Origin of the sequence: Streptomyces sp. NPDC059679 (genome assembly GCF_042734105.1) — a bacterium.
Classification (GTDB): domain Bacteria; phylum Actinomycetota; class Actinomycetes; order Streptomycetales; family Streptomycetaceae; genus Streptomyces.
Map to the genome: position 1 here is coordinate 1 of NZ_JBHWES010000034.1, position 115,343 is coordinate 115,343.

Below are 115,343 nucleotides of genomic sequence, written 5' to 3' on the forward strand. Positions count from 1 at the left end.
CCCTCTCGGGGGGGGGGGGGCCCCCAAAGCCACCACACATCCCGGCTACTCCGGCGCGCGCAGCCGCACCACCGTGGTCGCCGCGTGGCGGGCGGTGCTGTCCCGCCGTACCTCGACCGTCAGCTCCGGGACCACCGGCCGGTACGAGATCTCGGTGCCGACCATGTCCATGGCGGTGAGGGCGGGCTCGGTCCCGGGAGGCTCCGCGGGGGCGGGCAGGCCGCGCAGCGCGGCCGTGATCTGGGCACGTACGGCCGGGGAGAGCGGGGTGGAGACCACCGGGTCGTCGGCGCCCGGCAGCACCAGCGCGAGCGAGCGCGGGTGGTAGCGGGGGCCGACGACGCCGACCACCACGGCCTCCCGCGTCTCGGAGTGGCGCAGCTTCCACCAGTGGCGGCCCGCGCGGTAGGGCTGGCCGAGGCTCTTGATCACCAGGCCTTCGACGCCGCTGGCCGGAAGGGTGTCGTACCAGGTGGCGGCGAGCTCGGGGTCGGTGGTCATGGGGACGGGCTGCAGCGGCGGCCCGTACGGCTCCAGCAGCGCGACGAGCCGGGCGCGGCGCCGCTCGTACGCCAGGGGGCGCAGGTCCTCGCCCCCGGCGGCAAGCAGGTCGAAGGCGGCGTAGGAGGCGGGGAGTTCGCGGGCGAGCCGGGCGGCACGGGCGCGGGTGGCCGCCGCGCGCTTCTGGACGGCGGCGAAGTCCGTACGGCCGCCGGTCCACACGACGACCTCGCCGTCCAGGACCGTCCCGGCCGGGAGCCGTTCCGCGGCGGCCCGCAGATCGGGGAACGCCGTGGTGACGATGCGCCCGGAGCGGGCCTGCAGCAGGACGTCGTCCTCCGTACGGAAGATCAGTACGCGGTGGCCGTCGAACTTCGGCTCGTACGCCAGGCGCTTCCCCGCCGGGTCGGGAAAGGCGTGGACGGGGCGGGCCAGCGCGACCTCCACGGGCGGCAGCAGCGGCATCCGCGAGGGCGGGCTCCAGCGCGGGATCACCACGGGGCTCCGGTGGGCGCGGCTGCGGGCTGCGGCGCGGCTGCGGCGGGCGGCATGGCTCCGGCGGGCGGCGCGGCCCCGGAGGCCGGCCGGACCCACGGCATCGGCGCGGCTCCGGGCACCGGCACGGCCCCGGGCACCGGCACGGCCCTGGGCGTCGGCGCGGCTCCGGGCACCGGCACGGCCCCAGCGGGCCGCGCGGCCCCGGCGGCAGGCACGGCTGCGCTTGGCCCTCCCGCCGCGCCCGGCCCGGTCGTGGCTTTCACGGCGTTTCCCCCGCGGGCAGCGGGCGGGCCAGCTCCGGGTCCAGAAGGGGCTCCAGCAGATCCCCGTGCCGGTCCAGCCGGGGCGTGATGTCGTCGATCCGGAAGACCAGCTGCGCGGGGTCCTCGCACCCCTCGACCTCGCCCCAGGTGATGGGCGTGGAGACGGTCGGCTCGCGGCGCGCGCGGGCGGTGTAGGGGGCGGCGGTGGTCTTCGCGGCGGCGTTCTGGCTGAAGTCGACGAACACCTTCCCGGGCCGCTGCGAGCGGGTCATTTTGGAGGTCACCAGGCCGGGCACGGCGGCCGTGGCCTCCAGGGCGAGCTTTCTGGCGTAGCCGGTGGTCTCCGGGGAGGGGGTCGGCTCCACCGGGATCAGCAGATGCAGCCCCTTGGAGCCGCTGGTCTTGGCGTACGCGGACAGGCCGTCGGCGTGCAGCCGCTCGCGCAGCCATTCGGCGACGGCGCAGCAGTGCACGATCGTGGCGGGCGGGCCCGGGTCGAGGTCGAAGACGAGGCGGTCGGCGAGGCCGGCGGCGCGATCGGCGCGCCACATGGGGGCGTGGAATTCGACAACCAGGTTTCCGGCCCACATCAGCGAGGCGAGGTCCTGGACGAGGATCTGACGGGAGGTCTCCCCCTCGTGGCGGGGCACCTCGGCCGTCGCCACCCAGTCGGGTGTGCCCGGGGGCGGGTTCTTGGTGAAGAACGTCTGGCCGTCGGGGCCGTCCGGGAAGCGGAGGAACGCCAGCGGCCGGCCGCGCAGATGGCGCAGAAGCGGGCCGGCGACGGCCGCCAGGTAGTGCAGCAGCTCTCCCTTGGTGGTGCCCGTGGCCGGATAGAGCACCTTCTCGAGGTTACTGAGCGCGATGCGCCGCCCCTCCACCTCCGCGATCGGGGACATACGATAAGAATCTCACGAAAGGGATCAAAAGCATGCGATCCATCTGGAATGGGATCATTTCCTTCGGCCTGGTCAGCATCCCGATCAAGATGTATCCGGCGACCGAGGACCACTCCGTCTCCTTCCGGCAGGTGCACACCAAGGACGGCGGCCGGATCCGCTACCGCAAGGTCTGCGAGCTCGAGGACAAGCAGATCGACGCGGACGAGATCGGCAAGGCATACGAGGACGCCGACGGCACGCTGATCCCGATCACCGACGAGGACCTGGCCCACCTACCGCTGCCCACGACCCGCGCCCTGGAGATCCAGGCGTTCGTCTCGGCGGCGGACATCGACCCCCTCCAGATGGGCGACGCCTATTACCTCGGCGCGAACGGCCCCGCGGCCGCCAAGCCGTACGCCCTGCTGCGCGAAGCGCTCAAGCGCAGCGAGAAGGTCGCCATCACCAAATACGCCCACCGCGGCCGGGAGCGTCTGGGCATGCTGCGCGTGGTGGGCGACGCCATCGCGATGCACCGGCTGCTGTGGCCCGACGAGGTGCGCAACCCGGTCGGCGTGGCGCCCAAGGAGAAGGTGACGGTACGGAAGGCGGAGCTCGACCTCGCCGACACCTTGATGAACACGCTCGGCGAGGTGGATCTGACCCAGCTGCACGACGAGTACCAGGAGGCGCTGGACGCCCTCGTGGCGGCCAAGATGGCCGGCGCCACACCCACCGCCGAGCCCGGTGAGGCCCCGGCCGGGGCCCAGGTCGTCGACCTGATGGCGGCGCTGCGGGACAGCGTGCGCAGCGCCCGCGCGGCCCGGGGCGAGGAGGCCGGGGAAGCCGGGGAAGCCGGGGAGGCCGAGGAAGAGGCGGAGGCCACGGTCCACCCGCTGCCGGCGCGCAAGAAGGCCGCGGCGCCCGCGAAGAAGGCCGCCGCGACGAAGAAGAAGGGCACCGAGAAGGCCGGCGCGAAGACAGGCGCCGCGAAGACCACGGCGAAGAAGGCCGCGGCCAAGAAGGCCCCCGCCAAGAAGCAGGCCACCGGCAGACGGGCGGGCGGACGGACGGCCTCCTGACAGCGGCCCGACCGCTCCCGATCCGCGGCCCCAGCTGAACGTCAGCTGAACGCGGCCGTGTGGTCGCTCGCCCACTGCGCGAACGTACGCCCCGGCCGCCCCGTGATCCGCTCCACCTCCGGGGAGATCTCGGCCGGGCGGTCGACGGCCCCCGCGAACATCCGCAGTAGCGAGTCCGCGATGTCCGCCGGCACGCCGCCGCCGGCCATCGCCTCCCGGGCCGCCTCCGGCGGGATCTCCTCGTACCGCAGCGGCCGCCCCAGGGCCTCGCCGATGATGGTCACCTGCTCCGCGAAGGTCAGCGACTGCGGCCCCGACAGCACCGGCGCCTGGCCGGTGTGGTCGTCGCTGAGCAGGGCGCGGGCGGCGACGGCCGCGATGTCGGCCTCGTGGATGGGTGCCGTGTGGGCCTGGGCGTACGGGCCGTGGACCACATCGCCCTTGCCGAGCTGTTCCGCCCACTGCAGCGCGTTCGAGGCGAAGGCGCCCGGCCGGACGTGCGTCCAGGCCAGCCCCGATGCCTCGATCTCGGTCTCCAGCTCATGGTGGTGGTTGCCGATGGGATTGCCCGGGCCGGCGAACAGCACGGCCGAGGAGGAGAGCGTGACGATACGCCGCACCCCCGCCTGCTCGGCCTTGCACAGCAGCTCGCCCGCGCCCTGCCCCCACACCACCGCCGGGTTGAGGAAGACCGCCGTGGCGCCCTCCAGGGGAAGGTCCGCGGTCCGCGCCGCCTGGACCCCCTCGGGCAGCCGCGCCGCCTCGGGGTCGCGGGTCAGCGCGCGGACCTCCGCACCCGCCGCGACCAGCTCGTCCACCACATGCCTGCCGACGTTTCCGGTGGCTCCGGTCACCACGATCATGACGTTCTCCCCTTAGTTCTGCCGTCTCGTTGGGCTTGACGGGACCCACGATTCATCCATCCGGATGAACTTGTCAAACAAATAGATGGGTGAAGTCGGAGAGAGCTGCGGATAGCCTGATCAGGTGAAGGAGAAAGCGCCGCAGGCACCGCCGAAGAAGACCCGCCGCGCCCCCGCGCCGACGGAGCGCAAGCTCGACCCCGAGCGCTCCCGGCGGCTGCTGCTGGACGCCGCGATGGACGAGTTCGCCGAGAAGGGATTCGCGGGCGCCCGCGTCCAGGACATCGCGGACCGCGCCGGCCTGAACAAGCAGCTGATCAGCTACTACTTCGGTGGCAAGGAAGGGCTCTACCGCGAGCTGCACCAGCAGTGGCTGCGGCGCGAGGAGACCATCGCCGACCCGGCCCTCCCCCTCGACGAGCTCATCGTGCGCTACCTCGACTTGGCCTTCGCCGACCCCCGGTCCACCCGCCTCAACATCTGGCACGGCCTCACCGGCGGTGTGGTCGAGCAGGACCCCGAAGACCTCTCCGGGCTGCGCCGCCGCCAGGCGGACGGCGAACTGGCCGACGACCTCGATCCGGCCGCCGCGCTGCTGCTGTTCATCAGCATGGTCTCGGCGCCCACCGCGCTGCCGCACCTCGTACGGCAGCTCTTCGGCGTCGAGCCGGACTCGCCGGAGTTCCGCGAGCGCTACACCGAGCAGGTGCGCCGGATCGTCCGCCACCTCGCGCAGCCGCCTCGCGACCCCGTACGGCCGTAATTCGCTTGACCGTGCCGCATGCGCTGACAGGATGGCGCAGTCCGTCCGACGACCAGTCAGGAGCATGCGATGCGCCGATTCCTCGGAACTACTCAGCGCCCCCACCGGACGACAGTTCTCGAGGACTTCAGCACGCATGCCCACGTCGCACACCCCGCGCACATCGCGCACCCTGAACATCGGCATCCTGGCGCACGTCGACGCCGGTAAGACCAGTCTCACCGAACGCCTGCTCTTCGACCACGGCGCCATCGACCGCCTCGGCAGCGTCGACAGCGGCACCACCCAGACCGACACGGGCGACATCGAGCGCGAGCGCGGCATCACCGTGCGCTCGGCGGTCGCCTCCTTCACCGTGGGGCCGGCTCAGATCAACCTGATCGACACGCCCGGCCACTCGGACTTCATCGCCGAGGTCGAACGCGCCCTCGGGGTGCTGGACGGCGCGGTCCTGGTGCTGTCCGCGGTGGAGGGCGTCCAGGCGCAGACCCGGGTGCTGATGAAGACCCTGCGGCGGCTGCGGCTGCCGACCCTGCTCTTCGTCAACAAGATCGACCGCCCGGGCGCCCGCGACGAGGGGCTGCTGGCGGACATCCGGCACAAGCTGGCCCCGCACGTCGTCGCGCTGACGGCCGTACGGGACCTGGGCACGCGGCACGCCCGCGCCGTGCCCCGGTCGCTCGACGACGCGGACTTCCGCGGCCGGGTGGCCGAGGCGCTGGCCGACACCGACGACGCGCTGCTCGCCCGTGTCCTGGACGGGCCCCCGCCCACGCCCGCCGAACTGCGGGCCGCGCTGGCCGGTGGCACGGCGGACTGCCGTGTCCACCCGGTGTTCTTCGGCTCGGCGCTGAGCGGCCAGGGAGTCGGCGCGCTCGCCCGCGGGATGGCGCGTCTGCTGCCGCCCGCGCCCGTCGGCGCGGAAGCGGCCCCGTACGGGACGGTCTTCGCCGTCGAGCGCCGGGGCGGGACCGGCGGGAAGACCGCGTATCTGCGGCTGTTCGCGGGCGAGTTGGCCGTACGGCAGAAGGTGACGCTCCACCGCCGCGGGCCGGGCGGCACGCTCGTCGAATACAGCGGCCAGATCACCTCGCTCGATGTCGTCGGCCGGACCGGCGCGCAGTCGGACGCCGGGCGGCTGACCGCCGGGGACATCGGCAAGGTGCGCGGCCTGCCCGAGGTACGGGTCGGCGACCGGCTCGGTGGGACCGACGCCGACGCCAACGCCAACGGCAACACCAGCACCAACCCAAGCGCCGAAAGCGGCAGCGGCCCCGGGCATCCGCCGCCGGACCAGCCACACTTCGCCGCGCCCAGCCTGAGCACGGTCGTCCGCGCGCGCGAGCCCGGTCCGGGCCCCGCCGCACGGCTGCACGCCGCGCTGCTGAGCCTGGCCGAACAGGACCCGCTGATCCACGCCCGCGCCCTGCCCGGCGGCGCCACCTCGGTGCTGCTGTACGGCGAGGTCCAGAAGGAGATCATCGCGGCGACGCTCGCCCGGGACTTCGGCATCGAGGCCGACTTCGAGCCGAGCCGGCCGGTCCACGTCGAGCGGCCCGTGCGCGTCGGCGAGGCGTGCGAGGAGATGGCCCGGCGCCATCACAGCGGGCTCTGGGCCACCATCGGGCTGCGCGTCGAGCCCGCACGGACCGGCTCCGGGGTGATCTTCCGGTACGAGACCGAACTGGGCGCGCTGCCCCGCGCGTTCCACCACGCCATCGAGGAGACCGTGCACGACACCCTCCTCCAGGGCCACGACGGCCGGCCGGTGACCGACTGCCTCGTCACCCTCATCCGCTCGGGCTTCTCCAGCCCGCTCAGCACGGCGCGTGACTTCCGCGAGCTGACCCCAGTGGTGCTGGAGCGCGCACTGCGCGCCGCGGGGACGCGGGTGTACGAACCCTGCCACACCTTCGAGCTGGAGATCCCGCACGACGCGCTGGCCCCGGTCACCGGCCAACTCACCGCGGCCGAGGCCGACATCACCGCCGTCGAGGAGACGGCGGGCGGGGTGCCGGTCTGGCTGCTCGAAGGCCGGATCCCGGCCCGGGAGGTGCACGGGGTGAAGCGGTGGCTGCCGGGGCTCACGCGCGGTGAGGGCGTGTGGTGGTCCCGGCCGTCCGGGGACCGCCCGCTGGGCCCGGGGCGGGACCGCCGCACCGGCCCCGCCCCGGGCCCCGGTTCGGACCCTGGTTCCGGCCCCGGCACCAGTCAGATGCCGGGAGCCGCGGTGTAGATGAACGGGATGATCTCGGAGTTGAGGGACCGCCGGTCCGCAGCAGCTTGAGCAGCCACCCGTTCGTGTAGGTCTGCCAGGATCCTGAGTGAGAAACGAACGATGACGCTACGTTGGCGGCATGATGACGCCAAGTGAAGCCGACGAGTCCGGGCACGCCCGGTACACGTACCGGCTTCGCGTGTCGTCGACCGCCCGCACGGCGCCGCTGGCGGAGTGGGACCGGTGCCGGTGGATCTGGAACGAGTGCGTCGCCAAGTCCAAGGCCACCCACCTGCACAACAAGACCACGGGCCAGAAGCGGACCTGTGGCCCGGCCCAGCTCGACAAGATGCTGACCGAGGCGCGTGAGCGTACGCCGTGGCTGCGCGAGGGCTCCAGCGTTCCGCAGCAGCAGCTGATAAGGGACTTCGGCAAGTCCCGCGCCAAGGCGCACAAGGACATCCGGGAACGTCTGCCTCAGCGGCAGCGGGCCGGTATGCCCAAGTGGAAGAAGAAGCGCGAGGCCGCTCCGACCTTGAACTACACCCGGCGCGGGTTCCGGCTGAAGGACGATCGACTGCGCCTGGCGGGCGGGATCGTGCTGACGGTGGTGTGGTCGCGGGACCTGCCCGCCGCGCCCTCCTCGGTGCGCGTGTACCAGGACAGTGTCGGGCACTGGTACTGCTCGTTCGTGGTCCCCACCCAGGTGCGGCCGTTGCCGAAGACCGGCCGCGTGCTGGGTGTGGACTGGGGTGTGAGGGAGACCGCGACCACCACCTCGAACGTCCATGACCTCCCGCATCCGGAGCACGGGCGCAGGGCCCAGGCCAGGCTGACCCGGTACGACCGGATGACGGCCCGCCGCAGACCGAAGAAGGGGCAGGCCGCATCGAGGGGCTACCGCGAGACGAAGAAGTGGCGGGCGGAGGCCTACGCGAAGATCGCCCGGCAGCGGCAGGACACGGGCCGCAAGTGGGCGACGAAGGTTGTGACCGACCACGACGCCGTCGCGGTGGAGGACTTCAAGGCGAAGTTCCTCGCCAGGTCCTCGATGGCGCGCAAGGCGGCGGACGCCGCGATCGGCGCCACGAAGAAGGCCCTGATCGAAATGGGCCGCAAGCACGGGCGGGACATCCGCCTTGTGCATCCCGCGCACACCACCATGGACTGCGCATCGTGCGGAGCGAGAACCAAGCACGCACTGCCACTGTCCGAGCGCACCTACACCTGCACCGTATGCGGAGCCGCCTCCCCCAGAGACAAGAACTCCGCCCACGTGATGCTCCACCGGGCAGGTCTGAACCCGGCTGGTGCCGAGGGCATAAGACCTCCGGGAGCGCTGCTCCCGGAGGCAGCCTGAGCCAGGAATCCCCTCCCTTCAGGATTTTGGGAGGGGAGCAGTCAATTCCGTACGTCTCGGGCGTATGCTCGGGCCGCATGGGGGCGGAAAACGGCAATACCGCCAATGCGCCCGCCCGTGACGGGACTTGGCGGGTTCGGATCCATAGTACGACGGGCGACGTTCTGGGCGCGGGAATCCTTCTGGGCAGCGAGACGGTGTTGACCTGCGCTCATGTGATCCCCGAGGACGGACGGCCGCTTCCGGCCACGGAAGTGCGGGTCGACCTGGTCGGCGTGCCCGACGCCGAGCCCGTCAGCGCGCGCGTCGCCCCGGGCTGCTGGGTGCCGCAGCGCGCCGACAGCTGCGGCGATGTGGCGCTGCTGAGGCTGAGCCGCCCCCAGCCCGCCGAGCACGCCGCGCCCCTGTTCCGGCTGCCCCCGGTGTCCCGGCGGCCGGTGCGGATGTGCGGCTTCCCCGACGGCAACGACGACGGCATGTGGTTCCTGGGCAGCCTCGCGGGCGCCGCGGGGCCGCGCGCGGAGTGGGTGCAGGTCAACCCGGAAACGCCCGGTGACGTGGTGCGCTACGGCTTCAGCGGCGCCGGGGTCGAGGACGAGCAGACCCACCATGTCATCGGCATGGTGGTCAGCCGCTACGACGACTCCGACAGCGTGCCGAGCGCCGAGCGCCGCCGCTTTTCGTACATGATCCCCGTCGAGACCATCGTCCGGCATCTGCCTCAGGTCGCCCGCTGGGTGGGCGGCGAGGCCGGGGTGGACCCGCGGCTGGTCTCCCCGCTCACCGACGGCGTCCAGGACATCGGCTTCGCCCAGCGGCTGGCCCTGTGGCTGCGGCGGGAGAGCCTGGCCGGACGGGAGGGGATCGCGGACGTCGAGACGGTCGTGATCGAGGACGACGACAGCGACCGGAACGGGGCGCTCAGCCGGGCCGTGACGCTCGCGGACCGCGAGCTGTCCGGGGACGGCGCCGAGGAGGCGGTGTCCACCGCACCGCGCGATACGGTGCCGCCCATCGGCAGCCTGGATCTGGCCATCGACGTCACCGGCCGCACCGACACCGATGTGGCCAAGCGGGTCGCCGACCGGATGGACCTCAAGTCGCTCGGTGACACCTCGCCGCTCAGCCGCATCCGGGCCAACGCGGTGCCGCTGACCATCGTGGCCGTGAGCGTCGACCGGGCCCATGACCCCGAGGCCCTGGTCCGTTTCATGAAGCTCCTCGCTGACCAGGGCAGCCGGCTGATGCTGGTCTTCCGCGATGGGCAGGCGCCCGGTCTACACCTGGCCGAGCGGCTGTTCCGCCCGGACCGGGCGCGGATCGACGCATGGCTGGACGAGCTGACCGGGCAGGTGACCCGCGCGGAGGGCCGCGAGCGCGAGGCGGCCGAGCGGCGCGCGCTGCTCTCCCCCTCCCTGAACCCGCCGTACACCCGCAATGCCTCGGCGCTGCGCATCAATCTGCTCAGACTGCGCGACGACCCCGGGCTGCACACCCACCACATCATCGCCAAGCTGGCCGTCTTCGAGCATTCGGTGGCCACGGTCCTGCGGCACGCCGAGGCGGCGCTGTGCGCGGCCGACGAACAGCTGAAGCGCATCCCGGAGCTGCGGAACCTGCTGGCTCCGTACGCCGTGCGGCTGGGCGCCATGGGCGCGGCCGAGCTCCCCGAGCTGATCCCGCTCCAGCGCGCGGCGTTCGACCTGCTGCGTTCGGTGCCGTACGACGTGCCGGCCGCGCAGGAGGCGGTCGACCGGTTCGTCCGCGCCGTCAACGAGATCCGGCCGTGAACCGCGAAGACACAGGCAGACAGGCAGACACGGGCAGAGACGGGGAGGAAGAGGGATGACGGACGGGACGAGCGGCGGGGCGGCGGTCTGCGACCGGCCCGACTGCCCCGGTACCGGCCGCGGCCGGATCAACGTCCGCGGCTTCTGCTCGGAGTGTGGCCGCAAGGCCCGGGGCCGGGCCGCCGGCCACCCCTCCCCCGACGCACCCGCGTCCGCGTCCGCCATCCCCGCGCACGCGTCCGCCTCCGCCTCCGCCATCCTGGAGTCCGAGTCCACCGCCACCGCGGCCCGCGCACGACGGCGCGCCGTGGCCCGGAAGTTCACCGTCCGGCCCCCGGGCGACGGCCTGCTGGATCTGCCGCGCGTCGAACTCCCCTCCCTCCGCGACCTGGTCATCGACAATCCCCAGCCACCCCCGCAGGGACAGCCCTGCGCGGGCTGCGACGAGACCGTGGGCGCGGCATACGCCGGGCAGCCCGCGCTGTGGACCGGGGTCTGCCACCGCTGCCGCCACCCCTTCGACTTCACCCCGCAGCTGCGGCCCGGGGATCTGCTGGGCGGCCAGTACGAGGTGGTCGGCGGCGTGGCGTACGGGGGTCTGGGCTGGGTCTATCTCGCCGAGGACACCCAGCTGGACCGCCAGCCCGTCGCCATCAAGGGGCTGATCAACGACGATGACGAGACGGCGCAGCGCGCGGCCATCGAGGAGCGCCGCTATCTGACCATGCTCGACCACCCGGGCATCGTCAGCATCATCAACTATGTGCGCCACCCGGCCCGCGGCAGCGGCCGGCCGCAGGGCTACATCGTGATGGAGTTCGTCGCCGGGGTGACCCTCTCGACGATCGGGGACTACATCGCCCGCGCCGATCGGCACTTCGACGGACCGCGCGTCTACCAGCACATCCTCACCTACGGCGCCCTGGCCCTCGACGCGCTGGAGTATCTGCACGGCGAGAAGCTGGTCTACTGCGACCTCAAGCCGAGCAATGTCATGCACCACGAGGGCCGGGTCAAGGTGATCGACCTCGGCGCGGTCCGCCAGCTGGGGCAGCGGGACGGCCACCCCGTCATCACCGAGAAGTTCGCCGCCCCCGAGGTGGTCCATCGCGGCGCCCTCCCCACCGAGCTCCATGACCTCTACGGCGTCGGGAAGACCCTGAAGAACCTCTCCGACAAGGTCAGCCGGGCCGCCCAGCGGCCGCCGGGCCTCGGCCGCGAGTCGTACGACAGGCTCCTGGCCCGCGCGACGGCCTATGACCCGCGGCAGCGGTTCGGCTCCGCCCGCGAGATGGCAGAGCAGCTGCGCGGGGTGCTCCGCGAGATCCATTCGCTGCGGCTGGAGCGGGAGCAGCCCGAGCCGTCCACGCTGTTCGCCCCGACCGCGGCCCTGCTCGACTCCGGGCTCGGCCGGATCCCTGGTCTGGAGCGCTGGCTGACCGGGGAGGCCCGTCCGGTGCTCGCGGACGGGCGGCCCGCCCCGAAGCGGGTGCCGACCGGGCTGCCGGTGCCGTTCCCCGACGCCAAGGACCCGGGCGCGGCGCTGCTCAACACCCCGACCGACAGCGGCCCGCGGCGGCTGATCGAGCAGTTGCGGGCCTTTCCGCATGAGTCCGCCGAGATACGGTTCCGCATCTGCCGCGCCCATCTCGAACTCGACGCGGTCGACGAGGCGAAGGCCCAGGTGAAGGCCGCCGAGCGGATCATCGGCGGGGACCGGGCGCCGTACGACTGGCGGCTGAACTGGCACCGCGCGCTGGTGCGGCTCGCCGAGGACGCGGTGGCCGAGGCCCGGCGGGAGTTCGACGCGGTGTACGGGGCGCTGCCCGGGGAGTACGCGCCCAAGCTCGCCCTCGGGTACTGCGCCGAGCACCTGGCCGACCACGGCGCCGCCGAGCGGTTCTACCAGGCGGTCTGGCAGCGCAACCGCTCCCAGGGCAGCGCCGCCTTCGGCCTGGCCCGGCTGCGGCTGGCCGCGGGCGACCGCACCGGGTCGGTCGACGTCCTCAGCGAGGTGCCGAAGGTCTCGCGCCACCACGACGCCGCCCAGATCGCCACGGTGCGGGTGCTGGCCGGCCGGCTGGGCCACCCGGACGGGCTGCCGACCGAGGCGGACTTCGCGGAGGTGCTGACCCGGCTGCCGCGGCTGTATCTGGACGACGGACGGTCCTCGGGCCACGCCCGCGAGCGGCTGACCGCCGAGGTGTGGGAGACCGCCCTCGACTGGGTGCTCCGGTTCGGGAACAAGGACGAGGCCGGGGCGCTGCTCGGAGAGTACGACGAGGAGTCCACGGTGCGCGCCAAGCTCGAAGAAACCCTGCGGGCCCTGGCCCAGCAGGCGGACAGCCCCGAGGCCGTGGAGGTGCTGGTCGACCGGGCCAACGCCGTCAGGCCCATGACCCGCGTCTGACAGGGGGATCGGATGAGCGAGGGCACACGGGACACAGAGGACACAGCAGGTACAGAGGACACCGCGGGAACGGATCGGGCGACCGCGCATCAGGCGACCGCGCATCGGGCGACCGCCGATCAGGCGACAGGGGACGGCGGCGCGGACGAAGGCCGCGGCGCCGCCATCACCCTGCGCGTGGACCAGAACGAGTACCTTCCGGCCGCCGCGGGCCGCGCCGAGATGCACGCCATCGTCAGGGTCGAGGCCCGGGGCCTGGGCCCGGCCGCGGCCCGCGCCGCGGCTTCCGAGGTCATCGTCATCGACTGCTCGGGGTCGATGGCCTGGCCCCCGACAAAGATCATGGCGGCCCGCAAGGCCACCGTCGCCGCCGTCTCCGCCCTGCGCAAGGGCACACGTTTCGCGGTCGTCCAGGGCACCGAGCGGGCCGAGGTCGTCTATCCGCCCACCGGCGGCATGGCGGTCGCCGGGCCCGACACCAAGGCCGCCGCCTCGCGCGCCGCGATGAAGCTCGCCGCGCTGGGCGGCACCGCGATCGGCACCTGGCTCGATCTCGCCCGCCGCCTCCACTCCGAGCAGCCCACCGCGCTGCGGCACACCCTGCTGCTGACCGACGGCAAGAACGAGCACGAGGACCCCGGCGATCTGGCGCGGGTGCTCGACGCCTGCGCCCCGTCCTTCACCTGCGACGCGCGCGGCATCGGCGACGGCTGGGACGCCACCGAGCTCAAGGAGATCGTGCGGCGGCTGCGCGGCCGGGCCGACGCGGTCCTCGACCACTCCGACCTGCCGGCCGAGTTCGAGGCGCTGACGCGCGGCTCGATGGCCAGGGCGCTGGCCGCGCTGCGGATCCGGATCCGGACCCGCGCGGGCGGCGCGGTCGGCATGGTCAAGCAGGTGTACCCGACCCGGGTGGACCTGACCGACGAGGGCGCCCGGCCCGACCCGCGCACCTGGGAGTGGCGCAGCGGCCCGTGGGGCGACGAGGTGCGCGAGTACCAGGTATGTGTGACCGCCGACCCGGAGGGCGACGCACAGGACGAGGAGATCGAGCTCGCCTGGGTGGAGCTGGCGCTGGACGGGGCGTCAGCGGACAGTGCCTCAGCGGGCGGCCCGGCAAAGGACGACCGGTCAGGAGCCGGCGCGGCCGACATCCGGCTGCCCGCCGCGGAGTCCGTCCTGGTCCGCTGGACGGACGACCCGCTGCTGTCGTCCCGTATCCACCCCCGGCTCGCCCACTACGGCGCGGACGATGCCCTCGGCCTCGCCGTCACCGCGGCCTACGACGCGTATGTGGCGGGCGAGCCGCGGCAGGCCCTGACGCACTGGGGCCGGGCGGTCCGGCTCGCGCATGAGCTGGGCAACGAGAAGATGCTGGACCGGCTGCGCGGGCTGGTCGACATCGTGGACGCCGCGGCGGGCGAGGTGCGGCTGCGCGAGCGGATCCGGCCGCTCGATCTGAACTCGGCGATGGTGCTGTCCGAGGAGAGCAGCCGCTTCCGCGGCCCGGGCCCGGGCGCCGCCGACCCCCTCGCCCCCGCCGTGCCCACCGCCCCCGCCATGTCCGCCATGCCGCCAGGACCCGACCTCGAATGCCCCAACTGCGGGCGCATGGCCCCGGCCACGGCCACCTTCTGCCAGCAGTGCGACACGACCCTGCACCCCGGCGGCCCCGGCACCCCGGCCGGTGCGGTATGACCGGCACCCGCGCCTTTCTGATCCGCCGTCTGGTGACGCTGCTGGCGCTCTCGGCAGCCGCCTCGGCCGCGCTGTTCACCGCGTACTACGGCGTCAGCCGCAACGCCCAGGCCGTACGGGACGAATCCGCCCCCGCGATCCTCCAGGTGGCCGCGGCCGAGGTGGCCCTGAACGATTCGTACGAGTCCGCGGAGAGCAGCCTCACCGGCGACACCGGCGATATCGAGGGCCTGGGCGAGGACTACCGCACCGCGCTCTCGACGGCCACCCAGGCCCTGGCCCAGGCCCTCAAGTCGACCACCGCGGGCACCCCGGCCCGCCAGTCGCTGCTCACCATCACCGGCCTGGTCTCCTCCTACGGCGACCTCGTCCAGCAGGCGTACGTCAACCGCGACAACGCGGACCTCCGCGACGCCTACCTCGGCTACGCCGAAACGATGCTGCGGGGCGGCGACGGCTCGCCCAAGAGGGTGCGGGACGGCGACAGCGACATCCTCGCCCGGCTGGTGAAGGTGCAGGGCAAGCAGCTCCGCCTGCTCGACCAGCAGACCTCCTTCGGCTGGCTGCTGTCGCTCGCCTGGTGGGCGCTGGTCCCGGCGGCGTATTTCGCGCTGGCCGTGCTGCTGGTGCGCACCCAGCGCTTTCTGCGCCACCGCTTCCGCCGCCGGTTCAACCCCAGCCTGCTCGTGGCCACCGGGCTGTTGCTGCTCGCGGTGCCGACCCTGGCCGTCTTCACCTACCAGACGCAGGACCGGCTCTCCCAGGCCCGCACCAGCCTGCGCCAGCCGAACATCGGCAGGGCCCCGGACACCACCAACAAGAGGGTGAGCACCAAGATGGAGGAGACCCACTGGCGCACCGGCGCCGTGGTGTGGATACCGATGGGTGGCGCGCTCCTCGCCGCGCTCGTGTTCGTCGGGCTCCAGCCGCGTATCGACGAGTACCGGTTCCGGGCCCGATGAGCACCACCACCCGCCCCCGGAACGTCACCGCCGCGGTGCTCGGCCTGTGGCTGGTGCTCCTGTGCGCCCTGGGCACGGGCGACGCGGGCGCCCAGCAGTCCGGCGGCACGATTCGCGTGCTCGCCTCCTGGACCGGCCCCGAGGAGGACGCCTTCCGCCAGGTGCTGGACGCCTTCACCAAGAAGCACCACATCCGCGTCGAGTACCAGGGCACCACCGCGCTGCGCGAGGTGCTGCTCTCCGACGTACGGTCCGGCACCCCGCCCGATATCGCCGTGCTGCCGAGCTCGGGGGAGCTGACCGCCTACGCCGAGCAGGACTATCTGGCCGCGCTCGACGAGGTGGTCCCCCTGAGCGAGTACAACCCCCTGTGGACACCCCGGCTGACCGAGACCGGGCCGATCTACGGCGTCGCCGTGAAGGCCGACCTCAAGGGCATCGTCTGGTACGACAGCGCGCGCCACGGCTCCGGGGACCTCTCCACCCTGGCCGCCGACAGCCGCCAGTGGTGCGTGGGCATGGGCGACGGCGCCACCTCCGGCTGGCCCGGCACGGACTGGATCGAGGACATCCTGCTGCGGCAGCAGGGCAAGCAGGTCTATGAGCAGTGGGCCGAGGGCGAGCTGGCCTGGGACGATCCACGCATCGCCGAGGCGTGGCGGACCTGGGGCGAGGAGTTCTCGGGCACGGCCGCGAAGACCGCGCTGCGCACCGACTTCCGGGCGGCGGGGAAGAAGCTGTTCGCGAAGCGCCCGTCGTGCGCGCTGGAACACCAGGGCTCCTTCATCCGCGGCAGCTACCCCGGCCCCCACCGGGCCAGATTCGTCTACTCCGCCGATCTGCTCAGGCTGTCCGGCTCGCCCTCCCCGGCGCATGAGGTGTCCGGGGCGCATGAGGTGTCCGGGGACTTCGCCGCGCTGTTCAAGAACACCGGCCACACCGAGCAGGCGCTTGAGCTCATGCGCTACCTCGCCCAGGTCGAGGGGCAGCGGACCTGGGCCGAGCACACCCCTCCCGGCTCCGCCAGGCCGTTCTCCGCCAACAGCAAGGTGCCCGTGTCCGTCCAGGGGAACGACAAGGTCGCCCAGTCGATCGCCCGGACGCTCAAGTCCTCCTCGCTGTGCCTGGACGCGTCCGACGCCATGCCGCCGCGGATGCGGCTCGCCTTCCAGCGCGCCGTACTGCAGTTCCTCAGCTATCCGGGCGCGGAGCGGCAGCAGCGGCTCGGCGGGCTGCTGGGCAGCCTGGAGAAGGTCCACCAGAGCACGGAGCACAGCCAGGGCCGGGACCGGGGACCGGACCAGCCCTGGCCGTCGACGGTATGCCACTGAGAAGGCCGGCCCGGGGACTCCCGGGCCGGCCCTCTCGGTTTTCTCGGCTTTGTCAGGCTGTTCGCTCTACGGGGCTACGGAGCCATCTCGTCCGGGCAGGGCGTGCCGCGCGGCAGGTCGTACTTGCCCGCTATCCGGTAGGTGCCGGCGTGCGGAGCGTGCAGCACAGTCCACTCGTCCTCCGGCTCCCCCTCCTTGCTCGGCTCGAAGACCTGCTTGGTCAGGCAGCCCTTGCGGTTGACCGGCAGCCTGCCGTCCTCATCCGCCTCCGGCGCCTTGATGCGGTGGCCCTTGGCGTCCACCAGGCCCAGCCACGGCGAGTACGGGATGCGGATGAGCACCGGGCCCTTGGCGCGCACCTTCAGTATCAGCTTGTCCGCGTCGGCCCGCTCCACCGTCGCCGGCGGGTCGGCGATCGGGGTGGGGTCCTTGACCTCGTACAGCTTCCAGTTGTCGTCACCCCACACCTCGCGCAGATACGGCAGGCCCTTGGAGATGAGCTCGGCCTCCAGCCGCGCGGCGTGGTCCGGCTCGTCGGCCGGCAGCACCACATAGTGCACGGCCATGCGCTTGAGCCAGGCGTGGTAGTCGGCCGCGCTGAGCGTGTCCTGGTAGAAGAGCGGGTTGCGCTCCATGTCCGCCTGCCGGGTCCAGCCCCGGGCCAGGTTGACGTACTGGGGGAGCGCCGAGGACTCGCGGTGGCTGCGCACCGGCACCACCTCGACCCGGCCCCGGTTGGCCTTCACCTGCTTCAGGTGGTGGACCAGCGGCGCCAGCTCGCGCGCCCAGGACGCCGACGGGGTGGTGTGGATGACGTCGTCGCCCGTCTTCACGCCCTGCCACACCGTGACCGTCACCAGAGACAGCACGAGCGCCGTCCACGTCCGCCCCACGCCCGTGGTGAGCCACTTCTCGCGCGGCGGCATCCGGCGGTTGGTCAGCGCGGCGATCAGCACCACCCCACCGAAGATCATGCTCAGGCGGGAGATGTTGGTGCCGATCTGGGAGGGGATCAGCCAGGTCAGCACCACCCCGATCGTGTACAGCGCCCCGCCCACCCGGACGGTCCGCCAGCCGCGCGGCGCGAACAGGAAGACCCCGAGGCCGACGATGCCCGGCAGAATCATCGACGGCCAGGTCATCGGCTGCTCGCCGGAGAACGGGAAGAAGTAGGAGGACAGCCCGACCACGATCACCGGCGTGATGCCGAGCGCGTACGAGGCCGGATGGCGCCGGGTCAGCCACAGCGCGGCGGCCACGATCCCGACGAACAGCCCGGCCACCGGGCTGGACATGGTCGCGAGCGCGGACAGCAGGGCGGCCAGCAGCGCCCGCGCGATCTTGTGGTGCCAGAACCGGGACCGCCACTTGGTGGGCCACGCGAAGATGACCGCCACGGCGGCGAGGCCGAACATCGCGCCGAGCCCGAACGTCACCCGGCCCGAGATCGCGTTGCAGACCAGCGCGAACGTGCCGTACAGGGCCGGCCACAGCGGCCGCCGCACCACCCGGCTGCGCACCAGCAGCAGCGCGAGCAGCCCGGCGGACAGCGTCCCCGCGATCATCATCGTGGTGCGGACGCCGAGGACGGCCATCAGATAGGGCGAGATGACGCTGTACGAGACCGTGTGCATCCCGCCGTACCAGGCGAGGTTGTACGCCGAGTCGGGGTGCTGCAGGGCGAACTCCGCCCATGCGTCCTGCGCGGCCAGGTCGCCACCGCTGTTCGCCAGCAGCGCCACCCACAGGATGTGCAGCACTCCGGCGACGACCAGGGCGGCGGGCACGGGGTGGCGCAGGAAGCGCCAGGCGCGCAGCGCCCAGCCGACCGTCTGCTCCCCCTGCCCCTGCTCGGCCTGCTCGCCCTGTTCTGGCTGCTCGGCCTGCTCCTGCTGCTCGGCGCTGTGCGTGAGCGCCGCCGTACCCGCGCCCTCAGCCGGGTCGGCGCCCGCCGGCCCGCCCGCCTCCTCGGCGGGGCTTACGCCCTCCGCGGCGTCCGGGCCCTCAGTGGACCAACGCTGCGTAGGCAGTCTTATTCGCGCCGCGGTGTTCTCCTCGGAACTCCCGCTGTTTTCGGCCCGTGTCGGATCCACGGTGGTCACTGCGGCTCTCCCCGTCTTCCCCGAGGTCTGCCCCCATGTTCCTTCAACCCTGTACCGGTTCCCCCCGGTTCGTTATGGGAGGACCGGGACCGGAGGCGCAGGCGACGCTAGCACGCGAAGGGCCCCAAAAGGCCTTCAGGGCGGGCGGTCGGGGGTGCTGTGGACAACTTGCTACATACGGCCGATCGGTGACCCGACGCGCCGGGCGCCGGGCCACCGCACCAGGCGGTGTGTCTCCCGCCGGATCAGACGATACGGACCAGCTTGGAGCCGAACGACGGCTCGGACAGATCGCTCTGCAGCGCGACCGGCACCTTCACCTGGGCCGAGCCGCTGCCTACGGCCAGCTGGCCGACAACCGTGCCCGCCTTGGCCGTATGCGGCACGACCTTGCCGCCGTCGATCAGCTCCAGCTCCACCTCGAGGCCACCCCAGCCGACGGCCGTCACGTCCTTGGTCGCGACGACCGGGGTCGTGCCGCCCAGGCCGTCGTCGACGTGGCCGACGACCTCGCCCTTCTTCGCCACCGTGGCGGAGGTGAGGCCGTCCTGCACCGCCGTGATGAGCTTGTAGCTGTTGGTCTGCACCAGATCCAGGCTGTTCTGCAGGATGCCGGGCGCCCGCTGCTCCAGGACGACGCCGAGGATCAGCCGCTTGTTGCCGTCGATGGTCTTCTCCGCGCCCCACATCAGCGCACCGCCGGCCGGGGTGCTCGAACCGGTCTTGATGCCGACCACACCGGGCTTCACCAGCAGATTGTTGTTGTTGTAGATCTTGCTGCCAGGAGTCTTGAGGCCGGGAACGCTGATGTTGGGCGTCGCCACGACCGACCGGAACGCCTCGCTCTTCATCACCGCCCTGGCCAGCTTGAGCTGGTCGGACGCGGTGCTCTTGGTGGTCGCCTTGAAGCCGCTGGGGTCGGTGTAGACGGTGTTCTTCATGCCCAGGTCCTTGGCGGCGTCGTTCATCTTCTTCACGAACGCCGCCTCCGACCCCGAGTCCCAGCGGGCCAGCTGCCGGGCGATGTTGTTCCCGGACGGAATGAGCAGCATCTGGAGCATCTGGAGCTCGTTGTACGTCTGGCCCTCGTCCACCTCGACCCGCGACTCGTCCTCGGACCCCGACTCCTTGCCCGCCTGGGCGTCGATCTTGATCGTCGGGCCCTCCTCGTCCGCCTTGAGCGGGTGCCCCTTGAGGACGACGTACGCCGTCATCACCTTGGTGACACTGGCGATCGGCACCTGCTTCTGCGCCCCGGAGGTGCCCAGGCTGCCCAGCCCCTCCACCTCGACCGCGGACTGCCCCTGCTCCGGCCAGGGGAGCGACATCTTGGCGCCGTCGAAGGTGTATGTGGCGTCGGCCACCTTCAGCTCGGGGTCCGGCAGCGGACGCACCGACTGCACCACGCCGAGGATGATGATGAGGAGCACCGCGAGCGGCGTCCAGATCTTGACCCGCCGCACAGCGGTCCGCAGCGGGGTCTCCGGCGGGGGCGGGGTGTTGGTCAGCTGCGCCAGCAGATCGAGCGGCGGCAGCGGCTGCTGCTTCGTCCGCTCCGACTCGGGCAGCGGCTGCTGCTTCGTCCGCTCGGACTCCGGCAGCGCGGGCTGCGCGGAGGGGCGCGCCGGGGGCCGGGTGGGCGGGGCGTCGGCCGATCTCAGGGGTACGAAGCGGCTGGTGCGCTCGTTGTCTCCCCCAGCTACCGCTGGGAGGTGCCCCCTCTCTGGGCGCTCGGCGCCGGGGGCCTTCTTCCCGTCCTTCTCGTCGGGCTTGCCGGGCTCGGGCTTGTCGGCGGGCTTTTCGGCGGCCTTGGCGTCAGCCTTGACATGAGCGGGCTTCGCTTCGGCCGCCTTGCCGTCGGCGGGCTTGCCTGCGTCAGGCTTGTCTGCGGCGGGCTCTTCCTTGGCAGGGGTCTTGAGGGTCTTGAAGACGGCGGTCGGCCGGTCGATGCCCGTACCGACGGCAGGCTCGTCGCCCTTCTCGCCACCTTCGTCCGGCTTGTCGGCCTTATCCGCTTCATCCACCTTGTCGGCCTTTTGGGCCCACCGGGGAGCTTCCTTGTGCCGCAGCAGCCCGAAAGCCGCCGTGGGTCGATCGACGGGCGCATCCGAGTCCTCGCCGCCCGACTCGGACTCCGGCGAGACCTTCTCGTCGGCCGCCTCGCCGTCGTCGGGCGTGCGCTTCAGCGTGCGGAACACCGCCGTACGCCGGTCCACCGGCTCGCCCGACGCCCCCTCATCCGACTCGCCGGACCCCTCGGCCGACTCCCCGGCCGACCCCTCAGCCGCCTTTTCATCCGATTCGTCCGCAGATTGTGCGTCGTCGACGGATTTGCCGGTTTCACCGGAATCACTGGATTCGCTTTCGCGAACAGCGGGTTCCGCTTCCCGTTCCGCTTCGGCCGCCGCCTCCGGCTCCTCGTCCGCGACGGCGACCGCCGATTTGCCGCCCTCGGCCTCCCCTTCATGGAAGACCGCGAGCCGTGGGTCGCGCTCACCGCGAGTCGTCTCCCCCGACGACTTCCGCTGCTCCGACTTGTCGGGGGACTCGCCCGCCACCGATGCCTCCTTGTAATACCTTTTACGGGACGCGAGCCGCCTTCCGGCTTCACGTCCCGCCGCCCCAACCAACTACCAGTGTCCCGTGTGCCCCGAGTGCTGCCGCGCCACGGCACCCTGACGGAGCGCCTTCAACAGGGCGCCCACCCGATAGACGAGAAAGACATACCTATCGGTTCCATATCAAATCCCTCAGGCACTCTCGACAGACCAATGTGAGAGGGGTCACCCTGTCATTCATCCACGCGGGGAGGCATGGATGGGCAGGAGCCGCAGAACAATTCCGGAGGAGCTTCTGCTGCTCGCCTTGGACCCGACCACGGGAACCACGGCGCAGCCGCAGTCGCTCGACCTCGGTCTTGCCGGAGCCCAGCTAGTAGAGCTGGCTCTGGCCGGACGGATAGCCCCAGACGGGGATCGTATCGCCGTGGTGCTGCCACGGCCGACCGGAGATCCGACACTGGACTCCGCGCTGGAGCTGCTGCGCCGTCGCGGCAGCCCGGTCCGCGCGGTCCACTGGATCGGCGGGCCCCGGCTGGGGCTGCGCCAGACGTATCTCACGCACCTGGAGCGCTGCGGCATGGTCAGTGCCGTGGAGGGCCAGATGTGCGGGGTACTGCCGACGACTCGCTACCAGGCGACGGAGACGGCCATCAGCCGGGAGATCAGGGCCCGGCTGGACAGCGCGATCCGCACCGGCGTGCCGCCGGACCCGCGGACCGCGGCGCTCGCCGCCCTGGCCCATGCGGTCGGGCTCGGCAAGCACCTGTATCCCGGGAACGAGGGGCGCTCCTCGCGCTCCAGGCTCCGGGATCTGATCAGGCACGACCCCATGGGCGGACTCGTGGCGCACGCCGTCATGGACGTGCAGAACGGTGTCGCGGCGCAGCCACGGCGCGCACCGGCCCCAGGAGGCCGCCAGCCGGGAGCGCGGCCCTCCGTGCCCGCGTCCGGCGTTCCGGCCCAGCCGTCCCGCCGCGGGAGCATGGCCCGCGTCGGAGCGCGCTGAGCCCGGCGCACACCCGCTCCACCCGACCGACCGCACCACACAGTCCCCACCGACCCGGTTCGGGAGCCGCTGACGCGCGCGGGGCGGTGGGTCGGCCTGTCCTCCGAGGACGGCCGGCCCGCCGCCCCGCGCGCTCGTTCTTACCAAGCCTCGGGCGGCCGCCCGGGCGGCCCGAGGCCGACGCGAGCCGCGCGCATCGTTGGCCGTGCCTGCCGCGCGCGTCGGGTGTGCCCCGAGAGGCACCCTGTGCGGCCATTTCCCAGCGCGGCGCGGACCGGTAGTGGCAGGCTGCTGAACAGCATGAATCAGCAGTACGAAGCCGGAGGTGCACGTCCCGTGACATCGAACGTCGGCCCCACGGTCAGGCGACGCCGATTGGGCCAGGAACTCCGCAGGCTCCGCCAGGAGAAGGGGATGACGGCGGAGGAGGTGGCCGAGGAGCTGATGGTCTCCCAGTCGAAGATCAGCAGACTGGAGAACGGCCGCCGCAGCATCAGCCAGCGCGACGTACGCGACCTGTGCCGCACCTACAAGGTCGAGGACAAGGCACTCGTCGATTCCCTTATGCAAATGGCCAAGGAATCCCGCCAGCAGGGCTGGTGGAACGCCTTCGGCGACGTCCCGTACAGCGTCTACATCGGATTCGAGACCGACGCGGCATCGCTGCGGGTCTATGAACCGCAGGTGCTCCCGGGCCTGTTGCAGACCCCGGAATACGCCGAGGCGGTGATCAGCGGCGCACTGCCGGAGGCCCCGCAGGAGCAGATCGCCCAGCGGGTCCAGGTCCGCCTCAGGCGGCAGGAGCGGATCACCGACCCGGTCACACCGCTCCGGCTGTGGGCGGTCGTGGACGAGGCGGCGATGCGCCGGGTGGTCGGCAGCCCGAAGGTCATGAGCGATCAGCTGGACTATCTGGTGCGGATGAGCCACGAGCCGCATGTGACGGTGCAGGCGCTGCCGTTCGGCATGGGCTCCCATCCGGGGATGAGCGGGCAGTTCACCATCCTCGAGTTCTCGGACGAGTCGGACACCAGCGTCGTCTACCTGGAGGGCGTGACCAGCGACCTGTATCTGGAGAAGCACACCGATGTGCAGAGCTACAGCATGATGTACGAGCATCTGCGGGCCCAGGCGCTGAACGCGGACCAGAGCCGTCAGTTCATCACGGAGGTGGCGCGGGACCACGCGAGCCGGCGCGAGGAGGAACGCGAAGAGAGCTGAACCGCGAGCTGAACCGCGCGCTGAGTGGACGCCAAAAGACCGGACCCTACACCTCCGCACCACGGCGCGGAAGGGGCCAATGGAATATGCCATCCGGTCGAGTGAACAACCGGCTTTCCCGACGATGTTGACGAGTAACGTCGGTCTCGCCTCCAAACGGGGTGCATCTCATCAACAAAACGTATCGGAGCAAAAGTGTCCATTCAGCAAGGAAAGACGAGTATGTGGGTGAAATCCTCGTACTCGGCGGGAAATGGTGCCTGCGTGGAAGTAGCCTCTCCCGTCGTCGACGAGGTGGCCGTACGCGACTCCAAGGACCCGCACGGCCCGACCCTCAGCTTCGCTCCGGGTTCGTGGTCGACCTTCGTCTCCGATGTCCGCCGTGGGGCCTTCGACCTCGGCTGACCTCCGCCACCCGCCCTTCGGGCACCGAGCCCTCTCGTCCGGCCGCCGTCCCTGCCGAGAGGGCTCGCCGCTGTCCGGACGCGGTCGAGCGGGTGCGGTGGGCGCGGCCTGTGGCACGCGTCCTCACCGCAGTTCGTCGACGTAGCGGTCGGTGCCGGGCACTGTCGGGATGAACGGCGCCACCAGTTCGACGCGGCCGAGCCCCGAGCGGGCCACGTCCTCGTCAAGCCCGGTGAAATGCCCCTCCCAGCACTCGCGCGGGTCCCGCTGCAGGAACCACAGCAGCGTCAGCCGCGTGTCCACCCCCTCCACCTGCTTCACATACGACATCCGGTCCAGCGGCAGCGGCGTCGGCCGGAAGACGGTGACCATCGCCGCGGGCGAGCCCGCCAGGCGCTTGGGCAGATGTCTGGCCCGCAGCCACTCCAGAAGCTCGGCGCGGGCCTCGGGGCCCTCGGCGTCCACGACCTCGACGACCAGCCCGGCGTAGGGGTGGTCGAGGGCGTGGAAGTCGCGGGGGCCCGCCGCGCCGTCCCGGTAGACGGTCGCCTCATGGTCCTGGAACGCCGTGAAGACATGCGTACGGTCCTGGTAGACGCGGCCGTCCCGGTTGAGCCGCTTGTTGATGCCGACGGTCCACTTCATATGCTCCGCGTAGCGTCCCTCGGTGAGCCAGTAGACCGTGATGTAGCAGCCCGCGGTGACCGGCTGGGCGACCGCGGACTTCTCCGGGTAGCGCAGCTGCCGCAGTTCGCGGGTGGCGACCCAGCGGCGGCCCGCGAACATCCAGGGCATGGCCATGGCCCCGGCGATGAAGTGGTCGTCCTCGTACCAGCGGTTGTAGGCGTATTCGTGACCGGGGTGCGGCTCGACCATGGTGATCAGGGCGTGTCCCGGGCGCACTCCGTACGGGCCGGCGGAGGCCAGTTCCGCGTACGCTTCGGCGCGCGTGTCCTCACTCGAGTCACTGCTCATGTCCTCCATATGTAGCTGACGTCACGTCAGATGGGGAGGGTCGCGACCGTATCGCGGACAAAGCGGTTGCCCTGTGCACTGATCTCTTTAGGCTGCATACGACAGCGGAAACGTCCGCGCCGACGTCCGTACCAGCGAAGGAGCCCCATGCGTGCCGACCTCCCCGCCCTCGCGACCCGAGCGGCCTCGGTCGCCGGCTCCCCGGTACGGGACATCCTCGCGCTCACCGCGCGCCCCGAGGTGATCTCCTTCGCCGGCGGGCTGCCGGCGGCCGAGCTCTTCGACGCGGAGGCGATACGGGCGGCCTTCGACCGGGTCCTCGCCGAGGCCCCGCGCGAGGCCCTCCAGTACTCGACGACCGAAGGCGACCCCGCCCTGCGCGCCGCCACCGCGGCCCGCCTCACCGCGCGCGGGCTGCCGACCGACCCCGACGCGCTGCTCGTCACCAGCGGCTCACAGCAGGCGCTGACCCTGCTGGCCACGGCGCTGCTGGAGCCGGGCGACACGGTCGTGGTCGAGGACCCCACCTACCTGGCCGCGCTCCAGTGCTTCTCCTTCGCGGGCGCGCGGATCGTGTCCGTGCCGAGCGACGAGGACGGCCTCGACCCGGCCGCGCTCGACGCGCTGGTCGAGCGGGAACGGCCCAAGCTCCTCTACACCATCCCGACCTTCCAGAACCCCACCGGCCGCACCCTCCCCGCCGAGCGCCGCCGCGCGGTGGCGGAGGTCGCGGAGCGGCGCGGGCTGTGGATCGTCGAGGACGACCCGTACGGGGAGCTGCGCTTCGCGGGCGAGCCGGTGCCGTGGATCGCGAGCCTCCCGGAGGCCGCCGACCGCACCGTACTGCTCGGCAGCTACTCCAAGATCATGGCGCCGGGCCTGCGCCTCGGCTGGCTCCGCGCCCCCGCGACCCTCCGCCGCGCCTGCGCCATCGCCAAGCAGGCCGCCGATCTCCACACCCCGACGGTCACCCAGATGGCCGCCGCCCGCTACCTGACCGACTCCGACCTGGACGCCCACCTCACCCACGTCCGCGACGCCTACCGCGACCGCCGGGACGCCCTCCTCGCGGGCCTCCCCGAGGCCCTGCCCGACGGCTCCCGCTGGAACCGCCCCGACGGCGGCATGTTCGTCTGGGCCTCCCTGCCCGAGGGCTACGACGCGACGGAGCGACTGCGCGTGGCGGTCGAACACGATGTGGCGTACGTGCCGGGTGCCCCGTTCTTCGCGGCCGCCCCGGACCCGGCGGCGATGCGACTGTCGTTCGTCACCCACACACCGGACGAGATCGCGGAGGGACTGCGCCGTCTGGCAAAGGCCCTGCGCTAGGCGACTCGCGGCGGCGTGGGTATGGCCTTCTCGGTGTGCGCGTCCTAGCCTGACGCCCCCGATCTGACGCTGCGTCAGTTTGTTGACGCCGTCGGATCATCGCGATCACCCCGGGGAGGCGCCCCATGCTGCTGCGCGACAAGACCGTCATCGTCTCGGGCGTCGGCCCCGGTCTCGGCCTGCGGGTCGCGGCGGCGTGTGTGCGGGACGGGGGCAACGCCGTGCTCGGGGCGCGGACGGAGGCCCAGTTGGCGAAGGCCGCCGCCGAGGCCGACCCCGGGGGCGGGCACACCGCGTGGCGCGCGACCGATATCGCGGACGAGCGGCAGTGCGAAGCCCTCGCCGCGCTCGCGGTCGAGCGGTTCGGGGGGATCGACGCAGTTATCCATGTGGCGGCGCTGGACAGCTATATGGGCGGGCTGGAGGACGCCGACTTCGCCTCCTGGAGCCAGGTCGTCGACACCAACCTGTTCGGCACGCTCCGGATGACCCGCGCCTGCCTGCCCGCGCTCAAGCGGCGCGGCGGCTCGGTGGTGATGATCGGCACGCAGTCGTCGGTCGCCGCGCCCACCCAGGTGCAACAGGCCGCGTACGCCGCGTCCAAGGGCGCGCTCGTCTCCGCGATGTATTCGCTCGCGCGCGAGCTGGGCCCGCACCGGATCCGGGTGAACACCGTGCAGCCCGGCTGGATGTGGGGTCCGCCAGTGCAGGCGTACGTCACGTTCGCCGCGCATTCCGAAGGCGTACCGGAGCCCGAGGTGCTGGCCCGGCTCACCGATCGGATGGCGCTGCCCGAGCTGGCGACGGACGGGGATGTGGCGGAGGCCGCGGTGTTTCTGGCCTCCGACCGGGCGCGGGCGATCACCGGCCAGTCATTGCTGGTCAATGCCGGTGAACTGATGCGGTGACGCGAGCGTCGCAACAGGGATTGCTATAGCGGGGTTGCACAGAGGGATTGCACGGGGGTTGCGCCCTCCTTCTCCGGCCTGACGGGATCCCGCTCCCGTACGGCCCGTCCGTTGGTGCGGTCGAGCGTGTGCGTGCGCCTGGCGAAGTGCCCGCTCATCGTGGGTTCGCGGACGCGTTCACGACAACCGTCGGGTAGGTCAAGAAACCGCAAAATCGTTCTGTGCTCTGATTTGCGTTCACATTCGTGACCGGAAATCTCTTGACCGGCCGCCCGAACAAGCGGTTCAATCCCGGAAGTACCCCGCTCCCGCTCGGGGGAACCCGCCCATGACGAACGTCGCGGCGAAGTGCGGTCCTGTTCATAAGACGGACCCCTGGAGGGGGCATGAACAGTCTCGACTGGGCCGTACTCATCGGCTACTTCGGCGTGATGGTCGCCATCGGACTCTGGTCCCACAAGCGCGTGGACAACGTCAGCGACTTCTTCACCGCCGGCGGCAAGATGCCGTGGTGGCTCTCCGGTATCTCCCACCACATGTCCGGCTACAGCGCGGTCATGTTCACCGGCTATGCGGCCATTGCCTATCAATACGGCATCACGTCCTATGTCACCTGGTCATTCCCGATCGCCATCGGCATCGCGATCGGCTCCCAGCTCTTCGCGCCCCGGCTCAACCGGGTGCGCAGCAAACTGCGCGTCGCCTCGCCGCTCGAATACCTCAAGAACCGCTACAACCTGCCCACCCAGCAGGCGCTCGCCTGGTCCGGGGTGCTGCTGAAGATCGTCGACGTGGGCGCCAAATGGGCGGCCATCTCGACCCTGCTGTCCATCTTCACCGGCGTCTCCCTCAACCAGGGCATCCTGATCACGGGCGCGGTCACCGCCGTCTACTGCACGGTCGGCGGGCTGTGGGCGGACGCCCTCACCGAACTGGGCCAGTTCATCATCCAGTTCATCGCGGGCATCGCGATGCTGGTGGCCGTGCTCCACGAGCTGGGCGGCATCAGCTCGCTGTGGAACGTCTGGGACGACCTGCCGGACACGCACCACCAGCCGACGGTCGGCCCGTACACCATGACCTTCCTGCTCGCCTACCTCTTCATCAAGACCTTTGAATACAACGGCGGGATGTGGAACCAGGCGCAGCGCTACATGGCCACCGACAGCGCCCACTCCGCCAAGCGCTCGGCCCGTCTCTCCGCCATCCTGTGGTTCGTCTGGCCGCTGGTCCTCTTCTTCCCCATGTGGGTGGCGCCGCTGATCATCAAGACGGACAAGCCCGCCGACTCCTACGCGCTGATGGCGCAGGACCTGCTGCCGCACGGCCTGCTGGGCCTGGTCATCGTCGGCTTCTTCTCCCACACGATGGCGATGTGCTCCTCGGACGCCAACGCCATCGCGGCGGTCGTGACCCGCGACATCATGCCCGCGATCTTCAAGTCCGTACGGGAGTGGAGCACCCGTACCGGGCTGCTCGCGGCGCGCTACGCCACGCTGCTCTTCCTCGCCCTGTCCATGGCCATCGCCACGCAGGTCAACTCGGACTTCTTCGGCGACATCATCACCGTGGTGATCAAGTGGGTCGCCGGGCTCATGGGCCCGATCGCGATCCCGCTGATCCTCGGCCTGCTGCGCGTCTTCCGCAAGTCGGGTCCGACGGCGGCGCTGGTCAGCTGGGCGCTGGGGCTGGTCGCCTTCTATCTCGTGAACTACCCGATCAACGACGCGATCGACGGTGGTGTGAACCTGGAGTACCAGGTCTCCGTCCCGCTCGCGGTCTCGCTCGTGCTCTTCATCGGTATCGGCTACATCAAGCCGGAGGACACCCCGGAGCGCGACGCCATTCTCGACTCGATCAACTCGGATGACGACGGGCCGGGTTCATCGAGTGCCGCGCTGTCGGTGCCGAAGCAGGGCGCGACCGACCGGAGTTCGGTCGCCGGCGCGACGGACTGAGGCGCGGCGGCAGGCACCTGCGGGGCGGGACCTCTCATCCCGTGCCGCGGGTGCCTCCGCGGACGCTCACCACCAGGGCCCAGACGAGCAGGCCGAACGCCGCGGTGGAGGTGACCGCGCGCACCACGTTCCAGCGCACCCACCGCCCCTCGAACCGCTCACGCACCGCCGCCAGGTCCAGGTCGCCGATCCGGTCCGGATGGCCGGCGTCGGCCAGCGCGTCGTTCAGCGGGACATTGACCCGGAAGGTGATCACCAACATCACCAGGTAGAGGGCGACGGCGGCCACGATCAACGGCAGCGCGGACCGCCCCGCTCCGCGCAGATGCACCACGGCGGCCAGCACGGAGAGCAGCAGCGCGCCGCCGAAGATCAGGGCGAACCAGCCGTTGAGGATCGCCACGTTGATCCGCTGCATCGCGTCGACGAAGGTACGGTCGTCCGCCTGCCCGAGGCCGGGCATCACGGAGCACGCGTATCCGTAGAAGAGGCCCGCGCTCAGGCCGGTGGCCACGGTGGCGGCGATCAGCACGGGGGTCTGGAGGGCGTGGTTGTACGTCATGCCGTACAGCCAAGCGCGGCACGGCGAGACGGGCCATGGCCGAAAGGCTCGATGACATAAGCGAGCGTCTCAGGTCACGGCGGACGATATGACGTCGCTCAGGCGTCGGGTGTGCAGGCCACTGCGAACATCCGGCTGTCCTCGTATACGCAGTAGCGGACGATCAGCCCGTCCTCGACGGTCACCCGCACCGCGAACGGAGACCGGTAGCGCTTGCCCGTGGCGCGTACGGTGCCGGCCAGGGTCCCCATCACCACCGCCTCGGCCTCTTCCACCACGATGGCGTCGATCGTGTTTCCCTCCGGGTCCGGGGCCAGGCTCTCGCCCAGCTCGCGGAAGTGGGCGACGGCGTCGGCGCGGGTGGCGCGCGGGCGGATCCACGGGACGTCCGGGTTCTCGGCGATCTGCCAGTCGACCCGCTCGGCGAACAGTTCGCCGAGGCCCTGAAGGTCGCCGGCCGCCATCCGAGCCAGGAACTGCTGGACGGTGGCGCGGGTGCGCTCGCTGATGGTCATGTCGGCGGCGGTGGCGGCCATATCGGTCTCCTCGGTGCTGTTGCCGTGCGTTGCTGTTGCCGTGCGGTGCTGTGCACGATGCTCGCGCGGTCGAGGTGAGACGTCGATTACCGCTGAGGTAATGGCTGTAAGGGCGGGCTACGCACGCGGGTAGCGGGCCAGCCAGGCGGGGGCGGAGGCCGCCGGGCCGTGCAGGGCCGGGCCCTGCGTCATCTCCATCGCGAAGTCGTCGGCCAGCTCCAGCATCGTGCCGCGCCCCTCCAGCTCCGCCAGCCACGCGGGCGGCAGCGCGGTCTCGCCGTGCAGCGTGCCCAGGATGTTGCCGCACACCGCCGCCGTGGAGTCGCTGTCCCCGCCGTGGTTGACGGCGAGCAGCAGCCCGTGGTGCACGTCCTCGGCGACCAGCGCGCAGTACAGCCCGATGGCCAGGGCCTCGTCGCCGGTCCAGCCCTCCCCCAGGGACGCCACCCGCTCGGGCGTGGGCAGCCCCTGCCGTACGGCGCCGAGCGCGTATCGCAGCGCGTCGGTGGTCTCCTCGTGGCCGGGCCGGGTGGCCAGGTGGGCAAGCGCCCGCTGCACCGCCCCGTCCAGCGCGTCGCCGCGCGCGAGCCCGTGCACGATCAGGGCGAAGGCCCCGGCGGACAGATAGCCGGTGGGGTGCCCGTGGGTCTGCGCCGCGCACTCGATGGCCAGTTGGAAGACCAGCTGCGGCTCCCAGCCCACCAGCAGCCCGAAGGGCGCCGAGCGCATGACCGCGCCGCACCCCTTGGAATCGGGGTTCTTGGGGCTGTCGAGGGTGCCCATGGTCTCATCGGCCAGCCCGGTCAGACAGGCCCGGCCGGGCGCCCGCTGGGCGTACAGCCACTCCTCGCGGGCCAGCCAGCCCGCGTCCTTCCGCCGCTCGTCGGGCCCCCAGTCGCGCTGGGTGGCGTACCAGCGGCGGTAAGCGGCGTGGATGTCGGTGGGCGGGTGCCAGGCGCCCGTGTCGCGCCGTACCTGGGCGCGGATCAGCCCGTCCACGGTGAAGAGCGTCATCTGGGTGTCGTCGGTGACGCGGCCGCGCCGCCCGTACGCCGGGAGGAAGTCCGTGACGCCCTCGGGACCGTGCTCCGCCCGGATGTCGGCGAGCGAGGAGAACTCGACCGCGGCGCCCAGGGCGTCCCCGAGCGCACCGCCGAGCAGACAGCCGCGCACCCGGCTGCGGAAGTCCTGCTGCTCGGCGCGGCCCCATACGCCGGTCGCCGCACTGGCGGTTGCCGTCACGACGTTGCCCCTTCCCATCGACGCACGTACGGCCATTGGACTGGCTTTCGCACTGTAATCGACACCGAATGATCGCCTTCAGTCCGCCGATGATTGTGAAGGCGTCGACACGGAGGGCACTCGGGATCACCGCATTCCGAAACACTGAGCTAACAGAAGGGGACTGTTCGGGCACGCGGAAGAGGCCGGGCCCGGACTTCCGGACCCGGCCTCCTCAGGCCGCGCGGCAGGGCGTGCCGCTAGGCGACAGGCTTCCTGATGTCCTCGATGACGCTCGCGAAGCCGTCGCCACCACGGCCATCGGCGATCGCCCGCCCCATCAGGGCACGGACGGCCGCGAGCGGCCCGGAGTCCAGGCCCCGGGCCTCGCTCGTCTCCAGGATGTGATCGACGCCCGCCGCCTCCATCGTCAAATTGCCCAGATCCCCCGGATAGTTACGGTTGTCGATACCATCCGCGACCTGGTCCGCCATTGCGGGAAGAAGGGCGAAGAATTCCTTGATGTACGGCAGGAATTCCTTGGCCGTGACACCGTCCGCGCCCACCAGAGCGAGGGAATGGACCATGGCGGCCATACTGGAATAGAAGACATTGAGCAGCGCCAGGTCGTACAGCGGCGCGACCCCGTGGTCCGCGCCGAGATAACGGTTGTTTCCGCCCAGTGCCTTCAGCGTCGCCTCATACGCCTCGAACACCGACCGCGACCCGCTGTACAGAAGCAGGGCCTGCGGCGAACCGATGACCGGGGTCGGCACCATGATCGCCCCGTCGAGATAGTCGATACCGCGCCCCGCCGCCCACGCGGCGGCCTCGCGGGCCCGCTCCGGGGTGTCCGAGGTGAGGTTGACCAGCGCCCGCCCCGCCAACTCCGCACCCAGCGGCTCCAGGATCGCCTGGCTCACCTCGTAGTCCACGACGCATACGACCACGAGCTCGCCGGCCTTCACCGCCTCGGCGGGCGTCCGCGCCCGCACCGCCCCGCGGGCCACGAGGGCATCGGCCTTGTGCGCGGAGCGGTTCCATACGGTCGTGGGATGGCCCGCCGCCAAGAACGCCCCGGCCAGCGCCTGACCCATCGCGCCAAGACCGATGACCGTCACCGGCGCTCGGTTTTCACCTGCCATGACAGCACCACCTATTTCTTGCTTTCGAGTCCGTGATAAATCCCCTGCGCGCGCTGGGCTCTCATCGATCCTGTTATCCGCCGGGGCCGGACTCAAGTACCCACAAAAAAGTGCGTACTTACCCCCAGGTACGCGGGTGCGCGGCCACCCCGCTACGTTGGCCCGCATGTTCGACAAGAGCTTCTACGATCTGGCCTTCGGCGTGGACCCGGGCGGAGCCCGCAGGGACGCCCATTTCATCACCGCCACCCTGGACGAGGTGAAGCGCGAGCTGGCGTCGGACCTCGCCCAAGGGATCAACCTGTACCTGCTGTGCTGGTACGGCGCACGCCTGACACTGGACGTCTACCAGCAGGGGGAGCTGACGGAGTCCATAGACCTCCACCCCTTCATCACCATCTCCGTCGAGGGCTATCCGGACGTCACCTTCACAGGCCCGGGCGAGCCCGTCGGCTACGACTTCCGAGGTGACGGGGGAGACATCGAGGACGACGAAGACGACGAGGACGAAGACTTCGAGGACGAGGACGAGGACGAGGACGAAGACGAGGAGGACAACCTCGCCGACCGGCTGTTCATGGACGACCTCGGCGACACGGTCAAGGTCTCGGTCGACTGGGGCCGCGTCCCGGTGCCATCTCTCATCGGCGAGGTCGCGGGGCCGGACGACGAAGCCGTACTGCTGACCGGGGATCGCCTCGCCGAGTACGGCTATCAGGACTTCGAGGAGTGACACCACACCCGTGTCAACCTTCGGTTGACATGCCAGGGGTGTCAACCTAGGGTTGCCTCATGACGAATCCAGTCGGCATGACGACACCCGTCCGCCTCGACGACCTGATCGAGGCCATCAAGAAGGTCCACCCCCAGCCCCTCGACCAGCTCTCCGACGCGGTCATCGCCGCGGACCACCTGGGCGACGTGGCCGACCACCTGATCGGCCACTTCGTCGACCAGGCGCGCCGCTCGGGCGCGTCCTGGAGCGAGATCGGCCAGAGCATGGGCGTCACCCGGCAGGCGGCCCAGAAGCGCTTCGTCCCCAAGGACCCGGGCGAGCCGTCCGCCCTCGACCCCAACCAGGTCTTCGCCCGCTATACCCCCCGGGCCAAGAACGTCGTGATGGCCGCGATGAACGAGGCCCAGGCCGCCCGCAACCCCGAGATCCGCCCCGAGCACCTGATGCTCGGCCTCCTCAGCCAGCCCGGAGCCCTCGCCGCGAAGGCGATCATCGCCCAGGACGTCCTCCTGGACACCGTCCGCCAGGCCGCCACCGCGGCCCTGCCCCCCGCGGCCGACGAGGTCCCCGACCTCATCCCGTACGACGCGGCCTCCCGCAAGGTCCTGGAGCTCACCTTCCGCGAGGCCCTGCGGCTCGGCCACAACTACATCGGCACCGAGCACATCCTGCTCGCCCTCCTGGAGTACGAGGACGGCGCGGGCATCCTGGCCGGCCTCGGCATCGACAAGCCGGCCGCCGAGGCCCACCTCGCCCAGGAGCTGGCCGCCGTGCTGAAGGCCAAGTCCCAGGACTGACCTCAGCCGGCAAAAGCAGTTGCGCCTCTCACCCGTCGCAGACAAGGTGCCACGGTACGAGAGGAGTTGCTGTGCAGCGTTCTGAGGTCCCGGCCCTCACGGAGATCGTCGTGGCGGACAAGGAGGCCGGCCCCTACGGCATCGCGGCCGGCCCTGACGGGGCCCTGTGGATCACCTTCGTCCACAGCGGTCGCATCGCCCGTCTCACCCTCGACGGCGAACTCACCGAATATCCCCTGGACTCGCCCGAGTGCCGCCCCACGGTCATCACCCCGGGGCCCGACGGCGCACTGTGGTTCGCCCGCTCCCAGGACCACCGGCTCGGCCGTATCACGGTCGACGGCGAATCCGAATCCTTTCGCGTGCCGACGCCCGACAGCGGCCCCTTCGGCATCACCCCGGGTCCGGACGGTGCGCTGTGGTTCACCCAGATGAACACCGACCGCATCGGCCGCGCCACCACCAAGGGAGAGATCACCGAGTTCACCCTCCCCGTAGCGGGCGCCTTCCCCTCGGCGATCACCGCGGGCCCCGACGGAGCCCTCTGGTTCACGCTCAACCAGGCGAACGCGATCGGCCGCATCACCACCGACGGCGACATCGCCCTTCACCCCCTGCCCACCCCCGGCGCCGCCCCCGTGGGTATCACCAGTGACGGCACCGCCCTGTGGTTCGTCGAAATCGCGGCGGGCCAGATCGGCAGGATCTCGGTGGCCGGCGGAATCGAGGAGTTCCCGCTCCCCGACCGCACGGCCAAACCCCACGCCATCGTCGCGACCTCCGCCGGGGACTGCTGGTTCACCGAATGGGGAGCCAACAGCATCGGCCATATCACCGCGACCGGCGAGATCACGGAATACGACCTGCCGTCACCGTCATCGGAACCGCACGGCATCACGGTGGGTCCCGACGGTGCGCTCTGGGCGGCGCTCGAGACGGGAGCGGTCGCGCGGCTGGTGGTTTGAGGACATGCGGGACGCACTGTCCGTGCGCGCCGGGATCCGAGCGGGCGGGCGGCCGGGCGTATCGTTCCCGCCATGCGTTGTGCGATATGCGGATCCGGGCGGCTGAGCCCGGTCGGGGAGCTCACGTCGTCCGACTCGATGCACGACCGGCTGCGGCTGCAGTTTCGCCGTCCGGGGGCGTTCAAGGCGCGGCCGACGTTCCACGCCGGTTTCGCGCGGGCCTGTCGGGACTGCGGAGCGCTGCTGCCATTCCTCGGTGAGGAGGAGCGGCAGCGGTTGGACGCGGTGGCCAATGGGCTGGAGCGGGTCGAGGGCGGGCCGGCCGACCCCGATTCCGAGGGTTTCGAAGGCAAGGGCGCGCCGTGACCTCGCCTCGTGTGCTGGTCATCCGCAACGCCGAGCGCAGCGGGCCGGGCCGGCTGCTGCCGTGGCTGCGCGACGAGGGGCTGACCGTAGAAGAGCTGGCGGGCCCCGAGGCTCCGACCGATCCGGCCGGGTACGACGCCGTGGTGCTGCTCGGGGGCGGGTTTCTGCCGGACGATGACGCGTACGCACCATGGCTGCCGGCGCAGCGCGACCTCACGCGCCGGGCGGTGGCCGAGGGGGTGCCGTTGCTCGGGATCTGTCTGGGGGCCCAGGTGTTGGCCGTGGCGGAGGGCGGCCGGGTGGAGGGGTCGTACGGGGTGCCGGAGCGTGGCTCGTGCGCCGTCGAGTTGCGTACGGAGGCCGGAGAGGATCGGCTGCTGGCCGGGCTGCCGCGGCGGTTTCGGGCCATTCAGAACCACCGCGACCAGATCACGCGGCTCCCGCCCGGCTCGGCTCATCTGGCGCGGAGCGACGCGTGCCCGGTGCAGGCGTTCCGGGTCGGGGAGTGTGCCTGGGGCGTCCAGTTCCATCCCGAGGCCGGCGCTGACCGGCTCGACGGCTGGGACGAGGCGGCCCTGGCCGAGAAGGGTCTTGACCTGGCCGCCCTCCGCGCCGAGGCGCAGACGGCCGAGCCCGCGTCAACGCGCGCCGCGCGTCGGCTCGCGGCCAACTTCGCCGCCGTCGTGCGCGCCCGTGCAACCCTTTAGTCGCCCAGCACCGGCAGCAGCTCCGGCAGATGGCCGTCCGAGGCCAGGGCCGCCGCCTGGCGGTCGGCCGGAACCTCGCCGTAGGTGGTGGTGCGGGGGCGGGCCGGGCGGCCGGCCGACTCGGCGATGGCGACGAGGTCCTGGATGGAGCGGTACGAGCCGTAGGACGAGCCCGCCATACGGGAGATGGTCTCCTCCATCAGGGTGCCGCCCACGTCGTTGGCGCCGGAGCGCAGCATCTCGGCCGCGCCCTCCGCGCCCAGCTTGACCCAGCTGGTCTGGATGTTGGGGATATGCGGGTGGAGCAGGAGCCGGGCCATGGCGGTCACGGCGCGGTTGTCGCGGGCGGTGGGGCCGGGGCGGGCGATGCCGGCGAGGTAGACCGGGGCGTTGGTGTGGATGAAGGGGAGGGTCACGAACTCCGTGAAGCCGCCCGTCTCCCGCTGGATCCCGGCGAGCAGCCGCAGATGGCCCAGCCAGTGGCGGGGCTGGTCCACATGGCCGTACATCATCGTGGAGGAGGACCGGATGCCCACCTCATGGGCGGTCTTGATGACCTCGACCCAGGTGGCGGTGGGCAGCTTGCCCTTGGTGAGGATCCAGCGGACCTCGTCGTCAAGGATCTCGGCGGCGGTGCCGGGGATCGTGTCGAGACCGGCCTCGCGCGCGGCGGTCAGCCATTCGCGGATGGACAGGCCGGTGCGCGTCGCGCCGTTGACGACCTCCATCGGGGAGAAGGCGTGGACGTGCATGCCCGGCACGCGCTCCTTCACCGCCCGCGCGATGTCGAAGTAGGCGGTGCCGGGCAGGTCCGGGTGGATGCCGCCCTGCATGCACACCTCGACCGCGCCGACGTCCCACGCCTGCTGGGCGCGGTCGGCCACCTGGGACAGCGAGAGGGTGTAGGCGTCGGCGTCGGTGCGGCGCTGGGCGAAGGCGCAGAAGCGGCAGCCGGTGTAGCAGACGTTGGTGAAGTTGATGTTGCGGGTGACGATGTACGTGACGTCGTCGCCGACCGTGGCGCGGCGCAGGTCGTCGGCGATCCGGCACAGCGCGTCCAGCGCCGGGCCGTCGGCGTGGAGGAGGGCCAGCGCCTCGGGGTCGGTCAGCCGGGTGGGGTCGTCGGCGGCGACGGACAGGGCGGCGCGGACGTCCGCGTCGATACGGGAGGGGGCCATACCGGGCACCGCCGCCTCGCGCAGCGCCTCCCAGTCGCCGTACACCTCGTCGAAGTCGTCGCGGCGGTCGCCGGTGCGGCCGTCGGTGTCGATGGTGCGGTGCAGATCGGTGCGGCCGGAGGCGGTGAAGCCCTCGTCGGGCTCCTGCCAGGGCAGGCCGACCGGAGCTGCGTCCTCGCGGGCCAGGCCGGTGGCCGGATCGGCCAGGGCGCTGACATGGGGCAGCAGCCGGGGGTCGAGCCAGGGCTCGCCGCGCTGTACGAACTCGGGGTACACCGCGAGCCGTTCGCGCAGCCGGAAGCCGGCGGCGGCCGAGTGCTCGGCGAGCTCGTCCACCTGCGGCCAGGGGCGCTCGGGGTTGACATGGTCGATGGTGAGCGGGGAGACGCCGCCCCAGTCGTCGATACCGGCGCCGATGAGCCGTGTGTACTCCCCCTCGACCAGGTTCGGCGGCGCCTGGATGCAGGCGGCCGGGCCGAGGATATGGCGGGCGACGGCGACGGTGGCGACGAGGTCGTCAAGATCCGCGTCCGGCATACCGCGCATCGCCGTGTCCGGCTTGGCGCGGAAGTTCTGGATGATGACTTCCTGGATGCCGTGGTAGGCGCGCGCGACACGGCGCAGCGCGAACAGCGAGTCCGCGCGCTCCTCGTAGGTCTCCCCGATCCCGATCAGCAGCCCGCTGGTGAAGGGGACGGAGCTGCGCCCGGCGTCCTCCAGGACGCGTAGCCGCACGGCGGGTTCCTTGTCCGGGGAGCCGTAGTGCGGGCCACCGGGCTCGCTCCACAGCCGCTCGGCGGTGGTCTCCAGCATCATCCCCATGGAGGGGGCGACGGGCTTGAGCCGCTGGAAGTCCGTCCAGGTCATGGCGCCGGGGTTGAGATGCGGCAGCAGCCCGGTCTCCTCCAGGATGCGGATCGAGATGGCCCGTACGTACGCGATGGTGTCGTCGTAGCCCTCGGCCTCCAGCCACTCACGGGCCTCGGGCCAGCGGTCCTCGGGGCGGTCGCCGAGGGTGATGAGTGCTTCCTTGCAGCCCAGTTCGGCCCCGCGCCGGGCGATGGCGAGGACTTCGTCAGGGGACATGAACATCCCGTGGCCGGCGCGGCGCAGCTTGCCGGGGACGGTGACGAAGGTGCAGTAGTGACACTTGTCCCGGCACAGACGGGTCAGCGGGATGAAGACGCTGCGCGAGTACGTGATCACCCCGGCGCGGCCCGCGGCCTCCAGGCCCGCGTCACGGACCCGGGCCGCCGAGGCCGTCAGATCGGCGAGATCCGCCCCGCGCGCCTGGAGCAGCACGGCCGCCTCGGCGGCGTCCAGCGCCACGCCGTCGCGGGCGCGTTTGAGCGCGCGGCGCATGGCGTTGGAGGTGGGGGCAGCCTGGGCGGACGGCTCGGATCCCTGCGCGCTCGTGGTCATTCTCCGAGCATACGAGGGGTATGTGACACCGCCAGACCGCCCCACAAGGTGGGCTCGGGGCGCGTGGACGGCCGCGCGCATGTTCCCTCACGGCCATAGAGTTATCCACAGGCCTTTCCGTGCGTGTCACTCCCGCGTACAACGGTGTGAGCGCTGGTGACGGACGCCACGACGGCCACAGGGGGCACTCATGCAGCGACGCGACGTACTCAGACTCTCCGCCCTTGCGGGTGCGGCGGGCGTGCTCACACTCGATCCGGTGACCTTCGCCCAGGCAGAGGAGCGCGACGGCGGCGAGGGCGCCGGCGGAGCCGGCAGCGAGCAGACGAAGACGGTCACGGGCCATCTGCCCACCGGATCACCCGACTTCGTCTATCTGCCGGTGGAAGTTCCTCGCGGTGTCCGCGAGATCGCCGTCTCGTACTCGTACGACAGGCCGACGGTCCCGGCCGGCACCCAGGGAAACGCCTGCGACATCGGCATCTTCGACGAGCGCGGCACGGACCTCGGCGGGCGCGGCTTCCGCGGCTGGTCGGGCGGCGCCCGCACCGAGTTCGCGATCAGCGCCGAGCAGGCGACGCCCGCGTATCTGGCGGGGCCGGTGAAGGCGGGCACCTGGCATATCGTGCTCGGTCCCTACACGGTGGCTCCGCAGGGGCTCGACTACAAGGTCACCGTCACGCTGCGGTTCGGCGAGCCGGGCGAGACTCCGAAGCCGGTCTACCCGCCGCAGCGGGCCAAGGGGCGCGGCCGGGCCTGGTACCGGGGCGACTCCCATCTGCACACGATCCACTCCGACGGCAAGCGCACCCCGGCCGAGGTGGCCGCCGCCGCCCGGGCCGCCGGGCTCGACTTCATCACCACCACCGAGCACAACACCACGTCCTCGCATCCGGCCTGGGAGGGGCTGTGGGGCGATGACCTGCTGATCCTCACCGGCGAAGAGGTCACCACGCGCAATGGCCATGTGGTGGCCCTCGGCACCGACCCGGGCGTCTTCATCGACTGGCGCTACCGCGCCCGGGACAACGCCTTCGGGAAGTACGCCCGCAAGATCCGGCAGGCGGGCGGCCTGGTCATCCCGGCCCATCCGCACGGCACCTGCGTCGGCTGCAACTGGAAGTTCGGGTTCAACGACGCGGACGCGGTCGAGGTGTGGAACGCGGACTTCACCCCGGACGACGAGGTCACGGTGCAGGAGTGGGACAACACGCTGGTGGCCGCCGCCCGCGGCGACGGCCGCTGGCTCCCGGCCGTGGGCCACAGCGACGCGCACCGTGAGCCCCAGGTCGTCGGATTGCCGCAGACGGTGGTGCTCGCCGACGATCTGTCGCGTACGGCGATCCAGGACGGCATACGGGCCGGGCGCTGCTGGATCGCCGAGTCGTCGGCGATCGACCTCTCCTTCGAGGCGGTCGGCGGCCGCGGGCAGCACGCGGGCATCGGCGAGCGGCTGAAGGTCGGCCGGCAGGACGAGGTGACGGTCCGGCTGAAGGTCTCCGGCGTCGGCTCGGGCTGCACCATCCGGCTCATCACCGACCAGGGCCAGCTGTACGGCACGGCGATCCCCGACTCCGGGTCCGGCACCGCGGAATGGCGTACGACGGCGTCCTACGCGGCGTATGTACGGGCCGAGGTGCGCCACGCCCCGGCGGACGGCGGGGCGTCCGGGGTACCGGGCCGGATGGCGGCGATGACGAACCCGATCTGGCTGGGCGAGCGGTAGCGGACTCTTGGGGCCTCGGGGCCCGTCGGCCTCAGGCCGGTGGTCCCGATGGTCCCGGTGGTCCCTTGGTCCCGTCGGCGGCGCGAGATCACGGCCTATGGCGAGGGTACCGACCGTGGGATGAGCGCCGCGCGGACGCGTCGGCCGCCGTCCACCACCAGGTCGGTGCCGGTGATCCAGGACGCCTCGTCCGAGACCAGCCAGCGGACCGCACGTGCCACGTCGTCCGGTTCGCCGATGCGGCCGAGGGGGAGCGCGGCAGCCAGGGCGGGTTCGTCGGCCTCCCAGACGAAGCGGGCCATCTCGGTGCGTACCAGTCCCGGGGAGACCGCGTTGACGCGGACGTGCGGGGCCAGTTCGGCGGCGAGTTGGCGGGTGAGGCGGAGGAGGGCGGTCTTGCTGGCGCCGTAGGCGCCGACGCCGGGGCCGACGTCGTGGGTGCCCTCGGTGCAGATGTTGACGATCGCGCCACCGTGGTCGCGCATCCAGCCGCGCCAGGCCGCCTGGGTCAGGCGGAGCGGGGCCTCCACGTTGACCGTGAAGGCCGCCCGCCAGACGAGCGGGTCCGCGTCCATCAGCGGGCCGAACGGGGCGTTGGTCGCGGCGTTGTTGACCAGGATGTCGAGACGGCCGAATGCGGAAAGGGCGCGGGATACCGCCTCGTCGAGGTGGGCCGGGTCCGCCACGTCGCCCGGGCACGCGATGGCTCGCGGGCCCAGGCGGCGTACGGCGTCGGTCAGCCCGTCCGAGTCGCGCGCCGTGACACACACCGCCGCCCCGGCCTCCGCCAGCGCCTCCGCCACGGCGAGGCCGATGCCTCGGGAGGCGCCCGTGACCAGTGCGGCACGGCCCGCGAGGTCGGCACAGCCCGCGGGGTCGGCGGGCCTTGCGGGATCGGCGGGCCCGCCGCCGGGCCCGCCCGCCGTCGTGGCGGCTCCGGCAGGGCCGCCGGGTCCACCGGCACTGCTGCCCGGCCCGCCGCCACCGGTACCGCCACCGGGCCCGCCGGTAGCGTCGCCCGGCACGCCCGTACCGCCGCCCCGCCCGCCCGTAGCGCTCACCACCGCGTCACCCTCTCGCGCTCACCTCGTCGCACTCACCTCGTGCTCACCGTCTCCGTGTCGCGCCCCGACCGCAGCACGATGCCCGGGAGCGCCCCCGTGACCTGGTCATCCCGGATGGTCTCGACGCCGCCCACCCGTACGCTCACGACGCCGATCGCCCGTGAGTCCAGCCGCGGGCTGTCCCCCGGCAGGTCGTGCACCAGCTTCGCCTGGCCCGCGTCGATCCGTTCGGGGTCGAAGAGCACCAGGTCCGCGTGGTAGCCCTCGGCCACGCGGCCGCGTTCCCGCAGGCCGAACAGCCGGGCCGGATCGTCGGTGAGCATCCGCACCGCCCGCTCCAGGCCGACCAGCTTCCGCCCGCGCAGACAGTCCCCCAGGAAGCGGGTGGTGTACGGCGCGCCGCACATCCGGTCCAGATGCGCCCCGGCGTCCGAGCCGCCGAGCAAAACGTCCTCGTGCTCCCAGGTCTGCCGCCGCAGCTCCCAGCTCGCCGGGTCGTTGTCGGTCGGCATCGGCCACAGCACCGTACGGAGCTCGTCGGCGGCGCAGATCTCCACCAGGCAGCCGAAGGCGTCCGTCCCGCGCTCGGCGGCGATGTCCCGTACGACGCGCCCGGTCAGCCCGGCGTTGGCCGCGGAGTAGGTGTCGCCGATGACGTACCGCTCGAAGTTGGCCAGCCGCCGGAAGACCCCGGCCTCGGGGCTGTGCGCGCGGCGCAGCATCTCTTCCCGTACGGCGGGGTCGCGGAGCTTGGCGATCCGCTCGGGGACCGGCAGCCCGAGGATGTCGCCCCACCCGGGGATGAGGTTGAGCGCGCAGAAGGTGCCCAGCGACATGTTCATGGGGGTGAGGATCGGCATGGTCAGCGCGACGATCCGGCCGCCCGCCTTACGGGCCCGCTCGCTCGCCTCCAACTGCCGCGGCACCCGCTCCGGCACGGCGGCGTCGATCGTGAGGACGTTCCAGTTCAGCGGCCGCCCGGAGACCGTGGTCATCTCCACGAACAGGTCGATCTCGTCGTCCGAGAACCGGTCGAGACAGCCCGCGACGATCGCCTCGATCTGCGTCCCCTCGTGTTCGCCGACCGCCCGCGACAGCGCGATCAGCTCCTCGGGCCGGGCGTGGCGGGAGGCCACCGGCTTGCGGTCGCCGTCCGAGTGGGTGGAGGACTGGGTGGTGGAAAGCCCCCAGGCGCCGGCGTCCATGGCCGCGTGGAGGAGCCGCAGCATCTCGTCCATCTGCACGGCCGTGGGCTGCCCGCCGATCGCGTCGGGGCCCATCACATGGCGGCGCAGCGCGCAGTGCCCCACCATGAAGCCCGCGTTGACCGCGATCCGCCCGTCGAGCGCGTCCAGGTACTCGCCGAAGGTGTGCCAGTTCCATGGCGCCCCCTCCTCGAGCGCCACCAGCGACATGCCCTCGACCTTGCTCATCATCCGCCGGGTGTAGTCGGCGTCCTCGGGCCGCTCCGGGTTGAGCGGCGCGAGCGTGAAGCCGCAGTTGCCGCCCGCGACGGTGGTCACGCCGTGGTTCAGGGAGGGGGTGGCGTACGGGTCCCAGAACAGCTGCGCGTCGTAGTGCGTATGCGGATCGACGAACCCGGGCGCGAGCACGAGACCGGTCGCGTCCTCGACGCTCCGGGCCTGCTCGGTCACGGTGCCGGGTTCGGCGATGACCACGATGCGCCCGTCCCGCAGGCCGACGTCGGCGACCTGGGCGGGGGCGCCGGTGCCGTCCACGACGGTCGCGGCGCGTATGAGGTGGTCGAGCACGGTGGTTCTCCCTTCACGCTCGGTTCTGCTCACGCTCGGTTCTGCTCAGTCGCGGGACGCCTGGCGGAAGCGGGTCGTACGGTGCACCGGGTCGGTGTCGATCTTCGGGATGACGTGCTCGCCGATCAGCTTGATCGTGTTCATGGTGTCCTCGCTGCTGATCCCGATCGGCAGCCCGAAGGACAGCTGGTCCGCGCCCGCCTGCTCCCACCGCTTGCACTGCCGGAAGACCTCGTCCGGGTCGCCGCAGATCATCAGCTCCTCGGCGATCAGCAGCTCGATGATCTCCTCGGTGTACTCCGGCAGCAGCTCGGGCCACTCCGGAATGCCCTCCGGCCGCGGGAAGGTGTCGTGGTAGCGGAAGAGCAGCGACTGCAGATAGTTGAGCCCGCCGCCCACCGCGATCTCGACGGCCTTGGCGTGGGTCTCCGCGCAGATCGCCGTGGACGTCACCATCACGTTGTCGTTGACGAAGCCGCCGACCGGTTCGGCCTCCTTGACGGCGTTCTTGTACGAGTCGAGGACCCACTCCATGTCCGAGACCTTCTGGATGGAGAAACCGAGCACGCCGAGCCCCTTCTTCCCCGCCATCGCGTACGAGGACGGCGACCCGGCCGCGTACCACATGGCCGGATGCGAGGCCCCGTACGGCTTCGGCAGCACCTTGCGCGGCGGAAGCGTCCAGTGCGTGCCCGTGAAGCCCCGGTACTCGTCCTGCAGCCACATCTTGGGGAACTCGGCGATCGTCTCTTCCCAGATCTCCTTGGTGTGGTTCATATCGGTCACCCCCGGCAGGAACCCGAGGATTTCGTGGCTGCCCGCCCCGCGCCCCGACCCGAACTCGAAGCGGCCGCCGGAGAGGTGGTCGAGCATGGCGACCTTCTCGGCGACCTTGACGGGGTGGTTGACCTGGGGCAGCGGGTTGAAGATCCCCGAGCCCAGGTGGATCCGCTCGGTGGCGTGCGCGAGGTAGCCGAGGAAGACGTCGTTGGCCGACAGGTGGGAGTACTCCTCCAGGAAGTGGTGCTCGGAGGCCCACGCGTACTTGAAGCCCGACCGGTCCGCCTGGATGACGTACTCGGTCTCCTCGATCAATGCGTGGTGCTCTGCCTCCGGGTCGGCCTCCTGCCGACTCCTGGGCACATATCCCTGCACAAAGAGTCCGAATTCCATGGAGGGTCACCGCCTCAAGTTCTATCTGACGCTCCGTCAGATTCTGATTGACTCTGACACCGCGAGGTTTGACCGTCAAGGGCCACCTGATAGGGCCGCCTAAAAGACGGAGACCCCCGCCAGCCATCCGCCGTCCACGACGAACGGCTGGCCGGTGATGTACGAGGAGTCATCCGAGGACAGGAACAGCGCCAGCCGGGCGACCTCCTCCGGCCTCCCGATCCGCCCCAGCGGCACCAGCTTCCTGTACAACTCGTCCACCGCCGCCGACGCCTCGGCGAGGTCGGCGCCCGGGTCGAGTTGGGCCGGGTTGGTCATCGGCGTGTCGACCGCCCCGGGGCACATCGCGTTGACCCGGATCCCCTTCGGCGCCAGCTCCATCGCGGCCACCCGCGTCATCCCGACGACGGCGGCCTTGGTCGCGGCGTACGAGGTCAGGAACGCCATGCCGGACAGTGCGACGTACGACGCGGTGTTCACGATCGTCCCGCCGCCGGCCGCCTCCAGCTCCGGCGCCACCGCCCGCATCCCGAGGAACGCCCCGACCTGATTGACCTGGACGACCGCCAGATACTCCTCCAGCGGGGTGCTGACCAGCTCGTTGAAGCGCAGGATGCCCGCGTTGTTGACCAGCCCGTCGAGCCCGTCGAAGGAGTCCTTGGCGGCCGAGACGGCGGCGGCCCAGTCCTCCTCCCGCCCCACGTCCAGGTGGATGTACCGGGCCGCCTCCCCCAGCTCCTTGGCGAGCGCTTCGCCCCGCTCGTCCAGCACATCGCCGAGCAGGACCCGCGCGCCCTCGGCGACGAACAGCCGCGCCTCCTGCTCGCCCTGGCCGCGCGCCGCACCCGTGATGATGACGACCCGCCCGTCCAGCTTGCCCACTGTGCCTCCTGGTCATTGAGGTGCTGTCAGTCATTGAGGTGCGGGGCGACATGGGCGCCGAAGGCCGTCATCTGGTCGATCAGCTCGGCCCGGTCGCGACAGCGGAACCGCACCTGGATCTGGTCCACCCCCATCGCCGCGTACGCGCGCAGCGACTCGGCGAGCCGGTCCGGTTCGCCGGTCAGCGTCCGCCGGCCGACCTCCCAGCCGGGGGCGCCCACGTACAGGGGCTCCGCGATGGCCCCGATCTCGGCGGGCTCCGCACAGCCCGGATCGTGCCGGGCGGCCCGTTCGCGCAGCTCCCGCAGCCGGGCGAGCTGCCCGGGCAGCCGGTCCCGTGGATCGCCCTGCGGCAGCCAGCCGTCCCCGCGCACCGCCGCCCGGCGCACCGCGGCGGCCGAGGACCCGCCCACCCAGATCGGCGGCCGCGGGGTCTGTACGGGGCGCGGGGCCTGCCCGAGCCCGCTGAACGCGAACCGCTCGCCGCCGAACTCGGGGAACTCCTCCGGTCCCAGCGCGGCCTTCAGCGCGTCGATCGTCTCGTCCAGGAGGGCGCCGCGCGCGGCGAAGTCCACGCCCAGCGCCTCGAACTCCTCCCGTACGTGCCCGGCCCCGACCCCCAGGATCAGCCGCCCGCCGCTGAGGTGGTCGAGCGTGGCGTACTGCTTGGCGGTCAGCAGCGGATGCCGCAGCGCGGCGACCGCGACATGGCTGAGCAGCCGCACCCGCTCGGTGGCGGCGGCCAGATAGCCGAGGGTGGCCACCGGGTCGTACCAGACGGTGCCCATGGCCTGGGCCAGCCGTCTGGGGATCGCGACGTGGTCGCACACCGCGATGTAGGCGAAGCCGAGCCGGTCGGCGGCGCGGGCGATCTCGACGAGATCGGCGGGGCCGGCCCGCACCTCCCACGGCTCGGCGTAGATGGTGGATTGCGACTGGATCGGAAGCTGGATTCCGTAGCTCAGCCGCCCTTTGGGCAGGATGCGCACGCCGCCGCCTCCTTCGCGGTCGACCGCGTTACTGACGGACCGCCATCGTCGTATCTGACGGTCCATCAGACAAGAGGGCGGGCGCCCCGGCCTCAGTTCTCAGCACGCGCCCCGGAGCCATACACCCCGGCGCCATGCCTCAGATCCTCGGACGCACCTCGACCGCCACCTGGTCGTACGCCCCGTACGTGATCCACTCGGTGCCCATCAGCAGAATCACCCAGGACCCGCCCCGCTCCCAGACCAGGCACCGGTCGGCGTCGTCCGGCTTGACGACCCCCTCGGGCAGCGGCTCGCCGAGCCGTTCGCGCAGCAGCCGCGCGGCGCGCTCGTACTCCGCCTGGAAGTCCTCGCGGGGGGCGTCCGGCCGGCAGTCGGGACGACCGAGGAAGGGGCCCTGCTCCCGCTCCCACTCCTCGGGGTCGTCCGGGTCAGCGAAGTAGGCGAAGGGCATCAGGACGGAGCAGTCCGTACGGCACTCCACGTGCTCGCACACCACCTCGCGGCCGTCCCGGCAGCCCGGCCACTCGCCGAGCACCAGCCACCAGTCGTCCACGCCCTCCTCGCCGGCGATCGGCCACGGCTCGTACCAGCCGATGACGGCCTCACCGTCCTCCCCCGTCACATGCCAGCCGTTGCGCACGAAGGCGTCCTCATACGCCTCGAGGCTCCACGGCAGGTCCGCGAGCTCGATCATCCGGTCCACCAGGTCGCCGTCGAGGGGCCGCACGGTCATCGCCATGGCGGGCACGCTACCGAGGCGGTCCGGGGAAGGGATCACGGGGTGTCGCGGGTGGGCGGGGGCGGGGGATGTCCCGCCCACCCGCAGCCTGCGCTCAGGCCCCGGGCCCGGCCCAGAGGCCGTCCTCCGTGAGCCCCAGCAGCTCGATGGCGTTGCCGCGCACGATCCGCTCCACGACGTCCTGCGGCAGATGCCCCATCTGGGCCTCGCCGACCTCGCGCGACTTGGGCCAGGTCGAGTCGGAGTGCGGGTAGTCCGTCTCGTACAGGACGTTGCCGACCCCGATGGCGTCCAGGTTCCGCAGCCCGAAGGCGTCGTCGAAGAAGCACCCGTACACATGCTCCGCGAACAGCTCGGACGGCGGCCGCAGCACCTTGTCCGCCACCCCGCCCCAGCCGCGGTTCTCCTCCCAGACCACGTTCGCGCGCTCGAGGATGTACGGGATCCAGCCGATCTGCCCCTCGGCGTACATGATCTTCAGGTCGGGGAACCGGTCCAGTTTGCCGCTCATCAGCCAGTCGACCATCGAGAAGCAGCAGTTGGCGAAGGTGATCGTGGAGCCGACCGCCGGGGGCGCGTCCGCCGAGGTCGAGGGCATACGGGAGGACGAGCCGATATGCATGGCGACGACCGTCCCGGTCTCGTCGCAGGCCGCGAAGAAGGGGTCCCAGGCATCGGTGTGAACCGACGGGAGCCCGAGATTCGGCGGGATCTCGGAGAAGCAGACGGCCCGCACCCCGCGCGCGGCATTGCGGCGCACCTCGGCGGCGGCCAGCTCGGCATCCCACAGCGGGATGAGGGTGAGCGGAATCAGCCGCCCCTGCGCCTCGGGCCCGCACCACTCCTCCACCATCCAGTCGTTGTACGCGCGCAGCGCCAGCAGGCCGAGCTCATGGTCCTTGGCCTCGGTGAAGGTCTGCCCGCAGAAGCGGGGGAAGGTCGGGAAGCAGAGTGCGGACTGGACGTGGTTGACGTCCATGTCCGCGAGCCGGTCGGGCACGGAGTAGGAGCCCGGCCGCATCTGCTCGTAGGTGATGGCCTCGAGTTTCACCTCGTCCCTGCTGTATCCGACGGCGGTGTCAAGGCGGGTGAGCGGCCGGTGCAGATCCTCGTACACCCACCAGTCCGCGATCGGGCCGTCGTCGCCGGGGGCGCCCATCTTCGGGGCGAACTTGCCGCCGACGAAGGTCATCTCCTTCAGGGGCGCCCGGACGATGCGCGGGGCGATGTCGCGGTACTTCGACGGGAGGCGGTCCCGCCAGACGTGAGGGGGTTCGACCGTGTGGTCGTCCACCGAAATTATCTTCGGGAAGCTCTCCATGTCTTTCACGGTAGCGCCGATCTGACGGTTCGTCAGCTAACGCGTTCGCGACGAGGGCAATCAGGCCCCGTCCTGGCTGAGGAGCACTCTGCTTACGGGACGCACTGCCCCTACTGACGAAGGGGCATCGGCAAGACAAACTGGCCCGCAGTTGCGACGCATGGGTGGGGAGAGGCCATGGCCGGCGAGAAGGGGCAGGAGTGGGAGCGGCCCTTGCGCTTCACCGTGCTCGGACCAGTAAGGGCCTGGCGGGGTGATGAACCGATCGCCACCGGCCCGCCACAGCAGAGAGCCATGCTCGCAGCCCTGCTGTTACACAGAGGACGGACCGCGACAACGCCGGAGCTGATCGATGACCTGTGGGGCGACGACCCCCCGGACGCGGCCCTCTCCATGCTGCGCTCGTACGCCTCTCGATTGCGCAAGGCATTCGAACCGCACTCCAACGTGCTGGTCAGTGAGTCGGGGGGCTACGCGATCCACATCGGCGTGGGCGCCTTGGATACCGACGTTGTCGATCAGTTGGCCGCGGAGACGGACAAGGCACGACACTCCGGGGACCGGGCCCGTGCCCACGAGCTCATCGGCAAGGCGCTGGACCACTGGGGCGGCGAGCCCCTTGCCGGCCTGCCGGGCCCGCACGCGGCAACACACCGCACCCGGCTGGCGGAGTGGCGGCTCGCCCTCTTGGAGACAAGGCTCGACCTCGATCTGGAGCTGGGCCATCACGCAGAAGCCGTAGCCGAGCTGACGGCGCTCACCGCCCAGCACCCGTTCCGTGAGCGGTTACGCGAGCTGCTCATGCTGGCGCTGTACCGCAGCGGCAGGCAGGCCGAAGCACTGGCCGTGTACAACGACACGCGGCGCCTGCTGGCCGAGGAACTCGGCGCGGATCCGTGCGCGGAACTGTCCGAGTTGCAGCAGCGAATACTGCGGGCGGACGCCGGGCTGGCCGCCCCCGCGGGCCCCCGGGCCACCGCCGGCCCCGTGCTTGTACGGCCCGCCCAGCTGCCGGCCACGGTCGCGGACCTCACCGGCCGCGCCGCCCTTATCAACGAGCTGGGCGATCATCTGACCTCCACGACGCAGCATGTCATGGCGGTGTCAGCAATCGCCGGCATCGGAGGTGTCGGCAAGACGACACTGGCGGTCCACGTGGCGCACGCGGCGCGGCATCACTTCCCGGATGGCCAGCTCTACGTCGACCTCCAGGGCGCAGGCCCGGCCCCGTCCGAACCCGAGGCCGTTTTGGGGGGCCTTCCTGCGCGCGCTGGGCACCCCCGACTACCACATTCCCGACGGCGTTGAAGAGCCAGCCGCCCTCTACCGTTCAACACTGGACGGCCGCCGCGTGCTGGCGCTCCTCGACAACGCCCGCGACGCCGCCCAAGTGCGGCCGCTGCTACCAGGCGCGGAGGGCTGCGCCGCGCTCATCACCAGCCGCACCCGCATGGTCGACCTGGAAAGCGCCCACCTTGTCGACCTGGACGTCATGAGTCCCGAGGAGGCTCTGGTCCTCTTCGCCCGAGTTGTCGGCCAAAAACGCATCAAGTCGCAGCCGGAAGCGGCCATGGATGTCGTCGCCGCATGCGGCTTCCTGCCCCTGGCCATCCGCATCGCCGCCTCGCGGCTGGTCTCGCGGCGCACCTGGACCGTGTCGTTCCTCAGGCGCAGGCTGGCCGACGAGCGGCGGCGGCTGGACGAGCTGCGGGCCGGGGACCTGGCCGTGAAGGTCAGTTTCGAGCTGGGCTACGGGCAGCTGGAGCCACGGCAGGCGCGGGCGTTCCGGCTGCTGGGGCTGGCCGACGGACCCGATATCTCGCTGTCGGCGGCCGCAGCCGTTCTGGACCTGAACGACGAGGACGCCGAAGAACTCCTCGCCTCCCTGGCGGACATCCCGCTCCTGGAGCCCACCGTGCCAGGACGCTACCGCTTCCACGATCTGGTGCGACTGTACGCGCGGGCGTGCGCGGAGCCGGACATCCAGCCAACGGCCGAACGGGAGGCCGCGCTGTCGAGGCTGCTGGACTTCTACCTGGCCACGGCGGCCCAGGTGTACGCGATGGAACGCCCCGCGGACAGCACGGTCAGCCATTTCCAGGTCACCGACCATCCGGGGTTGCGTTTCGACTCCTCCGGAGCCGCACTCGACTGGCTTTTCGCTGAGGCCGACTGCCTGATCGCATGCGCGCTGCAGTGCACTGGCGCGACCACCCGACGCCGCGCCGCCGATCTGCTGATAGCCGCGCTCGACCTCGCCGAGTCCGGAGCCAGATCGCCTCAGTACGAGCCCGCGGCCCGGTCGATCAGCGATGCCGCCCACACCGCAACGGACTTCCGGACCGAGGCCCGCGCTCGTTCCGCGCTGGGACATCTGTACAGCTTCGCCGGTCACTTCACCGAGGCCGACCGGGAGCTGCGACGCGCCCTGGAGCTGGCCCCCGACGACCCGGTGGTCGCCAGCCGCGCCCCCAGCCAGCTCGGCACCGTCGCCTACAGTCAGGAGCGGTACGAGGACGCCGAGACGTTCGTGAGCCAGGCGCTCGCCGCCTACCGCACCGAAGGCAACGAGGCCGGGGAGGCGAGCGCCCTGTCCAACCTGGCCCGCCTCCATGTGCACCGCGGCCGCACCCAGAGAGGCGTGGAGCTTGCCGAGCAGAGCGTCTCCATCTACCGCCGACTCGGGGCCCCGCTGCGGCTCGCCAACGCGATGTACGCACTCGGGATAACCCTGGCGAGCGCCGGCCGCGTGAACGAGGCCCTTGATCAACTGCCCCAGGCACTCGGCGCCTTCAAGGAGGCACGTCAGCCACTGTGGGAAGGGATGGCTCACTTTCGGCTGGCCGAAACACATCCGGCCGCAAACCGCCCCGCCAAGGCAGTGGTGCACGCCGAGCGATCACTCGCCCTCGGGGGCCTCGGCGGCGAACGGCGCCGCCAGTCCTTTCTGACGGTGCACGGCGACGCCTTGATGGCGTTGGGCCAACACTCCCGAGCGCAGGAGTCCTGGCGCGAGGCGCAAACCATCCAGGAACGGCTCGACGCACCCACCGGTTCGCGATCGCTCCGCAGCAGCTAGGGGCGCCCCCGGGCAATGGGCACTCTTTACTGACGTATGAGCCGGAGCAAGGCAGACTGGCCAGTGCAGGGAAAAGTACGTGCGGGGGGCACCATGGTCGGCGACAAGCGGCTTGGGAATAGGGAGGGTTGCACCGCGTCAGGACCCGAGGGCACCTGGCGCGACGAGGAGGCGGCTCTTGCCCTCTCCGAGGCCCGGATCGAACTGGAGTGGGAAAGGAGTAGCGGCGCCGAGATCGTCACGGAGCGCCGGGGCACCCCAGAGGGCGCCTCCGGGGGCGATGCCACCGTCCCAGCGGGCACGGTCTCCAGCACCGCGGTCTCCAAGGGCGCTGCCTCCGGACACCGGCAGCACACCCTCCGCGCGGACGCCGAACTTGCCGAGCTGCCCGGGCGCCGCGATCACTTCCTGTCCGGCGCATCCGTCGTACGCCCCGCCCAGTTGCCCGCCTCGGTGGCGGACTTCACGGGCCGCGCCGAGGCAGTACAGGAGCTGAGCGAGCTTCTGACGGCCAAGGGCCGCGAGCCGGCTGTCCTGACCATCGCAGGGACCGGAGGGATCGGCAAGACCGCCCTGGCCGTCCACGTCGCTCACGCCGCCCGCCGTCACTTCCCCGACGGCCAGCTCTACATCGACCTCTGCGGCGCAGGCTCCTCCCCCACCGAGCCGGAAGCCGCCCTGAGCGCATTTCTGCGCTCCCTGGGCACCCTCGACACCACGATCCCGGACAACGCCGAAGAGCGTGCCGCGCTCTACCGTTCGGCGCTGGAGGGCCGCCGGGTCCTGATCCTGCTGGACAACGCCCGCGACGCCGCCCAGATCCGCCCACTCCTCCCGGGCGATGACGCGGGCGGCTGCGCCACGCTGATCACCAGCCGGACCAACATGGCCGGGCTGGAGGGCTCCCACCTCGTCGACCTGGACGTCATGAGCCCGGCGGAGGCGTTCGCCCTCTTCGCCCGCATCGTCGGCGAGGAGCGGGCGAGCGTGGAGCGCGAGGAGGTCATGGGCGTCCTCGCGTCCTGCGGCTTCCTGCCGCTCGCGATCCGCATAGCGGCCTGCCGGCTCGCCTCCCGGCGCACCTGGACGGTCTCCGTCCTGGCCCGCAAACTCGCCGACGAGCGGCGGAGGCTTGACGAGTTGCGGGCCGGGGACCTGGCGGTCAAGGCGAGTTTCGAGCTGGGTTACGGGCAGCTGGAGCCACAGCAGGCGCGGGCGTTCCGGCTGCTGGGGCTGGCCGACGGGCCCGACATATCGCTGTCGGCGGCTGCGGCATTGCTGGACCTTGGTATCGAAGAGACGGAAACTCTCCTCACCTCGCTGATGGACATCTCACTCTTGGAGTCCGTCGTGCCGGGACGCTACCGCCTTCACGACCTCGTACGGCTCTACGCCCGAGCCTGCGCGAATCAGGACCAACTGACCACGTCGGAACGAGAGGCAGCGCTCTCTCGACTACTGGACTTCTATCTGGCCACGGCGACTCGGGTGTACGCCATGGAACGCCCGGGCGACCGGACGGTCGTGCACCTCGAAACCACCGCCTACCCCGGCCTGACCTTCGAATCGTCCAGGGCAGCGCTGGACTGGTTGTTCACCGAAGCGGACTGCCTGATCGCATGTGCTCGGCAGTGCATCGGTGACGGCGAACGCCGACGCGCCGCCGATCTCTTGACGGCCGCGCTCGACCTCGCTGAGTCCGGGGCGAGATCACGCCAGTACGAGAGTGTGGCCAAGGCGATCAGTGACTCCGCCTGCACGGTCGGAGACTTGCATACGGAGGCCCGGGCACGGTCGGCATTGGGGAATCTGTACTGCTTCACCGGGAGGTTCGACCGCGCCCGCCTGGAGCTTGGTCGCGCCTTGGAGCTGGCGATGGCCGGTGGTGATCGGCTGCTGGTCTCCCGCGCCCCCAATCGGCTTGGTGTCATCGCCCTCTACCAAGGCCGCTACGCGGACGCCGAAACGTACTTCAAGCAGGCAATCGACGCCTTTCGCTCCGACGACAACGAGCCAGGCGAGGCAAGCGCTCTTTCCAACCTCGCGCGTGTCCACCTGAACACGGGCCGCACTGAAACCGGGATGAAACTGGCCGAGCATGTCCTCAGGATCTATCAGAGGCTCGGCTCGTCGCTTCGCGTGGCCAATGGCATGTATGGGCTCGGCATAGCCCTCACGAGCATCGGGAAGTTCGAGGAGGCAGACGCCCAACTCACCCGAGCGCTCGCTATTTTCGCCGAGAACCGTCAACGACTATGGGAGGGAATGACCCACTTCCGGCTGGCCGAAATGCATCTGGCGGCCTGCCGCCCCACTCAGGCGGTGGAGCATGCAGAGCGCTCGCTGGCACTAGGCGGTATCGGCGGCGAATGGCGCCGCGGCACATTCCTGACTCTCCTGGGGAAGGCATTGATGCGTATGGGACAGACAGAACAAGCCCAGGAGTGCTGGCGCCAGTCGCGGGCGATCTACGAGCAAACGGGTTCGCCCGAGGTAGAGGAAGTCCGCCAACTGTTGTCAGACGCATGGCCGAAAACCCAGCCCCGTGCTGACGGTCCGTCGGCACGATGACGTCGGACAAGTGTGGCAGGCCTTGTGGAGAGACGCTGTCCCTGCTGACGTAGGGGGTCTGGACAAGGCAAACTGGCCCGTGCGACTCAGAAGCACAGGCAGGGGGAGACCATGGCCGGCGGTAAGGGGCAGGTGCAGGGGCATCAGTTGCGCTTCACCGTGCTCGGACCGGTTCGGGCCTGGCGAGGCGAGCAACAGCTCGCCACGGGCGCACCGCAGCAGCGCGCGCTGCTCGCGGCTCTTCTGCTGCGCGGAGGACGTACCGCCACGGCGCCCGAACTCGTCGACGCCCTATGGGGCGAGGATCCGCCGGACGCCGCTATTGCCGCGTTGCGGACGTATGCCTCCCGACTCCGGAAGGTATTCGGGCCGGACTCTCAGGTACTTGCCAGCGAGTCCGGCGGGTACGCCATCCGCATTGGGATGGGCGCCCTGGACCTCGACGCGGCCGAACACCTCGCCGCAGAGGCTGAGAAGGCCCAGCATTCCGGAGATCGACCCAAGGCGCGCAACCTGATCGCCCAGGCACTGAACCTGTGGGATGGCGAACCGCTGGCGGGGTTGCAAGGGCCGTACGCGGAGACCCAGCGCATCCGGCTCTCAGAGTGGCGGCTATCTCTCATTGAGACACGCCTCAGTCTTGACCTCGAGCTCGGGCACCACGCGGAAGCCGTCTCCGAACTGACAGCTCTGACCGCCGCTCACCCACTGCGTGAACGGCTGCGTGAACTGCTGATGCTCGCGCTGTACCGCAGCGGCCGTCAGGCGGAGGCTCTGGCCGTATATGCCGACACGCGGCGGCTCCTGGCTGAGGACCTGGGCGTGGACCCATGCCCGGAACTTTCGGAACTGCAACAGCGCATTCTCCAGGCCGACGCCGAGCTGGCGGTTCCCACGACCGCCTCCGCCGATCTCGGCACCCGCGCCGCTTTCGTACGTCCCGCCCAGTTGCCCGCGACAGTCGCCGACTTCACCGGCCGGGCCGCCTTCATCGACGAACTGAGCGACCAACTTGCCACTACCGAGGGGCATGTCATGGCCGTGTCAGCCGTCGCTGGAATCGGCGGCGTCGGCAAGACCACCCTGGCTGTCCATGTGGCACACGCGGCCCGTCGTCACTTCCCGGACGGCCAGCTCTACGTCGATTTGCAGGGTGCGGGCCCAGTCGTGGCCGACCCCCATGCCGTGCTGGGGGCCTTCCTGCGCGCCCTGGGCATCATGGACTCGGCGATCCCGGACAGCCTTGATGAACGGGCAGCGCTCTACCGCTCGACGTTGGACGGCCACCGGGTCCTCGCGCTCCTGGACAACGCCCGCGACGCTGCCCAGGTACGTCCGCTGCTACCCGGTACGGCGGGCTGCGCGGCCCTGATCACCAGCCGCAATCGCATGGTTGACCTGGAGAGCGCCCATCTTGTCGACCTTGACGTCATGAGCCCCGAGGAGGCTCTGGACCTCTTCACCCGCATCGTGGGGGAAGAACGTGTGAGCGCGGAACGCGACTCGGCCATGGACGTCGTTGCCGCGTGCGGATTCCTGCCACTGGCCATCCGCATCGCCGCCTCTCGGCTGGCCTCGCGACGGACGTGGACACTATCTGTTCTCGCGCGGAAGCTGGGCGACGAGCGACGGCGGCTCGTGGAACTGCGAGCCGGCGACCTGGCAGTCGAGGCCACCTTCGAGCTGGGCTACGGGCAGTTGGAGCCGGCGCAGGCCCGGGCGTTCCGCCTGCTGGCGCTCGCCGACGGGCCGGACATCTCTCTGGCCGCCGCCGCAGTCGTTCTCGACATGGATGTCGATGACGCAGAGGAGCTGATCGAGTCCCTCGTCGACGCCTCGCTCCTCGAATCCGCCGCACCCAGCCGCTACCGCTACCACGATTTGGTGCGACTCTACGCGCGTGACCGAGCGGAGCGGGACGAACTGCCGCCAGAGGAGAGGGGAGCGGCTCTCGCCCGGCTGCTCGACTTCTACCTCGCCACTGCGGCGCAGGTCTACGCCATTGAGCGGCCGGGCGACAGGCTAGTCGACCATCTGGCGCCGACCAAACGCCCCGGGCTCACCTTCGCCGACCACGACGCTGCCCTGGACTGGTTGTTCACCGAGGCCGACTGCCTCCTGGCCTGCGCCCAGCAGTCCGCTCACGGGGATACCCTGCGCCGTGCCGCCGATCTGCTGGCGGCCGCCACCGACCTCGCCGAGTCCGGAGCCAACGCACGACGCTACGAGGCTGTCGCCCAGCACATCAGCGAAGCGGCACAACAGGCCGGAGATCTGCAAGCCGAGGGGCGCGCACGTTTCTTCCTGGCCAAGGCTTTCACCCTGGCGGGGCGGTACGCCCAGGCAGACGAAGAGGCAAAGGTCGCCGTCGTGGTGGGCATGGCCGCCGAGGACCCGGTCCCGGTCGGCCGCGCCTCGGTCCAACGCGCCATTATCGCTCTCGGTCAGAAGCGGTTGGCGGACGCGGAGGCGCACGCCCTACGGGCGATCGACGCCTATCGCGCCGACGGCGACCGCCCCTGCGAGGGCAGTGCGCTGTGCAACCTCTCTCGTGTTCATCTCGAGACCAACCGAATCGCGAGCGCCGTGGAGATTGCTCGGCAGGGAGTCGACATCTACGAGAGCCTGGGCCGCACTCTGCGCCTGGCCAATGCGAAGTACGCTCTCGGCGTGGCCCTGACCCGCGCGGCAAGGACGACCGAGGCTCTTGACCAGTTGACCGAGGCACTCGCCATCTTCCGCGAGAGCCGTCAGCCCCTGTGGGAGGGCATGGCCCACCAGCGTCTGGCAGAAGCCTACTTGGCCTCGAAGCGGCCCGCCCAGGCGGCCAGCCACGCCGAGCAAGCACTCGCCCTCCGTGGGATCGGCGGCGAATGGCGACGCGCCATCCTTCTGACGGTGCTCGGCAAAGCGTTGATGGGCATCGGGCAATCCGGACGTGCTGAAGCCTGCTGGCGCGAGGCGCTTTCCTTGCATGAGCAGGTGGGGATGCCCGAGGCCGACGAGGTACGACGGCTGCTGACCCCCGCAGCCGTGGCCTAGCGACAGCCCGCCAGCCAGACGTTCATCAATCGTTTATCGCCGTCGTGCAGTCTTTATCACGATCGATCCGTCCCCGCGGGGGGCAGGCGGATCGGTCATCCGGCCGCATGGTTAAGGTGAGCGGCCCTGAGGCGCCCGTCCGGCGACCCACGGGGGAGTCGCCGGGCGGGCGTACGAAAGACCTGCCCACTGTTTTAGGGAGTTGATCCTGTTGAGCCAGGACAAGAAGCCTGCGTCCGACGCCTACCGGCCGTTGGAGGACCACCCGCCCGTACCGTCGGCGCTGGCAACCACCGAGGACCACGCACCTGTTCCGCCCGCTCTCGCCACCACCGAGGACCACGCGCCCGTTCCGCCGTCACTGGCCGGGGAGGACCACCCGCCGGCCCCGCCCACGGGTCGGGCCACGCGCAAGGCTGCGGGGGGCGAGGGCGTCGATCCGAGTTCGATCAGCGCCATGGAAGACCACGCGCCGGTCCCCAAGCCGCTGGCCGCCAAGGAAGACCACGCGCCATCGGAAAGCTCCAGGTAACGCTGCTGGCTCACACCAAGTGAGTTAACCCATGGGGCCGATGTTGATGGCATGGAGGGGAAGCCATCGACATCGGCCCCAACTGCTGTGCGCCTGGACTTACCTCCGACACACAATAACTTCCTTATATTTGGGGCCAGGTGCTCGAACATCCATACCTTTTGCCGGTACGTTTGCATTACCAAATGAAGGCTTGGCTCTCCCGCAAAGGATCCGGAATGACTCGCACCAGAAGGCCCCTTGCCGCACTGGCCATAGCAGCCGGCATCGCCATCGGCATCGCGACCCCGGCAATGGCAGTTGCAACGACCTCAACCGGAAACCACGTATCCGCCAACAGTGCATCAGGTCAGGCCGAGACCACAACGAATGTCGTCATGTCCACGCTCGAAGACCACTTCCCGGGGCCCGTCCCGAACTAAGGGCCTACACGCGCCAACCGGGGCCGGGCCAGAACCCGGCCCCTTCGCGTTACCCAGCCACGCCTGAATTCCGCCCTTGGCAAGATCAGGCCCGTTCGGCGGGCTGCGATGGGTCGGATCACACGACCGCCGCCTGCCCGAGTCGCGCATTGACCCTCGCATTGATGTCAGGCTCTACAAAGGCTCCGAAGGGCCGCCACACCGGCCACCCCGCGCGCCAAGGAGCCCCGCCATGCAACTCCACGTCATCCTGCCCGCCGAGTCGCCCGCGACCGACATCCACGAGCTGGCCGCCCTCGCCCAGGAGGCCGAGCGCCTGGGATACGACGGCATCTGGCTGCCCGACCATCTGCTGCCGCCCGGCCCGTACGGGCCGGAGAAGTACGGCGGCGTCTACGAACCGCTGACCGCGCTCGCGTATCTCGCGGCGGTCACCCGCAGGGTCACCCTCGGCACCTCCGTCCTCATCCTGCCGCTGCGCGACCCGCTGCTCGTCGCCCGGCAGGCGGCGACGCTGGCACGGGTGAGCAGCGGCCGGTTCGTGCTGGGAGTGGGGGCCGGGTGGGAGGAGTACGAGTTCGACGCCGCCGGGGCGGACTTCGCGACCCGGGGCGCCCGGACGACCAGCGCGCTGCGGCTGATCCGGCAGCTGCACGAGCGCGGCGGCGGGCCGTACGAGGACGCGTTCCACTCGTTCGACGAACGCGCCGTCTTCCAGCCCGTACCCGAGCACCCCGTGCCGTTTCTCATCGGCGGCAACTCGAACGCCGCACTGCGCCGGACCGCGCAGGTCGGCGACTGGTGGCAGGGGGTGGGGCTGAGCCCGCGGGAGTTCGCCGGGCACCGGGCGAGGCTGAGGGAGCTGAGCGGCGGGCGGGAGATCCGCGCGGGGGCGCGGATCGGGTGGGACGACGACGGGCGCGATGCCGGGAAGACGCGCGAGGAGGTGGGCGAGGAGGTGGAGGCATGGCGGGCCGTTGAGGCGGACCATCTGGCCGTGTGGTTCGGATCCCCGGAGGGCGGCGGCTTCCGTCGGCGGATGCGGGCACTGGCCGAGGCCATGGGTCACCGCGACCGGGCTTGAGCGGGCGGGGGGACCGGGCACGAGGAGCCCGAAAACAGTGCGTGGCGCGCATTTTTGCGCGCCACGCATCTTTGCGTGCCACGCAAGTTTCGCTATCCTTCTTGGCATGGGGTTGCGAGAGCGGAAGAAGGCCGAGACACGCGCGTCGCTCAGCTGGGCGGCGATCCGGCTGACCGTCGAGCGCGGGTTCGACAGCGTCAAGGTGGAGGACATCGCCGAGGCCGCGGGGGTCTCGCCGCGCACGTTCAACAACTACTTCTCCAGCAAGGGCGAGGCGATCGCCGCCCGCCATCTCGACCGGTGCCTGGGTATCGCGGAGGCGCTGCGCGAGCGCCCGGCGGAGCCGCTGTGGGACGCGGTCCTCCACTCCGTACTGCCGCAGTTCGAGCCCGACGCGGCGGTGGCCGCCCATCCCGTTCCCGACGCGGCGCAGTGGACGGCGGGGGTGCGCGTCATGCTCGCCGAACCGGTTCTGCAAGGCGAGATACTGCGGGCCGGGGCCATCGCCGAGGCCGAGATCACCGCGGCCGTCGCCGACCGCACCGGCATCGATCCGCAACAGGACCTGTATCCGCACCTCGTCGCGTCCGCGGTCATGGCCGCGACGAACGCGGCCATGGCACACCACCTCCGCACCGATCCGCCGGTGCCGATGAGCCGTCTGCTCACGGACGCCTTCACCCTGATCGCGGCAGGGCTGCCCACGCCCACGCCCTAGGCACCCCTCTCCACGCGCAAAGCCCGGCGACCGACCGGGCCGATACCCCCTGCCCAAAAACCCGAAAAGGACTCTGCTCATGATCGATGTCGTCATCGCGGGCGCCGGACCCAACGGCCTGATGCTCGCCTGCGAACTCGCCCTGGCCGGCATTCGCCCCGTCGTCCTGGAACGCCTCACCGAACCGTCCGCCGAGCAGCGCGCGAACGGCGTGGTCGGCCAGGTCGTGCGGATGCTCGACCGGCGCGGGCTGTACGAGCGGCTGACCTCGCCCGGCGCCACACCAGAGCCGGTGCCCAGTTTCGTGTTCGGCGCGTTCCCGCTCGAGCTGAGCGACCTGCCGGACAACTCCCTCTACACCTTGTCGGTGCCGCAGCGCCGGATCGAGCAGATGCTCGCCGAGCGCGCCGCCGAACTGGGCGTCGAGATACGCCGCGACCACGAGGTCATCGGTCTGACGCAGGACGAGAAGTCGGTGACGGTCGAACTGCGCGGGCGGGAGCCGATCGAAGCGGCGTTCCTGGTCGGCGCCGACGGCGGGCGCAGCGTGATCCGCAAGACCACCGGGATCGGCTTCCCCGGTGTGACCGCCGACGACTCGGTGTCGCGCATGGGACAGGTGAGCGTAGACCCGGGCACGGTCGGCGCCGACGGCGGCCTGGTCGTGCCCGGCTTCGGCGCCGTACCGCCGTTCCGGCATCTGCGCACCGAGCGCGGCCTGATCGCCTGGGCGCCGTTCCCGGACCGCGATCCGCTGCTCAGCACGGTGGAGTGGGACCAGCCGGCCGAGGGCGAGGCCTCCCTCGACGAGCTGCGGGCCAGCGCCTCCCGGGTGCTCGGCACGGACGTACCGCTCGCCCCGCCGACCGGGCCGGGCCCGCATGTGATGAGGCGGCTGTTCGGTGGCAACACCCGCATCGCGGAGCGCTACCGCGCGGGCCGCGTCTTCCTGCTCGGCGACGCCGCGCATGTGCACTCGGCGATCGGCGGCCCCGGGCTCAACATGGGCCTCCAGGACGCGGTGAACCTCGGCTGGAAGCTGGCCGCGGAGCTGCGCGGCCACGCACCCGAAGGGCTGCTGGACAGCTACGAGGCCGAACGAGCCCCGGTGGCGCGGCGCGTCGCCATGCACACCCAGGCGCAGTCGCTGCTGATCCGCCCGGGCGGCGAAGTGACGTCGCTGCGCGAACTGTTCGGCGAACTTCTCGCCCAGCCCACGACCCGGCAACACCTCGCGGATCTGCTGTCCGGCGCGGACATCACCTACGACATGGGTCCGGCGACCGGGCCGCTCGTCGGCCGCTGGGCACCCGACCTGCCTGGCCTGCGCGAGGCGACCCGCACCGCCCGCCCCCTCCTCCTCGACCCCACCGGCACCCTCGACACGGGCCCCTGGGCACCGCACGTCGACACCCTGGCCATCCCGGAACTCCACACCGCGCTGCTGCTGCGCCCCGACTGCTACGTCGCCTGGCAGGGCACGACGGACGACGGTCTGTGCGATGCGCTGAGCAGGTGGTTCAGGGCGGCTTGAGCGATGAGGGCTGGGCGACGGCGCGGCGTGGTCCCGCACGCACGAAAATTCCCCAGCACCCCAAACCTAGGGCTGCTAGGTTAAACCTAGAACCCCTAGGAAGAGAGGCGGGGCCCAGCCATGCCCAAGCCCACAACCGGCACCCTCGACGTCCCCGGCGCCACCCTCCACTACGAGACCCGCGGCCGCGGCCCCGTCCTCCTGCTGATCCCCGGCGGCGCCGCCGACGCCGGGCTTTACGAGGGCATGGCCCCCGACCTCGCCGCCCACCACACCGTCGTCTCCTACGACCCCCGCGGCCTGTCCCGCAGTCCCCTCGACGGCCCGCTCACCGACCAGCGGGTGGACGTATGGAGCGACGACGCCCACCGGCTGCTCGAACTGCTCTCGCCCCACGAGAGCGCGTACGTACTCGGCTGCAGCTCAGGCGCCGTCGTCGCCCTCGACCTCCTGGCCCGCCACCCCGGCCGGCTGCGCCGGGTCGTCGCCCACGAGCCCCCGCTGATCGAGGTCCTGGACGACCCCGCCCCGCACCGCCGCCTCTTCGCCGAGGTGCGCGAGACGTTCCGCATGGACGGGGTCGGCCCCGCGATGGCGCGGTTCAACGAGGGCCTGGGCGGACGGCCATCGGACCGGCCGACCGAACTGCCGCCCGAGATCCAGGAGATGGCCGTCCGCATGCACGCCAACCTCCCCGTCTTCCTGGAACACATCCTGTGCCCGTTCACCGCGACCGCCCCCGACCTCGCCGCCCTGCGCCCCGCCGCGGACCGGCTGATACTGGCGGCCGGCCGGGACTCCCGGGAACAGGAGCCGCTGTACGGGCCGGCCCGGCGGCTGGCACAGCTGCTCGGACTCGGCGGCGAGGTCGTGGAATTCCCGGGCGGGCATGTGGGCGCCACGGAACACCCGAAGGAGTTCGCGGGGCAGCTCCTGGCGGTGCTCGGCCTCGACTGAGTCCCCTACCCGATCGCTGACGTCGAGCCTTCAGCCAATCCGTGCTCGAAGGCGTTCGCTGAGCACGACATCATGCGGCAGCCGCTCCAGGTCCCGCGCGTCCACGCTCACACCGTGCCGCGCGATGATGCCGGCCAGCGAGGCCCAGTGGTCGGCCGCCATCTGCTCACCGGTCTGGCCGTCGCCCGGCTCGTCCGGCCCGACCACCATCCGGGCGTCCGTCTCGACGTCCTCGGCCGAGACCCATTCCCGGACATCCCCCGGGCCCCAAAGGCTCCAGCCTCGATCGTCGAGCAGGACCAGGCTGCGGCCGTCCGGCAATACGGCCACAAGCCGTGCCGACATCGACATCTGCCCAGCTGGCGTAGCACCGTCGTCCAGATCGACGTGCGTGACCAAGCGCGTCACACCAGTCATGCCGCCCCTCTCGGCCAGCCCGACCCGCCTGGCCCAAGCCGTTCCGCTGGACGGTCACGATACCCGGGACCCGGTCATCGGATATGGGTCAGGGCCGCGGCCGCGACCGACGCCCCCGCGGGACACGTTCCGTCCTGCGATTCCCCGGGGTCCGGAATCGCCGTGGTGCCGATCAGGCGTCCACCGCGACGAAGATGAAGCAGATTCCCTGGAATTCAGCCTGCACAGCCTTGTGCCGCCCCACCCGCACCTGCGTGACGCGCCCGTTCTTGGTCATGGGCCGCGCGTAGGACAGTGGTAGATCCAGTGCGAGGCTGACGTTCTGCCCATACAACTTCCACGCGCACGCGGCCCCGTGCTTACCGGCCTCCTGCTTCCCCCGGCCGCTGATTCCCAACGCGGCGAGGTCACGCTCATCGAGGGCAAGGCACGGCCGCGACGCCAGCTGCGCCTGGGTGTACTTGCCCGGTTGCGATACGGCGGAGGGCGAGGACATGGCGGAGGACGAGGGCGTGGCGGAGGACGAGGATGCTGGACGGGAGGACGACGGCCGCGGCGCGGCCTGCCTGCTCGAACACCCGGCGCCGAGGAGGCTCACGGCAAGTACGAGCACCAGTCCGGCTTTTCCGCGGGAGCGCCTTCTCCGGGCTCGCTGAACACGATCGAATCGCGGCATACCGGCACGGTAGTGACACCGCGCCGGGACCGGTCCGCGGACGTCCCGCCGTAGTCGGCCAGAGTTGCCGAGAATGGAACCACCACTGTCAACGGAAACTTTGATCAACGATCTGTCGATTGCTGGACGCCGGCGTGCTTCGCCCTCTTCCGCCAGTGCGTGATTCTGGACTTCACAGCGAGGGTGTCCGGGTGGTCGGGCCCAAAGACCCGTAGGCAGTCGGTCAACAATTGCTCGAACGCACACGTGGCGCCAACTGCATCCCCAACTTCCCCCCGCCACTCGGCGATGTTGCCGCGGGTGTCGAGGGTGTCGGGGTGGTCGGGGCCCAAGATCCTTAGGTAGTCGGCCAACAACTGTTCGAAAGCGCTCATGGCACCTGCCGCGTCCCCGGCTTCGGCGCGCCAGAAGACCTGGTCGTGCCGGACATCGAGGGTGCCAGGGTGGTCGGGCCCCAAGACCCGTAGATAGGAGGTCAGCAGCTGTTCGAAGGCGCTCGCGGCGCCTACCGCGTCCCCGGCTTCCCCTCGCCAGTGCGCAATTCCGGCCCTGACGTGGAGGGTGTCGGGGTGGTCGGGCCCCAGCACGCGCAGATAGTCGGCCAACAGCTTTTCGAAGGCGCTCATGGCGCCTGCCGCGTCCCCGGCTTGCCCTCGGTGGTGTGCGATTCTGGCCCGGGAATCCAAGGTGAATGGGGCGTCGGGCCCCAGCACTCGTACAGAGGAGGTCAGCACTTCCTCGAAGGCACTCGCGGCGCCTACCGCGTCGCCCGCTCTTCCCCGCCAACCCGCGATGCTGGCCTGGCTGACGAGCGTACGAAGGTGGTCGGGCCCCAGCACCCGTAGCGAGTCGGCCAACAGCTGTTCGTAGGCGCTCACGGCGCCGGCGGCGTCACCCGCTTTCCCCCGCCAGTCCGCCGTTCGCCCACGGATGTCGAGGGTGCCGGGGTGGTCGGGGCCCAAGATCCTTAGGTAGTCGGCCAACAACTGTTCGTAAGCGCTCACGGCACCGGCGGCGTCACCCGCTTTCCCCCGCCAGTCCGCAAGGCTGTCACGGATGTCGAGGGTGTCAGGGTGGTCGGGCCCGAGATGGTTGTGAGCGGCGCTTGCCAGATGTTTGAAATGGTCGACGGCCGCGGCAACTTGGCCACTATTGCCAAGGCTGCGGCCGACGCGGTAGAGCACCGGATGGGCTCTGTCAGCCTGGTACAGGGCCTCTTCGGCACAGTGAGTGAGCGCCGCGGCGTTTGCGCGCAGGGCTTGAGCGAGGGCGGTGTCGCGCTCCATGGCGGGCCAGACCACGATGACGGCGTCGGCGGCCGTGTGGACCAGGTGATCGCGCGTGTCGCGGGTGAGGGTGTCGCGGGTGGCGCGTTGGACGAGCTGGTGGACACGGACCGCCTGATGGGCGTGTCTGGGGGTGTGGTCGACGAGGCTGAGCCGGTGCAGTGCGCGAACTGCCCGCTCGGCTTCCTGCGCTGTGGCTATGTCCGGCTGAGACTTTCCTGCGGTGTCTGCGCGGTGCTGGGTGAGGTGGGCCAGGGCAGGGATGCTGGCCAACACGGGGCCGGGGATGCCGTTGGGATCGAGGACGGCGATGAGCTGGAGCATGGGGCGAGCCAGGCCCACGGATGGGAGCTGATCGGCGCGGTCGAGCGACAGTGACCAGGCGGCAGCCACACTCACGGGTTGGTTGTCGGGCAGCCCTGAGGCGTCGGGGAGCAGGTCGTCGAGGGTTTGGGCGCGGTCGGCGAGTTGGGTGCGGTAGTCGGCGCAGTCCAGATCGGCGTCGATGAGGTACGCGACGGCCTGAGAGAGGGCCAGGGGGAGGTGGCCGAGGTCGGCGGCGAGGGCGGCGAGCTGGTCGGCGGGCTCGGTGCGGCCGTGGGCGGCCAGTCCGGCGGTGAGGTAAGCGGCGGCTTCACCGGGGGTGAACAGGCCCACCGGTACCAGTCGTCGGCCGCTGCCGCCGAGGGCAGCGTCCCGGCGGCGGGTGGTGATCAGGGTGCGGCCATGCGGGCTGGTGGGTGGCCACAGTCCGCGCAGGTCGGCCGGGTCGGCGAGGTCGTCCAGCACGATCAGCCAGCTGCGCTGGGAGGCGCCGTGCCGCGGCTCAAGCCAGGCCAGAAACGCCCGCGCGGCGTACTCCGGGTCAACAACCTCGGTGCCGAGCACCTCGGCGGCGGCTTGGGCATACGCGGAGACGATCGCGGTGCGGGTGCCGGCGCTGACCCACACCAGCAGGTCCACTCCTCCCGCCTGCCACAGGGCACGGGCGTGGTGGACAGCGAGCTGAGTCTTGCCGACCCCGCCCATACCGACCAGCACCTGACACCGCGCCGCCGCGCCGCCGTCGGCCACCATCTGCTGTATCTGTTCGGCAGCGGCCCGGTCCTGGAAGCAGCCAGCCTGCCGCGGCAGCACTCCGACCTGATGGGGCCACGTCACCGCAGGCCGAGGCGCAGCGTAGTAGGCAACCTGGCCGCCGTCGGCCACATAGCCGACAGCCAGGCTGCGGTCGCGGGCGTGCGCCATGACGCTTTCCAGCCGTTGAGCCTCGGAAGGCGTCCCGATCGGCGGTGGGCTGAGGGTGGCCGGTCCGTTCAGCCCTGGGACGGATCCGGCACGGTAGGGGAGCCGACGTGCGCGCCTCCGTGGATCACCCCAGCGGCAATCGAGCCGCCGCCCGCCCGAATGTCCGCATTGGCGCCCACGGCCAAGCCCCCCGACCCGGCACTCACGCCGCCCCGCGAGGCATGCTCCACGAGCAGGCTTCGCAGCTCATCGGCAGCCTGACCGCGCTCGGCACCGGCCATGCTCTCCAGCGCCACCTCGATACGGACTCGCCAGGATGCCTCCTGACGGATCCGGGCCCGCTCCCCCTCCATCGGGTCGGCGGCTTCCATCGCGATGGCAGTCTGATCCAAGCGCTCCAGCTCCGCTTGCTCGCGCTGCGTGTCACCCCGCCCGAACCACCGCGCCACCGCCTGCCGCAACCCGGCCCACGTATCCGTCCCCGCGGCTGTCACCACCGCCGTGCCGCCAGACGCGGCCAGCGCGATCAAAGCCTGATCGAGCATCCCTGCCCTCCCCCGGTCGCAGATGCTGTTCTGACGGTAGCGCCGCAAGGAGCAGCCCACCATGCCCGGCGGCGCGGTCAGATCCTTTGCTCGCACCAGCCGGGCACATCGGGATCGCCCCCATACGTCACCTCGAGCACGCATATGTCGACGCTCTTAACCACCACCGCGAACTCGCACCGGGCCGAACTTGGCAGTTGAGACGCCGCACGCCGTATGCGTGCCCGTCTTCCGCATGGATATCACGCCGGTTCCCCGGACGCGGACGCCTGCGCGCCCTCCCCCACCCCCTCGCAAAGAATCGTTTGATGGAGAGCAAGTATTTTTTTGCGAGCTTCCTGGCCCACCTTCGGGCCCTTGTACGGCGTCGGCCGGCTCATACGGGCACTCCCCAGCGGGCCGTACGGCCCGGCGTTTCGTGGGACGGGTGACGGCGGCGCAAGATCTCGTACGTGGTCGCCTGGCCGTAATCCCCGTCCTGCTTGGCCTTCTCGCGCAACGCGGTGTACTCCCTGCACTTCGCACAGTCTTGGGTTCCAGCGGTCACTCCCCGCGCCATCAACGACCTCACCGACGCGTCCCCCGCTCCAGATGCTTACGGATCGCCTTGGCCAGAGCCTCCGCGCGCTGCTCCAACTCCTTGAGAGTGGGGCGCGGCCCGGAACCCCCTGCGGCTCCTGCGGAGGTGTCTCCGCGCCCCGGCCGACCGCGCTCGCACGCCCTTTCAGTGCCCACTCCGCGAGGGTGCGTACACCCGCACGAAGTAGCTCTCGAACGTTTTTGTGGTTGGTGGCGACAGAAACACTCATGCGTTTCGGCCCGGTAATGACAGTGGCCATTTAACTGCCTCCCATCACTGAGAAGTTGCTGGGCAGACGGGTGTTTCGGGCGTAGAGATCGGCTGGCATCAGCCGCCGCCCCGACCCGGCCCTCGGTGCCTCAACTACTTTCTGTACCTACATAAGTATCTGCAAGTGAAACTGCCGCTATCGTGAAAGTGGCACATGCCTCTGCGCCAACGGAGGCTGTCGCCAAGGGAACAGGAGATGGCAGACTCGGTACGGCAGCGTGCCGAGGCCGTACAGGGGCACGTGGAGGGAACAGAGATGGCAGCACGACGAGGTGCTACGTTCCGCCGCCGGGAACTCGGCAAAGAGCTTCGCCGCCTACGAGAGAAGAACGGCCTCACCATCCTGGAGGCGGCCGAAGGGCTCGGGTTCTCCGACGCCAAGCTCAGCCGGGTGGAGACAGGCCTCAACGGGTTACCGCGTGTAGCGGACATGGAGAAGCTGCTTGACCGCTACGGTGTCACCGACATCGATGACCGTGAATCTCTGCTGACCCTCCACCGCGAGTCGCTCACGAGTGACTGGTGGAGGCCGTACCGCAGCGTGATGCCGTCGGGCTTGCACACGTACGTCGGGCTAGAGATGGACGCTCGCGCGATGCGTTCTTGGCAGGCAACCGTCGTCTTCGGGCTACTGCAGGCGGAAAGCTACACACGGGCTCTGTTCATGACCGCCAAGCCTGTTGACGAGACGACGACGGAGTTCGTGGAACACAACACGCGCGTACGCATGGAGCGGAGAGAGATCATCACGCGGGAAGAGAACCCGGTAGAACTCCGGGTCATTCTCGATGAGTCGGCACTTCGCCGCGTCGTCGGCGACCCAGAGGTCATGCGGGAGCAGTACGAGACCATCGCCGAACTCTGCCAGCTCGACAACGTGACCGTCCAAGTGCTGCCGCTATCCCTGGCCACGTACCGGGCAACCGACAATTTCATCGTCCTTGACTTCGACGGTGGCGTGGACTCGGTTGTCGGACTCGAGTACAGCAGCGTGAGCTTCACTGACAAGAAAAGCGAGGTGTGGAAGTACAACCGCCGCTTCGATGCCATGCGCGAGGGCGCCCTGCCTCCCACAGAAACTCCCCGTTTCCTCAGGGAACTAGCACGAGAGTTGGGTTAGTCATGAATGTCCACATATCTGAAGGCGCCTGGTTCAAGTCCTCCTACAGCACGCAGGAGGCTGGCGCCTGCGTAGAGATCGCAAACCTGACCACCGCAGTCGGCGTCCGCGACTCAAAGAACAAGACCGGCCCCACCCTCCTCATACCCGCCACCGCGTGGACCGCATTCGTGAGCGGGGTGCGTACCGGCCGTCTCTGACGGCCCAGCCCACGATGGGCGGCCCCCGCCGCGGTCACCCCTGGCGCGCGCCGCCCATCATCGCTCACGGCCTGGGCACAGACTGACCACGTCACACTGCAGGATCGCCTGGTAGGGCTCCCCTTCGAACTCCGCAGCACGCGCATGACCGACATCCGGCAGGAACCGCCACTGCGAGGGTTTGATATGCCTCGTCCGGTTCGCCTTCTCCACGTGGGCGTTCAGTGTCCGAGCCTGAGGGTCGTTCGTCTCGACCAGAACCTCGTCCGCTTCGAGAGGGAAATGATCGTGCAGCAAGCACAGGCCGAAGCGGTCGATATTTCCGTGTCTCTTGAGTACCGCGATCAGGTCCCGTACGAATTCTGCGTCCTGCGGCCCCAAACCCTCGGCTTCCTCAAATCGGGGAAGCACGGACCTTTGCGTGGTCGCCTTTTCGCTGGGCATAGTCTTCTCCTACAGATCAGCCTATGGACCCCCGGTAGATCGTAAGCCGCTGCGCACCGCCCCGCAATCCAGGGCAGTCCGTTCGGGGCACGACCAACAGGGTTGAACGTCTGCTTCCTGCTGCGCGTCTGCCGTCTCTGCTCCTCCCCTCATGAGTAGGAGTGGAGGATGATGGCAATCCGGTGGTGGCGCTGGCTGGCGCCGTTGATCGTGGTGGTGGGGTGGTGGGCATGGTGGCCGACAGAGGCGCAGGCAACTGCCCAGAAGGGCTGCTATGCGGGGTCCATCAGCAAAAAACCCAGCGTTGATGCCATCATCCAGTTCGCCCATCATCATCAGACGTTCGTCCAGGCGCATGCGATCACGACGGTCAAAGTGCCCATGGCGTGGCGCCTCGCGGATTCGCTGACGCTGAGCAATGAATCCGACGACTACCGACGGGCGATGCGCTGCCTGCTGCGCGGAGACAAATCGTTCCCATCCCCCCGGCCGGAGGAATGGCGCCTCGCCAGGCCTCGGGTAAGAGCCAATGACCACTGGGTGACGGTTCACTATGAGGCATATGCCTGGATCAATAGATTCGGGCCGACCCGGCTCGGTCCCTGGTGCATCGAGGCCCGCAAAGGAAGCGACACCTGGCAAGTCACCCTACAGAAAAAGCTGCCGACAGCGTTGAAGAAGGCGCGTTGGACAAACGTTGAAATCAAGCTGGGCGGCCTCAGCGTTCGCAATGCATATCCGCAGGCATTGGCCGCTACCGAAAAGTCTCGGTCCTGGGCCTGGAAAGACCTGCCGCGGCGGGGTTTGTCGGTCAGCCTGGCTCCGCCCTGGCACGCTTCGTTCGCGCTGGAAAGCGCCAAACGGCCCTTCTGGAGCAGACTGGGCATCGGCCTGTGGTGGGTGTGCGGCTCGGCGGTGTTCGCGCTGGCGGTGCTCCCTACCCGCACGCGCTCGTCGGTCCGACCGAGATGGCTGGTGTGGTGCCGACAGTTGCCCGGGCGGCTGGCCCGCGTGGTGGGCGTGGGCCCCAGGACGACGAGCTTGCGGTGCACCCAGCCGCGCGCGACCACCCCACCCGAGCCGTCGCGGCCACGCGCGCGACGGCCACGGTGGTGGACGCGCGAAGCCGACAAAGACGTCAGAGACCACCCGACGCCGACGGCCCTGCTGTGGTGGGCCGGGCTCAGCGCGGGGCTTGGCCTGGCCCTCGCACTGCTCTACCCGGAACTCCGCTCATTCACCGTGTGGCAGAGCTTCCTCGGCATCGCGGCAAGCGTGGCCCTTATCGTCGGCGCTCGCCCATGGTGTGCCATCCCGTTGTCCGATGCTCCACAGGCCGGGCCGGAAAATCCTGCCCGGCACAGTCGGACGCTAGCCCATGGCACCATCCTGACTTCGGCAGCGATGGCCGCGCTCGGACTGCTGGTGGTTGTGGCCCCCCAACGCTTCCACCTACCCCGGCACATGGCACCACCCGACTCCGGTGCCGTCGGGCAGATGGTCCTTCAGCTGGTCATGGTGTGGGTGTGGCTGGCCGCCATGGCCGCTTGGGCATGGCGGTTCGCCGGGGAAGGCGGGCTGGTCCCCAGAGCCTGGAGGGACACCTGGAACAGGGCGCCCGGACGCTCTCTGGGAGTCGTCGGCGCGCTTCTGAGCGTGGTCGCGGTGCTGATGCTGGTCTCGTACTGGCGGTCCGCCGACGTCAATTGGCGACGTGCCACCTGGCTCAGTTCCGAGCACGACCACAGGTACCGCGCCGCACACGCCAAGTACCTCCGGGACACTCTGGTGAGCTTCGGACCGACCGGGCTTCAGTGGGCTTACGTCTACACGTGGGTGCTGACGGACATCGCTCTCGTGGCGCTGCTGAATGCCCGCGCGAAGGCCGCGCAGCAAAAGGCCGACCGCTCCGTGGAGCAGGTCTCCCTGGGGCCTTCTCAGAACGACATGCGGCTGACCTCGCTTGTCTTCGCCATTGTCGTGGCGACCAGGCAGTCGCTCTTCGCGGGCTCCTCCCTGCTGCTCGTCGTCTGGCTCCTGCTGAACATCGCCGCTCTCTACGCCGTACGGGCAGCAGGTCGCCGATATTCGGTGCTGAGTCAAGCGGGAGGAGACTTTCTCACCCAGGCGTTGGGGACCGCGCAAGGCCGTGCCGACATGCTGGAGAAAGCCCACGAGTACCGCAACGTGCACAGCCAACTGCGCCTGGTGGACCAGGGTCACGCGGAAAAGGGGACCACCAGGGAGATGCTGGAGGACCGGCTGCGTCGGCTGCGGCATTGGCGGCCCGCCGGCTGCGACCGCGACTGTCTGCCCGACCAGGTGTCCGTCATGGACGTGGCCCTGAGCTGGGGACCGCATGACAGCTGGTGGGACAACGCACGGCATGCGGCACGCCTGGCGTTCCTCTTCGGGATTCCGGCCAGTGGCGCCATCGTGTGGGCCACATACCTCAAAGGTGCCAAGCAGCTCATGCAGACGAACGCCAACACCACGGCGCTGCCCGAGATCGTGGCGAGGTTCCTCACCTGGCAGATCGCATGGGCCGGTGCGGGCCTTGTGCTGGGTGCCCTGTGGCGCATGCTGCCGGGGCGCCGCGGCCCCGCGCGCGCGTTGAGCCTGACGGTTGCCTACGCCATTCCCATCGGCGTGGGCGGCGTGGTCAACCGCATCACCGACACGGAGCTGGGCAACGCGATCCTCAGCGCATCGCTCATGCTCATTGTCTTGACGCTGACGAGCATCGCGATGGATGCGGCGACTTTCAGCAGCGAGAGACAACTCTGGCCGACTCGATTCAGCCTTCTGCTGTCGATCTACCAGATGCGAGCGCTCTCCGTACAGCTCGCCTACCTCGTTGCCCAGCTGGCGGCCGCGGCAGGAATCTGGAAGGTGCTCGCGGGCGGGGTGCTCAACCCGCATTAGGCGCCGGACCGTCCAGGCTCGCGCTAGCGCGAGCCTGTGCCCGAGTCGGTGGAGTCGGCCTTGATGGCCGGCTTGGTGTCGGTGACCGCGGTGTCGGCCTTGCGCGGAGCCGGGGCGGCGGAAGCGTCGTCGTTGCTGATGGCGGCGGTCAGGGCCAGGGCGGATGCGGCGACCACCGTGGCGACCGTGGTACGGACGGCGCGGGTGCGGCGGAAGGCGGTGGCGTTCATGGTGAGTTCCCCCGGAACGTCGGTGACCGGCTGGCTCGAAGCCGGTCTTGCTCGGTACGGCCATGAGCTTTCCGCGCTTCGCTGCCGCCTCGCTAACGTCCCGCTAACGACGGCCGCCGACGGCGACGCCGCGTCCGGTCGGTCACCCCGGCCGCGAGCGCAGGTGCGTCTTGAGCACCTTCCCGCTCGCGTTCCGCGGCAGCTCCACCAGGAACTCCACCTGCCTGGGCACCTTGTAGTTGGCCATCTCCCGCCGTGACCAGGCGATCAGATCGTCCGCCGTCAGCGTCGCCCCCGCGCGCCGCACCGCGTACGCCTTCCCCACCTCGCCGAGCCGCGGATCCGGGATGCCGATGACCGCGACATCGGCGATATCGGGGTGACGGGCTATCAGCTGCTCGATCTCGGCCGGGTACGCGTTGAAGCCGCCCACGACGAACATGTCCTTGATGCGGTCGGTGATCCGCAGATTGCCGTCGGGGTCCATGACGCCGACATCGCCCGTGCGCAGCCAGCCGTCCGGGGTGATGGCCCGGGCGGTGGCGACGGGGTCCTCGAAGTAGCCGCGGGTGATGTGGTAGCCGCGGACCCAGACCTCGCCCGGCTGCCCCGGCGGGAGCTCCGCGCCGCCGGGACGGGCGACCTTGACCTCGGTGCCGGGGATGGCGCGGCCGGAGGTGGCGGAGACGATCTCGGGCGGGTCGCCGCGGCGGCACATGGTGACGGTGCCGGAGGCCTCGCTGAGGCCGTAGGCGGTCAGGACGGTGGCGACGCGGAGTTCGCTGCGGAGCCGTTCGACCAGTTCCAGGGGGACGACGGCGGCGCCTGTGATGACCAGGCGCAGGGTGGACAGGTCGTGCGCGGCGCGGGCCGGGTGGTCGAGGAGGGACTGGTACAGGGTGGGCGGGCCGGGGAGGACGGTGATGCGCTCGGCGGCGATGTTGGCGAGGGCGGTTTCCACGTTGAAGACGGGCTGCGGGACCATCGTCGCGCCGCGCGTCAGACAGGCGATGATGCCCGCCTTGTAACCGAAGGTGTGGAAGAACGGGTTGACGATGAGGTAGCGGTCGCCCTCCGTGAGGCCCGTGACCTCGCTCCAGGTGGTGTAGACGCGCACCGTCTGGGCGTGGGTGATCACGACGCCCTTGGGGTTGCCGGTGGTGCCCGAGGTGAAGGTGATGTCGGAGGGGTCGCCGGGGCGTACGGCGGCGGCTCGGGCGCGTACCGCCTCGGAGGAGATGCGCTCGCCCGCCGCCAGGAAGTCCTTCCAGGCGCGGAAGTCGGCGGGGGCGTCGTCGGCCAGGACGACCACTTCGCACAGGTACGGCAGGCCGGGCAGCGGGCCGCGGCCCGGCCCCTCGCCCGCCGCGCGGCGCAGCGAGGCCACGTACGAGGTGCCGAGGAAGGTGCCGGTGACGAAGAGGTGGGTGGCGCGGGTGCGCCGTAGGACGTACGCCGCCTCCGCGCCCTTGAAGCGGGTGTTGACGGGGACGAGCACCCCGCCCGCCGTGACCGCGCCGAGCGCCGCGACGATCCAGTCGAGGGTGTTGGGCGCCCAGATCGCGATCCGGTCGCCCGCCTCGACGCCCGAGGCGAGGCACGCCGCCGCGGCCCGCTCCACGCGCTCGCCGAGCTCCGCGTACGAGATCCGGGTGCGGCCCTCGACGACCGCCTCGGTGTCGCCGCAACGCTCCACCGCCGCCCGTACCAGCGCCGGGATGGTCTCGCGCATCGGGTCGCCTCCCGTATCTGCGCCACGAGTAGCTGACTGTCCGTCAGATTAGCGGTAGCCTTCCCCGCTGTCAGCACCGGTGAACGCGACCACGGAGGTGGCGATGGGGGCGACCTTGAAAGACGCGACTGCGATAGCCGGCATCGGCCAGACCTCCTTCGCCAAACGCCTCCCCGAGTCCGAGAAGGCCCTGGCCTGCCGGGCGATCCTCGCCGCGCTCGACGACGCGGGCCTTGCCCCCTCCGAGGTGGACGCCTTCGCCTCGTACACCATGGAGGAGACGGACGAGGTCGAGGTCGCCAAGGCCATCGGCGCCGGGGATGTGACCTTCTTCAGCAAGGTCGGCTACGGCGGGGGCGGCTCCTGCGCGACCGTCGCGCACCTGGCCGCCGCGATCGCCACCGGCCAGGCGAGCGTCGGGGTGGCCTGGCGCTCGCGTAAACGCGGCAGCGGCCCGCGGCCGTGGACGAACACCCGCGCACAGCTGCCGACCCCCGCGCAGTGGACCCGGCCGTACGGGCTGCTGCGGCCCGCCGACGAGATCGGCCTGCTGGCCCGCCGCTATATGCATGAGTACGGCGCCACCCGCGACCACTTCTTCAACGTCGCGCTGGCCTGCCGCAACCGGGCCAACCAGAACCCGGCCGCGATGATGTACGAGCGGCCGCTGACCCGGGAGATGTATATGACGGCCCGCTGGATCAGCGAGCCGCTGTGCCTGTTCGACAACTGCCTGGAGACCGACGGCGCGCTGGCCTGCGTGATCGTCTCCGCCGAGCGGGCCCGCGACTGCCGGCGCCCGCCCGTGTACATCCACTCCGTGGCCCAGGGGCTGCCCGCCCAGCACCACGGGATGGTCAACTACTGGAACGACGACCCGCTCACCGGGCCCGCCTGGACCGCCGCCCGCCAGCTGTGGAAGTCGGCCGACCTCGGGCCGCAGGACGTGGACGTGGCCCAGATCTACGACGCCTTCACCCCGCTGATCCCGCTGTCGCTGGAGGGCTACGGCTTCTGCGCGCGCGGCGAGGGGGCCGCGTTCACCGAGGGGGGCGCGCTGGAGATCGGCGGGCGGCTGCCGCTCAACACCGGCGGGGGCGGCCTCAGCGAGGCGTACGTGCACGGCTTCAACCTCATCACCGAGGGGGTCAGACAGCTGCGCGGGACCAGCACCGCGCAGGTGCCGGACGCCGCGACCTGCCTGGTCACGGCGGGTGAGGGGGTACCCACCTCCGCTCTGCTGCTGAGGAGTTGATCGAGGAGATGACACAGTCCGGTATCCGGGACGGCTCCGGTGGCGCGGAGGAAGACGGGCGCGCGGACGGGCTGCTCGCGCCCGTGGCCGACGACGACGGGGCGCCCTTCTTCGACTACGCGGCGCGCGGCGAGCTACGCGTCCAGACCTGCGCCGACTGCGCCGAGCCCCGCTTCCCGCCCCGCCCCTGCTGTCCGCACTGCCAGTCCTTCGAAAGCGAGTGGATCCGGACCAGCGGCCGTGGCCGGATCTGGTCGTACGTCGTCCCGCATCCGCCGCTGCTGCCCGCGTACGCCGCCCAGGCGCCGTACAACGTGATCCTCGTTGAGCTCGTGGACGCCCCGCGCATCCGGCTGGTGGGCAATCTGGTCGCGGCCGCCGACGCCGCGCTCGACTCGGTCGACCCGGCGCGGATCCGCATCAACGCCCCGGTGCGGGCGGTCTTCCACCAGGCGGCGGGCGGTGTCGCGGTGGTGCGCTGGGTCCTGGAGCGGCCATGACGGTGCGTATGGAGGTCAGGGACGGCGGCGTCGCGGTCGTCACGCTCGACCGGCCCGAGCGGCACAACGCCATCGACCTGGAGACGGCCGCGGAGCTGACAGCCGTCTGGCGGGGCTTCCGGATGGACGATTCGGTGCGGGCCGTGGTGCTCACCGGGGCGGGCGACCAGGCGTTCTGCACCGGCCTCGACCGCGCGGTGCGGGTGCCACAGCCCTCGTCGCCGTACTCGGTCGACGATCCGCTGGTGAGCATCGGCCCGAAGGCGAACGACCTGTGGAAGCCGGTCGTCGCCGCGGTGGGCGGAATGGCCTGCGGCGGGGCGTTCTATCTGCTGGGCGAGGCGGAGTTCATCGTCGCCGCCGAGCACGCCACGTTCTTCGACCCGCACACCAGCTACGGCATGGTCAGCGCCTACGAGGCGGTCTACATGGCGCAGCGGATGCCCGTCGGTGAGGTCGCGCGGATGGCGCTGATGGGCACCGCGGAACGCCTCACGGCCCGGCGGGCCCATGAGATCGGCCTGGTGAGCGAGGTGACCCCGGCCGGCGCCGACCCGGTCGCCGCCGCCTTGCGCGCGGCCGCCGTCATCGCGTCGTATCCGTCAGCGGCGGTGCAGGGGACGGTACGGGCGGTGTGGGCGGCCAAGGAGGCGGCGCTGACTCAGGCGCTGGCGCACGCCCCGCAGTTGGTCGTGCTGGGGAATCTGCCACCGGAGCGCCAGGCCGGGCTTTTCGCGGCCCGGACTCCGGGATTCCGTACGCGCTGAGGGGCGTCGGCCGGGGTACGTTTTCTCAGTTCGCTCGGCTCGCGCAGTTCGGCTCGCGCAGTTCGCTCAGTTCGGCACCTTGATCACCGAGTCGACGGTGCAGGTGAAGGACGTCTGCTCGGTGAGGTAGCGGTAGGCGGTGGCGGTGACCGTCTGGGAGCTGCCGCTCGCTACGTAGACGGACTGGTAGTCGGTGCCGAGCTGGCTGGAGCTGGAGGAGTCGGCCCACTTGACGCTGATCGAGTAACGCATGGCCTGCGTCTCGGGGTTCCTGACACTGAGCGTGTACTGGAACTCGTGCGTGGACTCGTCGTAGTCGCAACCGCTGGCGGAGACGTCGTACCGGCCGTCCGAGTTGTAGGTGGGCGACGGGGAGTCGCTGTAGCTGTACGAGGGCGACGGGGTGTACGACGGCAGGTCGGAGGGGGTGTACGACGGGAGGCCCGACGGCAGATCCGTGGGCAGGTCGGTGGGCAGATCGGTCGGGAGGCCGCTGGGGCTGGACAGCGGCTCGCTGCCGCCGCTGCCGCCGCCGGAGACGAAGCCGCCGGACCCGCTGCTGTGCCTGCCCTTCTTGCCGCAGCCGGTCAGGGCCAGCAGCCCGATCGCGGTGACGGCGACAAGGCGCATGGAGCGGCGATGCATGAATTACCCCCGTTGGAAAGACACATTCAGGCCGACACCGGGCCATTGACGAGTACACGCCACCCTAGTGAAGGCGACTCCCTACCCCAAAGTCACTTCAGGAAGGGTTCCGTCCCGGCCGACCTGGCCCGCCCCGGCCCGTTCAGTCGACGGAGACGACCTCACACGTCACTACGGTTCCCACAACCCCAGGATCATCCAGAGGAACTTTCACGGTCTTCGTCTGCTTCGCGGCGAAGCGCGCGTGCGCGCTGCCCGAGGTCACCTTCGAGTCCTTGTCGCGGAAGTCCATGGTGACGACGTACGTCTGGGACCTGTCGGTCTGGTTGGTCACCTTCACGATCGCGGCCGGCTCGCCGTTCTTGTCCTTGCCGGCGCACTTGACGACGGCCACGGCCGGCGCAAGCTCCCCCGGCTTGGAGGAGGAGCCGGACGACGAACCGCTGCTCGACGAGGAGTCGTTGTCGTCGTAGCGGTCGTGGTAGCGGTAGCCACCGGAACCCGAACCGGAGGAGCCGGAGGAGCCGGAGGAGCCGGAGGAGCCGGAGGAGCCGGAGGAGCCGGAGGAGCCGGAGGAGCCGGAGGAGCCGGAGTCCGAGTCGTAGTCGTCGGAGCCGGAGTCGGAGTCGGAGTCGGAGTAGCCGCCGGAACCGGAACTGGAGCTGGAGCTGGAGTGGCTCGAGTTGGAGCTGGAGCAGCCACCCCCGCCGCCCGAGCCGTGCCGCCCGTGCCCACGGCTCTTGAAGCCGGTCAACGCCACCAGCACCACCGCGAGTACGGCCGTCAGCCGCAGACCACGCCGCATCATGTGTTCAGCCCCCGATTCCCCGTCGACCTTCCCGGCCCCCACCGGGTCCGGGCAGCGCCCGCCACCGTAGCAGGAGCTGTCAGGTACACGACGGACTACCCTGGCCTACCCCTGGCGCGCCGACGCCCGCGACTGGCCGGTGCCCTTGACCGCGTCCAGCGCGTAGACACAGCGGTCCTTGCTGCACGCGTACACCACGCCGCCCGCGGCCACCGGCGAGCCCGTGATCTCGCCGCCCGTCGCGAGCTTCCACCGCAGCTGTCCGCCCGCCGCGTCCACCGTGTAGAGGCAGTGGTCGGCCGAGCCGAAGTGGACCCGGCCGTCCGCGACGACCGGGGAGCCGATGACCTCGCCGCCCGCCGCGAAGCGCCACTTGGGCGTGCCGGTGACCGCGTCCAGCGTGTACAGCGCGGAGCCGCTGCCCAGATGCACCGACCCGTCCGCCACCAGCACCGGCTCGATCGACTGACGCGCCTCGGTGGCGATCCGCCAGCGGTCGCGGCCGTTCGCCGCGTCCAGGGCGTAGACCGTGCCGAGGTAGTCGGCGATGTACACGCCGCCGCCCGTCACCGCGGGCCCCGGCGCGTACGCGGGGGCGCACAGGAAGACGGCGGGCGCCTCGAAGCGCCACCGCACCTCCCCGCGCTCGATGTCGATCGCCAGCACGCGCGTGCCCGCCGCCACGTACACACACCCGTCAGGGGCCGACAGCAGCCGCACCGGGACCCCGCCGCAGGACGCCGCGTCGCCGATCGGGTACGACCAGCGCTCCACGCCCGTACGTGCCTCCAGGGCGCGCAGCCGCGCGTCCGCCCAGACGAAGACCGTGCCGTCGTAAATGGCCGGCCCGGACTCGGGCGTCTCGAAGTCGGTCTGGGCGCCCTGCATCTCCCACAGCAGCTCGCCGTTCGCGGCCTCCCATGCCTGGACGCCGCCGCCGCGGGTGCCGGTCACCACCGTGCCGCGGTCGACCTTGAGGGAGTAGACCCAGCCGTCCGTGGACAGCCGCCACCGCTCGGCGCCGTCCTCCGCGTCCAGCGCGTACAGCGTCGGGCCGTCCGAGGCGTGGATCCGGCCGTTCGAGACGGCCATGGCCCAGGCCACGTCGCGGGTCTTGAACTGGCGCCGCCCCGTGGCCACGTCCAGCGCGTGGACCTCGAAGGACGTCACGTACAGCAGCTCGCCCGCGACGGCCGGGGTGCCCCATACGTCGTTCGACATACGGAACCGCCAGGGGCGCCAGCGGCCGTGCGCCCCGCCCCCGCCAGGGGCCTCGGAGGCGTCCGGGGAGGGGGCGGAGGTGGGCGGGGACGACGGTGGCGGAACGGCGCCGGTCACGATGCCGCCCTCGCCTCCGTTCCCGCCGCCGGTCAGGCCGCTCGGCGGGCGCACCCAGCCGGTGGCGGGGCCCGTCTCGTGCTGCGGCTGCGGCTCGCGCCCGTCGGTGGCCCGGCGGCCGGGGCCGATGGGCACCTTGGAGCCGGGCAGCCGGACCGACGCGTCGGCTCCGATGGGTGCCGGGCCCGTGGCACCCGCGGGATGCCCCGTAGGACCTGTCGGGCCGGCGGCTACGCCGGGGCCGGTGGGGCCCCCGGGGCCGGTGGGGCCTTGGACGGAGGGCGGCGCGGCCGGGGAGCCCGACGGGCCCGCCGCCGCGGGCGCGGCGTGGCGCCCGGGGCCGATGGCGCTCATCGGGCCCGGCGGATGCGGCGGATGCACCGGGTTCCCCATATCGGTGCGCAGCCCGCCGCGCGGGTCGCCCGTGGGCATGGGCTCCCAGCCGGAAGCGCCGGCGGGCGCGCTGTGCCGTCCGCGCCCCGCGCCCGGGCCGTGCGCCGAGTCGTACCCCGGACCGGGCGTCGGCGGGCGCTCCGGCGGCAGCGGCGCGGACGGCCGGTTCGCACCGCCACCGCCACGCCCACCGCCACCGCTCGCGCCACCGTCGCCGCCATGGCGGCCGTCCGCGCCCCGCGCGGGACGCGCGATCTGGTTCCGGCCGTTGCGCTTGCGTTCGATCAGGGCCACCGCGCCGGCCGGCAGCCAGGCCGAGGCCGTACCGCTGTCCTCGGCGTTGGAGGCGAACAGATGCGGGGCCAGTTGCGACTGCAGATCGGCCGGGGTGGGCCTGCGCTCGGGCTCCATCTGCATACAGGACTCGATGAGCGGCCGCAGTTCGTCCGGCAGACCGGTCAGATCCGGGCCCTCGCGCAGCAGCATGAACACGGTCTCGACGGGGTTCGCGCCATGGAACGGGGCGTGGCCGGTCGCCGCGAAGGTCAGCGTCGAGCCGAGCGAGAAGATGTCGCTCGCGCCCGTCACGCTGCGCGAGTCGCGCGCCTGCTCGGGCGACATATAGGCCGGGGTGCCCACGGCCACGTTGGTCATCGTCAGCCGGGTGTTCGAGACTCCGGACGCGATACCGAAGTCGATGACTCGCGGGCCGTCCTCGACGACCAGCACATTCGACGGTTTCAGATCCCGGTGGACCAGACCCGCGCCGTGGATGGACTGCAGCGCCTCGGCGACCCCGGCCGCCAGCCAGCGGACCGCCTGGGCCGGCATCGGCCCGCACTCATTGACTATCTCCTCGAGGGAGGGAGCCGGGACGTACGCGGTGGCCAGCCACGGCACCGCGGCCCGCGGATCGGCGTCCACGACGGCGGCCGTGTAGAAACCGCTGACCGCGCGCGCCGCCTCCACCTCGCGGGTGAAGCGGACACGGAACAGCTGGTCCTCGGCGAGCTCGGTCCGCACCGTTTTGATCGCGACCCGCCGGCCGGACGCCGAGCGGGCCAGATAAACCAGCCCCATACCGCCCGCGCCAAGCCGGCCGAGCACCTCGAACGGTCCGATACGCCTCGGATCGTGCTGCGTCAGCTGCTCCACCACTTGCCTGCCACCTCCCCGTGGGGCTTGAAAAAATACAGCCCCGCTGCAGCGTCTCACCGACAAACCAACCGGCGGCACGCAACCTGCATTCTCTCTGGCGAAGGCGGCGGTTGCGAACCCGGGGGCGATTTCGTCGTGTCACCTGGCGGCGCCCGGCCGACCTCCACTTTGCCGTACGCCGGGCTCCCTGCCCCGTTACGCTCCGCTTTCCGTGCGCGAAGACCCCGCCGCCGAGGTGTCGACGACGGCGAAATGCGCGCCCTGATTGTCCGCAAGCGCCACGAAACGCCCGTACGGCGTATCTTCGGGGTCATTGAGCAGGCGCCCGCCGAGCGCGTGCGCCCTCCGCGCGACTTCGTCACAATTCGCTACCACGAAGTAGGTGAGGAAGTGCGCGGGCATCTCGGCCGGAAATCTGTCGCCCATGACGGCGCGGGCACCGATCGCATGCCCGGGCTCCGCGGGCTTCCCGCGCGGCGTCCAGAACATGATGTCGGTCTCCTGCCGCCGCCCATCCACCCCTGCCCCTCCACTCGACTCCCTCTCCTCGCCCGGCCTCTTGCCCTCACCCGGCTGCCCGCCCAACTCCTTTTCCTTCCCCAGACGCACCGTCCCGTATCCGAAGACCGCCCGGTAAAAGGCGTCCACACGCTCCGGATCCCGGGTACGGAGCTCGATCCAGCCGTACGAGCCCGGGGTGCCGTGCTCCTCGAAACCGGGGTGGCTGCCCGCCTGCCAGACGCCGAAGACCGCGCCCCCGGGGTCCACGGCCGTCACCATGACGCCGAAGTCCCCGATCGGCATGGGCTCGGTGATCAGCTGACCACCGGCGGCGCGGATGCGCGCGGCGGTGGCGGCGGCGTCCTGGGCGGCGAAGTAGATGTTCCAGACGGTCGGCATCCGACCGTCCGGCTTGGGGGCGAGGGCGGCGACGTTCCGCCCGCCGTGGAACGCCTGGGTGTAGCGGCCGTAGTGCGGCTCGCCCGCCCCGAAGGTCCAGCCGAACAGCTCGCCGTAGAAGCGCTTGCCCGCCTCCAGATCGGGGAGCATCGCGTCCACCCAGCAGGGCACGCCTTCCGCGAATGCGGCCATGGTTCCGGTCCTCCCGCACGAATCGCACAAATGCCCCGCTACGCCACGCACAACGCCCTTTGCGTCATTCGCCACGCTAACGGTTCATCGCCGGTAAAGCCCGATTCGAGACGCGGGCACGGGGCTTGATTCGGGCGCATCCCCAGGGTCTACTTCAGGCCGCCCACCGATTCCCCCAGCCTGCACCGCCGTCGCTCTGTCCACCGAAGTTATCCACAGGCTGTTGATAATATGAATCACGCGAACGGGTTAGCCGTCCGCGGACGGCCGAGAAGCCGCCCAAAGGGGCCTCGATGACTCGTTGTCCCTGATCAGCGCGGCCTCAGGAGTCCCAAGCCGAGCACGGTCCCCATTTGCACGCAGCCGAATCGCGCTTCGATCACCCCTCGGTAAGCTGACGTCATGACAGGACAAGTACGCACCGTCGACGGGCGGGTCGCCGGTCGCCGTGGGCAGGCGACGCGGCAGAAGCTGCTCGACTGCCTCAGCGAGATGCTCAGCACATCCCCGTACCGAGACGTCAAGGTCATCGATGTCGCGCGCAAGGCCGGCACCTCGCCCGCGACGTTCTACCAGTACTTCCCCGATGTCGAGGGCGCCGTCCTCGAGATCGCGGAGGAGATGGCGAAGGAGGGCGCGGGCCTGACCGACTTGGTCGCCGGGCGCTCGTGGGCCGGAAAATCCGGTGCACAGGCCGCGGAAGAGCTCGTCGAGGGCTTCCTCTCCTTCTGGCGCAAACACGACGCCATCCTGCGGGTTGTCGATCTTGGCGCGGCGGAGGGGGACAAGCGGTTCTACAAGATCCGCATGAAGATCCTCAACGCCGTCACCAATTCCCTGACCGACGCCGTCAAGGAGCTCCAGGCGAAGGGCCGGTACGACAAGGACGTCAGCCCTGCGGCCGTCGCGGGCTCGATCGTCGCGATGCTGGCCGCGGTCGCCGCCCACCAGAAGGGCTTCCAGAGCTGGGGCGTCAAGCAGGCCGAGCTCAGGCCCGCCCTGACGCTTCTGATCCACCTCGGCATCACGGGCAAGAAGCCGCCCAAGTAGGCCGAGTAACACGCACCGCGCGCGTCGGCGCCGCGAGCGCCCGGGCCCCGACCCTTCGGGCCCGCCATCGCTCGCCCACCGCAGCGGGCCGGTCGGCTCCGGGGTCCCGCACGTCCTGTCACCCCCCACGGCGAACCCCGACCCACCGGCCCTGCGCGCCTGGCCCACCGGCCCTGCGCGCCCTGGCCCACCAGCCCTGCGCGCCGTGACCCACTGGCCTTACGCGCCGTGACCTACTGGCCTTACGCGCCGTCGGATCCGCCCCCGTCCCGTGTCGGCGTCACGCGGAACAGGCGGATCTGGCGCTCCACCCGCGCCTGGTACGTCGCGTAGGGCGGCCAGAAGCGGAGCGCCGCCGCCCAGGCAGCCTCCCGCTCCTCACCCGTCAGCAGCCGCGCCCGGACCGCGATGTCGCGGCCCTTCCAGCTGATCTCCGCGTCCGGATGGGCCAGCAGATTCGCGGTCCAGGCAGGGTGGCCGGGCCGGCCGAAGTTGCTGCCGATCAGCAGCCAGGTGCCGCCGTCCTCCGGCATACAGGCCAGCGGAGTGCGGCGCGGCAGACCGCTTCTCGCGCCCGTCGTCGTGAGGATCACGCCGGGCAGCATCCGGGCGCTGGGCAGCACCTTGCCGCGCGTCAGCCGGTGCACGGCGCGGTCGAGCACCGGGACGATATGCGGCGCGACCTTCGCGAAGGCTCGGCCCGACGACACCTTCTGGATCAGCCGGACTCCGTAGCCCGGACGCGCTGTGGGCGACTCCATCACACCGCCACCGCCTTCCGGGCCCGGTGCCCATCGGTGCTCGCGGTCGCGCTCGCGCTCGCCGCGTCCGGCTCCGCGAACAGCCCTTCCCGCTCAGCCGCGCGCGCCCGCAGCCGGTGCACCGGGCCGAAGAGCAGCTCGTCCGAGGCGGCCCGCTTGAAGTAGACGTGCGCGTCGTGTTCCCAGGTGAAGCCGACGCCGCCGTGCAACTGCACCGCCTCCCCCGCGGCCGTACGCTGCGCCTCCAACGCCTGCGCGAGCGCGAGCCCGCTCGCGACGGCCGCCCCTGCCTCGGCACCCGGGCCCGCCCCGGACTCGTGCGCCGCCGCGGACCGCCCCACGGCCCACGCCGCGTAGTACGCCGCCGACCGCGCCGCCTCGACCTTCACATACACCTCCGCCAGCCGGTGCTTGACCGCCTGGAACGACCCGATCGACCGGCCGAACTGCATCCGCGTCCGCACGTACTCGACCGTCCGCTCCAGCGCCGCGTCCGCCGCCCCCACCGCCTCGGCGGCGAGCGCGGCCGCCGCCGTCGTCCCCAGCCGCGCCAGCGCACCCACCACCTCCGCGCCCTCCACGCCCTCCGCGCCCAGCGGCTCGGCCGGTACGTCCCGCAGCTCGATCCGGCCCTGCGGCCGGGTCTCGTCCAGTGCGGTCAGCCTCGTCCGGACCAGGCCGGGCGCCCCCGCCCGGACGAGGAAGAGCAGCGTCCGGCCGCGCGTATAGCCGCCCGTGCGGGCGGCGACGAGCAGCAGCCCCGCGCTGTGCCCGTCGAGGACCTGGTCGACCTGCCCGTAAAGCCGCCAGCCCCCACCGTCCCCGCCGCTCCCACCGTCCCCAGTGCCCCGGCTCTCCCGGTGTCCCCGGCTCTCCCGGCTCTCCCTGCTCTCCCGGCTCTCCCGCGCCTGGACGCCCCCCGCGCGCCCGCCGCCCGCCCAGCCGCCGCCGTCCTCGTCCCCGCCCGTCAGGCCGAGCGCCCTGGCCAGCTCCCCGCCGGGCACGGCGAGCGACGCCGTGAGCTCGCCGTCCGCGATGCGCGGCAGCAGCTCGGCGCGCTGCGCGCCCGTCCCGAGCCGGTCGACGAGGGGCGCGGCAAGCACCGCGGTGGCCGTCAGCGGGGACGGGAGCAGCGCGCGCCCGGTCTCCTCGCAGGCGAGGGCCAGCTCGGTGGGCCCGCAGCCGACGCCCCCGGCCTCCCGGGGAAGAGCGAGGCCGGGCAGCCCGAGCTGCCGTGCGAGCAGCCGCCACAGCGCTTCGTCATGGCCCGGCGCGGTGCGGACCGCCGCCTTGACCTCGTCGGGGCCGCACCGCTCCCGCAGCAGTCTGCGCAGCGTACGGCGGATCTCGACCTGTTCATCGGTGAACGCGGCGTCCATCGCAAGCACCTCCGCTTCTGACGGTCCGTCATATTAGGGACGAGGTACACACTTTCCCACCCCTGCACACGGCCTCCCTCGCAATCAGCCCCCGCCCTCCCCTCCTCCAGCCCTGTCCCCGCCCTCGCATATCTGATGTACCGTCAGATCTATGCCAGCGAAGCCCGCAGCGAAAAGCAAGCGCGCCCGCAAGGTCGCCGTCGTCGGCGTCTCCCTCTCCGACTGCGGCCGCGTCGACAGCGCGACCCCCTACGCCCTCCACGCCCAGGCCGCCCGCCGCGCCCTCGCCGACTCCGGCCTGGACCGGTCGGCGGTCGACGGCCTCGCCTCGGCCGGGCTCGGCACGCTGGCCCCGGTCGAGGTCGCCGAGTATCTGGGCCTGCGCCCCACCTGGACCGACTCGACGTCCGTCGGCGGCTCCACCTGGGAGGTCATGGCGGCCCACGCGGCGGACGCCATCGCCGCGGGCCACGCACGCGCCGTCCTCCTGGTCTACGGCTCCACCGCCCGCGCCGACATCCGCGCGGGCCGCCGTACCTCCAACCTCTCCTTCGGGGCGCGCGGACCGCTCCAGTTCGAGGTCCCGTACGGCCACACCCTGGTCGCCAAGTACGCGATGGCCGCGCGCCGCCATATGCACCAGTACGGCACGACCCTCGAACAGCTCGCGGACATCGCCGTCCAGGCGCGCGCCAACGCCGCGCACAACCCGGACGCGATGTTCCGCGCCCCGATCACGGTGGACGAGGTGCTGAGCGGCCCGATGATCGCGGACCCCTTCACCAAGCTGCACTGCTGCATCCGCTCCGACGGCGGCTGCGCCGTGCTGCTCGCGGGCGAGGAGTACGTACCGGACACGGCGAAGCCTCCGGTGTGGGTGCTGGGTTCGGGCACCGCGATCTCCCACACCACCATGTCGGAGTGGGACGACTTCACCGTTTCGCCCGCCGCGCTCTCCGGGCGGCAGGCCTTCGAGCGGGCCGGGGTACGGCCGTCGGACATCGATGTGGCCGAGCTCTACGACGCGTTCACCTATATGACATTGGTGACCCTGGAGGATCTGGGCTTCTGCGCGAAGGGCGAGGGCGGGGCGTTCGCAGGCAAGGGGCGGCTGACGCTTACGGGCGACCTGCCGACGAACACGGACGGCGGCGGGCTCTCCGCCTGCCACCCCGGTATGCGTGGGCTGTTCCTGCTGGTGGAGGCCGTACGGCAGCTGCGGGGCGAGGCGGGCGAGCGGCAGGTCCGCAAGGTGGGCGGGCGGCTGCCGGAGCTGGCCGTGGCGTCGGGGACGGGCGGCTGGTTCTGCTCATCGGGGACGGTGGTGCTCGGGCGCGGCTGAGGCGCGCGAGAGGGCACCGGGCGCTCAGGGGACGGCGCGCGGGGGGACATCCCGCGCTCGGGGGACACCGTGCGCTCCCGCCCCTGCCTCCATGCCACCCTGCTCCTCGGGAACGAACGAGGAGGCAGGGAGCCCGATGGGTGGAACCGACAACGAGGCCGCCGAGGAAGCCGCCGAGGATTTCCGCGCACTGCTGCGCGGACTGCGCGTGCGCGACGGCGGCGAACTGCCTGCCTTCGACCCGGCGACGGCGCCCGAAGAACCGCTTCCGCTCTTCCGGCGCTGGCTGCGCGAGGCCGCCGAGGCGGGCGTACCGGGCCCGCACACCATGACGCTGGCCACCGCAGACGCGGACGGCCGCCCATCCCTACGTACGGTGATGCTGCACGACGCCGACGCACGCGGCTGGCACTTCGGCACGCACCGCACCAGCCGCAAGGGCCGCGAGCTGGCCGCCCACCCGTACGCGGCGCTGGGGTTCCACTGGACCGCGGTGGGCCGGCAGGTGCGCATCGGCGGGCGGGTCACGGCGGCCGACCCCGAGGAGAGCGCGGCGGATCTGCGCGGTCGCTCACCGGCGGCGCTGACCGCCGCGCTGGCGGGGGCCGGGCGGCAGAGCGAGGTCCTGGGTTCGTACGAGGAGCTGGAGCGGGCCTTCGACGCGGCACGGCAGCGGGTCGAGCGGGAGCCGGACGCGACGGCGCCGAGCTGGACGCTGTATGTCCTGGTCGCGGACGAGGTGGAGTTCTACCAGGAGGAAGAGCACCGCCGGCACGTACGGCTGCGCTACCGCCGCACGGACGAGGGCGAGGGCGAGGGTGGGGGTTGGCGGCGCGAGCTGCTGTGGCCGTGAGGGGCGGCGGCCGCCCAGGGCGGCCGCAGGCAGGCTCATCGCCGCTATCCGGTGCCCTCGGCGGGGCGGAAGACGGGGATCGCCGGGACGCCACCGTGCGAAGCGTCCCCGTCCCCGTCCGGGGCGCCCCCTTCCGGGGCGCGAAAGTCGACGCACAGGTCCATGCCCACCCGCAGATCCGGTCCGGCGCACCCGACCAGCTCGGTCATCATCCGTGGGCCCTCGGCGAGTTCGACGACGGCGGCGGTATAGGGGACACGCGCGCCGAACGGCGGGAGGTCGTTGCGGTGCACCACGGACCAGGTGTAGAGGGTCGCGCGGCCGCTCGCCCGCTCCCAGACAACGCTCTCGCTCCAGCACCAGGGGCAGAACTCGCGGGGGTAGTGGTGGGCTTGGCCGCAGTCCGTGCAGCGGCGGATCAGCAGTTGCCCCTGCGCGGCGGCGTCCCAGTAGGGGCGGGTGAAGTCGTCGATCTCCGGCAGGTCGAAGCGGGGCGCGCCCTCGGGGGGCGCGCTCACAGGAACAGCCCCCATGCCTCGTCCAGCGCCCAGGTCTGCCAGCTCATGCCGAGGAGGGCGACCAGGGAGATGAGCACCATCATGGAGTTCTGCCCCTGCTCGGCCCAGTCGTGGATCATCAGCACGAAGTAGAGCAGGTTCAGCAGCGCGCCGCCGATCAGGGCGATCGGGGTGAGGAAGCCCAGGACCAGGCCGAGGCCGATGGCCAGCTCGGCGTAGAGGACGACATACGCCATCAGCTTGGGGCGGGACCCGACGACGGCGCCGAATCCGCCGCGTACGAACGCCCAGCGGTGCTTGGCGGCGACGCCGGCCGCCCAGGTGATGCCGGTGTTCCGTTCCAGCCAGGCCTTCTTGTCCTTGTGCCGCCAGCTCTCCAGCCACCACAGGCCGAGCCCGATGCGGAGCACGGCGAGCCATTCGGGCCCGCTGAGCCAGATCGTACGCATCTCTCCCCCTCTCCGTCCGCCCCACCGGGCGCCCACCACGCAATCTGACGGTACGTCAGTTCAGCGGACACAAGCACGGGCGCGCAAGGGGTCGCGCAGCGGCCTGTGATCGATCCGCAACCGATTCGGAATAAATTTGTCGGAAACCTGTCAAATATCTGGCTACGCTCACGCCCATGGCCGACACCTTCCCCGAGCACTCCTCACCCGTGTACGTGATCGGCGCCGGCCCGGGCGGGCTCGCCACAGCGGCGGCCCTGCGCGAACGAGGCATCCGCGCGGTGGTCCTGGAGAAGTCGGGGGCGGTCGCCGCCTCCTGGCGCGCCCATTACGACCGGCTGCATCTGCACACCACGCGCCGCCTGTCCGCCCTCCCCGGGCTCGCGATCCCCCGCGCGTACGGGCGGTGGGTCGCCCGCGACGACGTGGTGCGCTATCTGGAGCAGTACGTCGAGCACCACCGGCTGGAGATCGTCACCGGGGTGGAGGTCTCACGGATCGACCGGGCCCCGGACGGCGAGGGCTGGGTGCTGCGGGCCACGGGTGGGCGGGCGCCCTCCTCGCCCGTCGTGGTCGTGGCCACCGGTTACAACCACACCCCGCGCGTGCCCGACTGGCCGGGCCGGAAGACCTATACCGGCGAGCTGCTGCACGCGAGCCGCTACCGCAACGCCCGCCCCTACGAGGGCCGGGACGTCCTGGTCGTCGGCATCGGCAACACGGGCGCCGAGATCGCGGTCGACCTCGTCGAGGGCGGCGCGGCCCGGGTGCGGCTCGCGGTGCGCACCGTGCCGCACATCCTGCGCCGCTCCACGGCGGGCTGGCCCGCACAGGCCACCGGCATCATGGTGCGGCGGCTGCCCACCACGCTGGTGGACCGGGCGGCGCGGGCGATGAACCGGCTCACCATGCCGGATCTCGCCGAGCACGGGCTGCCCTTGCCGGAGACCGGCCTGTACACCCGGGTGCGTCAAGGCGCCATCCCGGTGCAGGACGTCGGCCTCATCGACGCGGTCCAGGCCGGGAAGGTGGAGGTGGTGGCGGCGGTCGAGTCCTTCGAGGAGGACAAGGTGGCGCTGGCCGACGGCTCCCGCATCAGCCCCGACACCGTGGTCGCGGCGACCGGCTACCGGCGCGGCCTGGACGACCTCGTCGGCCACTTGGACGTGCTCGATGCGCGCGGCAAGCCGCTGGCCCACGGTCCGCGCACCGCCCCCTCGGCTCCGGGCCTGCACTTCACGGGCTATACGAACCCGATCAGCGGCATGTTCCGCGAACTCGCCATCGACGCGCGCAAAATCGCCAAGGCCATCGACCGCACATCGGCGTGATATCGCCGCTCCCGCCCGGCGTGACCCCTGGATCCGCCGGGCACCATCACCTCACCGCCTCAAGAGCGGCCCCGTCACCCTGCGTTTTGTCCGCGCACCCCCATTCCTGACATGGCGTCAGTTCCGTTAATCTGACTCCTGAGTAATCTGACTGGACGTCAGCTATCTGGCTTGTCGCCAACGAGCAGGAGTGGCGGATACCGATGCTTGGATCGACTCACGGCACCCTCACCACCAACTCCCGTCACGCCCGCGTCGCCGCCTGCGGCCGGCCTCCCGGCCCCGCCGTCCATGTCCACGGCAGATCCGCGGCCGCCGAGGACGTGGACGTCAGCGGCCGCCCGCTGCACTCCGCCGTCCCCGATCTGGACCGGTTCTTCCGCCCCGAGTCGGTGGCCGTCATCGGCGCCTCCGACGCCGAGGGCCGCCCCAACACCGGCATCACCCGGCAGCTGATCGCCTGGGCCGAGCGCGTCGGTGCGCGCCTGCACCCCGTGCACCCCTCCCGCTCCGCCGTTTTCGGCCTCCCCTGCGTCCCGTCCGTGGCCGATCTGCCCGAACCGGTCGACCTCGCCGTCCTCCTCGTCCGTGACCCCCTCCCGCTCGTCGATGAACTCGCCTCCGCCAAGGTCAAGTTCGCCGTCGCCTTCGCCTCCGGCTTCGCCGAGACCGGCGCTGAGGGCACCGCCGCCCAGGCCCGGCTGTCCGCCGCCGTTCGGCGCGGCGGACTGCGCCTCCTGGGCCCCAACACCAACCTCAACGCCTTCGAGGAGTTCCGCGAGGACCTGGAAGGCCCCGCGATCGCCCTCATCACCCAGTCCGGCCACCAGGGCCGCCCCGTCTTCACCCTCCAGGAGCTGGGCATCCGGCTCAGCCACTGGGCCCCCACCGGCAACGAGGCCGACCTGGAGACCGCCGACTTCATCTCCTACTTCGCCTCCCGGCCCGAGGTCGGCGCCATCGCGATGTATGTGGAAGGGCTCAAGGACGGGCGCAGCTTCCTGCTGGCCGCCGACCGCGCCGCCCGCGCCAAGGTGCCCGTCGTGGCCGTCAAGGTCGGCCGCACCGAGACCGGGGCCCGCACGGCCGCCTCCCACACCGGCAAGCTGACCGGCTCGGACGCGGTCGTGGACGCGGCCATGCGGCAGTTCGGCGTGATCCGGGTCGACGGCCTCGACGAGCTGCAGGACACGGCCGCGCTGCTCGCCCGCGCCCGGCCCCCGCGCGCCGAGGGCGTCGTGGTCTATTCGATCTCCGGGGGCACCGGCGCCCACTTCTCCGACCTCGCGACGGCCGCCGGGCTCCCGCTGCCCACACTCGGCGCCGAGAAGCAGGCCGAGCTCCACCAGTGGATTCCCGACGACCTCAGCGTCGCCAACCCGGTCGACAACGGCGGCCACCCCGTCGGCGACTGGCGCGGCCGGAAGATCATCGACGCCATCCTCGCCGACCCGTCCGTCGGCGTGCTGATCTGCCCGATCACCGGGCCGTTCCCACCCATGAGCGACAAGCTGGCGCAGGACCTGGTCGACGCGGCGGAAGAGACGGACAAGCTGGTGTGCGTGGTGTGGGGCTCGCCCGTCGGCACCGAGGCCGCCTACCGCACCACCCTGCTCGGCTCCTCGCGCGTCGCCACCTTCCGGACCTTCGCCAACTGCATCACCGCCGTCCGCGCCTATCTGGAACACCACCGCTTCACGGCCGGCTACCGCTCCCCCTTCGACGACGCCCCGCGCACCCCCTCCCCCTCGGCCCGCAAGGCCCAGGCGCTGCTGCGCCCGGGAGAGCAGCTGAGCGAGCACGCCGCGAAACAGCTGCTGCGGGCGTACGGCATCCGGGTGCCGCGCGAGCAGTTGGTGACCAGCGCGGCGGCGGCCGTCCGCGCCGCCGGTCTGGTCGGCTACCCCGTCGCCATGAAGGCCTCCGCGCCGCAGCTCGCCCACAAGACCGAACTGGGCCTGGTCAGGCTCGGACTCACCTCCGCGAGCCAGGTCCGCGACACCTATCGGGACCTGACCGACATCGCCCGCTACGAAGGCGTCGAACTGGACGGTGTGCTGGTCTGTCAGATGGTCGACCGCGGTGTGGAGATGGTCGTCGGCGTCACCCACGACAGCCTCTTCGGGCCGACCGTCACCGTGGGCATCGGCGGGGTGCTCGTCGAGGTGCTGCGGGACACGGCCGTACGCGTGCCGCCCTTCGGCGAGGACCAGGCGCGCGCGATGCTCACCGAGCTGCGCGGCCGCGCCCTGCTCGACGGCGTACGCGGTATGCCCCCCTGCGATGTGGACGCCCTGGTCGAGGTCGTCCTCCGCGTCCAGCGCATGGCCCTGGAGCTCGGCGACGACCTCGCCGAGCTCGACGTCAACCCCTTGATGGTGCTGCCGCGCGGCCAGGGCGCGGTGGCCCTCGACGCCCTGGCCGTGTGCCGCTGAGGCACCCGGCCCGCGCGCCCGGCCCTCCACCCGAGTCGTTGCCGTCACCTCGCCGCCGCCCACCCCGGCCACGGCCCCAGCCCAAGGGAATTCCCCCATGACTTCCTCCCCCGAAGAATCACCTGAATCCGTTGTACGGCACGCCACTGACAACGGCGTGGCGTGGATCACCCTCGACCGCCCGGCCGCGATGAACGCCATCACCCCTGACCAGCGCGAACGCCTGATTTCGCTGCTCGACGACGCCTCCGCCGACCCGGCGGTCGGGGCCGTGGTGATCACCGCCACCGGCAAGGGCTTCTGCGCCGGAGCCGATCTGCGCGGCGGCGCCCGCACGGGCGCCGGCGGGGACGAACGGGTCGCCGGCGATGTGGCCCGGCTGATCCGGCGCGGGGCGCAGCGGCTCATCGCCGCCGTGCTGGACTGCGAGAAGCCGGTCATCGCCGCCGTGAACGGGACCGCGGCCGGGCTCGGCGCCCATCTCGCCTTCGCCTGCGATCTGGTGATCGCCGCCGAGTCGGCCAGGTTCATCGAGGTCTTCGTACGCCGCGGGCTGGTCCCCGACGGCGGCGGCGCCTATCTCCTCCCTCGCCTGATCGGCCCGCAGCGGGCGAAGGAGCTGCTGTTCTTCGGCGATTCGCTGTCCGCCGCCGAGGCCGAGCGGATCGGCCTGGTCAACCGGGTCGTCCCGGACGGCGAGCTGGCCAAGACCGCCCGCGAGTGGGCCGAGCGCCTGGCCGCCGGCCCGACTCGCGCCATCGCCCTCACCAAGCAGCTGGTGAACGGCTCGCTGGAGGCCGATCGCCCGGCCGCGTTCGCCGCCGAGGCGGCGGCCCAGGAGATCAACATGACCACGGCGGACGCGCAGGAAGGCGTTCGCGCCTTCGCGGAGCGCCGCACACCCGAGTACCGGGGCCGCTGACTACCGGGGCCACTGACTACCGGGCCGCCGAAGGGAGCGGAGGGAAGCGAAAGGGCCTGTGAAGGGAGTCGACATGCCTTCGAAGGGCACCTTCCGGGACTTCCAATCTGACGTAGCATCAGATTCAATGGAATCATGATGGGACACGCCGGGATGGCAGCCACCGCGGTCCGCTATCTGCGCTCGGTCGGCTCGCCGACCGCCGCCGCGCGCCGCGACGACCCCCTGCCGCAGGCGGCCTCGGCGCCGCACCGGCCCGGCCGCCCCGCCCTGCGCGCCGTGCGCGCGGACGAACGTCTTCCGCTGGACCCGGCGGAGTTCCGGCGGGTGCTCGGCCATTTCGCGAGCGGCGTCACGGTCATCGCGGCGGTGGACGAGGAGGGCCCGGCCGGGTTCGCCTGCCAGTCCTTCTCCTCCCTCTCCCTCGACCCGCCGCTGATCGCCTTCATGGTCGCCCGTACGTCCACGACCTGGCCGCGCATCGCCCGCGCCGGGGCCTTCTGCGTCAACATCCTGGGGGCGGACCAGGGCGAGCTGTGCCGGGGCTTCGCGGTGAGCGCGTCCCGGCGGCCGGACAAGTTCGCCGGCGTCCAGCACCAGCCGGCCCCGGTGACCGGCTCGCCGCGGCTCGCGGACGTCCCCGCGTGGATCGACTGCACGGTCCACGCCGTGCACACCGGCGGCGACCACCTGGTGGTCGTGGGCCGCGTCCGCGCCCTCGGCACGGACGACCTCACCGCCCGCTCGGGCCCTCTCCTCTTCCACCGCGGCGAGTTCACCACCCTGGCACCGCACGGCCAGGACCGGGCTCAGCCCTAGGCCCTGTCCGGGCGACAGGACCTAGGCGATGCGGGGGACCTCCTCCCGCTCCCGCCGAATGACCAGGGCCATCAGCGCGGCCACCGCGCACAGCGCGCCCGCGCTGTACCAGACCATGTCGTACGACCCGAAGGTGTCCCGGGCCACGCCTCCGACGAAGGCGATCACCCCCGCGCCCACCTGGTGCGCGGCCAGCACCCATCCGAAGACGATCGCGCTGTCCTCGCCGTAGTGCTCGCGGCACAGCGCGATGGTGGGCGGCACGGTCGCGACCCAGTCGAGCCCGTAGAAGACGATGAAGAAGAGCATCGGGGGGTGCACGGAGTCCGACAGGAGCATCGGCAGAAACATCAGCGAGAGCCCGCGCAGCGCGTAGTAGACGGCGAGCAGCCGCCGCGCGTCGAACCGGTCGGTGAACCAGCCGGAGGCCACCGTGCCCACGATGTCGAAGATCCCGATGACCGCGAGCAGGCCGGCGGCGGCCGTCACGGGCATGCCGTGGTCGTGCGCGGCGGGCACGAAGTGCGTCTTGACCAGGCCGTTGGTGGAGGCGCCACAGATCGCGAAGGTCCCGGCCAGCAGCCAGAACGGGCCGGTGCGCGCGGCCGAGAGCAGTGCGGTGATCGCCCGGCGGGCCGCGCCGCGCTGCGGTGCGGGCTTGGGCGCGGGCGGCCCCTCGACCCCGTACGCGGCCAGCCCCACATCGGCTGGGTGATCGCGCAGCAGCAGCCAGACGAAGGGGACGACGGCGAACGCGACGACCGCCACCGTGACCGCGGCCGGGCGCCAGTGGTGGTACTCCACGATCCACGACAGGGCGGGCAGGAACACCAGCTGCCCGGACGCGCCTCCCGCCGTGAGGATGCCGGTGACCAGGCCGCGCCGCTCGACGAACCACCGGTTGGTGACCGTCGCGGCGAAGGCCAGCGCCATCGAGCCGCTGCCGAGGCCCACGAGGACGCCCCAGCACAGGACGAGCTGCCAGGCTTCGGTCATGAAGACCGTGAGCCCGGCCCCTACGGCGATCACCATAAGCGCGCAGGCGACGACCTTACGGATGCCGAAGCGGTCCATAAGGGCGGCGGCGAACGGCGCGGTGAGCCCATAGAGGGCGAGATTCACGGACACCGCGAAGCCGATCAGCCCCCGCGACCAGCCGAACTCCTCGTGCAGGGGGTCGATCAGCAGACCGGGGAGCGAGGCGAAGCCGGCCGCGCCGACGATCGTCACAAAGGTGACGGCGGCGACCCACCACGCACGGTGAATCCTCGGCCGCCGCCGGGCGGGAAGGGGTTGCTCGTCCTGACCCGGAGTCCCTGGGAGTTCGGTTGTCTGCGTCACCTGACCAGCATCAACGCTGCGATCGGCCCGTACGAGTGGCCCGAGGGACAGCATTCGTTAGGATCGGGCCACGAGATATGCGTTGGAGGCCCGTATGCCCTCATCCATGGACGCCGACAGCCGGCACCGGATCGCCGTGCTGGTCCTGCCCGGTGTGATCCCCTTCGAGCTGGGCATCCCCTTCAGGATCTTCGGCAAGGCCCGCTCCGCCGAGGGCGACCGCCTCTACGAGGTCTTCAGCTGCACTCCCGAGCCCGGCGAGGTGCCGACGGACGCCGACTTCCCGATCGTCGTCGAACGCGGCCCCGAGGCGCTGGCCGAAGCCGACACCATCGTCGTACCCACCAGCTACGAGATGGGGCAGGTCTATAAGGAGGGCACACTTGCCCCGGCGCTCGCCGCCGCCCTGCTCCACGCCCGGCCCGGTGTCCGCTGGATGTCCATCTGCACCGGCAGCTATGTGCTCGCGGCCGCCGGGCTGCTCGACGGCCGCCCCGCCACCACCCACTGGCGGAGCGCCGCCCACTTCCAGGCCCTCTTCCCCTCCATCGCGGTAGACCCTGACGTGCTCTTCGTGGACGACGGCGATGTGCTCACCTCCGCGGGCGTCGCCTCGGGCATCGACCTTTGCCTGCACGTCGTGCGGCGCGATCACGGTGCGGCCGTCGCCAACGAGGTCGCGCGGCGCAGCCTGGTGCCGCCGTACCGCGACGGCGGCCAGGCGCAGTACATCGAACGCCCGCTCCCCGAACCGCAGCAGGCGACCACGACGGCGGCGCGCGCCTGGGCGCTGAGCCGCCTGGAACGCCCGATCCCGCTGCGCGAGTGGGCCGACCAGGAGTCGATGAGCGTACGGACCTTCACCCGCCGCTTCCGCGAGGAGGTCGGGATCAGCCCCGGGCAGTGGCTCGTACAGCAGCGCGTGGAACGGGCCAGGCATCTGCTGGAGGGCACAGATCTGTCGGTGGACCAGGTGGCGCGGGACGCGGGCTTCGGCACGGCCGCATCGATGCGGCAGCACCTGCAGACGGCGCTCGGCGTCTCGCCCACGGCCTACCGGCGCACCTTCCGTGCCACGGCCGTCGGTGCCACGGCCGTCGGTGCCACGGCTGTCGGTGCCATGGCCGATGCCTCCGTCGGCGGGTAGTCCCACGGGCACCAACGCAGCGGTCAGAACGTAAGCACGGCCCGCGCCACCCGGCCTGCCCGCGCGTCGTCGGTGGCCTTGGGGAAGTCCTCGACGGGGTAGGTCTGGGTGACCAGTTCGTCCAGCAGCAGCCGGCCCTGGCGGTAGAAGTCCGCGTACAGGGCGATATCGCGCTGCGGCCGGGCCGAGCCGTAGCGGCAGCCCAGGATGGCCTTGTCCAGATACATGGAGGAGACAAGGAAGGACGCTTCGGCATCGGCGGGCGGCACGCCGAGCAGCACCGCCTGGCCGTGCCGGTCGAGCAGGTCCACGGCCTCCCGGATGAGCCGGGTGCTGCCGACACACTCGAAGGCGTGGTCGGTGCCGGACGGCAGGATCTCCCGGGCGGCGGCCGTCGAGGCGACGAAGTGCGTGGCGCCGAACTGCCTGGCCAGCGCCTCCTTGGCGGGGTTGGAGTCGACGGCGACGATCGGTCCGGCCCCGGCGATCCGGGCGCCCTGCAGCACATTGAGCCCGATTCCGCCGGTGCCGATGACGACGACCGACTCGCCGCGGTCGACCCGGGCGCGGTTGAGCACGGCGCCGACGCCGGTGAGGACGCCGCAGCCGATGAGGGCGGCCGAGGTGAGCGGGATGTCCTCGGGAATCCTGACCGCTTGCACGGCCTTGACCAGCGTGCGCTCGGCGAAGGCGGAGTTCGAGGCGAAGTTGTACAGGGGCTGCCCGGCGCGGCTGAACGGCTTGCCCGGCCTGCCGATCGCCTTGCGGCACATGGTGGGGCGGCCGCGGCCGCAGTCGGCGCAGGTCCCGCAGTTGGCGATGGTGGTCAGGGCGACATGGTCGCCGGGGGCGACATGCGTGACACCGGCGCCGACCTCCACCACCGTGCCCGCGCCCTCGTGGCCGAGCACGACCGGGACGGGGAAGGGGATGGTGCCGTCGAGAACGGACAGATCGCTGTGGCACAGGCCCGCGGCGGCGACGCCGACCAGCACCTCACCGGGGCCGGGCGCCCGGATCTCCAGGTCGTCGACCACGCGCGGTTCGGTGCCGTCGAAGATGACGCCTCTCATCACCACTTCACCACTTTCTTTTCCTGTCGCACGTCTGCCCCCTGCTTCTCAGGACCGCTCAGGACCGCTCAGGACTGTTCCGGACCGTTCCGGACTGCTCAGGACTGCTCAGGCTTTCTCGGGAAGCCCGGACCACTTTCAGGAAGCCCAGACCACCGACTGGAGTTCGCTGTACGCGTGCAGGCCGAACGAACCGCCGTCGCGGCCCACCCCGCTGTGCTTGAAGCCGCCGAACGGCGTCTCCGGGTGGCGCTGGGCGGTGTTGATGCCGACGTTGCCGCTGCGCAGGCGGGCGGCGAGGGCCCAGGCGCGGCCCGCGTCGGCGCTGAAGACGTAGTCGTACAGGCCGTACGGCGTGGAGCAGGCGATACGGACCGCCTCGTCCTCGTCGTCGAAGGGGAGGGCGACGACGACCGGGCCGAAGATCTCCTCCTGCGCGACGGTCATATCGGGGGCCGCGTCGGCGATCAGGGTCGGGGCGACGTAGAAGCCGGGCTTGACCGCGGGGCGTTCGCCGCCCACCACGATCCGGGCGCCCTGGTCACGGGCCCCGGCGAGGTACGCCTCGACGCGGTCGCGCTGGGCCGCGGAGATCAACGGACCGACGATCGTGGAGTTATCCACAGGGTCCCCGACGATCAGTGACTTCGCATACCGTGTGAGTGCGGCGATGACCTTCTCGTACAGCGATCGATGGACGAGCATACGGGTCGGCGCCGTGCAGATCTGCCCGCTGTGGAAAGACCAGGTCGAACCGACCGCCCCGACCGCCGACTTGATCACGGACTCGTCGGCGTCCCCAAGGACGATGGCCGCGCCCTTGCCCCCCAGCTCCATCAGGGTGCGCTTCATCGAGTGGCCTGCGGACTCGGCGATCCTCTTTCCCACGGCGGTGGAGCCGGTGAAGCTGACCATGTCGACGCCCGGGTGCGCCACAAGTGCCTCGCCCGCGGCCGCGCCCGATCCGGTGACGACATTGAAGACACCGTCCGGGAGCCCGGCCTCCTTCAGCAGGGGGCCGAGTTCCAAACAGCACAGAGGGTCCTGCGGGGCCGGTTTGGCGACGACCGTATTACCCATCGCCAGGGCTGGGGCGACCTTGCCCGCGAGGTTGGCGAGGGGGAAGTTGTAGGAGGTGATACAGCCCACGACACCCACGGGGCGGCGGACGGCGGCCGCGCCGATGAGCCCGCCGGGGGCGAGGGGTGAGGCGGCGACGGGCAGGGGCGCGAGCGGGACCGTGTCCGGCTCGACGGCGCCTCGCGCATACCGGCGGAAGCGGTCGGCGGCCGGGGGCACCTGCATGGCCTTGGCGACGCGCATTGTCGCGCCCGTCTCGGCCTGGGCCAGCGGGATCAGCTCCCGGGCGTGCTCGGCGATCAGGGTGGCGGCGCGGTCGAGCACGGCGGCGCGCTCATGGGGGGCGGTGCGCGCCCACCCCTCGTAGGCGTCCTGTGCCGCGCTCACAGCGGCGTCGACGTCGGCCACGTCGGCCTCCGGGGCATGGCCGACGATCTGCTCGGTGGCGGGATTGACGACCGGATAGTGCCCCTGCCCGGGCCGCCGCCGACCGCCCCCGATCCAATGCCCGTACGCCGCCTGCCGGTCCGTCCTCTGCCCGTCCGCCTTCTGCCCGTCTGCCGTCGGCTCATCGGTCTTCATCCGCGTGATTCCTTAGGGAGGTTGAGAACGCGCTCGGCGATGATGTTCCGCTGGATCTCGTCCGAGCCGCCGTAGATCGTGTCGGCCCGGGAGAAGAGGAAGAGGCGCTGCGCGTCGTCGAGTTCGTACGGGCGCTCGGCGGTCCACCGCTCGGGGCCGAGCGCGGCCGCGGCGCCGCGTATCCGCACGGCCAGTTCGCCCAGCCGCTGGTGCCAGCCGCCCCACAGCAGCTTGGCGACGCTGGGCGCGCCGGGGCCCGATGCCTCGCCCAGGGTCCGCAGCGCGTTCCAGCGCATGGTCTTCAGCTCGGCCCACTGCTCGACAAGCCGGTCGCGCAGTACGGGGTCGTCGGCGGCGCCCGTGCGCAGCGCCAGCCGGACGACCCGGTCGAGCTCCTGGGCGAAGCCGATCTGCTGGGCGAGGGTGGAGACGCCGCGCTCCACGGCGAGCAGACCCATGGCCACGCGCCAGCCCTGGCCGGCGCCGCCGACGAGGTGTTCCGCGCGCGCCACCGCGCCGTCGAAGAAGACCTCGTTGAACTCGGCGTCGCCGGTCAGCTGGCGGATCGGGCGCACTTCGACCCGCCCGGGCTGGTCCATCGGTACGAGAAGAAAGGAGAGACCATGATGGCGTTGTGAGCCGTCCTCGGTGCGCGCCAGGACAAAGCACCAGTCGGCTTCCTGGGCGAGGGAGGTCCAGATCTTCTGCCCGGTGACGCGGTACGTGCCGTCGCCCGGGTCGCGGACGGCGCGGGTCCGCACCCCGGCGAGGTCCGATCCGGCCTCGGGCTCGCTGTAGCCCTGGCACCACAGCTCCTCGCCGCGGGCGATGGGGGGCAGAAAGCGGGCGCGCTGGGTGTCGTCGCCGTAGGCGAGCAGGGTCGGGGCGAGGAGGTTTTCGCCGATGTGGCCGAGCCGGGCGGGGGCCCCGGCGCGGGCGTACTCCTCGGCCCAGACGACCTGCTGGGTGAGGGTGGCGGGCTGGTTGCCGTAGGTGCCGTGCGTACGGTCCCAGCCGAGCCCGATCCAGCCGCCGGCGCCGAGTTCCCGCTCCCAGGCGCGGTGTGCGTCCTCCGGTGCCGGTGGGCCGTCGTGGTCGGCGCCGGGCTGCGGCTGCGACTGCGGTTCCGGCTGCGGCTGTGGTTGCGACTGGGGCTGTGGCTGCCGGGCGAGTTGGGCCAGGGCGTCGGCGACGTGCTCGTCGAGCCAGTCGCGGGCTCGGGTGCGAAAGCGTTCGTCCTCCGGTCCGAAAGCGAAGTCCACGGCTTCTCCCGTCTCCCGTCTCCCGACCCGCTCCCCCGGCCGCCGCTGGGCGGTGACCCCGCCCCGCGGGTGCGGGTCACGCGTTGGGGCGTTGGCCCTTGGCCGCCGCCTTGGCCATGGCATCGAGCTGAGCGAGCATCGGCATGGGGTCGGTGCCGACCGTGCCCGGGAGGAAGTCGGCGATCTTCTCCGGGGTCCAGGCGCCTTCCGCGTATCCCGCGCGCAGTTCCCGCGGCTGGGCCCAGACCGCGATCTTGGGGCCCGCGATCGTATAGACCTGTCCGGTGATCTTCTCGTCCCGGGCCCGCTCGCTCAGCAGATAGACCACCAGCGCCGCCACGTCCTCCGGCTCGCCGATCTCCTTGAGCTCCATGGGCACATTGGCGGACATCCGCGTCCGGGCGACCGGCGCGACGCAGTTGGCGGTCACCCCGTACTTGTGGAGGCCGAGTGCGGCGCTGCGTACCAGGGAGATGATCCCCCCCTTCGCGGAGGCGTAGTTGGCCTGCGCGACGCTCCCCTGGTGGTTGCCGCTGGTGAAGCCGATCAGGGTGCCGGAGCCCTGCTTGCGCATCACCGCGGAGGCCGCCCGGAAGACGGTGAAGGTGCCCTTGAGATGGGTGGCGACGACCGGGTCCCACTCCTCCTCGGTCATGTTGAAGAGCATCCGCTCGCGCAGGATCCCGGCGACGCACACCACGCCGTCGAGCCGGCCGTAGTGTTCGAGCGCGGTGTCCACGATCCGCTGTCCGCCCGCCATGGTCGAGACGTCGTCGGCGACGGCCGCCGCCGCTCCGCCCGCCGCCTCGATCTCCTTGACCACCGCCTCGGCGACTTCGCTGCCGGGTTCGCCGCCCTCGATCGACACCCCGTAGTCATTGACGACGACCTGGGCTCCTTCGGCCGCGCAGGCCAGTGCCACGGCTCGGCCGATGCCCCGCCCGGCCCCGGTGACGGCGACCACCTTGCCGCCCAAGAAGTTGCCCACGTCGCGTCCCCTCCCGGAGTTTCTGACGGTCCGTTAGATTTTTGAGCAGACGCGGCCCGAGTACAACCCCCCGAGCGGAATCCCGCCCGGAAGCCGAACCGAGGAGGTTCCATGACCCTGCCGCCCGAATTCCACGACATCGCCAAGCGCATCAACAACTGGGGCCGCTGGGGGGAGGCGGACGAGATCGGGACGCTCAATCTGATCACCGACGAGGTGGTCAGGGGCGCCGCGGCGGCCATACGGAGCGGCCGCCGCATCCCGCTCGCGGTCCCGCTCCAGCAGGACGGGGTGCAGACCGGCGTGATCCCGGGCCGGGTCAATCCGCTGCACACCATGATCGCCGTCAATCTGGAGATGTTCGGCCCGGACACCGTGGCCACCAGCGACGACGCCGTGACGATGGGACTGCAGGCGGGCACCCATTGGGACGGACTGACCCATGTCTCGCACTCGGGGCGGATCTACAACGGCCGCCCCGCCGACTCCGTCACCCCTCATGGCCGCGCCACTTTCAGCGGCATCGACAAGGCGCGGCACATCGTCTCGCGCGGCGTGCTCCTCGATGTCGCCCGCGCCCACGGCCTCGACCGGCTCCCCGAGGGGCATGCCGTCACACCCGAAGACCTGGACGCCGCCGAGGCGCTGGCGAAGACCACCGTCCGCTCCGGCGATATCGCGCTGGTGCGCACCGGTCAGATCCAGCGCTATCTCGGGGGCGAGAAGGAGGCTTACGCCTTCCCCTCACCCGGCCTGTCCCTCCGTACCCCCGAGTGGTTCCACGCCCGGGACGTGGCGGCGGTGGCCAATGACACCCTCACCTTCGAGATCTTTCCCCCGGAGATAGAGAACCTGTGGATGCCGGTCCACGCTCTCGACCTCGTGGAGATGGGTATGCAGCAGGGCCAGAACTGGAATCTGGAGGAGTTGGGGCAGACCTGCGCCGAGGAGGGGCGCTACACGTTTCTGCTGTCGGCCACACCCGAGCCGTTCGTCGGCGGCGTGGGGAGCCCCGTCGCGCCCGTGGCGATTTTGTGACCCGTGGCGATTTTGTGACCCGTGGTGTCTCGTGACGCGCCGCGGTTCCGTGACGCGCGGCCCACGAGGCCGCCGACCCGCCATACAGCGGGGCGAGGGGCGGGTCTGTCGGGCGGCGGTGCGCTCATGCACACCCCGAGCACGGCACGGCACACCGCCACCCGGCTCCGGCGCCGATGCCCTGTCACGCGCCGGGCAGCGACCCGCACTCGCCAAGGAACCGCGCCGTGAGCACACGGCTCACAGGAATCACAGAGCCCTCGGCGTCCCCTCGCAACGAATCGCTGATCCTAGAGTGATCAAGCCACCACATCACGTCAACACCTGGTCTGGACTTTGTCGACTACGCCCGATTTGTGATGGCGCATGAGAACCCGCATGCCCCGTCAGGACCGGTTCTTCATGACTTCCGTACCCCCCATGACCCCCACGGGCGCCCCGGTCCACCTCGCACCAGATGCGCTTACCCGCGCCCTCCGGATGCCAGCCCCAGCGGTCCGCCAGGCCGTCGACCAGTTCAAGACCGCGCCCGTTGGTGGCCTCTTCGCCCGCGCACCGCCGCCGCGGCGCCCGGCCGCTGGCGTCGGCGACCTCGACCCGGACCGTACCGGAGCCCGGCCCCCGCCCCCCGCGGCCGCCCGCACCGGGCCCGCCGCCGTCGCCCTGCGCGGGGAAGAGCATGCGCAGCACCGCCGGACAGCCCGTGTGCACCACGGCGTTGGTCACCAGCTCCGAAATCAGCAGGATCAGGGTCTCGGCCAGCGGCTCGTCCACCCCTATCCCGGACCCGGCGAGCCGCGAGCGCGCCCATCGGCGGGCCCGGCTCACCTCCGCGGGGTCGGGCCGGACCTCCATCTGCATCTGAAGCACCTGCACCGCTCACACCATCCGAACCGGCGGACACATCGCCTCGTACCTCCAAGAGGTCACGGAACGTGACTCTCCCCCAGCTACCGCTGAGAGGTGCCCCCTCCCAGCGACGGCTGAGGGGTACCCCCTTGCGAGACAGCATGGTTGACGTACAGTCACCCCAACAAGCGCTTCGGTCATATTCCAGCGCCAAGGAGTATGCGTGCGGCATACTGTGCGACGCGCGCCGTTGGGAGTCGAACACCGGGGCGCAGGGCCTGCGCACCCCGCGCGAGCGGGGCACATTGGCGTGCCCGGAGTCGCCCCATGGGCCACGCCGGGATAGTTGCACCCCAAAACCGTTCGCACGCAACGGAGAGTACCCGAGCATGGGCCCGACTCCCCCCTGTGACGAGTCACACCTAGGAAACAACCCGGTATCAACGCTCGGTCACCTCGAAGACTCTGGGGATTCCCCCAGGAATCGCGACACCTGAACAATTCAGGCGTATCCACGAAGTCGGGTCACAAACCTCATAAGCCGGCGAGCAGCCCGGCCGCAAGCTCTTCCTCGGCCTCGGCCGCCGTCTGCCACTGCTCGGCCCTCACCCAGGCCCGCTTGAGGTGCAGATGGACATCGGCCTCCCAGGTGAAGCCCATCCCGCCATGGATCTGCAGACAGTCCCGTGCGTTACGGACGGCGGCCTCGTCGGCGAGCAGCTTGGCGGCGGCTACTTCACCCGCGTCTTCGGTGACGGCGGCTGCGTAAACCACACTTCTGGCTGTTTCCGCGCGCACCAGCATCCCGGCGCACAGATGCTGTACGGCCTGAAAGGCGCCGATCGCCCGGCCGAACTGGGAGCGCTCCTGGGCATGGCGTACGGCCAGCTCGACCGTACGGGCCGCACTGCCCAGTTGCAGGGCGGCGGTCAGCAGCACCGCCTCCCGTCTGAGCCGGGCCGCGGAGCGGCACCCGGCCGGGCCTGCGGCCGACCACCGCTCCCTCCGGCCCGGACGGCCGCCACGGTCCAGTCGGTGCAGTGACGTCGCCGGGTCCACGGACCGTATCGGCCGGGCGGAACGCGCGAGTCCGGCCGCGGACCGCACGCCGATCCCCCCGCCGCCCTCGCCGCCGCCCCCACCGCCTTTGTCGTCACCGATCACCAACACGGCATCGGCCGACGCCAAGTGCTCGACCAGCGGCCCGGCCGAGCCCGATGCCGCCTGCCCCGCCGCCTGCCCCACCACGTCCAGCGCGGTGACCACGGCGCGGCCCTCGGCCGCGCCCGCCACCACCCCGGCCGCCAGATGCGTCGCGACCAGGGGCCCGGGCAGCAGCGCCCGGCCCGCCTCCTCGAAGACCAGCACCGCCTCGGGCAGGCCGAGCCCCACCCCGCCGTCCGCCTCCGCCAGCCGCAGCGCGAAGAACCCGGCCCCGCCCAGCTCCCGCCACAGCGCCCGGTCCACCGCGGGCGCCCCGGCGTCCACCACCGCCCGCAGCCGCTCCCGCGGAAACCGCCCCGCCAGCAGCTCGCGGACCCCCGCCCGCAGAGCACGCTGGTCGTCCGTGAGCCGGAAGTCCACGGGCCCGCTCACCGTCCCTTCGGCAGGCCGAGGATGCGCTCGGCGACGATGTTGTGCTGGATCTGGGAGGTGCCCGCCGCGATGGTGTACGAGAGCGAGGACAGCCGGTCCGCCACCCACGCGTGGTCGGCGTCCAGCGCCCCCGCGCCCAGCACCTCGGCGGCCGCGTCATACAGCTCCTGACGGACATGCGAATAGCGCAGTTTGAAGACCGAGCCGCCGGTGCCCGGCACCCCGCCGGTGCGCTGCGCCTCGCTCACGTTCCACTGGGTGAGCCGCCACAGCGCGGCGAACTCGGCCGCGAGCCGCCCCAGCCTGCGGCGCAGCACCGGGTCGTCCCAGCGCCCGTTGGCCTTCGCCTCGCGCGCCAGGGCCTCAAGCACCCGGCGGCAGGCCACGACCTCGCCCACGAACGCCGTGCCGCGCTCGAAGGACAGGGTCACCATGGTCACGCGCCAGCCGTCGTTCTCCGCCCCGATCCGATGGGCGACCGGCACCCGCACCTCGTCCAGGAACACCTCGGCGAACTCCGCGGTCCCGGCGAGGGTGCGCAGCGGCCGTACGGTGACCCCCGGCGCGTCCATCGGCATCGCCAGCCAGGAGATCCCCCGGTGCTTGGGTGCCTCGTCGCTGACAGGTGCGGTGCGGACCAGGAGTTCGCACCAGTCGGCGACCTCGGCGTGCGAGGTCCAGATCTTGCTGCCGGTGACGACGTACGAGTCGCCGTCCCGCACCGCCCTGGTGCGCAGCGAGGCCAGGTCGGATCCGGCCTCCGGCTCCGAGAAGCCCTGGCACCAGACCTCGTCCCCGCGCAGGATCGGCGGCAGCCAGCGCGCCCGTTGCGCCGCGTCGCCCTCGGCGGCGATGGTGGGGCCCGCGTGCAGCAGACCGACGAAGTTGGCGCCCACATAGGGCGCGCCGGCCCGTTCGGTCTCCTCCAGGAAGATCAGGTGCTGGGTGGGGGTCGCCCCCTGGCCGCCGGCGTCTTTCGGCCAGTGCAGCCCGGCGTACCCCGCGTCGTACAGCGCGCGCTGCCAGCCGCAGTCGTAGGCGCGGCGGCCGGGCCAGTCGGCGGGGTCCGGGGGATCCGGCAGCTTGGGCAGGACGTCGGCGAGCCAGGTGCGCAGCCGCCGCCGGAAGTCCTCCTCCGCCTCCGTGTAGTCGAGGTCCATCCGCGTCCCCTCGCAGATAGTAGATCTGACGCTACGTCAGATCAATCACAAGGCTAGCCTCGCGGACTCTGGACCGACAAGGCGCCGAGCTCTACGCTTCCCGCACAATCTGACTGAGCGTCAGTTGGAGGTCCCGTATGACCGACACCGCCCAGGAATTCGGCACCGCGCATGAGCTCGGCACTTCGGCGACGCTGTGGGAGCTGGTCGAGCGGCGCGCCGCACTCACCCCCGACGCCCCCGCCCTGCTGCAGGCCGCCGCCTCCGCCCGCGACGACCGGCGGATGACCTTCCGCGCGCTGCGCGCCCGCGCGGAGCGCACCGCGGCCGGCCTTTACGGGATGGGGGTGCGCCCCGGCAGCCGCGTCGCCTGGCAGCTGCCCACCCGTATCGAAACGGCCGTCCTGACCATGGCCCTGGCCCGGCTGGGCGCCGTGCAGACCCCGCTCATCCCCTTCTACCGCGACCGGGAGGTCGACTTCGCGCTGCGCGCCTCCGGCGCCCGCTTCCTCGCCGTCCCCGGTCGCTGGCGCGGCTTCGACCACACCGCGATGGCCCGACGCCTCGCCGCGCGACTGCCCGATCCGCCCCTGGTCTTCGAGGCGTACGACACCCTCCCCGAGGCCGATCCGGACGCCGCTCCGCTGCCCCCGCCGCCCACCGACGGGACCGCCGTCCGCTGGATCTACTGGACCTCAGGCACCACCTCCGAGCCCAAGGGCGTTCTGCACACCGACCGCAGCCTCATCGCCGCCGGGGCCTGCCTGGGCCATGCGCTGCGGCTGCGCCCGGACGACATCGGCTCCATGGCCTTTCCGTACGCCCATGTGGCCGGGCCCGACTACACGGTGATGCTGCTGATGTACGGCTTCCCCGCCGTGCTGCTCGAGCACTTCGCGCTGCCCGCCTCGCTCGCCGCGTACCGGCGGCACAAGGTCACGGTCGCGGGCGGCAGCACCGCCTTCTACTCGATGTTCCTGGCCGAACAGCGCAAGGACCCCGGCCACAAGCTCATCCCCACCCTGCGGCTGCTGGCCGGCGGCGGCGCCCCAAAACCGCCCGAGCTGTACTACGAGGTCGTCCGCGAGCTGGGGTGCCAGCTCACCCACGGCTACGGCATGACCGAAGTCCCCATGATCACCATGGGCGCGCCGGACGACACCCCGCACCACCTCGCGACCACCGAAGGGCGGCCGCCGACGGACATGGAAGTCCGCATCGTGGACCGGGACGGAAGATCGCTGCCCTCAGGGACCGACGGCGAGGTGCGGCTGCGCGGCGAGGCCGTCTGCGCCGGGTATCTGGACGAGGCCCAGACCCGTGAGGCGTTCGACACCGACGGCTTCCTCATCACCGGCGACCTCGGGCATCTCACCGAGGAGGGGCATCTCGTCCTCACCGGCCGCTCCAAGGACGTCATCATCCGTAAGGGCGAGAACATCTCCGCAAAAGAGGTCGAGCAACTGCTCTACGAGCACCCCGACGTCGGCGATGTGGCCGTGATCGGGCTGCCGGACGCGGTCCGCGGCGAGCTGGTGTGCGCGGTGGTCGAGCAGCCCGTCGGCGCGGAACCGCTCACCCTTGAGGCCGCGATCGCGTATCTGCGCGCCCAAGGGCTGTCCGTGCACAAGCTGCCCGAACGGCTCGAAGTGGTCGACGCGCTGCCGCGCAACGACACGCTCCGCAAGGTGCTCAAGTACAAGCTGCGGGAGCGGTTCGCCTAGGGCTCTGGCCGTGTGGCGGTTCAGCCGGACGTGCTGTACGTCGCCGTCGCCTGCTCGAAGTAGCGGGCGACCGCGCGGCGCTCGTCGGCCGGGCCGATGGCCAGGACGACGTGGTACCGGCCGTCGATGAGCATCACCAGATTGCGGGCGTACACATTGCGGCCGCTGCTGTCCCGCCAGCTGAACTCGCCCTCGGCCATCGCCGTCTGCCCCACGTCGATCCGCCGCAGCCCGGAGGAAGAGGCCCAGGAGGAGGAGCGGAAGGCGGACAGCTCGGGCTCCTTGTTCTGCTGGTAGGCCATGGGGTCGGCACCGAACTCGGACTCCCTGTCCCGTCCGGCCACCACGACCAGTTCGAAATCGCCGCCGATATAGCGGATCTGGCCGCGGGAGTTCTCGCCGCGCCGGGTCCAGCTCTCGTGCACGGCGACCTTGAACCCCTTGGGGTCCTTGCGCACCGCGAAGCCCTTCGCCAGGCCCGCGGGCGGCGTCGACTGCGCCTGCTGGTCGTCCGGCGAGGACGTGCCCGAACCCTCGCCGCCCCCGCTCGAATTCCGCGGATCGTGCGGCGACGGCTCCCGCGAGGCGGTCGGCGCATCGCTCTGCGCGCCCGCCGTGCCCGTACGGCCCTGGCCTTTCTCCTCGTCGGCCCGCGGCATGAACATCATCGCGTACAGCACCGCCGCCGCCAGAACCAGCAGTATCAGCGCCAGCAGCACCCGGCCCAGCCTGCGCGGACGGCGCTCGCCCGGCTGCTTGCCCCGCTTGTGCCGCCCGTGCGCGGCGACGACCGGCGCGCCGCCGCCGCGGCCCCTGCGCACCAGCCAGCCACGGCGGCGCACAATGGGCAGCCGCCGGGGGTCGGACGGGCCGCCCGGCCCTATCGACGGCACCGTGACCGTGCTGCTGCCGACATCCGGCTCCGGCGCCGAGCGGATCAGCGATCGCAGCCAGCCGCGCAGCTCCTCGAAGTCCGGGCGCTCGGTGGGGTCCTGACGCAGCAACGACTCGACGACGGGGCGCAGCGGACCGCACTCCTCCGCGTACGCGGGAGCCTCGGAGCACACCAGCTGCACCAGCTCGGCGGCGCTCTCCTCCGGGTACGGGGCATGCCCCTGTACGGCGCGGTAGAGCAGCACGCCCACCGCCCACAGGTCGGCGGCCGGGCCGACGGGGGGCGCCAGCCGCCAGTTCTCGTGGACCGGAACCGCCTGCTCGGGCGCCCACCGCTCGGTGACGGCCCCCACCACGACGATCCGCGCCTGCCGCGCGCGCTCGGCGGCCAGCGCGGTCGCGGGCCCGCGCCGCGGGCCATGGGCGGCCGCGGCGTCGTCGTCCCACGAGCCCGCCTTGGGGACCCCGTTCGGGGCGGCCGGTCGGCCCGGGTCGATGTACAGCGCGCGGGTCGCGTGCGGGTGCCGGTCGGCCTGAGTGCCCAGGTCGGTGTGCCGGTTTGGGTCGGCATACGGGGCCGAGGCCGAGCGGTTCAGGTCCGCGTCGGCGTACGGGGCTGGGGCCTTGACGGGGCCCGGGACGGTGCCGTTGGCGTCGGGGGCGGGGCGCAGGGCGCCTCCCGCATGCTCGGCGGCGGGCCCGTTCGGGACGTCGGCCGCGCCGGGGCGCGCGCTACGGGGCGCGGAGCCCTCGACGTTCGCCCGCGCGGCGGCGCGGGCGCCCGCCGCGTAGGCGGCGATCGCGCTGGCTCGTGCGGCGCGCTCGGCGGCGCCCTGCGGGTCGCCGGGCGCCGGGGCGGACGGGCGGCCGCCGGAGGCCGGTTCGCCCCGCCGCGCTCCCGGTACGCCCGGCCCGGCACCGTGCGTGCCGTTCGGGGCGCTCAGGCCGTTCGGGTCGTCCGTCCGCCCGCCTTCGACGCGCTCGGCGGGGCGCCACTCCGAGCCCGGGGGCAGCCGCAACCCGGGGCCCGGACCGGGCTGTCCGAGCGCGACGCGCGGCCCTGGGAGCCCGCCTGCCGAGCCAGGGCGCGGCTCGTCCTCGCCCGGCGCCGCGCCCGAAGCACCGGCTGTGCCCGGATCGCGTGGCGCGGGAAAGCCACCCGCCGCGCCCTGGTCGCGGTACAGCGGCTGCGTCCGGTGGGCGGCAGGACCACCGCCAGGGGGCAGAGCGCCGCCTGCCGCGGAACGCCCCTCGACGGCCGGGCCACCGGCCTCGCCGCCGCCGTCGACATCAGCGCCGGAGCCTGCGTCAGCCGCCTCCGCCGAGCCAGAAGAGCCAGAAGAGCCAGAACGCCCGCTCCCCTCCGGCCTGTCGGCCGGCCCGGCCGACGGCCGGGGCACCGGGTCGTACCCGCACAGCGCCTCTTCCGCGGCGCCCGCCGCCAGCCCGGTGAGCATGGCGCGCCCGTCGTCGCAGACGAGGACGGTCCGGGCGGTGATGTTGCGGTGGATCCAGCCGTCGGCGTGCAGGGCTCGCAGCGCGGTGAGGATGTCGTGGGCGAGCTCGGCGGCGCGGTACGGGGACAGCGTCCGCTCCGCGAGCAGCGCGGCCAGCGGGCGGCCGGCGACCAGTTCGCTGACGATCCACAGGCTCCCGGCCTCCACGAAGACATGGAAGACCTGGTCGAGCCGCGGATGGTCGGGCACCTGCGCGGCCGCCGTCGCGGCCTCGATGGCGCGGCGCACCGCCGGGTCGCCGCCGCCGCCCCGGGCGCCGCGGCCCATCCCGTTCGTACGCCCTGAAGCCCCCGAGTACCCCGAGTACCCCGAAACCCCGGGCCGGTCCGCCCCGTAGCGCCCGTCGTCACCGACGACCTCCGCCTCGACGGTCTCCGGCAGCGGTATCTGCCTGAGGTGGACTTCCTGCCCGCTGTACGTGTCGAAGGCGCGGGTCTCGACGAGTTCGTACTCATCGGCCGGGGGCAGGGGCAGGCGATAGCGGTCGGCGAGAACCCGACCCGCGTATTCGTCCACGACGCCTCCCCGAGCGCGCGATCCACTCCCTCATCCGCACCGAACGAAACCGTCAATCAGGGGCGTTTTGCCCGCGCTTGCCGCTGCGTACGGTTCTCGGCCTCTCACGATACGTGCCCGGGGCGCGCCGTGCCGACCGGTGTGCTCAGTCCGTGATGTCGAAGGTGTCGAACGCGGTCTCGCGGAGCGTCTTGCACTCCTTCTCGTCCCACTTGCTCTTCTCGCAAGTGATCATTATGGCGAAGCCATGGCTGTCGTCCGCCCGGAAGCCGCGGTTGAGCACCCGGACCCGCTTGCCGTCCTTGTCGCGCTCGAACTGCCAGTCGGCGACCGTGGGGTAGCCGTGCCATTTGACCGACTCGATGCTGATCAGCTTGTAGCCGGGCGTGCTCCTGCTCACGGCCGGTTCGCTTTTGCGCCACTCAGCGGCCGCGTCCGACTTCGGTGACGTGGTGAAGTCGATCTGGATCCGCGGGATATCGGACCCGCCGTAGTAGATCTTGCTGCCGGAGTAGGTCCCCGCGTGGGCCTTCCAGCCCTTGGGCATCGCCATGGTGAACGGGAAGTCGGAGCTCTTGACGGTCGCGTACCCGTCCGGCTGCGAGCCCTTGCCGCCTCCGTCGCCGTTGCCCTTGCCCTTGTCGCCGTCGTCGTCCGAGCCGCCGGAGCCGCCCTTGCCCTTGTTGCCGTCGTCCGTCGGCTTCTCGGTGGACGTCTGCGGCTCCGGGGACTTGCTGGACGACTGGCCGGAGTCCTTCCCACCCCTCGTGTCGGCGCCCGTACTGGCCGAAGCCGTCCCACGGTCACCGGACTTGCCCTGGTCGCCGCCGTCGTCGCCGCCGCTCAGCGCGATGGCGAGCACCGTGCCGACGACCGCGAGCGCCACGATCACCGCGATGATCACCAGCGTGCGCTTGGGCACCACGTCCGTCAGCGGGGCGCGCGGCGGCTGCGGAGGGGGCGAGCCCCCCAAGTCCGCAGAGCCCGAGGAGCCCGCGGCGGGGGCCGCAGCCTTGGCCTTGACGGACTTGGCCGCCTTGGCAGGCTTGGCGGGCTTGGCATCCGAGGACTTCTTCGCGGCAGAGGCGGCCGAGTCGGCGGACGCCCCGGCGCCACCCGATCCGGCGGCGGCACCGGCCGGCGCCGACCCCGCCGATGCCTTCCGTACGGAGCGCAGCGCGCCGCGCACCCGGTCCGAGGGCGCGGCGGACGGGGCGTCCTCGGGCGGGGCGGGCGGCAGGGTCATGGTGCGGGTGGCGTTGGCCGCCGCGGCCTTCGACCGGCCCTCGTCGGGCGCGTCCAGCGCCTGGGTCAGCAGCGCCCGCGCGCCCGCGTCGTCGAGCCGCCGCTCGGGGTCCTTGTCGAGCAGGCCGTAGATGACCTCCTCCAGCACGCCCGCGTTCTTCGGCTGGTCGACGGGCTCGGTCATCACGGCCGTGAGCGTCGCTATGGCGGTGGCCTTGTCGTACGGCGGCACGCCCTCCACCGCCGCGTACAGCAGACCGCCCAGCGACCACAGGTCGGCCGGCGGGCCGGGCTTGTGGCCGCGGGCGCGCTCGGGCGAGATGTACGAGGGCGCGCCGACGAGCATGCCGGTCGAGGTGACGGAGGGGTCGCCCTCGACCTGGGCGATGCCGAAGTCGGTGAGCACGACGCGGCCGTCGTCCGCGATCAGGACGTTGGACGGCTTCACATCGCGGTGCAGGATGCCCGCCTGGTGCGCGGCACGCAGTACGTCGAGGACGGCGAGCCCCACCTCGGCGGTGCGGCGCGGGGTGAGCGGGCCGTCGTCCCGTACGACGTCGGCGAGCGAGCGGCCCTCGATGAGCTCCATGACGATCCAGGGGCGGTCGTCCTCGTCCACCACGTCGTAGACCGTGACGGCGCCGTTGCTGCGGATACGGGCGATCGCCTTCGCCTCGCGCAGCGTACGGGTGATGAGCCGTCTCTTCTCGTCCTCGTCGACGCTCGACGGGAAGCGCAGCTCCTTGACCGCGACGGTGCGACCCAACGTTTCGTCACTCGCCCGCCAGACCGTGCCCATCCCGCCCTGGCCGAGAACTTCCCCGAGCCGGTACCGCCCGGCGAGGAGGCGCCCGGTCGAGCCCTGCGTCCGCTCCGCCTCCGACATGCGTCCCCTCTGCAAATCAACCCGCCCTGAACCCACCCTGGGAGAGCCCCCATTGTCCCTCATCCGCGGACCGGGGGAAGTCCCGGGGTCCGGGGCCGGGCCTGGCGGCCGCGGCCACACCTGTGAGCATCTGGGGGTTCGCAGCCGATGAAGGCTTCACGAAATCCCAACGAGACCCGACGAAAACCCGGCGAGACCCGAGGCAACCTTAGGCGACCCGGGACGCCCCAGGGCGACCTGAGGAGCAGAGAAACAGCGGAACAGTCCACGAAAGGGCTCCAGATATGCCGATCCGCGCCCCCGGGCGGACGAGGCGGGGCCGCGCGCGGGCCGCGGCGCTCGCGCTGGCGGCGCTCCTGGGCGCCGCGGTCCCCGGCTGCGGCGCCCCGGCGGACCCCGGCGCGGCTCCCACGCCCGTCGCCGCGACGGTCCGGCACTCCGGCGGGCCGGACACCGAGGCAGCCCTGCACACGGCCGTACGGCGGCTGGTGGCCGGGGGCCGGGCACCGGGCGCCGCCGCGCTCGCTCTGGACGGCGGCGGGACGCGCTTCGCCTCGGCCGGGCTGGCCGATGTGCGCACCGGTCGGCGAATTCACGAAAGCGACCGCTTCCGCGCGGGCAGCATCACCAAGACCTTTGTCGCGGCGGTCGTCCTCCAGTTGGCCGAACAGCGACGGCTCGACCTGGACGACACGGTCGAGGAGCACCTTCCGGGGCTGGTGCGCGGCCAGGGCAACGACGGCCGGAAAATCACCCTCCGGCAGCTTCTCACCCACACCAGCGGTCTGTTCGACTTCGCGGGCGATCAGCGCGTGGCCCGTCGGCTGGCCGGCCCGCCGGGCGCCTCCCCCCTGACGCCACGGCAGCTCGTACGCATCGCCGTCGCCCACCGCCCGCAGTTCGCCCCGGGAGCCCGGTGGCACTACTCCAACACCAACTACGTCCTGCTGGGCCTGATCGTCGAGCGCGTCACCGGCCGCCCCTACGCCGCCGAGACCGAGCGCCGCGTGCTCACCCCCCTCGCCCTGCGCGGCACGTCGTTCCCCGGCACCCGCACCACCCTCCCCACCCCGCACGGCCGCGCCTACGCCGCCCAGAAAGGCGCCCGTCACCGCCACACGCCCCACGAGCGCGCCCCTGGCGACCGCGCCCCGCGCGACCGCACGCCCCACGACCGCACGCCCCGCGATGTCACCGACCTCGACCCGTCCCCGGCGAGCGCCGCGGGCGAGGCGATCTCCACCCTCGACGACCTGGCCCGCTTCTACGCCGCACTGCTGCGCGGCGAGGTGCTGGGCCCGGCGGCGCTGCGGCGGATGCGCGACACCACCGCCGCCGACGGGCGGTACGGGATGGGCCTCTTCCCGGTGCGGCTGTCCTGCGGCGTGACGCTGTGGGGCCACAACGGCCGGATCAGCGGCTCCTACGTCCAGGTCGTCGCCACCCCGGGCGGCCGCCATGTGCTGGCCTACCGCCTCAACAGCGATGTGCTCCCGCCCTCGGCGGCGGAGCGGGACCTCCTCAAGGCCGAGTTCTGCCGGACCTGACGCGCCGCGCGCACCCTCCTGCGCACCACGTACCCCCGCACCCCGGAGCTCAGAGCGGGATGATGTCCGGCGCCCCCAGCCGGGCCGCGTCCGCCGTCAGATCGTCCGGCTGGAGCTGCGATTCGCGCTCCGCCTCGACCCGCTTCTCGTAGTGCCGGACCTCCTTGTCGATCTGCTCCGGCCCCCAGCCCAGCACCGGGGCGATCAGCTCGGCGGCCTCCCGGGCGCAGCGGGTGCCCCGGTCGAAGGTCTCGATCGAGATGCGGGTGCGCCGGGTCAGGACGTCGTCCAGATGCCGGGCGCTCTCGTGGGAGGCGGCGTAGACGATCTCGGCGCGCAGATAGTCGTCGGCGTAGGTGAGCGGTTCGCCCAGGGTGGGTTCTTCGGCGATCCGTTCCACGATCTCCTCGGCGAGCGAGCCGTAGCGGTTCAGCAGATGCTCGACGCGGGCCACATGCAGCCCGGTGCGCTTGGCCATGCGCGCTCGCGCGTTCCACAGCGCCTGGTAGCCCACGGCGCCGGCCAGCGGCACCTCCTCGGTGACGCAGGGGCCGACCCACTGGTCGAGGCCGTGCACCGCCTCGTCGACCGCGTCCTTGGCCATCACCCGGTACGTGGTGTATTTGCCGCCCGCGACCACCACCAGGCCCGGCGCGACATGCGCGACCGTGTGCTCGCGCGAGAGCTTGCTGGTGGCGTCCGACTCGCCGGCCAGCAGCGGGCGCAGCCCGGCGTACACGCCCTGGACGTCGGCGCGGGTGAGCGGGACCGCAAGCACCTCGTTGACATGCTCCAGCAGATAGTCGATATCGGCGCTGGAGGCGGCCGGATGGGCCTTGTCCAGGCTCCAGTCGGTGTCGGTGGTGCCGATGATCCAGTGCCTGCCCCACGGGATCACGAACAGCACGCTCTTCTCGGTGCGCAGGATCAGCCCGGTCGTGGAGTGGATCCGGTCCTTGGGCACGACGAGGTGGATGCCCTTGGACGCCCGTACGTGGAACTGGCCCCGCTCCCCGATCAGCGCCTGCGTCTCGTCCGTCCACACCCCGGTGGCGTTCACCACCTGCCGGGCGCGGATCTCG

Annotated in this window: 90 protein-coding genes and 1 pseudogene (1 of these 91 running past the window's edge); 46 read left to right on the forward strand and 45 right to left on the reverse strand. The window is 71.4% G+C overall.

The genetic code is table 11. The annotated features are described in order from the left end of the window. Positions 1–45: 45 nt before the first annotated feature. Together ACFV2X_RS30915 and ligD are read right to left on the reverse strand one after the other, a co-directional pair. Positions 46–966 carry an ATP-dependent DNA ligase gene (locus ACFV2X_RS30915; RefSeq protein WP_385622909.1) on the reverse strand — a complete coding sequence of 307 codons (921 nt, stop codon included), beginning with the start codon at positions 964–966 and terminating at the stop codon, positions 46–48. A gap of 292 nt (positions 967–1,258) precedes the next feature. Beyond that, positions 1,259–2,161 carry a non-homologous end-joining DNA ligase gene (gene ligD, locus ACFV2X_RS30920; RefSeq protein ID WP_385622699.1) on the reverse strand — a complete coding sequence of 301 codons (903 nt, stop codon included), beginning with the start codon at positions 2,159–2,161 and terminating at the stop codon, positions 1,259–1,261. Between the two features lie 32 nt (positions 2,162–2,193). Between ligD and ACFV2X_RS30925 the strand changes: the two genes are divergently transcribed. Next, complete coding sequence (locus ACFV2X_RS30925; protein ID WP_385622701.1) at positions 2,194–3,225, forward strand: Ku protein; 1,032 nt, start codon at positions 2,194–2,196, stop codon at positions 3,223–3,225. Between the two features lie 41 nt (positions 3,226–3,266). On the opposite strand, the gene ACFV2X_RS30930 is transcribed toward ACFV2X_RS30925, so the two are convergent. Beyond that, positions 3,267–4,088 carry an NAD(P)H-binding protein gene (locus tag ACFV2X_RS30930; protein ID WP_385622703.1) on the reverse strand — a complete coding sequence of 274 codons (822 nt, stop codon included), beginning with the start codon at positions 4,086–4,088 and terminating at the stop codon, positions 3,267–3,269. A gap of 124 nt (positions 4,089–4,212) precedes the next feature. Here ACFV2X_RS30930 and ACFV2X_RS30935 point away from each other — a divergent pair, with 124 nt between their 5' ends. The 8 genes from ACFV2X_RS30935 (at position 4,213) to ACFV2X_RS30970 (ending at position 16,620) form a co-directional block, all read left to right on the forward strand. Then, a complete protein-coding gene (locus ACFV2X_RS30935) occupies positions 4,213–4,851 on the forward strand; it encodes a TetR/AcrR family transcriptional regulator (RefSeq protein WP_385622705.1) in 639 nt (212 codons plus the stop codon). A 136-nt stretch (positions 4,852–4,987) separates the two neighbouring features. After that, positions 4,988–7,087, forward strand: a complete 2,100-nt coding sequence (locus ACFV2X_RS30940) for a GTP-binding protein (protein ID WP_385622707.1) — start codon at positions 4,988–4,990, stop codon at positions 7,085–7,087. A 124-nt stretch (positions 7,088–7,211) separates the two neighbouring features. Further along, positions 7,212–8,429 (forward strand): RNA-guided endonuclease InsQ/TnpB family protein, encoded by a 1,218-nt coding sequence (locus ACFV2X_RS30945; protein WP_385622912.1) that lies wholly within the window; start codon positions 7,212–7,214, stop codon positions 8,427–8,429. Between the two features lie 77 nt (positions 8,430–8,506). Then, a complete protein-coding gene (locus ACFV2X_RS30950; protein ID WP_385622709.1) occupies positions 8,507–10,219 on the forward strand; it encodes a serine protease in 1,713 nt (570 codons plus the stop codon). 55 nt (positions 10,220–10,274) lie between these two features. Beyond that, positions 10,275–12,629 carry a tetratricopeptide repeat protein gene (locus tag ACFV2X_RS30955; protein ID WP_385622711.1) on the forward strand — a complete coding sequence of 785 codons (2,355 nt, stop codon included), beginning with the start codon at positions 10,275–10,277 and terminating at the stop codon, positions 12,627–12,629. Between the two features lie 12 nt (positions 12,630–12,641). Beyond that, a complete protein-coding gene (locus ACFV2X_RS30960) occupies positions 12,642–14,327 on the forward strand; it encodes a VWA domain-containing protein (RefSeq protein WP_385622713.1) in 1,686 nt (561 codons plus the stop codon). Continuing rightward, complete coding sequence (locus ACFV2X_RS30965; RefSeq protein WP_385622715.1) at positions 14,324–15,289, forward strand: hypothetical protein; 966 nt, start codon at positions 14,324–14,326, stop codon at positions 15,287–15,289. Before ACFV2X_RS30960 ends, ACFV2X_RS30965 begins: the two co-directional genes overlap by 4 nt. Continuing rightward, on the forward strand, positions 15,286–16,620 hold the full coding sequence (locus ACFV2X_RS30970; protein WP_385622717.1) for an ABC transporter substrate-binding protein: 1,335 nt from the start codon (positions 15,286–15,288) through the stop codon (positions 16,618–16,620). Before ACFV2X_RS30965 ends, ACFV2X_RS30970 begins: the two co-directional genes overlap by 4 nt. 74 nt (positions 16,621–16,694) lie before the next feature. On the opposite strand, the gene ACFV2X_RS30975 is transcribed toward ACFV2X_RS30970, so the two are convergent. Both ACFV2X_RS30975 and ACFV2X_RS30980 read right to left on the reverse strand, forming a co-directional pair. Further along, complete coding sequence (locus tag ACFV2X_RS30975; RefSeq protein WP_385622720.1) at positions 16,695–18,722, reverse strand: MFS transporter; 2,028 nt, start codon at positions 18,720–18,722, stop codon at positions 16,695–16,697. Between the two features lie 245 nt (positions 18,723–18,967). Continuing rightward, positions 18,968–21,280: a D-alanyl-D-alanine carboxypeptidase gene (locus tag ACFV2X_RS30980; protein ID WP_385622722.1), complete on the reverse strand. Its 2,313-nt coding sequence runs from the start codon at positions 21,278–21,280 to the stop codon at positions 18,968–18,970. Between the two features lie 259 nt (positions 21,281–21,539). Here ACFV2X_RS30980 and ACFV2X_RS30985 point away from each other — a divergent pair, with 259 nt between their 5' ends. The 3 genes from ACFV2X_RS30985 to ACFV2X_RS30995 all read left to right on the forward strand — a co-directional run bounded on the left by ACFV2X_RS30985 (position 21,540) and on the right by ACFV2X_RS30995 (position 23,915). Then, complete coding sequence (locus ACFV2X_RS30985; protein WP_385622724.1) at positions 21,540–22,289, forward strand: GPP34 family phosphoprotein; 750 nt, start codon at positions 21,540–21,542, stop codon at positions 22,287–22,289. A 336-nt stretch (positions 22,290–22,625) separates the two neighbouring features. Then, the gene (locus tag ACFV2X_RS30990; protein WP_385622726.1) at positions 22,626–23,510 is read left to right on the forward strand and encodes a helix-turn-helix domain-containing protein; all 885 of its coding nucleotides are present in this window, start codon (positions 22,626–22,628) and stop codon (positions 23,508–23,510) included. A gap of 195 nt (positions 23,511–23,705) precedes the next feature. Continuing rightward, positions 23,706–23,915: a DUF397 domain-containing protein gene (locus tag ACFV2X_RS30995; RefSeq protein ID WP_385622728.1), complete on the forward strand. Its 210-nt coding sequence runs from the start codon at positions 23,706–23,708 to the stop codon at positions 23,913–23,915. Between the two features lie 123 nt (positions 23,916–24,038). Here ACFV2X_RS30995 and ACFV2X_RS31000 read toward each other — a convergent pair whose 3' ends face one another. After that, a complete protein-coding gene (locus ACFV2X_RS31000; RefSeq protein ID WP_385622729.1) occupies positions 24,039–24,890 on the reverse strand; it encodes a hypothetical protein in 852 nt (283 codons plus the stop codon). 147 nt (positions 24,891–25,037) lie between these two features. Between ACFV2X_RS31000 and ACFV2X_RS31005 the strand changes: the two genes are divergently transcribed. The 3 genes from ACFV2X_RS31005 (at position 25,038) to ACFV2X_RS31015 (ending at position 29,085) form a co-directional block, all read left to right on the forward strand. Next, a complete protein-coding gene (locus ACFV2X_RS31005) occupies positions 25,038–26,219 on the forward strand; it encodes a PLP-dependent aminotransferase family protein (RefSeq protein ID WP_385622731.1) in 1,182 nt (393 codons plus the stop codon). Between the two features lie 125 nt (positions 26,220–26,344). Continuing rightward, positions 26,345–27,127, forward strand: coding sequence for an SDR family oxidoreductase (locus ACFV2X_RS31010; RefSeq protein WP_385622733.1), 783 nt, complete (start codon positions 26,345–26,347; stop codon positions 27,125–27,127). A gap of 386 nt (positions 27,128–27,513) precedes the next feature. Next, positions 27,514–29,085 carry a sodium:solute symporter family protein gene (locus ACFV2X_RS31015; RefSeq protein WP_385622735.1) on the forward strand — a complete coding sequence of 524 codons (1,572 nt, stop codon included), beginning with the start codon at positions 27,514–27,516 and terminating at the stop codon, positions 29,083–29,085. 34 nt (positions 29,086–29,119) lie between these two features. Here ACFV2X_RS31015 and ACFV2X_RS31020 read toward each other — a convergent pair whose 3' ends face one another. From ACFV2X_RS31020 to ACFV2X_RS31035, 4 genes are all read right to left on the reverse strand, one after another. Then, positions 29,120–29,647 (reverse strand): DUF1772 domain-containing protein, encoded by a 528-nt coding sequence (locus ACFV2X_RS31020; protein WP_385622738.1) that lies wholly within the window; start codon positions 29,645–29,647, stop codon positions 29,120–29,122. 98 nt (positions 29,648–29,745) lie between these two features. Next, positions 29,746–30,183, reverse strand: a complete 438-nt coding sequence (locus ACFV2X_RS31025; protein ID WP_385622740.1) for a nuclear transport factor 2 family protein — start codon at positions 30,181–30,183, stop codon at positions 29,746–29,748. A 117-nt stretch (positions 30,184–30,300) separates the two neighbouring features. Continuing rightward, positions 30,301–31,443 carry an ADP-ribosylglycohydrolase family protein gene (locus ACFV2X_RS31030; RefSeq protein ID WP_385622742.1) on the reverse strand — a complete coding sequence of 381 codons (1,143 nt, stop codon included), beginning with the start codon at positions 31,441–31,443 and terminating at the stop codon, positions 30,301–30,303. Positions 31,444–31,664: 221 nt separating this feature from the next. Continuing rightward, a complete protein-coding gene (locus tag ACFV2X_RS31035) occupies positions 31,665–32,549 on the reverse strand; it encodes an NAD(P)-dependent oxidoreductase (RefSeq protein ID WP_385622743.1) in 885 nt (294 codons plus the stop codon). A gap of 166 nt (positions 32,550–32,715) precedes the next feature. Here ACFV2X_RS31035 and ACFV2X_RS31040 point away from each other — a divergent pair, with 166 nt between their 5' ends. From ACFV2X_RS31040 to ACFV2X_RS31060, 5 genes are all read left to right on the forward strand, one after another. Then, positions 32,716–33,282 carry a hypothetical protein gene (locus ACFV2X_RS31040; RefSeq protein ID WP_385622746.1) on the forward strand — a complete coding sequence of 189 codons (567 nt, stop codon included), beginning with the start codon at positions 32,716–32,718 and terminating at the stop codon, positions 33,280–33,282. A 59-nt stretch (positions 33,283–33,341) separates the two neighbouring features. Beyond that, positions 33,342–34,082 (forward strand): Clp protease N-terminal domain-containing protein, encoded by a 741-nt coding sequence (locus tag ACFV2X_RS31045; protein WP_385622748.1) that lies wholly within the window; start codon positions 33,342–33,344, stop codon positions 34,080–34,082. A gap of 71 nt (positions 34,083–34,153) precedes the next feature. Next, on the forward strand, positions 34,154–35,047 hold the full coding sequence (locus ACFV2X_RS31050; RefSeq protein ID WP_385622751.1) for a virginiamycin B lyase: 894 nt from the start codon (positions 34,154–34,156) through the stop codon (positions 35,045–35,047). 72 nt (positions 35,048–35,119) lie between these two features. Next, complete coding sequence (locus ACFV2X_RS31055; RefSeq protein WP_385622753.1) at positions 35,120–35,413, forward strand: hypothetical protein; 294 nt, start codon at positions 35,120–35,122, stop codon at positions 35,411–35,413. Next, positions 35,410–36,120 carry a type 1 glutamine amidotransferase gene (locus tag ACFV2X_RS31060; protein ID WP_385622756.1) on the forward strand — a complete coding sequence of 237 codons (711 nt, stop codon included), beginning with the start codon at positions 35,410–35,412 and terminating at the stop codon, positions 36,118–36,120. The genes ACFV2X_RS31055 and ACFV2X_RS31060 overlap by 4 nt, the downstream gene beginning before the upstream one ends. On the opposite strand, the gene ACFV2X_RS31065 is transcribed toward ACFV2X_RS31060, so the two are convergent. Further along, on the reverse strand, positions 36,117–38,720 hold the full coding sequence (locus tag ACFV2X_RS31065; protein ID WP_385622759.1) for a bifunctional FO biosynthesis protein CofGH: 2,604 nt from the start codon (positions 38,718–38,720) through the stop codon (positions 36,117–36,119). The two genes, ACFV2X_RS31060 and ACFV2X_RS31065, sit on opposite strands and share 4 nt — an antisense overlap. A 190-nt stretch (positions 38,721–38,910) precedes the next feature. On the opposite strand from ACFV2X_RS31065, the gene ACFV2X_RS31070 reads away from it, so the two are divergent. Continuing rightward, entirely contained in the window at positions 38,911–40,446 is a 1,536-nt protein-coding gene (locus ACFV2X_RS31070; protein WP_385622762.1) for a CehA/McbA family metallohydrolase, read from the forward strand. Positions 40,447–40,541: 95 nt separating this feature from the next. Here ACFV2X_RS31070 and ACFV2X_RS31075 read toward each other — a convergent pair whose 3' ends face one another. From ACFV2X_RS31075 to ACFV2X_RS31105, 7 genes are all read right to left on the reverse strand, one after another. Then, positions 40,542–41,507: an SDR family oxidoreductase gene (locus ACFV2X_RS31075; RefSeq protein ID WP_385622765.1), complete on the reverse strand. Its 966-nt coding sequence runs from the start codon at positions 41,505–41,507 to the stop codon at positions 40,542–40,544. Between the two features lie 35 nt (positions 41,508–41,542). Beyond that, complete coding sequence (locus ACFV2X_RS31080; RefSeq protein ID WP_385622768.1) at positions 41,543–43,282, reverse strand: amidohydrolase family protein; 1,740 nt, start codon at positions 43,280–43,282, stop codon at positions 41,543–41,545. A 45-nt stretch (positions 43,283–43,327) separates the two neighbouring features. Further along, positions 43,328–44,455 (reverse strand): LLM class flavin-dependent oxidoreductase, encoded by a 1,128-nt coding sequence (locus ACFV2X_RS31085; protein WP_385622772.1) that lies wholly within the window; start codon positions 44,453–44,455, stop codon positions 43,328–43,330. A gap of 99 nt (positions 44,456–44,554) precedes the next feature. Next, positions 44,555–45,337, reverse strand: a complete 783-nt coding sequence (locus ACFV2X_RS31090; RefSeq protein WP_385622775.1) for an SDR family NAD(P)-dependent oxidoreductase — start codon at positions 45,335–45,337, stop codon at positions 44,555–44,557. Between the two features lie 26 nt (positions 45,338–45,363). Next, positions 45,364–46,326, reverse strand: coding sequence for an LLM class F420-dependent oxidoreductase (locus ACFV2X_RS31095; protein ID WP_385622778.1), 963 nt, complete (start codon positions 46,324–46,326; stop codon positions 45,364–45,366). Between the two features lie 139 nt (positions 46,327–46,465). After that, a complete protein-coding gene (locus ACFV2X_RS31100) occupies positions 46,466–47,068 on the reverse strand; it encodes a hypothetical protein (RefSeq protein WP_385622780.1) in 603 nt (200 codons plus the stop codon). Between the two features lie 94 nt (positions 47,069–47,162). Then, positions 47,163–48,389, reverse strand: a complete 1,227-nt coding sequence (locus ACFV2X_RS31105) for an amidohydrolase family protein (protein ID WP_385622782.1) — start codon at positions 48,387–48,389, stop codon at positions 47,163–47,165. 177 nt (positions 48,390–48,566) lie between these two features. Here ACFV2X_RS31105 and ACFV2X_RS31110 point away from each other — a divergent pair. The 8 genes and pseudogenes from ACFV2X_RS31110 to ACFV2X_RS31145 all read left to right on the forward strand — a co-directional run bounded on the left by ACFV2X_RS31110 (position 48,567) and on the right by ACFV2X_RS31145 (position 62,328). Further along, positions 48,567–51,468 (forward strand): annotated as a pseudogene (locus tag ACFV2X_RS31110) (BTAD domain-containing putative transcriptional regulator). A gap of 93 nt (positions 51,469–51,561) precedes the next feature. After that, complete coding sequence (locus ACFV2X_RS31115) at positions 51,562–54,039, forward strand: ATP-binding protein (protein WP_385622785.1); 2,478 nt, start codon at positions 51,562–51,564, stop codon at positions 54,037–54,039. 111 nt (positions 54,040–54,150) lie between these two features. Continuing rightward, positions 54,151–57,081 carry a BTAD domain-containing putative transcriptional regulator gene (locus ACFV2X_RS31120; protein ID WP_385622787.1) on the forward strand — a complete coding sequence of 977 codons (2,931 nt, stop codon included), beginning with the start codon at positions 54,151–54,153 and terminating at the stop codon, positions 57,079–57,081. 211 nt (positions 57,082–57,292) lie between these two features. Beyond that, positions 57,293–57,613 (forward strand): hypothetical protein, encoded by a 321-nt coding sequence (locus ACFV2X_RS31125; RefSeq protein WP_385622789.1) that lies wholly within the window; start codon positions 57,293–57,295, stop codon positions 57,611–57,613. A 654-nt stretch (positions 57,614–58,267) separates the two neighbouring features. Next, positions 58,268–59,119, forward strand: a complete 852-nt coding sequence (locus ACFV2X_RS31130; protein WP_385622791.1) for a TIGR03619 family F420-dependent LLM class oxidoreductase — start codon at positions 58,268–58,270, stop codon at positions 59,117–59,119. A gap of 106 nt (positions 59,120–59,225) precedes the next feature. Further along, the gene (locus tag ACFV2X_RS31135; RefSeq protein ID WP_385622794.1) at positions 59,226–59,837 is read left to right on the forward strand and encodes a TetR family transcriptional regulator; all 612 of its coding nucleotides are present in this window, start codon (positions 59,226–59,228) and stop codon (positions 59,835–59,837) included. A 79-nt stretch (positions 59,838–59,916) separates the two neighbouring features. Next, positions 59,917–61,371: an FAD-dependent monooxygenase gene (locus ACFV2X_RS31140; protein ID WP_385622797.1), complete on the forward strand. Its 1,455-nt coding sequence runs from the start codon at positions 59,917–59,919 to the stop codon at positions 61,369–61,371. Between the two features lie 120 nt (positions 61,372–61,491). Beyond that, entirely contained in the window at positions 61,492–62,328 is an 837-nt protein-coding gene (locus ACFV2X_RS31145) for an alpha/beta fold hydrolase (protein WP_385622800.1), read from the forward strand. Between the two features lie 30 nt (positions 62,329–62,358). On the opposite strand, the gene ACFV2X_RS31150 is transcribed toward ACFV2X_RS31145, so the two are convergent. The 5 genes from ACFV2X_RS31150 to ACFV2X_RS31170 all read right to left on the reverse strand — a co-directional run bounded on the left by ACFV2X_RS31150 (position 62,359) and on the right by ACFV2X_RS31170 (position 66,999). Continuing rightward, positions 62,359–62,727 carry a hypothetical protein gene (locus ACFV2X_RS31150; protein ID WP_385622803.1) on the reverse strand — a complete coding sequence of 123 codons (369 nt, stop codon included), beginning with the start codon at positions 62,725–62,727 and terminating at the stop codon, positions 62,359–62,361. A 190-nt stretch (positions 62,728–62,917) separates the two neighbouring features. Further along, the gene (locus tag ACFV2X_RS31155) at positions 62,918–63,421 is read right to left on the reverse strand and encodes a DUF3558 family protein (protein ID WP_385622805.1); all 504 of its coding nucleotides are present in this window, start codon (positions 63,419–63,421) and stop codon (positions 62,918–62,920) included. A 104-nt stretch (positions 63,422–63,525) separates the two neighbouring features. Beyond that, the gene (gene fxsT / locus ACFV2X_RS31160) at positions 63,526–65,955 is read right to left on the reverse strand and encodes an FxSxx-COOH system tetratricopeptide repeat protein (protein ID WP_385622807.1); all 2,430 of its coding nucleotides are present in this window, start codon (positions 65,953–65,955) and stop codon (positions 63,526–63,528) included. 68 nt (positions 65,956–66,023) lie between these two features. After that, the gene (locus ACFV2X_RS31165; protein ID WP_385622809.1) at positions 66,024–66,500 is read right to left on the reverse strand and encodes a hypothetical protein; all 477 of its coding nucleotides are present in this window, start codon (positions 66,498–66,500) and stop codon (positions 66,024–66,026) included. Positions 66,501–66,876: 376 nt separating this feature from the next. Beyond that, positions 66,877–66,999 carry a hypothetical protein gene (locus tag ACFV2X_RS31170; protein ID WP_385622812.1) on the reverse strand — a complete coding sequence of 41 codons (123 nt, stop codon included), beginning with the start codon at positions 66,997–66,999 and terminating at the stop codon, positions 66,877–66,879. A 547-nt stretch (positions 67,000–67,546) separates the two neighbouring features. On the opposite strand from ACFV2X_RS31170, the gene ACFV2X_RS31175 reads away from it, so the two are divergent. Continuing rightward, positions 67,547–68,470: a helix-turn-helix domain-containing protein gene (locus ACFV2X_RS31175; RefSeq protein WP_385622815.1), complete on the forward strand. Its 924-nt coding sequence runs from the start codon at positions 67,547–67,549 to the stop codon at positions 68,468–68,470. A 2-nt stretch (positions 68,471–68,472) separates the two neighbouring features. Continuing rightward, the gene (locus ACFV2X_RS31180; protein ID WP_385622817.1) at positions 68,473–68,670 is read left to right on the forward strand and encodes a DUF397 domain-containing protein; all 198 of its coding nucleotides are present in this window, start codon (positions 68,473–68,475) and stop codon (positions 68,668–68,670) included. 57 nt (positions 68,671–68,727) lie between these two features. Here the strand turns inward: ACFV2X_RS31180 and ACFV2X_RS31185 are convergent, their stop codons facing one another. Next, entirely contained in the window at positions 68,728–69,114 is a 387-nt protein-coding gene (locus ACFV2X_RS31185) for a hypothetical protein (protein ID WP_385622819.1), read from the reverse strand. Between the two features lie 168 nt (positions 69,115–69,282). On the opposite strand from ACFV2X_RS31185, the gene ACFV2X_RS31190 reads away from it, so the two are divergent. Further along, positions 69,283–72,039, forward strand: a complete 2,757-nt coding sequence (locus ACFV2X_RS31190) for a DUF6185 family protein (protein ID WP_385622821.1) — start codon at positions 69,283–69,285, stop codon at positions 72,037–72,039. A 23-nt stretch (positions 72,040–72,062) separates the two neighbouring features. Here the strand turns inward: ACFV2X_RS31190 and ACFV2X_RS31195 are convergent, their stop codons facing one another. Beyond that, positions 72,063–72,269, reverse strand: a complete 207-nt coding sequence (locus ACFV2X_RS31195) for a hypothetical protein (protein WP_385622822.1) — start codon at positions 72,267–72,269, stop codon at positions 72,063–72,065. Between the two features lie 142 nt (positions 72,270–72,411). Continuing rightward, complete coding sequence (locus ACFV2X_RS31200) at positions 72,412–74,001, reverse strand: FadD3 family acyl-CoA ligase (RefSeq protein ID WP_385622824.1); 1,590 nt, start codon at positions 73,999–74,001, stop codon at positions 72,412–72,414. A gap of 103 nt (positions 74,002–74,104) precedes the next feature. On the opposite strand from ACFV2X_RS31200, the gene ACFV2X_RS31205 reads away from it, so the two are divergent. The 3 genes from ACFV2X_RS31205 to ACFV2X_RS31215 are packed head-to-tail and all read left to right on the forward strand — an operon-like array spanning position 74,105 to position 76,523. Next, complete coding sequence (locus ACFV2X_RS31205; RefSeq protein ID WP_385622827.1) at positions 74,105–75,256, forward strand: lipid-transfer protein; 1,152 nt, start codon at positions 74,105–74,107, stop codon at positions 75,254–75,256. 8 nt (positions 75,257–75,264) lie between these two features. Then, complete coding sequence (locus ACFV2X_RS31210; RefSeq protein WP_385622829.1) at positions 75,265–75,756, forward strand: Zn-ribbon domain-containing OB-fold protein; 492 nt, start codon at positions 75,265–75,267, stop codon at positions 75,754–75,756. Then, positions 75,753–76,523, forward strand: a complete 771-nt coding sequence (locus ACFV2X_RS31215) for an enoyl-CoA hydratase/isomerase family protein (protein WP_385622830.1) — start codon at positions 75,753–75,755, stop codon at positions 76,521–76,523. The genes ACFV2X_RS31210 and ACFV2X_RS31215 overlap by 4 nt, the downstream gene beginning before the upstream one ends. Positions 76,524–76,589: 66 nt before the next feature. On the opposite strand, the gene ACFV2X_RS31220 is transcribed toward ACFV2X_RS31215, so the two are convergent. From ACFV2X_RS31220 to ACFV2X_RS31235, 4 genes are all read right to left on the reverse strand, one after another. Continuing rightward, on the reverse strand, positions 76,590–77,153 hold the full coding sequence (locus ACFV2X_RS31220) for a hypothetical protein (RefSeq protein ID WP_385622832.1): 564 nt from the start codon (positions 77,151–77,153) through the stop codon (positions 76,590–76,592). A gap of 157 nt (positions 77,154–77,310) precedes the next feature. Next, a complete protein-coding gene (locus ACFV2X_RS31225; RefSeq protein ID WP_385622835.1) occupies positions 77,311–77,976 on the reverse strand; it encodes a hypothetical protein in 666 nt (221 codons plus the stop codon). A gap of 105 nt (positions 77,977–78,081) precedes the next feature. Beyond that, the gene (locus tag ACFV2X_RS31230) at positions 78,082–80,865 is read right to left on the reverse strand and encodes a PQQ-binding-like beta-propeller repeat protein (RefSeq protein ID WP_385622837.1); all 2,784 of its coding nucleotides are present in this window, start codon (positions 80,863–80,865) and stop codon (positions 78,082–78,084) included. A gap of 195 nt (positions 80,866–81,060) precedes the next feature. Further along, positions 81,061–81,957 carry a VOC family protein gene (locus ACFV2X_RS31235; protein ID WP_385622839.1) on the reverse strand — a complete coding sequence of 299 codons (897 nt, stop codon included), beginning with the start codon at positions 81,955–81,957 and terminating at the stop codon, positions 81,061–81,063. Positions 81,958–82,359: 402 nt separating this feature from the next. On the opposite strand from ACFV2X_RS31235, the gene ACFV2X_RS31240 reads away from it, so the two are divergent. After that, the gene (locus ACFV2X_RS31240; protein ID WP_385622842.1) at positions 82,360–83,007 is read left to right on the forward strand and encodes a TetR family transcriptional regulator; all 648 of its coding nucleotides are present in this window, start codon (positions 82,360–82,362) and stop codon (positions 83,005–83,007) included. A 242-nt stretch (positions 83,008–83,249) separates the two neighbouring features. On the opposite strand, the gene ACFV2X_RS31245 is transcribed toward ACFV2X_RS31240, so the two are convergent. Both ACFV2X_RS31245 and ACFV2X_RS31250 read right to left on the reverse strand, forming a co-directional pair. After that, a complete protein-coding gene (locus ACFV2X_RS31245) occupies positions 83,250–83,768 on the reverse strand; it encodes a nitroreductase family deazaflavin-dependent oxidoreductase (RefSeq protein WP_385622844.1) in 519 nt (172 codons plus the stop codon). Continuing rightward, positions 83,768–85,147: an acyl-CoA dehydrogenase family protein gene (locus ACFV2X_RS31250; RefSeq protein ID WP_385622847.1), complete on the reverse strand. Its 1,380-nt coding sequence runs from the start codon at positions 85,145–85,147 to the stop codon at positions 83,768–83,770. Before ACFV2X_RS31250 ends, ACFV2X_RS31245 begins: the two co-directional genes overlap by 1 nt. A gap of 151 nt (positions 85,148–85,298) precedes the next feature. Here ACFV2X_RS31250 and ACFV2X_RS31255 point away from each other — a divergent pair, with 151 nt between their 5' ends. Continuing rightward, the gene (locus tag ACFV2X_RS31255) at positions 85,299–86,489 is read left to right on the forward strand and encodes an acetyl-CoA acetyltransferase (protein ID WP_385622850.1); all 1,191 of its coding nucleotides are present in this window, start codon (positions 85,299–85,301) and stop codon (positions 86,487–86,489) included. A 136-nt stretch (positions 86,490–86,625) separates the two neighbouring features. After that, a complete protein-coding gene (locus ACFV2X_RS31260; protein ID WP_385622852.1) occupies positions 86,626–87,342 on the forward strand; it encodes a pyridoxal 5'-phosphate synthase in 717 nt (238 codons plus the stop codon). 44 nt (positions 87,343–87,386) lie between these two features. On the opposite strand, the gene ACFV2X_RS31265 is transcribed toward ACFV2X_RS31260, so the two are convergent. Together ACFV2X_RS31265 and ACFV2X_RS31270 are read right to left on the reverse strand one after the other, a co-directional pair. Then, positions 87,387–87,875 (reverse strand): Zn-ribbon domain-containing OB-fold protein, encoded by a 489-nt coding sequence (locus ACFV2X_RS31265; RefSeq protein WP_385622855.1) that lies wholly within the window; start codon positions 87,873–87,875, stop codon positions 87,387–87,389. Continuing rightward, the gene (locus ACFV2X_RS31270) at positions 87,857–88,309 is read right to left on the reverse strand and encodes a hypothetical protein (protein WP_014178866.1); all 453 of its coding nucleotides are present in this window, start codon (positions 88,307–88,309) and stop codon (positions 87,857–87,859) included. The genes ACFV2X_RS31265 and ACFV2X_RS31270 overlap by 19 nt, the downstream gene beginning before the upstream one ends. 176 nt (positions 88,310–88,485) lie before the next feature. Between ACFV2X_RS31270 and ACFV2X_RS31275 the strand changes: the two genes are divergently transcribed. From ACFV2X_RS31275 to ACFV2X_RS31290, 4 genes are all read left to right on the forward strand, one after another. Beyond that, complete coding sequence (locus ACFV2X_RS31275) at positions 88,486–89,640, forward strand: flavin-containing monooxygenase (RefSeq protein ID WP_385622857.1); 1,155 nt, start codon at positions 88,486–88,488, stop codon at positions 89,638–89,640. Between the two features lie 203 nt (positions 89,641–89,843). Next, the gene (locus tag ACFV2X_RS31280; protein ID WP_385622859.1) at positions 89,844–92,075 is read left to right on the forward strand and encodes an acetate--CoA ligase family protein; all 2,232 of its coding nucleotides are present in this window, start codon (positions 89,844–89,846) and stop codon (positions 92,073–92,075) included. A 97-nt stretch (positions 92,076–92,172) separates the two neighbouring features. Beyond that, positions 92,173–92,997 carry an enoyl-CoA hydratase/isomerase family protein gene (locus tag ACFV2X_RS31285; protein WP_385622862.1) on the forward strand — a complete coding sequence of 275 codons (825 nt, stop codon included), beginning with the start codon at positions 92,173–92,175 and terminating at the stop codon, positions 92,995–92,997. A 153-nt stretch (positions 92,998–93,150) separates the two neighbouring features. Further along, positions 93,151–93,816, forward strand: coding sequence for a flavin reductase family protein (locus tag ACFV2X_RS31290; RefSeq protein WP_385622914.1), 666 nt, complete (start codon positions 93,151–93,153; stop codon positions 93,814–93,816). Between the two features lie 21 nt (positions 93,817–93,837). On the opposite strand, the gene ACFV2X_RS31295 is transcribed toward ACFV2X_RS31290, so the two are convergent. After that, positions 93,838–95,157: an MFS transporter gene (locus ACFV2X_RS31295; protein ID WP_385622865.1), complete on the reverse strand. Its 1,320-nt coding sequence runs from the start codon at positions 95,155–95,157 to the stop codon at positions 93,838–93,840. 106 nt (positions 95,158–95,263) lie between these two features. Here ACFV2X_RS31295 and ACFV2X_RS31300 point away from each other — a divergent pair, with 106 nt between their 5' ends. Then, entirely contained in the window at positions 95,264–96,304 is a 1,041-nt protein-coding gene (locus tag ACFV2X_RS31300) for a GlxA family transcriptional regulator (RefSeq protein ID WP_385622868.1), read from the forward strand. A 23-nt stretch (positions 96,305–96,327) separates the two neighbouring features. Here ACFV2X_RS31300 and ACFV2X_RS31305 read toward each other — a convergent pair whose 3' ends face one another. The 4 genes from ACFV2X_RS31305 to ACFV2X_RS31320 form a co-directional block, all read right to left on the reverse strand. Further along, the gene (locus ACFV2X_RS31305; RefSeq protein ID WP_385622871.1) at positions 96,328–97,377 is read right to left on the reverse strand and encodes a Zn-dependent alcohol dehydrogenase; all 1,050 of its coding nucleotides are present in this window, start codon (positions 97,375–97,377) and stop codon (positions 96,328–96,330) included. Positions 97,378–97,515: 138 nt separating this feature from the next. Next, positions 97,516–99,039, reverse strand: a complete 1,524-nt coding sequence (locus ACFV2X_RS31310) for an aldehyde dehydrogenase family protein (RefSeq protein ID WP_385622874.1) — start codon at positions 99,037–99,039, stop codon at positions 97,516–97,518. Then, on the reverse strand, positions 99,036–100,301 hold the full coding sequence (locus ACFV2X_RS31315) for an acyl-CoA dehydrogenase family protein (protein ID WP_385622876.1): 1,266 nt from the start codon (positions 100,299–100,301) through the stop codon (positions 99,036–99,038). Before ACFV2X_RS31315 ends, ACFV2X_RS31310 begins: the two co-directional genes overlap by 4 nt. Before the next feature lie 76 nt (positions 100,302–100,377). After that, positions 100,378–101,289, reverse strand: coding sequence for an SDR family oxidoreductase (locus ACFV2X_RS31320; protein WP_385622878.1), 912 nt, complete (start codon positions 101,287–101,289; stop codon positions 100,378–100,380). A gap of 111 nt (positions 101,290–101,400) precedes the next feature. On the opposite strand from ACFV2X_RS31320, the gene ACFV2X_RS31325 reads away from it, so the two are divergent. Then, positions 101,401–102,327 (forward strand): cyclase family protein, encoded by a 927-nt coding sequence (locus ACFV2X_RS31325; RefSeq protein ID WP_385622880.1) that lies wholly within the window; start codon positions 101,401–101,403, stop codon positions 102,325–102,327. Positions 102,328–102,639: 312 nt separating this feature from the next. On the opposite strand, the gene ACFV2X_RS31330 is transcribed toward ACFV2X_RS31325, so the two are convergent. The 3 genes from ACFV2X_RS31330 to ACFV2X_RS31340 all read right to left on the reverse strand — a co-directional run bounded on the left by ACFV2X_RS31330 (position 102,640) and on the right by ACFV2X_RS31340 (position 105,932). Next, positions 102,640–103,203: an ATP-binding protein gene (locus ACFV2X_RS31330; protein WP_385622883.1), complete on the reverse strand. Its 564-nt coding sequence runs from the start codon at positions 103,201–103,203 to the stop codon at positions 102,640–102,642. Between the two features lie 507 nt (positions 103,204–103,710). Then, positions 103,711–104,760 (reverse strand): acyl-CoA dehydrogenase family protein, encoded by a 1,050-nt coding sequence (locus tag ACFV2X_RS31335; RefSeq protein WP_385622916.1) that lies wholly within the window; start codon positions 104,758–104,760, stop codon positions 103,711–103,713. Positions 104,761–104,768: 8 nt separating this feature from the next. Then, entirely contained in the window at positions 104,769–105,932 is a 1,164-nt protein-coding gene (locus tag ACFV2X_RS31340) for an acyl-CoA dehydrogenase family protein (protein ID WP_385622885.1), read from the reverse strand. Between the two features lie 137 nt (positions 105,933–106,069). Here ACFV2X_RS31340 and ACFV2X_RS31345 point away from each other — a divergent pair, with 137 nt between their 5' ends. Continuing rightward, complete coding sequence (locus ACFV2X_RS31345) at positions 106,070–107,656, forward strand: class I adenylate-forming enzyme family protein (RefSeq protein WP_385622886.1); 1,587 nt, start codon at positions 106,070–106,072, stop codon at positions 107,654–107,656. 20 nt (positions 107,657–107,676) lie between these two features. Here the strand turns inward: ACFV2X_RS31345 and ACFV2X_RS31350 are convergent, their stop codons facing one another. Then, positions 107,677–110,583: a protein kinase gene (locus ACFV2X_RS31350; RefSeq protein ID WP_385622889.1), complete on the reverse strand. Its 2,907-nt coding sequence runs from the start codon at positions 110,581–110,583 to the stop codon at positions 107,677–107,679. Between the two features lie 145 nt (positions 110,584–110,728). Beyond that, on the reverse strand, positions 110,729–112,714 hold the full coding sequence (locus tag ACFV2X_RS31355; protein ID WP_385622892.1) for a protein kinase: 1,986 nt from the start codon (positions 112,712–112,714) through the stop codon (positions 110,729–110,731). Positions 112,715–112,998: 284 nt separating this feature from the next. On the opposite strand from ACFV2X_RS31355, the gene ACFV2X_RS31360 reads away from it, so the two are divergent. Continuing rightward, positions 112,999–114,261 carry a serine hydrolase domain-containing protein gene (locus tag ACFV2X_RS31360; RefSeq protein ID WP_385622894.1) on the forward strand — a complete coding sequence of 421 codons (1,263 nt, stop codon included), beginning with the start codon at positions 112,999–113,001 and terminating at the stop codon, positions 114,259–114,261. A 49-nt stretch (positions 114,262–114,310) separates the two neighbouring features. On the opposite strand, the gene ACFV2X_RS31365 is transcribed toward ACFV2X_RS31360, so the two are convergent. Then, positions 114,311–115,343, reverse strand: the 3' portion of a protein-coding gene (locus ACFV2X_RS31365) for a glycerol-3-phosphate dehydrogenase/oxidase (RefSeq protein ID WP_385622896.1). It continues 689 nt past the right edge of the window; 1,033 of the gene's 1,722 nt are visible here — the last part of the coding sequence; its start codon lies beyond the right edge, outside the window; the stop codon is at positions 114,311–114,313.

What these genes read in the sequence shown, in the direction of transcription:
- ACFV2X_RS30915 (WP_385622909.1), bottom strand. Translation starts at nt 966, where the DNA reads ATGCCGCTGCTGCCGCCCGTGGAGGTCGCGCTGGCCCGCCCCGTCCAC.
- ligD (WP_385622699.1), bottom strand. Translation starts at nt 2,161, where the DNA reads ATGTCCCCGATCGCGGAGGTGGAGGGGCGGCGCATCGCGCTCAGTAAC.
- ACFV2X_RS30925 (WP_385622701.1), top strand. Translation starts at nt 2,194, where the DNA reads ATGCGATCCATCTGGAATGGGATCATTTCCTTCGGCCTGGTCAGCATC.
- ACFV2X_RS30930 (WP_385622703.1), bottom strand. Translation starts at nt 4,088, where the DNA reads ATGATCGTGGTGACCGGAGCCACCGGAAACGTCGGCAGGCATGTGGTG.
- ACFV2X_RS30940 (WP_385622707.1), top strand. Translation starts at nt 4,988, where the DNA reads ATGCCCACGTCGCACACCCCGCGCACATCGCGCACCCTGAACATCGGC.
- ACFV2X_RS30945 (WP_385622912.1), top strand. Translation starts at nt 7,212, where the DNA reads ATGACGCCAAGTGAAGCCGACGAGTCCGGGCACGCCCGGTACACGTAC.
- ACFV2X_RS30950 (WP_385622709.1), top strand. Translation starts at nt 8,507, where the DNA reads ATGGGGGCGGAAAACGGCAATACCGCCAATGCGCCCGCCCGTGACGGG.
- ACFV2X_RS30955 (WP_385622711.1), top strand. Translation starts at nt 10,275, where the DNA reads ATGACGGACGGGACGAGCGGCGGGGCGGCGGTCTGCGACCGGCCCGAC.
- ACFV2X_RS30960 (WP_385622713.1), top strand. Translation starts at nt 12,642, where the DNA reads ATGAGCGAGGGCACACGGGACACAGAGGACACAGCAGGTACAGAGGAC.
- ACFV2X_RS30965 (WP_385622715.1), top strand. Translation starts at nt 14,324, where the DNA reads ATGACCGGCACCCGCGCCTTTCTGATCCGCCGTCTGGTGACGCTGCTG.
- ACFV2X_RS30970 (WP_385622717.1), top strand. Translation starts at nt 15,286, where the DNA reads ATGAGCACCACCACCCGCCCCCGGAACGTCACCGCCGCGGTGCTCGGC.
- ACFV2X_RS30985 (WP_385622724.1), top strand. Translation starts at nt 21,540, where the DNA reads ATGGGCAGGAGCCGCAGAACAATTCCGGAGGAGCTTCTGCTGCTCGCC.
- ACFV2X_RS31000 (WP_385622729.1), bottom strand. Translation starts at nt 24,890, where the DNA reads ATGAGCAGTGACTCGAGTGAGGACACGCGCGCCGAAGCGTACGCGGAA.
- ACFV2X_RS31005 (WP_385622731.1), top strand. Translation starts at nt 25,038, where the DNA reads ATGCGTGCCGACCTCCCCGCCCTCGCGACCCGAGCGGCCTCGGTCGCC.
- ACFV2X_RS31010 (WP_385622733.1), top strand. Translation starts at nt 26,345, where the DNA reads ATGCTGCTGCGCGACAAGACCGTCATCGTCTCGGGCGTCGGCCCCGGT.
- ACFV2X_RS31015 (WP_385622735.1), top strand. Translation starts at nt 27,514, where the DNA reads ATGAACAGTCTCGACTGGGCCGTACTCATCGGCTACTTCGGCGTGATG.
- ACFV2X_RS31020 (WP_385622738.1), bottom strand. Translation starts at nt 29,647, where the DNA reads ATGACGTACAACCACGCCCTCCAGACCCCCGTGCTGATCGCCGCCACC.
- ACFV2X_RS31025 (WP_385622740.1), bottom strand. Translation starts at nt 30,183, where the DNA reads ATGGCCGCCACCGCCGCCGACATGACCATCAGCGAGCGCACCCGCGCC.
- ACFV2X_RS31030 (WP_385622742.1), bottom strand. Translation starts at nt 31,443, where the DNA reads ATGGGAAGGGGCAACGTCGTGACGGCAACCGCCAGTGCGGCGACCGGC.
- ACFV2X_RS31035 (WP_385622743.1), bottom strand. Translation starts at nt 32,549, where the DNA reads ATGGCAGGTGAAAACCGAGCGCCGGTGACGGTCATCGGTCTTGGCGCG.
- ACFV2X_RS31040 (WP_385622746.1), top strand. Translation starts at nt 32,716, where the DNA reads ATGTTCGACAAGAGCTTCTACGATCTGGCCTTCGGCGTGGACCCGGGC.
- ACFV2X_RS31045 (WP_385622748.1), top strand. Translation starts at nt 33,342, where the DNA reads ATGACGAATCCAGTCGGCATGACGACACCCGTCCGCCTCGACGACCTG.
- ACFV2X_RS31055 (WP_385622753.1), top strand. Translation starts at nt 35,120, where the DNA reads ATGCGTTGTGCGATATGCGGATCCGGGCGGCTGAGCCCGGTCGGGGAG.
- ACFV2X_RS31065 (WP_385622759.1), bottom strand. Translation starts at nt 38,720, where the DNA reads ATGACCACGAGCGCGCAGGGATCCGAGCCGTCCGCCCAGGCTGCCCCC.
- ACFV2X_RS31070 (WP_385622762.1), top strand. Translation starts at nt 38,911, where the DNA reads ATGCAGCGACGCGACGTACTCAGACTCTCCGCCCTTGCGGGTGCGGCG.
- ACFV2X_RS31085 (WP_385622772.1), bottom strand. Translation starts at nt 44,455, where the DNA reads ATGGAATTCGGACTCTTTGTGCAGGGATATGTGCCCAGGAGTCGGCAG.
- ACFV2X_RS31100 (WP_385622780.1), bottom strand. Translation starts at nt 47,068, where the DNA reads ATGGCGATGACCGTGCGGCCCCTCGACGGCGACCTGGTGGACCGGATG.
- ACFV2X_RS31105 (WP_385622782.1), bottom strand. Translation starts at nt 48,389, where the DNA reads ATGGAGAGCTTCCCGAAGATAATTTCGGTGGACGACCACACGGTCGAA.
- ACFV2X_RS31115 (WP_385622785.1), top strand. Translation starts at nt 51,562, where the DNA reads ATGGTCGGCGACAAGCGGCTTGGGAATAGGGAGGGTTGCACCGCGTCA.
- ACFV2X_RS31120 (WP_385622787.1), top strand. Translation starts at nt 54,151, where the DNA reads ATGGCCGGCGGTAAGGGGCAGGTGCAGGGGCATCAGTTGCGCTTCACC.
- ACFV2X_RS31130 (WP_385622791.1), top strand. Translation starts at nt 58,268, where the DNA reads ATGCAACTCCACGTCATCCTGCCCGCCGAGTCGCCCGCGACCGACATC.
- ACFV2X_RS31135 (WP_385622794.1), top strand. Translation starts at nt 59,226, where the DNA reads ATGGGGTTGCGAGAGCGGAAGAAGGCCGAGACACGCGCGTCGCTCAGC.
- ACFV2X_RS31140 (WP_385622797.1), top strand. Translation starts at nt 59,917, where the DNA reads ATGATCGATGTCGTCATCGCGGGCGCCGGACCCAACGGCCTGATGCTC.
- ACFV2X_RS31145 (WP_385622800.1), top strand. Translation starts at nt 61,492, where the DNA reads ATGCCCAAGCCCACAACCGGCACCCTCGACGTCCCCGGCGCCACCCTC.
- ACFV2X_RS31155 (WP_385622805.1), bottom strand. Translation starts at nt 63,421, where the DNA reads ATGCCGCGATTCGATCGTGTTCAGCGAGCCCGGAGAAGGCGCTCCCGC.
- fxsT (WP_385622807.1), bottom strand. Translation starts at nt 65,955, where the DNA reads ATGGCGCACGCCCGCGACCGCAGCCTGGCTGTCGGCTATGTGGCCGAC.
- ACFV2X_RS31165 (WP_385622809.1), bottom strand. Translation starts at nt 66,500, where the DNA reads ATGCTCGATCAGGCTTTGATCGCGCTGGCCGCGTCTGGCGGCACGGCG.
- ACFV2X_RS31175 (WP_385622815.1), top strand. Translation starts at nt 67,547, where the DNA reads ATGGCAGACTCGGTACGGCAGCGTGCCGAGGCCGTACAGGGGCACGTG.
- ACFV2X_RS31180 (WP_385622817.1), top strand. Translation starts at nt 68,473, where the DNA reads ATGAATGTCCACATATCTGAAGGCGCCTGGTTCAAGTCCTCCTACAGC.
- ACFV2X_RS31185 (WP_385622819.1), bottom strand. Translation starts at nt 69,114, where the DNA reads ATGCCCAGCGAAAAGGCGACCACGCAAAGGTCCGTGCTTCCCCGATTT.
- ACFV2X_RS31190 (WP_385622821.1), top strand. Translation starts at nt 69,283, where the DNA reads ATGATGGCAATCCGGTGGTGGCGCTGGCTGGCGCCGTTGATCGTGGTG.
- ACFV2X_RS31195 (WP_385622822.1), bottom strand. Translation starts at nt 72,269, where the DNA reads ATGAACGCCACCGCCTTCCGCCGCACCCGCGCCGTCCGTACCACGGTC.
- ACFV2X_RS31200 (WP_385622824.1), bottom strand. Translation starts at nt 74,001, where the DNA reads ATGCGCGAGACCATCCCGGCGCTGGTACGGGCGGCGGTGGAGCGTTGC.
- ACFV2X_RS31205 (WP_385622827.1), top strand. Translation starts at nt 74,105, where the DNA reads ATGGGGGCGACCTTGAAAGACGCGACTGCGATAGCCGGCATCGGCCAG.
- ACFV2X_RS31210 (WP_385622829.1), top strand. Translation starts at nt 75,265, where the DNA reads ATGACACAGTCCGGTATCCGGGACGGCTCCGGTGGCGCGGAGGAAGAC.
- ACFV2X_RS31215 (WP_385622830.1), top strand. Translation starts at nt 75,753, where the DNA reads ATGACGGTGCGTATGGAGGTCAGGGACGGCGGCGTCGCGGTCGTCACG.
- ACFV2X_RS31220 (WP_385622832.1), bottom strand. Translation starts at nt 77,153, where the DNA reads ATGCGCCTTGTCGCCGTCACCGCGATCGGGCTGCTGGCCCTGACCGGC.
- ACFV2X_RS31225 (WP_385622835.1), bottom strand. Translation starts at nt 77,976, where the DNA reads ATGATGCGGCGTGGTCTGCGGCTGACGGCCGTACTCGCGGTGGTGCTG.
- ACFV2X_RS31235 (WP_385622839.1), bottom strand. Translation starts at nt 81,957, where the DNA reads ATGGCCGCATTCGCGGAAGGCGTGCCCTGCTGGGTGGACGCGATGCTC.
- ACFV2X_RS31240 (WP_385622842.1), top strand. Translation starts at nt 82,360, where the DNA reads ATGACAGGACAAGTACGCACCGTCGACGGGCGGGTCGCCGGTCGCCGT.
- ACFV2X_RS31245 (WP_385622844.1), bottom strand. Translation starts at nt 83,768, where the DNA reads ATGGAGTCGCCCACAGCGCGTCCGGGCTACGGAGTCCGGCTGATCCAG.
- ACFV2X_RS31250 (WP_385622847.1), bottom strand. Translation starts at nt 85,147, where the DNA reads ATGGACGCCGCGTTCACCGATGAACAGGTCGAGATCCGCCGTACGCTG.
- ACFV2X_RS31255 (WP_385622850.1), top strand. Translation starts at nt 85,299, where the DNA reads ATGCCAGCGAAGCCCGCAGCGAAAAGCAAGCGCGCCCGCAAGGTCGCC.
- ACFV2X_RS31260 (WP_385622852.1), top strand. Translation starts at nt 86,626, where the DNA reads ATGGGTGGAACCGACAACGAGGCCGCCGAGGAAGCCGCCGAGGATTTC.
- ACFV2X_RS31265 (WP_385622855.1), bottom strand. Translation starts at nt 87,875, where the DNA reads ATGGGGGCTGTTCCTGTGAGCGCGCCCCCCGAGGGCGCGCCCCGCTTC.
- ACFV2X_RS31270 (WP_014178866.1), bottom strand. Translation starts at nt 88,309, where the DNA reads ATGCGTACGATCTGGCTCAGCGGGCCCGAATGGCTCGCCGTGCTCCGC.
- ACFV2X_RS31275 (WP_385622857.1), top strand. Translation starts at nt 88,486, where the DNA reads ATGGCCGACACCTTCCCCGAGCACTCCTCACCCGTGTACGTGATCGGC.
- ACFV2X_RS31280 (WP_385622859.1), top strand. Translation starts at nt 89,844, where the DNA reads ATGCTTGGATCGACTCACGGCACCCTCACCACCAACTCCCGTCACGCC.
- ACFV2X_RS31285 (WP_385622862.1), top strand. Translation starts at nt 92,173, where the DNA reads ATGACTTCCTCCCCCGAAGAATCACCTGAATCCGTTGTACGGCACGCC.
- ACFV2X_RS31290 (WP_385622914.1), top strand. Translation starts at nt 93,151, where the DNA reads ATGGCAGCCACCGCGGTCCGCTATCTGCGCTCGGTCGGCTCGCCGACC.
- ACFV2X_RS31300 (WP_385622868.1), top strand. Translation starts at nt 95,264, where the DNA reads ATGGACGCCGACAGCCGGCACCGGATCGCCGTGCTGGTCCTGCCCGGT.
- ACFV2X_RS31305 (WP_385622871.1), bottom strand. Translation starts at nt 97,377, where the DNA reads ATGAGAGGCGTCATCTTCGACGGCACCGAACCGCGCGTGGTCGACGAC.
- ACFV2X_RS31310 (WP_385622874.1), bottom strand. Translation starts at nt 99,039, where the DNA reads ATGAAGACCGATGAGCCGACGGCAGACGGGCAGAAGGCGGACGGGCAG.
- ACFV2X_RS31325 (WP_385622880.1), top strand. Translation starts at nt 101,401, where the DNA reads ATGACCCTGCCGCCCGAATTCCACGACATCGCCAAGCGCATCAACAAC.
- ACFV2X_RS31340 (WP_385622885.1), bottom strand. Translation starts at nt 105,932, where the DNA reads ATGGACCTCGACTACACGGAGGCGGAGGAGGACTTCCGGCGGCGGCTG.
- ACFV2X_RS31345 (WP_385622886.1), top strand. Translation starts at nt 106,070, where the DNA reads ATGACCGACACCGCCCAGGAATTCGGCACCGCGCATGAGCTCGGCACT.
- ACFV2X_RS31355 (WP_385622892.1), bottom strand. Translation starts at nt 112,714, where the DNA reads ATGTCGGAGGCGGAGCGGACGCAGGGCTCGACCGGGCGCCTCCTCGCC.
- ACFV2X_RS31360 (WP_385622894.1), top strand. Translation starts at nt 112,999, where the DNA reads ATGCCGATCCGCGCCCCCGGGCGGACGAGGCGGGGCCGCGCGCGGGCC.